General features: G+C 36.9%; 86 protein-coding genes and 2 other annotated features (1 of these 88 cut by a window edge). Of the genes, 65 read left to right on the plus strand and 21 right to left on the minus strand.

The genetic code is table 11. The features are described 5' to 3' along the window. From prmC to upp, 19 genes are all read left to right on the plus strand, one after another. Positions 1–225, plus strand: the final stretch of a protein-coding gene (gene prmC, locus ACWNMZ_RS21330) for a peptide chain release factor N(5)-glutamine methyltransferase (RefSeq protein WP_048718865.1). It extends 639 nt beyond the left edge of the window; only the last 225 of its 864 coding nucleotides appear in the window; its start codon lies beyond the left edge, outside the window; the stop codon is at positions 223–225. Positions 226–293: 68 nt separating this feature from the next. Then, entirely contained in the window at positions 294–524 is a 231-nt protein-coding gene (locus ACWNMZ_RS21335) for a hypothetical protein (protein WP_449598889.1), read from the plus strand. Positions 525–985: 461 nt separating this feature from the next. After that, positions 986–1,702 carry a stage II sporulation protein R gene (spoIIR, locus tag ACWNMZ_RS21340; RefSeq protein ID WP_031536734.1) on the plus strand — a complete coding sequence of 239 codons (717 nt, stop codon included), beginning with the start codon at positions 986–988 and terminating at the stop codon, positions 1,700–1,702. 219 nt (positions 1,703–1,921) lie between these two features. Next, positions 1,922–2,851 carry a metal ABC transporter solute-binding protein, Zn/Mn family gene (locus tag ACWNMZ_RS21345; RefSeq protein WP_031536733.1) on the plus strand — a complete coding sequence of 310 codons (930 nt, stop codon included), beginning with the start codon at positions 1,922–1,924 and terminating at the stop codon, positions 2,849–2,851. A 1-nt stretch (position 2,852) separates the two neighbouring features. Continuing rightward, on the plus strand, positions 2,853–3,587 hold the full coding sequence (locus ACWNMZ_RS21350; RefSeq protein ID WP_251629616.1) for a metal ABC transporter ATP-binding protein: 735 nt from the start codon (positions 2,853–2,855) through the stop codon (positions 3,585–3,587). After that, entirely contained in the window at positions 3,587–4,495 is a 909-nt protein-coding gene (locus ACWNMZ_RS21355) for a metal ABC transporter permease (RefSeq protein WP_251629633.1), read from the plus strand. The genes ACWNMZ_RS21350 and ACWNMZ_RS21355 overlap by 1 nt, the downstream gene beginning before the upstream one ends. Next, positions 4,495–5,376, plus strand: a complete 882-nt coding sequence (locus tag ACWNMZ_RS21360) for a metal ABC transporter permease (protein ID WP_251629614.1) — start codon at positions 4,495–4,497, stop codon at positions 5,374–5,376. The genes ACWNMZ_RS21355 and ACWNMZ_RS21360 overlap by 1 nt, the downstream gene beginning before the upstream one ends. 281 nt (positions 5,377–5,657) lie before the next feature. Beyond that, entirely contained in the window at positions 5,658–6,572 is a 915-nt protein-coding gene (locus ACWNMZ_RS21365) for a proline dehydrogenase family protein (RefSeq protein ID WP_251629611.1), read from the plus strand. 99 nt (positions 6,573–6,671) lie between these two features. Beyond that, complete coding sequence (gene pruA / locus ACWNMZ_RS21370) at positions 6,672–8,246, plus strand: L-glutamate gamma-semialdehyde dehydrogenase (RefSeq protein ID WP_251629609.1); 1,575 nt, start codon at positions 6,672–6,674, stop codon at positions 8,244–8,246. A gap of 292 nt (positions 8,247–8,538) precedes the next feature. Then, positions 8,539–10,212: a sigma-54 interaction domain-containing protein gene (locus ACWNMZ_RS21375; protein ID WP_031536727.1), complete on the plus strand. Its 1,674-nt coding sequence runs from the start codon at positions 8,539–8,541 to the stop codon at positions 10,210–10,212. Positions 10,213–10,285: 73 nt separating this feature from the next. Further along, entirely contained in the window at positions 10,286–10,741 is a 456-nt protein-coding gene (locus ACWNMZ_RS21380) for a GNAT family N-acetyltransferase (RefSeq protein ID WP_031536726.1), read from the plus strand. A gap of 173 nt (positions 10,742–10,914) precedes the next feature. Next, positions 10,915–11,955: an L-threonylcarbamoyladenylate synthase gene (locus ACWNMZ_RS21385; RefSeq protein ID WP_031536725.1), complete on the plus strand. Its 1,041-nt coding sequence runs from the start codon at positions 10,915–10,917 to the stop codon at positions 11,953–11,955. 104 nt (positions 11,956–12,059) lie between these two features. Next, positions 12,060–12,626: a manganese efflux pump MntP gene (locus ACWNMZ_RS21390; protein WP_031536724.1), complete on the plus strand. Its 567-nt coding sequence runs from the start codon at positions 12,060–12,062 to the stop codon at positions 12,624–12,626. A 225-nt stretch (positions 12,627–12,851) separates the two neighbouring features. Next, positions 12,852–13,301, plus strand: coding sequence for a low molecular weight protein arginine phosphatase (locus tag ACWNMZ_RS21395; protein WP_031536723.1), 450 nt, complete (start codon positions 12,852–12,854; stop codon positions 13,299–13,301). A gap of 30 nt (positions 13,302–13,331) precedes the next feature. Further along, positions 13,332–14,633, plus strand: a complete 1,302-nt coding sequence (locus ACWNMZ_RS21400; RefSeq protein WP_031536722.1) for a methyl-accepting chemotaxis protein — start codon at positions 13,332–13,334, stop codon at positions 14,631–14,633. A gap of 81 nt (positions 14,634–14,714) precedes the next feature. Further along, the gene (locus ACWNMZ_RS21405) at positions 14,715–15,287 is read left to right on the plus strand and encodes a TIGR01440 family protein (RefSeq protein ID WP_031536721.1); all 573 of its coding nucleotides are present in this window, start codon (positions 14,715–14,717) and stop codon (positions 15,285–15,287) included. Between the two features lie 1,093 nt (positions 15,288–16,380). Further along, positions 16,381–17,622 carry a serine hydroxymethyltransferase gene (glyA, locus tag ACWNMZ_RS21410; RefSeq protein ID WP_251629607.1) on the plus strand — a complete coding sequence of 414 codons (1,242 nt, stop codon included), beginning with the start codon at positions 16,381–16,383 and terminating at the stop codon, positions 17,620–17,622. A gap of 291 nt (positions 17,623–17,913) precedes the next feature. Beyond that, entirely contained in the window at positions 17,914–19,260 is a 1,347-nt protein-coding gene (locus ACWNMZ_RS21415) for an ISLre2 family transposase (RefSeq protein ID WP_048717475.1), read from the plus strand. Positions 19,261–19,733: 473 nt separating this feature from the next. After that, positions 19,734–20,363 (plus strand): uracil phosphoribosyltransferase, encoded by a 630-nt coding sequence (gene upp / locus ACWNMZ_RS21420; RefSeq protein ID WP_031536719.1) that lies wholly within the window; start codon positions 19,734–19,736, stop codon positions 20,361–20,363. Between the two features lie 577 nt (positions 20,364–20,940). Here the strand turns inward: upp and ACWNMZ_RS21425 are convergent. After that, a complete protein-coding gene (locus ACWNMZ_RS21425; protein WP_251628613.1) occupies positions 20,941–21,336 on the minus strand; it encodes a hypothetical protein in 396 nt (131 codons plus the stop codon). Positions 21,337–21,510: 174 nt separating this feature from the next. Between ACWNMZ_RS21425 and ACWNMZ_RS21430 the strand changes: the two genes are divergently transcribed. From ACWNMZ_RS21430 to ACWNMZ_RS21535, 22 genes are all read left to right on the plus strand, one after another. Then, on the plus strand, positions 21,511–23,718 hold the full coding sequence (locus ACWNMZ_RS21430) for a S8 family serine peptidase (protein ID WP_251628614.1): 2,208 nt from the start codon (positions 21,511–21,513) through the stop codon (positions 23,716–23,718). 323 nt (positions 23,719–24,041) lie between these two features. Further along, positions 24,042–24,437, plus strand: a complete 396-nt coding sequence (locus ACWNMZ_RS21435; protein ID WP_031536717.1) for an ATP synthase subunit I — start codon at positions 24,042–24,044, stop codon at positions 24,435–24,437. Between the two features lie 2 nt (positions 24,438–24,439). Then, positions 24,440–25,153 carry a F0F1 ATP synthase subunit A gene (gene atpB / locus ACWNMZ_RS21440; RefSeq protein WP_031536716.1) on the plus strand — a complete coding sequence of 238 codons (714 nt, stop codon included), beginning with the start codon at positions 24,440–24,442 and terminating at the stop codon, positions 25,151–25,153. A 66-nt stretch (positions 25,154–25,219) separates the two neighbouring features. Next, a complete protein-coding gene (atpE, locus tag ACWNMZ_RS21445; protein WP_016204791.1) occupies positions 25,220–25,426 on the plus strand; it encodes a F0F1 ATP synthase subunit C in 207 nt (68 codons plus the stop codon). A gap of 308 nt (positions 25,427–25,734) precedes the next feature. Then, a complete protein-coding gene (gene atpF / locus ACWNMZ_RS21450) occupies positions 25,735–26,253 on the plus strand; it encodes a F0F1 ATP synthase subunit B (protein WP_235251337.1) in 519 nt (172 codons plus the stop codon). Further along, entirely contained in the window at positions 26,250–26,786 is a 537-nt protein-coding gene (locus ACWNMZ_RS21455; protein WP_251628615.1) for a F0F1 ATP synthase subunit delta, read from the plus strand. The genes atpF and ACWNMZ_RS21455 overlap by 4 nt, the downstream gene beginning before the upstream one ends. 26 nt (positions 26,787–26,812) lie before the next feature. Continuing rightward, entirely contained in the window at positions 26,813–28,321 is a 1,509-nt protein-coding gene (gene atpA, locus ACWNMZ_RS21460; RefSeq protein WP_031536713.1) for a F0F1 ATP synthase subunit alpha, read from the plus strand. A gap of 33 nt (positions 28,322–28,354) precedes the next feature. Further along, positions 28,355–29,215 (plus strand): ATP synthase F1 subunit gamma, encoded by an 861-nt coding sequence (atpG, locus tag ACWNMZ_RS21465; protein WP_031536712.1) that lies wholly within the window; start codon positions 28,355–28,357, stop codon positions 29,213–29,215. A 73-nt stretch (positions 29,216–29,288) separates the two neighbouring features. Further along, entirely contained in the window at positions 29,289–30,704 is a 1,416-nt protein-coding gene (atpD, locus tag ACWNMZ_RS21470) for a F0F1 ATP synthase subunit beta (protein ID WP_031536711.1), read from the plus strand. A gap of 20 nt (positions 30,705–30,724) precedes the next feature. Further along, on the plus strand, positions 30,725–31,132 hold the full coding sequence (locus tag ACWNMZ_RS21475) for a F0F1 ATP synthase subunit epsilon (RefSeq protein ID WP_031536710.1): 408 nt from the start codon (positions 30,725–30,727) through the stop codon (positions 31,130–31,132). A 173-nt stretch (positions 31,133–31,305) separates the two neighbouring features. Continuing rightward, on the plus strand, positions 31,306–31,542 hold the full coding sequence (locus ACWNMZ_RS21480) for a DUF1146 family protein (protein WP_031536709.1): 237 nt from the start codon (positions 31,306–31,308) through the stop codon (positions 31,540–31,542). 203 nt (positions 31,543–31,745) lie between these two features. Continuing rightward, the gene (locus tag ACWNMZ_RS21485) at positions 31,746–32,495 is read left to right on the plus strand and encodes a YwmB family TATA-box binding protein (protein WP_251628617.1); all 750 of its coding nucleotides are present in this window, start codon (positions 31,746–31,748) and stop codon (positions 32,493–32,495) included. Positions 32,496–32,528: 33 nt separating this feature from the next. After that, on the plus strand, positions 32,529–33,836 hold the full coding sequence (murA, locus tag ACWNMZ_RS21490) for a UDP-N-acetylglucosamine 1-carboxyvinyltransferase (protein ID WP_251628620.1): 1,308 nt from the start codon (positions 32,529–32,531) through the stop codon (positions 33,834–33,836). 355 nt (positions 33,837–34,191) lie between these two features. Further along, positions 34,192–35,205, plus strand: a complete 1,014-nt coding sequence (gene spoIID / locus ACWNMZ_RS21495) for a stage II sporulation protein D (RefSeq protein WP_048718902.1) — start codon at positions 34,192–34,194, stop codon at positions 35,203–35,205. Positions 35,206–35,520: 315 nt separating this feature from the next. After that, a complete protein-coding gene (locus ACWNMZ_RS21500) occupies positions 35,521–36,360 on the plus strand; it encodes a M23 family metallopeptidase (protein WP_031536705.1) in 840 nt (279 codons plus the stop codon). 829 nt (positions 36,361–37,189) lie between these two features. Beyond that, positions 37,190–37,462 carry a sporulation transcriptional regulator SpoIIID gene (gene spoIIID / locus ACWNMZ_RS21505; RefSeq protein WP_016204804.1) on the plus strand — a complete coding sequence of 91 codons (273 nt, stop codon included), beginning with the start codon at positions 37,190–37,192 and terminating at the stop codon, positions 37,460–37,462. Between the two features lie 736 nt (positions 37,463–38,198). Further along, a complete protein-coding gene (gene mreB, locus ACWNMZ_RS21510) occupies positions 38,199–39,200 on the plus strand; it encodes a rod shape-determining protein (RefSeq protein ID WP_031536704.1) in 1,002 nt (333 codons plus the stop codon). A 354-nt stretch (positions 39,201–39,554) separates the two neighbouring features. Continuing rightward, positions 39,555–40,370 carry a flagellar hook-basal body protein gene (locus tag ACWNMZ_RS21515; protein ID WP_031536703.1) on the plus strand — a complete coding sequence of 272 codons (816 nt, stop codon included), beginning with the start codon at positions 39,555–39,557 and terminating at the stop codon, positions 40,368–40,370. A 137-nt stretch (positions 40,371–40,507) separates the two neighbouring features. Further along, positions 40,508–41,335 carry a flagellar hook-basal body protein gene (locus ACWNMZ_RS21520; protein ID WP_449598890.1) on the plus strand — a complete coding sequence of 276 codons (828 nt, stop codon included), beginning with the start codon at positions 40,508–40,510 and terminating at the stop codon, positions 41,333–41,335. A gap of 14 nt (positions 41,336–41,349) precedes the next feature. After that, complete coding sequence (locus ACWNMZ_RS21525) at positions 41,350–41,634, plus strand: DNA-directed RNA polymerase subunit beta (protein WP_235251348.1); 285 nt, start codon at positions 41,350–41,352, stop codon at positions 41,632–41,634. A 209-nt stretch (positions 41,635–41,843) separates the two neighbouring features. Then, positions 41,844–42,281: a 3-hydroxyacyl-ACP dehydratase FabZ gene (gene fabZ, locus ACWNMZ_RS21530; RefSeq protein WP_031536700.1), complete on the plus strand. Its 438-nt coding sequence runs from the start codon at positions 41,844–41,846 to the stop codon at positions 42,279–42,281. A gap of 186 nt (positions 42,282–42,467) precedes the next feature. Then, positions 42,468–42,764: a hypothetical protein gene (locus ACWNMZ_RS21535; RefSeq protein ID WP_235251351.1), complete on the plus strand. Its 297-nt coding sequence runs from the start codon at positions 42,468–42,470 to the stop codon at positions 42,762–42,764. Positions 42,765–42,847: 83 nt separating this feature from the next. Here the strand turns inward: ACWNMZ_RS21535 and ggt are convergent, their stop codons facing one another. From ggt to ACWNMZ_RS21565, 6 genes are all read right to left on the minus strand, one after another. After that, entirely contained in the window at positions 42,848–44,428 is a 1,581-nt protein-coding gene (gene ggt, locus ACWNMZ_RS21540) for a gamma-glutamyltransferase (RefSeq protein ID WP_349204872.1), read from the minus strand. Between the two features lie 105 nt (positions 44,429–44,533). Continuing rightward, positions 44,534–46,075: a tripartite tricarboxylate transporter permease gene (locus tag ACWNMZ_RS21545; protein ID WP_235251355.1), complete on the minus strand. Its 1,542-nt coding sequence runs from the start codon at positions 46,073–46,075 to the stop codon at positions 44,534–44,536. A 15-nt stretch (positions 46,076–46,090) separates the two neighbouring features. Further along, the gene (locus ACWNMZ_RS21550; RefSeq protein ID WP_031536696.1) at positions 46,091–46,543 is read right to left on the minus strand and encodes a tripartite tricarboxylate transporter TctB family protein; all 453 of its coding nucleotides are present in this window, start codon (positions 46,541–46,543) and stop codon (positions 46,091–46,093) included. Positions 46,544–46,562: 19 nt separating this feature from the next. Continuing rightward, the gene (locus ACWNMZ_RS21555) at positions 46,563–47,549 is read right to left on the minus strand and encodes a Bug family tripartite tricarboxylate transporter substrate binding protein (protein WP_048717372.1); all 987 of its coding nucleotides are present in this window, start codon (positions 47,547–47,549) and stop codon (positions 46,563–46,565) included. A 111-nt stretch (positions 47,550–47,660) separates the two neighbouring features. After that, positions 47,661–48,311: a GntR family transcriptional regulator gene (locus tag ACWNMZ_RS21560; protein ID WP_031536694.1), complete on the minus strand. Its 651-nt coding sequence runs from the start codon at positions 48,309–48,311 to the stop codon at positions 47,661–47,663. A 368-nt stretch (positions 48,312–48,679) separates the two neighbouring features. Then, positions 48,680–49,114, minus strand: a complete 435-nt coding sequence (locus ACWNMZ_RS21565; RefSeq protein ID WP_349204875.1) for a YwpF family protein — start codon at positions 49,112–49,114, stop codon at positions 48,680–48,682. A gap of 373 nt (positions 49,115–49,487) precedes the next feature. Here ACWNMZ_RS21565 and ACWNMZ_RS21570 point away from each other — a divergent pair, with 373 nt between their 5' ends. Then, positions 49,488–53,282 carry a S8 family serine peptidase gene (locus tag ACWNMZ_RS21570; RefSeq protein ID WP_349204877.1) on the plus strand — a complete coding sequence of 1,265 codons (3,795 nt, stop codon included), beginning with the start codon at positions 49,488–49,490 and terminating at the stop codon, positions 53,280–53,282. Positions 53,283–53,307: 25 nt separating this feature from the next. Here ACWNMZ_RS21570 and ACWNMZ_RS21575 read toward each other — a convergent pair whose 3' ends face one another. The 5 genes from ACWNMZ_RS21575 to ACWNMZ_RS21595 all read right to left on the minus strand — a co-directional run bounded on the left by ACWNMZ_RS21575 (position 53,308) and on the right by ACWNMZ_RS21595 (position 61,240). Then, positions 53,308–56,154, minus strand: coding sequence for a DEAD/DEAH box helicase (locus tag ACWNMZ_RS21575; protein WP_349204878.1), 2,847 nt, complete (start codon positions 56,152–56,154; stop codon positions 53,308–53,310). Then, the gene (locus tag ACWNMZ_RS21580) at positions 56,141–57,754 is read right to left on the minus strand and encodes an SWIM zinc finger family protein (protein ID WP_349204879.1); all 1,614 of its coding nucleotides are present in this window, start codon (positions 57,752–57,754) and stop codon (positions 56,141–56,143) included. Before ACWNMZ_RS21580 ends, ACWNMZ_RS21575 begins: the two co-directional genes overlap by 14 nt. Before the next feature lie 401 nt (positions 57,755–58,155). Beyond that, the gene (locus ACWNMZ_RS21585; protein WP_349204880.1) at positions 58,156–59,259 is read right to left on the minus strand and encodes a C40 family peptidase; all 1,104 of its coding nucleotides are present in this window, start codon (positions 59,257–59,259) and stop codon (positions 58,156–58,158) included. Between the two features lie 298 nt (positions 59,260–59,557). Then, the gene (locus ACWNMZ_RS21590) at positions 59,558–60,439 is read right to left on the minus strand and encodes a helix-turn-helix domain-containing protein (protein WP_235251363.1); all 882 of its coding nucleotides are present in this window, start codon (positions 60,437–60,439) and stop codon (positions 59,558–59,560) included. 420 nt (positions 60,440–60,859) lie between these two features. Beyond that, on the minus strand, positions 60,860–61,240 hold the full coding sequence (locus tag ACWNMZ_RS21595) for a thiol-disulfide oxidoreductase DCC family protein (protein WP_048717357.1): 381 nt from the start codon (positions 61,238–61,240) through the stop codon (positions 60,860–60,862). A gap of 197 nt (positions 61,241–61,437) precedes the next feature. Between ACWNMZ_RS21595 and ACWNMZ_RS21600 the strand changes: the two genes are divergently transcribed. The 3 genes from ACWNMZ_RS21600 to ACWNMZ_RS21610 all read left to right on the plus strand — a co-directional run bounded on the left by ACWNMZ_RS21600 (position 61,438) and on the right by ACWNMZ_RS21610 (position 66,609). Then, positions 61,438–63,486, plus strand: a complete 2,049-nt coding sequence (locus ACWNMZ_RS21600) for a penicillin-binding transpeptidase domain-containing protein (RefSeq protein WP_449598891.1) — start codon at positions 61,438–61,440, stop codon at positions 63,484–63,486. Positions 63,487–63,895: 409 nt separating this feature from the next. After that, positions 63,896–65,311, plus strand: coding sequence for a SpoVR family protein (locus tag ACWNMZ_RS21605; protein ID WP_349205093.1), 1,416 nt, complete (start codon positions 63,896–63,898; stop codon positions 65,309–65,311). Between the two features lie 278 nt (positions 65,312–65,589). Next, positions 65,590–66,609: a homoserine dehydrogenase gene (locus tag ACWNMZ_RS21610; protein ID WP_328283964.1), complete on the plus strand. Its 1,020-nt coding sequence runs from the start codon at positions 65,590–65,592 to the stop codon at positions 66,607–66,609. 60 nt (positions 66,610–66,669) lie between these two features. On the opposite strand, the gene ACWNMZ_RS21615 is transcribed toward ACWNMZ_RS21610, so the two are convergent. Beyond that, positions 66,670–66,852 (minus strand): aspartyl-phosphate phosphatase Spo0E family protein, encoded by a 183-nt coding sequence (locus ACWNMZ_RS21615; RefSeq protein ID WP_251628637.1) that lies wholly within the window; start codon positions 66,850–66,852, stop codon positions 66,670–66,672. A 570-nt stretch (positions 66,853–67,422) separates the two neighbouring features. Here ACWNMZ_RS21615 and ACWNMZ_RS21620 point away from each other — a divergent pair. Then, entirely contained in the window at positions 67,423–68,130 is a 708-nt protein-coding gene (locus ACWNMZ_RS21620) for a YwaF family protein (RefSeq protein ID WP_031539896.1), read from the plus strand. 208 nt (positions 68,131–68,338) lie between these two features. On the opposite strand, the gene ACWNMZ_RS21625 is transcribed toward ACWNMZ_RS21620, so the two are convergent. Continuing rightward, positions 68,339–69,310, minus strand: a complete 972-nt coding sequence (locus tag ACWNMZ_RS21625) for an exonuclease domain-containing protein (protein ID WP_031539897.1) — start codon at positions 69,308–69,310, stop codon at positions 68,339–68,341. Between the two features lie 247 nt (positions 69,311–69,557). Here ACWNMZ_RS21625 and ACWNMZ_RS21630 point away from each other — a divergent pair, with 247 nt between their 5' ends. The 3 genes from ACWNMZ_RS21630 to ACWNMZ_RS21640 all read left to right on the plus strand — a co-directional run bounded on the left by ACWNMZ_RS21630 (position 69,558) and on the right by ACWNMZ_RS21640 (position 71,303). Beyond that, positions 69,558–69,998 (plus strand): C40 family peptidase, encoded by a 441-nt coding sequence (locus ACWNMZ_RS21630; protein WP_031539899.1) that lies wholly within the window; start codon positions 69,558–69,560, stop codon positions 69,996–69,998. Positions 69,999–70,219: 221 nt separating this feature from the next. Beyond that, positions 70,220–71,095: a DMT family transporter gene (locus ACWNMZ_RS21635; RefSeq protein WP_349205092.1), complete on the plus strand. Its 876-nt coding sequence runs from the start codon at positions 70,220–70,222 to the stop codon at positions 71,093–71,095. A gap of 1 nt (position 71,096) precedes the next feature. After that, on the plus strand, positions 71,097–71,303 hold the full coding sequence (locus ACWNMZ_RS21640) for a hypothetical protein (RefSeq protein ID WP_031539902.1): 207 nt from the start codon (positions 71,097–71,099) through the stop codon (positions 71,301–71,303). A 109-nt stretch (positions 71,304–71,412) separates the two neighbouring features. Here ACWNMZ_RS21640 and ACWNMZ_RS21645 read toward each other — a convergent pair whose 3' ends face one another. After that, on the minus strand, positions 71,413–71,577 hold the full coding sequence (locus tag ACWNMZ_RS21645) for a hypothetical protein (protein ID WP_192840967.1): 165 nt from the start codon (positions 71,575–71,577) through the stop codon (positions 71,413–71,415). A 137-nt stretch (positions 71,578–71,714) separates the two neighbouring features. On the opposite strand from ACWNMZ_RS21645, the gene ACWNMZ_RS21650 reads away from it, so the two are divergent. Continuing rightward, positions 71,715–72,764 carry an SDR family oxidoreductase gene (locus tag ACWNMZ_RS21650; RefSeq protein ID WP_396953884.1) on the plus strand — a complete coding sequence of 350 codons (1,050 nt, stop codon included), beginning with the start codon at positions 71,715–71,717 and terminating at the stop codon, positions 72,762–72,764. Between the two features lie 40 nt (positions 72,765–72,804). Here ACWNMZ_RS21650 and tyrS read toward each other — a convergent pair whose 3' ends face one another. Then, on the minus strand, positions 72,805–74,049 hold the full coding sequence (gene tyrS / locus ACWNMZ_RS21655) for a tyrosine--tRNA ligase (protein ID WP_349205091.1): 1,245 nt from the start codon (positions 74,047–74,049) through the stop codon (positions 72,805–72,807). Between the two features lie 57 nt (positions 74,050–74,106). Then, positions 74,107–74,339: a binding site (T-box leader), on the minus strand. Positions 74,340–74,604: 265 nt separating this feature from the next. Then, positions 74,605–74,851 (plus strand) — a binding site (T-box leader). A 57-nt stretch (positions 74,852–74,908) separates the two neighbouring features. On the opposite strand from tyrS, the gene ACWNMZ_RS21660 reads away from it, so the two are divergent. From ACWNMZ_RS21660 to ACWNMZ_RS21685, 6 genes are all read left to right on the plus strand, one after another. Beyond that, complete coding sequence (locus ACWNMZ_RS21660) at positions 74,909–75,907, plus strand: tryptophan--tRNA ligase (RefSeq protein ID WP_349205090.1); 999 nt, start codon at positions 74,909–74,911, stop codon at positions 75,905–75,907. 45 nt (positions 75,908–75,952) lie between these two features. Next, positions 75,953–76,177 carry a hypothetical protein gene (locus ACWNMZ_RS21665; protein ID WP_349205089.1) on the plus strand — a complete coding sequence of 75 codons (225 nt, stop codon included), beginning with the start codon at positions 75,953–75,955 and terminating at the stop codon, positions 76,175–76,177. Then, positions 76,140–76,448 carry a hypothetical protein gene (locus tag ACWNMZ_RS21670; RefSeq protein WP_449598892.1) on the plus strand — a complete coding sequence of 103 codons (309 nt, stop codon included), beginning with the start codon at positions 76,140–76,142 and terminating at the stop codon, positions 76,446–76,448. Before ACWNMZ_RS21665 ends, ACWNMZ_RS21670 begins: the two co-directional genes overlap by 38 nt. Positions 76,449–76,471: 23 nt before the next feature. Then, positions 76,472–76,738 (plus strand): hypothetical protein, encoded by a 267-nt coding sequence (locus tag ACWNMZ_RS21675; protein WP_349205087.1) that lies wholly within the window; start codon positions 76,472–76,474, stop codon positions 76,736–76,738. Positions 76,739–76,761: 23 nt separating this feature from the next. Beyond that, entirely contained in the window at positions 76,762–77,124 is a 363-nt protein-coding gene (locus ACWNMZ_RS21680; RefSeq protein WP_349205086.1) for a hypothetical protein, read from the plus strand. Between the two features lie 165 nt (positions 77,125–77,289). Then, positions 77,290–77,838, plus strand: coding sequence for a DUF3231 family protein (locus ACWNMZ_RS21685; protein WP_251628658.1), 549 nt, complete (start codon positions 77,290–77,292; stop codon positions 77,836–77,838). 149 nt (positions 77,839–77,987) lie between these two features. Here the strand turns inward: ACWNMZ_RS21685 and ACWNMZ_RS21690 are convergent, their stop codons facing one another. The 3 genes from ACWNMZ_RS21690 to ACWNMZ_RS21700 are packed head-to-tail and all read right to left on the minus strand — an operon-like array spanning position 77,988 to position 79,064. After that, a complete protein-coding gene (locus tag ACWNMZ_RS21690; RefSeq protein WP_035416744.1) occupies positions 77,988–78,281 on the minus strand; it encodes a hypothetical protein in 294 nt (97 codons plus the stop codon). A 2-nt stretch (positions 78,282–78,283) separates the two neighbouring features. Then, complete coding sequence (locus ACWNMZ_RS21695; RefSeq protein ID WP_031539957.1) at positions 78,284–78,667, minus strand: SHOCT-like domain-containing protein; 384 nt, start codon at positions 78,665–78,667, stop codon at positions 78,284–78,286. 13 nt (positions 78,668–78,680) lie between these two features. After that, positions 78,681–79,064 carry a DUF2089 domain-containing protein gene (locus ACWNMZ_RS21700; RefSeq protein ID WP_031539958.1) on the minus strand — a complete coding sequence of 128 codons (384 nt, stop codon included), beginning with the start codon at positions 79,062–79,064 and terminating at the stop codon, positions 78,681–78,683. 232 nt (positions 79,065–79,296) lie between these two features. Between ACWNMZ_RS21700 and ACWNMZ_RS21705 the strand changes: the two genes are divergently transcribed. From ACWNMZ_RS21705 to ACWNMZ_RS21730, 6 genes are all read left to right on the plus strand, one after another. Further along, positions 79,297–79,689, plus strand: coding sequence for a DUF2500 domain-containing protein (locus tag ACWNMZ_RS21705; protein WP_251628662.1), 393 nt, complete (start codon positions 79,297–79,299; stop codon positions 79,687–79,689). After that, entirely contained in the window at positions 79,686–80,150 is a 465-nt protein-coding gene (locus ACWNMZ_RS21710; RefSeq protein ID WP_284561781.1) for a GNAT family N-acetyltransferase, read from the plus strand. The genes ACWNMZ_RS21705 and ACWNMZ_RS21710 overlap by 4 nt, the downstream gene beginning before the upstream one ends. 402 nt (positions 80,151–80,552) lie before the next feature. After that, positions 80,553–81,482, plus strand: a complete 930-nt coding sequence (locus ACWNMZ_RS21715) for an ABC transporter ATP-binding protein (protein WP_284561782.1) — start codon at positions 80,553–80,555, stop codon at positions 81,480–81,482. After that, entirely contained in the window at positions 81,457–82,194 is a 738-nt protein-coding gene (locus ACWNMZ_RS21720) for an ABC transporter permease (RefSeq protein ID WP_284561783.1), read from the plus strand. Before ACWNMZ_RS21715 ends, ACWNMZ_RS21720 begins: the two co-directional genes overlap by 26 nt. A gap of 6 nt (positions 82,195–82,200) precedes the next feature. Next, entirely contained in the window at positions 82,201–83,334 is a 1,134-nt protein-coding gene (locus tag ACWNMZ_RS21725) for a sensor histidine kinase (protein WP_031539965.1), read from the plus strand. Continuing rightward, complete coding sequence (locus ACWNMZ_RS21730; RefSeq protein WP_031539967.1) at positions 83,331–83,933, plus strand: response regulator transcription factor; 603 nt, start codon at positions 83,331–83,333, stop codon at positions 83,931–83,933. Before ACWNMZ_RS21725 ends, ACWNMZ_RS21730 begins: the two co-directional genes overlap by 4 nt. A gap of 31 nt (positions 83,934–83,964) precedes the next feature. Here ACWNMZ_RS21730 and ACWNMZ_RS21735 read toward each other — a convergent pair whose 3' ends face one another. Then, a complete protein-coding gene (locus ACWNMZ_RS21735) occupies positions 83,965–84,405 on the minus strand; it encodes a hypothetical protein (RefSeq protein WP_031539968.1) in 441 nt (146 codons plus the stop codon). A 209-nt stretch (positions 84,406–84,614) separates the two neighbouring features. Here ACWNMZ_RS21735 and ACWNMZ_RS21740 point away from each other — a divergent pair, with 209 nt between their 5' ends. Both ACWNMZ_RS21740 and ACWNMZ_RS21745 read left to right on the plus strand, forming a co-directional pair. Next, a complete protein-coding gene (locus ACWNMZ_RS21740) occupies positions 84,615–85,361 on the plus strand; it encodes a hypothetical protein (RefSeq protein WP_031539969.1) in 747 nt (248 codons plus the stop codon). Positions 85,362–85,369: 8 nt separating this feature from the next. Next, entirely contained in the window at positions 85,370–86,167 is a 798-nt protein-coding gene (locus tag ACWNMZ_RS21745) for a metallophosphoesterase (protein WP_031539970.1), read from the plus strand. A gap of 48 nt (positions 86,168–86,215) precedes the next feature. Here ACWNMZ_RS21745 and ACWNMZ_RS21750 read toward each other — a convergent pair whose 3' ends face one another. Then, positions 86,216–86,791 carry an HAD-IA family hydrolase gene (locus tag ACWNMZ_RS21750; protein ID WP_031539971.1) on the minus strand — a complete coding sequence of 192 codons (576 nt, stop codon included), beginning with the start codon at positions 86,789–86,791 and terminating at the stop codon, positions 86,216–86,218. 588 nt (positions 86,792–87,379) lie between these two features. Here ACWNMZ_RS21750 and ACWNMZ_RS21755 point away from each other — a divergent pair. Continuing rightward, complete coding sequence (locus tag ACWNMZ_RS21755; protein WP_031539973.1) at positions 87,380–88,126, plus strand: DUF2087 domain-containing protein; 747 nt, start codon at positions 87,380–87,382, stop codon at positions 88,124–88,126. Positions 88,127–88,257: the final 131 nt, after the last annotated feature.

Consider the following 88,257-nt stretch of genomic DNA (forward strand, 5'->3'; position numbering starts at 1 on the left):
AGAGCACTATTTGCTGGAGAAGATGGTCTTGTTTTGTATAAAAGACTCTGTGAAGAATTACCTAATGTTCTAAAGGATAAAGCTATTATTGGATTTGAAGTAGGTGCAGGACAAAGCAAATCAGTAGCGCAGCTCTTGCAAGCAGCATTTCCCCAAGCAAAAGTAGAAGTGCAATTTGATATTAATGGCAAAGATCGAATGGTATTTGCAGAAGTAGGATTTTGATTTTGTTTCATTCTGCTTTTTGGTTGACTTTTAGAAAGACATATTCCATACACATGTTAAGGTGTGGGATGTGTCTTATTTTAGTTGGTGGGAGTGTAGGAGTTGTAAGTGAAGTTGCTGGACTCGCAAGTAAAAGTGGGAAAGTCGCAAGAAAAGTTGCCGGACTAGCAAGTAAAAGTGGGAAAGTCGCAAGAAAAGTAGCCGGACTCGCAAGTAAAAGTGGGAAAGTAGCAAGAAAAGTTGTCGAACCTGCAAGTATGGTATGGAAGCGCAAGAAAAGTAGCCGGACTCGCAAGTAAAAGTGGGAAAGTCGCAAGAAAAGTAGCCGAACTCGCAAGTAAAAGTGGGAAAGTCGCAAGAAAAGTAGCCAAACCTGCAAGTATGGTATGGAAGGGCAAGTAAAGTTGCTAGACTCGCAAGTAAAAGTGGGAAAGTCGCAAGAAAAGTAGCCAAACCTGCAAGTAAGGTATGGAAGCGCAAGGAAAGTAGCCAAACCTGCAAGTAAGGTATGGAAGCGCAAGGAAAGTAGCCGGACTCGCAAGTAAAAGTGGGAAAGTCGCAAGAAAAGTAGCCGGACTCGCAAGTAAAAGTGGGAAAGTCGCAAGAAAAGTAGCCAAACCTGCAAGCAAACAAGCCAACCTCACAACTAAAATCCAACGTATCTAAATAGAGTATCCCCCAATGCAGAAAAAATTAATTTTACTAGTTTAAGATTCTATTAATCTGTCCACACTGTGTTAGTGAAGGGGCGGTGCTAAAGATGAAAAACAAACCGATGGCAACTATTTATTTATTTGTACTTATTCTAACAACTATTATGAGTTTATATATTCCAAAAACTGAAGTAGCAGCAAATAATGAGGTAATCATTCCGAATGATGCGATTCGTCTTAGAATCTTAGCAAATAGTGATTTAGAAGAAGATCAGGCATTAAAAAGAAAAGTAAGAGATGCTGTAAATGAAGAAATTACAAACTGGGTTTCTGAATTGACTTCCAAGGAAGCTGCTAAAGACTTATTAAAAGCAAAGTTACCAGAGATTCAGCAGATTGCAGAAAGCGTAGTAGCGGAAGAAAATGCTAAGCAAGCAGTGGATGTTACGTTTGATAAAGTAGATTTTCCAACGAAGCTGTATGGTGAGTTCTTATATCCAGCAGGTCAATATGATGCAATTCTTATTACTTTAGGAGAAGGGGAAGGTGCTAATTGGTGGTGTGTTCTTTTCCCGCCATTATGCTTCCTAGATTTTTCTAACGGAGTAGCAGTAAGTGATGGATTTGAGGAAGAAGAAAAAGCAGATAAAGAAAAAAATACCAAAGTAGAGACAGTCGAAGACAAGAAAGCTGAAAAGGAAAAACCAGCAAAGGTAGAAAAGAAAGTGGAAGAGAAAGAAGATCCTGTATTTGTTAAAGAGGAAGAAGAGGAAGTAGAAGTGAAATTTTTCTTAGTAGAATTATGGGAAAAGATTTTTGGATAATAGACAATGAATTGGGAAGATGCTTGTTAGAGAGCATCTTTTTTTGTTGGTTGAAGATATTGCCCAAACAAAAAAGTTAAGTAAATATACCTAATTCATCTTAAACCATTGACATTTTTCAGATAGTTAAGTATTTTGTATATAAACATAAAAGTTTCCCTAAGGAAACAAATTGTCTATCGGTGATGATTTTTGTGATGATGAAAAGGGGGAATAACAATGTGGAAGTTTGTGTTAACAGGATTAGTAATAACATTCTTTTTTTTAACGGGTTGTTCAGCTGAATCAACCGGGTCTAAGGAAGATGGTAAGCTTGCGATTGTTACTACAATTGCACAAATTGCAGAACCAATGTCGGTAATTGGCGGAGATAAAGTAGAGGTGAATAGTCTAATGGGACCTGGTGTAGACCCGCATTTATATACGGCTACCCAAGGAGATATCCAGAAAATGGAGGGTGCGGATATTATCTTTTATAGTGGGTTACATCTAGAAGCGAATATGGTAAAGGTCTTTGAAGAGATTGGGAAAACAAGACCAGTTCTTGCTATTGGAGAAGTTAACCCAGAGGAAAAACTTTTAAAGGAGGAGGAAGGTGCAATTGATCCACATATATGGTTTGATATTGATCTATGGAAGGAATCACTTGATGCAGCAACCAATGAGTTAAAGAAAGCTTTACCGGAAGATAGTGATTATTTTGAAAATAATAAGCAAGCGTATTTTGAAAAATTGGATACATTGAAGGAAGAAGCAAAAGCTCAGTTGAAAACATTGCCAGCAGATAAACGTGTACTAGTTACAGCGCATGATGCATTTGGCTACTTTGGAAGAATGCTAGATATTGAGGTTGTTGGATTACAAGGTTTAAGCACGGAAGCGGAAATTGGATTATCAGATATAGAGGAGACTATTCAATTACTAGTGGAGAATCAAGTTCCTGCTGTATTTATCGAAAGCAGCATTAATCCAGCTTCCATCAATGCAGTCATTGAAGGAGCCAAAAAAGAGGAACTCGATATAGAGCTTGGTGGAGAATTATTCTCTGATGCGATGGGAGATGCGGATACGGAAGAAGGAACTTATATAGGGATGTATGAACATAATGTTTCCACCATCTATGAAGCATTGAGCAGAGGAGTGGAGTAAGATGAAGTCAGTTCTTACTGTGGAGAATGTATCAGCAGCTTATCGGAAAAATGAAGTGTTAACGGATGTTAGCTTTCAAATTAAACAAGGAACCTTAACGAGTATTGTTGGTCCGAATGGTGCTGGAAAATCTACGTTGCTAAAAGTACTGCTAGATCTCATCCCTAGTATTACTGGTAAGGTTACATTTTTTGGCGAAAAGTATAAAACAGCAAAATCGAAAATTGGCTATGTTCCTCAGCGGGGATCTGTTGACTGGGATTTTCCGACAAATGCTTTAGATGTCGTAACAATGGGGCAATACGGAAAAATCGGCTGGTTAAAGTGGCCGCAGAAAGAGCATAAGCAAAAAGCATTGGCAGCGTTAAGAGAAATGAAGATGGAAGGATTTGCAAATCGGCAAATTAGCCAGTTATCAGGTGGGCAACAGCAACGGGTATTTCTCGCCAGAGCTCTTGCCCAAGATGCGGATCTTTATTTCTTAGACGAACCATTGGCAGGTGTTGATGCAACGACAGAAAAAGCAATCATGGAGACTTTAAAAATGTTAAAGGAGAGTGGGAAAACAGTGATGGTTGTCCATCATGACCTGCAAACCGTCGAAGAATATTTTGATCATGTTCTCCTGCTAAATAAAACAGTAATTGCGCATGGACCAACCCATTTAACTTTTACAAGAGAAAACATTAGGAAAGCGTATGGAGGTACATTGCGTTGGATGGGAGAGAAGCGATAATGTTTAGTTTTCTCTCTTATAATGCCCAATCGGTTTTATTTAGTACATTCTTATTAGGAATGGCAGCTGGTGCTATTGGCAGCTTCGCTTACTGGAAAAGACAAAGCTTAATGAGTGACGCGCTTTCTCACGCAGCACTTCCAGGAGTGGTACTTGGCTTTATGATAATCGGAGAAAAAAATCTTTTTGTGATGATTATTGGCGCAGCAGTTACTGCTTTATTAAGTGCTTTTTTCATCCAGTGGATAAGAAACTCCAGCCGAGTCAAGGAAGACGCGGCAATGGGAATTGTTTTATCCGTCTTTTTTGGCTTAGGGATTATGCTTTTGACATTTGCTAATCGGATGCCTGGTGGCAATCAAAGTGGTTTAGATAGTTTTATATTTGGGCAAGCGGCCTCCATGGTATCCAAAGATGTTTGGACGATGATGATAGTAGCTCTAATCGTCCTTTTCATAACAGTTCTCTTGTTCAAAGAATGGAAAATATTTTTATTTGATCCTAGCTTTGCTAAAGGCTTAGGCATATCGATTACTAAGATGAATGCACTATATATGGCGATCCTTGTGTTAGTCATTGTTGTTGGGATTCAGGCAGTTGGTGTTATATTAATGGCAGCTTTGCTAATAATTCCGAGTGTGAGTGCGAGATATTGGACGGAATCGTTCAAAGTGATGGTGATTCTTTCCGCTTTGTTTGGCGGAAGTGCGGGAATGGTTGGGACATTGCTTAGTACAATTGGCAAAGGATGGCCGACTGGACCCTTCATTGTAGTAACGGCCTCTTCTGTTTTTCTTGTGTCCTTATTTTTAGGAAGTAAGAAGGGCTTGGCAGTTGTATTTTTTCAACAAAAAAGACAGAGGAAACGTATGGCACTATTAGAAATGACGAAGGAGGTAAAACAATAATGAGCTATACTGGTTGGATATTGTTAACTGCCTCATTAGTTGGATTGAGCTGTGGTCTTATTGGTGTCTTGTTAATTTTAAGAAGGATGGCGATGATGGCAGATGCTATAAGCCATACCGTGCTTTTGGGAATTGTATGTGCCTATTTAGTTACTAGGGAATTAACGGGGATCCATATGTTGATTGGAGCGGTTGTTACGGGCTTGATTACGGCAATTGTTATCCAATGGCTCCATACACGAGGTGTACAGCAAGAGGCTTCGATTGGCATTGTCTTTACAACTTTATTTGCGATAGGTGTCATTTTAATTGCAACAAAAGTGGGAAATGCTCATTTAGATGTGAAGCATACCTTGATGGGAGAAATTACGTTTATCCCATGGGAGATAATGGAGATTCCGCTCCTTGGAAGGATACCAGAAGCAGTTGTATTACTAAGCATTGTTTTAATAGTGGTTGTCGTTATTATAATAGCTTTCTATAAGGAATGGAAAATAACTTCATTTGACCCAGCACTTGCAGCAAGTTTGGGCATTCCTGTTATCTTTATGCACTATTTATTTATGTCTTTAGTGTCATTAACAACGGTTGCTGCTTTTGATGCAGTTGGGGCAATTATGGTAGTAGCGATGCTGATTACTCCTGCGGCTGCCGCTTATTTATGGACAGATCGACTATCCATTCTATTTCTATTAAGTAGCAGCTTTGGAATTATGTCCGCATTTATTGGCTATTATCTTGCGGTATGGTTAGATACCTCCATTTCAGGGGCAATGGCCTTTTCTACAGGAATTATTTTTATGGTCAGTTTTCTTTGTTCCCCAAAATATGGAGTTTTAGCAAGGGGCTTTATAGGTAGAAAAAAGACGGCGAACATATAATATTAGTTAAAGAGATTGTCTTAGAAGTACTCTCTTAAAAATGGGCTTTAGATAAAGCATTCTTTTTGAGAAGCGTACTTTTAGGATAGTCTCTTTTTGATTGGACGGAATAAGTTTTTTGTAATACGCTTGCAGTATTTTGTTTAATCAAATAATAAAAATTTATCAGAAAATTATAGATTTTAAAGGAAGTCCTATTGTATAATCAAAGCATAAATTAAACACAAATGTACAGTGGGTAAATTTTAAACAAAAGTGTTCAAAAAAAGGGGCGCGTGATAATGGAACTTGCATGGAGAAATATGTTTCAGTCATTAGCAAAGAATAAATCCGCAAATAAACTAGCTCGCAAATATGGTTTACGCTTTGGAGCCAGACGATTCGTTTCTGGTGAATCTATTGTGGAAGCGATTTCGAAGGTCGCAGAATTAAACAAATCCGGCAGAGTAGTTACACTTGACCATCTGGGAGAATTCGTCTACACGAAAGAAGAAGCAAATGAATCAACCAGCATGTCTTTAAAAACGTTAGATGAAATTCATGCATCAGGGGTCCAATCTCATTTATCGGTGAAAATGACATCACTAGGATTAGATATTGATAAAGACCTATGTTTGAACAATATGCGGAAAATTGTTTCCCGTGCAAAGCAATACGGAAATTTTGTTCGTATCGATATGGAAGACTATGCTCATTGCCAAATAACAATCGATATTTATGAAGAGCTCCGTCGAGAATTTGAAAATGTGGGTTTAGTCATTCAAGCTTATTTGTATCGTACGGAAGAAGATATGAAACATTTAAATGAATTAAAGGCAAATTTACGCCTTGTTAAAGGGGCTTATAAAGAGTCGCCAGATGTTGCCTTTCCAGACAAAAAAGACGTAGATGAAAATTATAAAAAAATCATTGAAATGCATATGCTAAATGGAAATTATGCAGCGGTTGCCAGCCATGATGAAAAAATTATTCAATTCACAAAAGAGCTTGCTAATAAGCATGGAATAGATAAAGACAAGTTTGAATTCCAAATGCTGTATGGCATATGTGAGGATTTGCAAAATAAGCTAGTGAAAGAAGGCTACAAAGTAAGAGTATATGTTCCATACGGAAAAGATTGGTTCGGCTATTTTATGAGAAGATTGGCCGAAAGACCAGCAAATGTATGGTTTGTTCTTAAAAATTTGTTTAAATAAGCAATGCTGTAAAGCGTGCTCCCTTTTATTTTTAAATGTTAATAGATTGAGAGAATGATGGAAGAAGATTAACTCAATAAACGAAAAGGAGAAATGAACATGACAAACATTACGAGTATCCCAGCCTATAAAAATGAGCCATTTACTGATTTTACTAAGATTGAAAACCAACATGCACTAGAAGCGGCAATTCAAAAAGTAAAAGGGGAATTAGGAAAAACATATCCACTTGTAATCGGGAAAGATAAAATTATGACAGAAGAAAAAACAGTCTCGATTAATCCGGCAAATGTCGATGAAGTAATCGGAGAAGTGAGCAAAGGGAATAAAGAATATGCAGAAAAGGCAATGAAAGAGGCATTACATACATTTGAGACATGGAAGAAAGTAAAAGCGCCAGAGCGTGCTGAGTATTTGTTTAAAGCGGCGAAATTAATGAGAGAAAGAAAGCATGAATTTTCCGCTTACTTAATCTTAGAGTCAGGGAAGAATTGGGCAGAAGCAGATGCGGATACAGCAGAAGCAATTGACTTCCTTGAGTTCTATGCAAGAGAAATGTTACGACTAAGTGAAACATCGAAAAATCAGCCACTATACGCAACAGATGGTGAAGTGGATAATAAAATTACGTATATTCCGCTTGGTGTTGGCATTGTTATTTCTCCATTTAACTTTCCGCTGGCTATTATGGCGGGAACAACAGTTGCTGGTGTAGTTTCAGGAAACACTGTTATCTTAAAGCCTTCCGATAATACGCCTGTTATAGCCGCAAAATTTGTTGAGTTAATGGAAGAGGTAGGATTACCAACGGGAGTCATTAATTACCTTCCAGGAGATAGCTTGGAAGTGGGCGAATATTTAGTAGAGCACCCAAAAACACGATTTATTTCCTTCACTGGTTCCCGAGCAGTAGGATGTCGGATTTATGAACGTGCATCTGTTGTGCAGCCTGGTCAAATTTGGTTAAAACGTATTGTTGCAGAAATGGGCGGAAAAGACGGCATCGTTGTTGATGAAACAGCAGATATTGACGCAGCAGCAGAAGCAATTGTGGCGGCGGCATTCGGTTTCCAAGGGCAGAAATGTTCAGCAGGCTCTAGAGCTATCATTGTTGATTCTGTATACGATCAAGTAGTGGAAAAGGTAGTGGCACGTACAAAGAATTTAACTATTGGTCTTCCAGAGGTAAACGCATCAGTAGGACCAGTTATTGATGAGAAAGCATTAAATAAAATATTAAGCTATATCGAAATTGGCAAAGGGGAAGGGAAATTAGTAGCAGGAGGATCCCGTGCACAAGGAAATGGCTATTTTATTGAACCGACTATTTTTGCTGACGTTCCTGCCGATGCTCGTATTATGAAAGAAGAAATTTTTGGACCAGTATTGGCTATTTGCAAAGTCCCTGATTGGAAAACAGGTATCGATGTATATAATGATACCGATTATGGATTAACAGGCTCTTTCTTTTCATCTAAAGAAGACAGAATCCAATACGCATTAGAAAATCAACATTGCGGCAACCTGTATATTAATAAAAAATGTACAGGAGCACTAGTAGGAGTACATCCATTCGGTGGTTTCAATATGAGTGGAACAGACTCTAAAGCAGGAGGATTCGACTATCTTCTACTCTTCACCCAAGCAAAATTAAGTACGAGAAAAGTAATGTAATAATAACAATCAATTAAATAAGCGCTTAACAAGCTGTCTCCTTTAAAGAGAATCACAAGAATAGTACTAGAAAGAAGTAAAAAAACTTCTGTGTATGAATCATTCACGTGCGACTCCCTTTAGGAGACAGCTTTTTTTGATACATTTCCCTCTTATTGGAAAGGCTGTTTTCTATATAATGGTTGATTTTTCAAAAGGGAAAACAAATTAATTAGGAATACGAAAACAGCCATTGGAAAAAACGATTATTTAATGATAAATTATCAATAATAAGGAAAGAAAGGATTAAGCTATGTTTACCGATTCACAACTGGAGATAGAAACTTCGTTTATCATCCTCTCAGATCATGAAAAAATCAGCAGACTAGCAGATGTGCTACTCAATTATTCCTATGCCGTTATCGAAAGTGAGCAGCTATATACGATTGGCAAAGAAGAGCAGTATCTTTTATCAGCAGGGGGTAAAAGTCAAACAATTAAAACATGGCTGCAGGCAAGTGGAATATTGCCATCAGCTGTTATTTCATGCGAGGAGATTAATAAAGAAGAGATCGATTGGATAAGACCCGTTATTATTAAGAAGGAAATGAATTATCAAGGAATTGTGACCGCTACTGCGAGAATTCGGTCATTGCAAAAGGAAAATAGACATGTCACAACTTATTTTGAAACATTGGCAGAAACGGTTAATGATGCAGTAACAGCTGTAGATAGGAACGGAACAGTCTTCTACTGGAATAGTGCGGCAGAGGATACCTATCATATAAAAAAAGAAGCAATTATAGGTAAAAAAATTGGAGAGCATTTTGATTCAGAATCCATTCAATTACATAAGATTCTAAAAGAGGGTAATCCGATTAGAGGAACTTATCATCGGCCAAATGAACATACCCATGTATTAATTAACGCTTCCCCTGTTCTTGTTGAAAATGAAATAATTGGTGGTATTTCAACAGAACGGGATATAACCAAGCTCATTCGTTTAAATCAGGAGTTAGATTCGAATTCATCGTTATATATACAAAAAGAAGAGCCATTTTCCTCCATTCAATCTGAAAGCAAGGAGGTAAAAAGGGCAGTTGAAATTGCTCAAAAAGTAGCTTCGGCAGAGATACCAGTTTTGATTAACGGAGAAGCAGGCACAGGTAAGGAACAGCTCGCACAGGCTATTCATTATGGTGGATCTAAGAGGAGTAAACCGTTTCTATCTTTAAATTGTTCAACAGTTCCGAAGGACTTAATCGAAATGGAGCTGTTTGGCTATCAGAAAATGGCCTTTGATTCGAGAGATACAGAAGAAATGGAAGGAAAGATGGAGCAGGCAGAATCCGGAACATTGTTTATTGAAGAAGTGGATAAAATGCCACCTCCTGTTCAGGAAAAACTTCTATATTATATGACAAATCAATCTTTTGCTAGAGTTGGAGGAGAACAGCAGAAAAAAACGGCAACAAGATTAATCCTATCTTCTACCCAGCCTTTAGGGGAGTTAGTAAGAAAAGGGCTGTTTAATGAAAAGCTCTATTATCAAATTAGTATTATCCATATTGAAATTCCACCACTCCGAAATCGGAAAGAGGATATACCCGTTTTAGTTAGCGATTGCATGAAAAAGTATAGCGAAAAACACAATAAAAAAGTAGACAAAATAAATCACCAAGCATTGCATATTCTATGTGCATATGATTGGCCAGGCAATATAAAAGAACTAAATAATGTGATAGAGCACAGTGTATTGGTAAGTGAAGGCAAAAACGAAATAATGCTGGAACATATCCCTGCTGAAATTGTAGAAAAGTATAAAGTTTCTATTCGAGAAGAAAAAGGGAACAAGGAAGAGGATGAAATGCAGCGCATAGAAGAGGTACTCAAAAAAACGTATGGAAATAAGAGTGCTGCAGCTACATTGTTAGGAATCTCCAGAGGAACGTTATATAACAAAATAAAAGAGTTTGGTTTAAAGTAAGAAAATCTAGCATTTTTTTTGCACCCTTTTCATAGTAATAGAAGAAATACTAGATGAAGAGGTGGCGGGTGAAATGCATATTATTAGACAAGCTGAAACAACAGATGTAGAAAAAATTGCTGATTTTTTAAACAAGGCAGAAGTGAAAGTAGAAGGATTAGAAGAATGGCTTGATTACTTTTTGCTAATGGAAACAGAAGAGGATCAAGCGCTTATTGGAACAATCGGGATAGAGCCGTTTGAAAAAGTAGGTTTGCTTCGTTCAATGATCCTTTCCAAGGGAACGGTAGAAGATATTTTATTTTTAATTCAGCAAGCTCTAAAATTAGCAAAAGAAAAAGAGATGGATGCCATCTATTGCAGTGTTACTAACCAGTATTCTCTTCAATTATTCCAGCTATTAGGGTTTCAGAGGATAGACATGGACGATATTCCACATATATTGAAAGAGTCGAATGGAGTAAAAAGCGTTTTCACTGTTGATAAGTCCCATTTCATGTATATTCCTATGAATATTGTGGATAAATAGCATAAGTTATCCACTTTTTCATACTATTTATTCACAATTTGTGGACAAATCAAATTTTTATCCCCATTTAATGAGGTGCTTGTCCTTTTCAGCAAATGATGGTATTGTCGAAAAATGGGGAATTAAAAGCGATTTTGAAGAAGAAATATAAGAATTGAAAAAGGTGGATAAAAATGAAGACAATTTATTGGTCGGTGGATAAAAATGTGGATAAGGAAGAAAGTTATTCACAAATACAACAAGCTGCTGATCTTTTGAAAAAAAATGAGGTCGTTGCGTTTCCGACAGAAACAGTTTATGGATTAGGCGGAAATGCAAAGGAAGATTCAGCTATTACAAAAATATTTGCTGCTAAAGGAAGACCGTCCGATAATCCGCTTATCATACATATTGCAAAACGAGCGCAATTAAATGAATTAGTAGAAAAGGTGCCGGCAACAGCAGAAAAATTAATGGATGCTTTTTGGCCTGGTCCACTAACTATTATTTTTGAAAAGAAGCAAGGGATGCTTTCAGAGATCGCCACTGCTGGTTTATCCACAGTAGGGATTCGGATGCCTGATCACGCTGTTGCTTTACGAATCATTGAAGAATCTGGTTTGCCAATTGCTGCCCCTAGTGCTAACCGTTCTGGAAAACCAAGTCCAACAAAAGCATCTCATGTAAAAGAGGATTTAGATTCTTATATAGCAGGGATAGTTGATGGCGGTCCAACGGGAGTAGGAGTTGAATCAACGGTTGTCGATTGTACGGAGGAAACGGTCGTTATTCTACGTCCTGGTGGTATTACGAAACAACAGCTGGAAAGTGTTGTGGGAGAAGTAAGAATGGATCAGGCGCTGATTAATAAGGAAATTAAGCCGAAATCTCCTGGAATGAAATATACCCATTATGCACCGAATGCACCATTGTTTTTAGTAGACGGTTCTAAGGAGAAAATTCAATTATTAGTAGAAGAAGAAAAACAAAAAGGACATAAAGTAGGTATTCTTACAACGTTAGAAAATAAAGACTATTATCAAGCTGATTTTATTTATGCTTGTGGAAAACGGGCAGATTTATCCACCGTAGCTACAGAGCTTTATGATGGTTTGCGGAGCTTTGATCATAAGGAAATAGATATCATTTTTGGGGAGATGTTTCCAGCAGAGGGTGTTGGACAAGCGATTATGAATAGACTAATGAAAGCTGCTTCCCATCAAGTAATTAAATAAAGTATCGAAAAAATTTTTTCATCTGTAAATATTGCAGAATCCCACTTCTAAATGAACTTGGACGTGCATAATCTCTAATTAGCAAGTCCAAGGGGGCCAAAAAAATGTCTGCAATTGTGGGAGAACTATTTACACTTATTTTAATGGCATTTGCTTTAGGTATGGATGCATTTTCTGTTGGGCTCGGAATGGGGATGTTTCAACTAAGATTAAAGCAAATCGCAAAAATCGGCTTAGTGATTGGAATCTTTCATGTAATTATGCCACTGCTTGGTATGATTACAGGGAAACTTCTTTCGGAAAACTTTAGTGAAATAGCCGGATATATAGGTGGAGCTTTGCTAGTTTTATTAGGAATTCAAATGATCTGGACTGGATTTAAAGAAGTGGAGACCAGCCGAATTACACCGGTTGGCTTTGGGTTAGTTCTGTTTGCAGTCAGTGTAAGTTTGGACAGCTTCTCTGTTGGTTTAAGTCTAGGAATATACCAGGCAAGAACCGTAGTTGTGCTGCTTTGTTTTGGAATTAGTGCGATGGTGTTGACCTGGCTAGGATTACTAATCGGTAGGAAAGTAAAGGGCTGGTTAGGTTCCTATGGAGAAATGCTTGGAGGGGCAATCCTTCTTGTATTTGGAATTAAGCTATTAATTAGTTTTACAGCTGTATTTTGATAGGGAAAGTGGCTTTCATCAAATGATGGGAGCCGCTTTTTAAATAATTTTTGATGTTATAAACAAACTTTCTGAAAACTACATTTAACTTTCAAAATATTAACAAGAGACAAATGCTAAAAATGTACTAGTTTTCTCCGATAAAAGAACAGTGTTTCACTATAAGTAAATAGAAATTTTAGGTAAATTGGTCTATAATAAAGACATATAAAAGGAGGATAAGTGATGATTCGTGTATTGTTTGTTTGTACAGGTAATACGTGCAGAAGTCCGATGGCTGAGGCTATTTTAAGGCATAAATTCTCTTCTGATGTGGAAGTAAAATCAGCTGGTGTTTATGCAATAGATGGAAATGCTGCTTCTTTGCAAGCACAAGAAGTTTTGACTGAAAAGGGAATCCAGCATAGTCATTCTTCTGCTGTGGTAACAAAAGAGTTAATTGATTGGGCGACATATATTTTTACCATGACGAATGGACATAAAAATATGCTTACGTCTGCATATCCATCCTCTATTGAGAAAACGTTTACGATAAAAGAATTTGCAGAGGATGATCCAAATGGTGATGTTAGTGATCCATTTGGGGGATCTGTTTCCATGTATCGAGAAACCTATCAGGAATTAGAAATGCTGATTGATAAAACAATGGAAAAAATAAGAAATAGTGAGTGGTAAGGTGCTTTTTATTTACAAGGGGGAAAAAGAGTGGGAACCAAGGTGCATTATAAGTTTAGTTTAAGAAAAAAGCTGGCATTATTTATTACAATCTTAGCGATTATTACCTATTCAACAAGTGCTTTTTGTATGTATATCATTTATCCGGCGATTGAAAGTAAAATAGCTATTAGTTCGGCTTTTTTTAACATTGTCACCTTATTATTAGGGGTATTTTGGTCTGGTTTTTTAGGCTTTTTAGCAGCTGGTTTTATTATTAAACCTTTAAAAAGACTCGAACAGGGTGCGTTAAAAGCAGCTCATGGGGATATTAGCCAAGATGTTGAAGTATCAAAATCAGATGACGAAATCAAATCTTTAGGTTTAGCTTTTAATCATATGCTTTTAAATTTACGAGAAATGGTCCAAAGCATTGAAAATAACTTTAATAAAACAAATGAAACCGTAAAAATGATTTCTGCTGAATCTGAAAATGCGCTCGAGCACACACTAGCTATTTCTAGTTCGGTTGGAGAAATTGCTGGCGGTGCTGAAGTATCAGCACAAAGTGTACAAGCTTCAGCGGAGTCTATTGAAGAATCCATGAATATCGCTCTTACAGTAGAAGAAAAAGCGAATATGTCCAAAACGATTTCAGAACAAATGTCAGAAAAATTAGTTCAGACAAATAAGGTCGTTCATTCTTTAGTGGAAGGAATGAAGGATTTGGCAGTGGAGAATACGAATTCCCTAAAGTCAGTGCAAAACTTAGAAATACATTCCAAGGAAATAGAAGAGGTATTGAAGCTTGTTGGAGAAATCGCCTCACAGACAAATTTATTAGCATTAAATGCTTCTATTGAAGCTGCGCGCGCAGGTGAACATGGTGCAGGGTTTAGTGTTGTTGCAGAAGAAGTAAGAAGACTTGCTGATGAAAGTGCTAAAGCAGTAGATGGAATTGCAGACATCATCAGTAATATGCAAGCAGAGGTTAAAAATGTTGTTGAGCAAATTACAAAGCAAGTAGAGGATGCTCAGGAGAAAGCGGAAAATGGAGAGAAGACAAGCCTCATTTTCAGTGAGATGAATGAGACAACAAATAAAATGGTCTACGCTACGGCTAATATTACGGAGTTGATTCATCAGCAGAAAGAGCAGATATATGATACTACACAGCAATCGCAAGAAGTGGCAGCAATTGCAGAAGAAACAGCTGCAGGAGCACAACAGGTAACGAATATTACAGAAAGTCAAACAGCACTTATTCGCAAAGTAGATAGCTTAGCATTAGAATTGCAAGAGCATGCAAAAGAGCTGCAGCAAACAATCTGCCGATTCCAAATTAAAGAATAGATTACTTGTACTCAAAATATCTTTGTGCAATGATGGATATAGTAAAAAGAAATGTAGGTAACTTGAAAAGGAGTGTTTTATATGAATGAGGAAACACTTAAGCTAAAGGAACAGTTACAAACGATTCTAAAAGAATATCAAGAACAGGCACAGCTTGGAGAACATCATTTATTTGTGATTGGGTGCAGTACAAGTGAAGTAATCGGTCAAAAAATAGGAACTGCAGGAACTGTGGATGTTGCTTCACTTATTTTCGAAGAATGTCAGAATTATCAGCAGCAATCTGGAGTCTCCCTTGCTTTTCAATGCTGTGAACATTTAAATCGAGCATTAGTAGTAGAGAGAAAAGTAATGCATTCAAGAAATCTGCCAGAGGTATCGGTTGTGCCAGTTCGGCATGCAGGTGGAGCAATGGCGACCTTCGCATTCGGACACATGGAGGATCCGGTTGTAGTTGAGTTCATTCAGGCTGATGGCGGAATAGATATTGGCGACACATTTATTGGCATGCATGTAAAGCATGTTGCAGTGCCAATACGAACGTCCCTTAAAGACCTTGGCAATGCACATGTTACACTTGCAAAGTCACGGCCGAAATTAATTGGCGGTCCGAGAGCGGTATATGAGAAAACGAAAGAAAATCTTTCTTGTTAATTAGCGTGGAAAAACCAATAAAATTCCTTGTTTGATTGGAGGAATTTTATTGGTTTTTTTATATTAATGGGTTGTCAGCTGAGAGCTTTTAGATTGCTAAAAGCCGTGATGAAAAGGATGTTTGAGCAGGTTTGTTTGTGCTGTTTAGACAGGAATGCTGGGGAGGGGAACAAGGAGTTGTCTCTGAGCCATTTGGGCAGGAAAAGTAGTTAGGGAGGTAACAGAGGAGGCGTCTCTGAGCCGTAGAAAGAAGAAAAGGAGCTGGTAAGGTAACAGAGAAGGCGTCTCTGTGACGTAAAAGGAAGAAAAGAAACTGGTAAGGTAACAGAGGAGGCGTCTCTGAGCCGCAAAAGGAAGAAAAGAAGCTAGGAAGGTAACAGAGAAAGCATCTCTGTAACAAATAAGGAAGAAAAATAGTCAGAAAAGTAACCGAGAAATCCCCCTCTATCAATAAAATAAAACCAAACGAGAAGGAAAGTTCTTTAAAAAAGTTCAACGAAATTGTCGTCCTTATACACCCCCCAGAGGATGACTGGAGGGCACTGAAAAAGTCTAGTTCTCCAAATAAAATGAGGTTTTATTTATTTGAAAGCGAATAATAAGTTGGTTTGGAGAGGTGTCCGCTTGACTCCTATGGGAGCAGCGAGAAAGTCCGAGACCCTGCAGGAGCGTGAGCTGTGAAGCGGCTCGGCGCTCGCCCCAATGAGTCATGTGGTCACCTCGGAAAATAATTTACACATCTAAGTTTAAAAGGCGGTTACGACCAAGCATCAATAGCTATCAGTTTTTCAGTGGTCTCGGATGACTGTGTTATTGTTAAATAATATTTTTTGCGAATAAAATAAGTTCTAGTAACTCAGAAATTTATTTTTTCTACTGGTTCACTTTACTAATATAGTAGATGAATATATGTTTTTCTGTTGTTTTTAATAAATATAAGATAATTCATTTAAAAACAACACTAAAAACCGAACAAAAATAAAAATATTATCGTAATAATTCGTAAATTAACTCTTTCTTTTTAAAATATATACATGATAGAATAGAGGCAGATTTACGGTGGAATAGAGAGAATAGTCGGGAGGATTTACATATGAAGCATTTAGCGGAGCAAGACGAACTTGTTTTTAAAGCAATACAGCAAGAATTAGGTCGCCAAAGAGCGAAAATTGAATTGATTGCGTCAGAAAACTTTGTAAGTGAAGCGGTAATGGAAGCGCAAGGATCTGTATTAACAAATAAATATGCAGAGGGATATCCTGCCAAACGTTATTACGGCGGATGTGAATATGTAGATATTGTGGAAGATATTGCTCGTGACCGTGCGAAAGAAATCTTCGGTGCGGAACATGTGAACGTGCAGCCTCATTCAGGAGCACAAGCAAATATGGCCGTTTATTTTACTATTTTAGAACATGGTGATACTGTGTTGGGAATGAACTTGTCTCATGGTGGACATTTAACACATGGAAGCCCTGTTAACTTTAGCGGTATTCAATATAATTTTATTGAGTATGGAGTAGATAAAGAGACACATTATATTAATTATGAAGATGTTCGAGAAAAAGCATTAGCACATAAGCCTAAATTAATCGTTGCTGGAGCAAGTGCATATCCTCGTGAAATTGATTTTGCGAAATTCCGTGAGATTGCTGATGAAGTTGGAGCATACTTAATGGTGGATATGGCTCATATCGCTGGCTTAGTCGCAGCAGGGCTACATCAAAATCCTGTTCCTTATGCTGACTTTGTAACAACAACTACACATAAAACATTGCGTGGACCTCGTGGTGGAATGATCCTTTGTAAAGAAGAATTTGCGAAGAAAATCGATAAATCAATCTTTCCTGGAATTCAAGGTGGTCCATTAATGCATGTAATCGCAGCGAAAGCAGTTGCTTTTGGAGAAGTGCTTCAAGCGGATTTTAAAGAGTATGCAGAAAAAATTATTGCAAATGCAAAACGATTAGCAAGTGGTCTACAAAAAGAGGGATTAAACTTAGTATCAAATGGAACGGATAATCATTTACTATTAGTTGACCTACAATCTTTAGGATTATCTGGAAAAGTGGCGGAGCAAGTATTAGACGAAGTGGGGATCACTGTTAATAAAAATACGATTCCATACGACCCTGCAAGTCCATTTGTAACAAGTGGAATCCGCATTGGAACAGCAGCTGTAACATCTCGTGGCTTTGGTTTAGAAGATATGGATGAAATTGCATCTATTATCGGTTTTACACTTAAAAACCATGAAAATGCTGAGAAGTTAGCGGAGGCAGCTCAAAGAGTAACGACATTAACTAGCAAATTCGAATTGTATAAACAATTATAATTAGAAGAGGACAATCATCAAGGGGGAAAACGACCTAATGATTGTCCTCTTTTCTTAAGCTCGGTTTTTTTCTTGGATTTTAGGGAAAACTATCATAAAATTTTTGAATTTAGAAAAGGGTATGAGTAAAATGTTTGTGGGTAGAAAATAATTTACCCTCTGGTTTGGTTGGTGGTCGTTAGACCGCCAACCAAACGCAAGCGCGGTAGTATGAGCAAAAATAAAGAAAAAGGGACTTTCTTTTTGTATAGTAGTGTTTGCGGACAAAACATACAAAAGGAGAAAGTCCCTATGAAACAAAATACCATAAAACTACCTACATTAAAAGAAATAGAAAGTGATTTATTTAAAACATTACAGGAAACTTTTTCGGAAGTTCTCGAGGAGCTGTTAACTGGGTATGACAGAGAAATAGCTGAACAACGAGATAAAGGAAGATATCAACTCAAAGATAAGAGAGCGATTCAGATGGACACCTTATTTGGATCTGTTTCAATTAAGCGAAATTACTATTGGGATCGTATCGGCAACAAATATGTCTATTTATTAGATCAATATTTACAGTTTGAGGGCGGTAAAGGATTTAGTCCAGTTGTGGAAGAAATGGCGATGGAATTGGCGGTTACTGGGCCATCATACAGACATGCATCTTCTACGTTAGAAAAATTACTTGGATACTCTGTAGCTAGTCATGAAGCGATTCGTCAACATTTATTACAAACAGAAGTTGTACCGAGCTTGCCAATCGAACCAAAAAGAAAGGTATTATTTATCGAAGTAGATGGCTTATTTATTAAACGGCAAGGTGGTAAGAAGCGCGGACGAGAAGAAAAGATCGCAGCTATCCATGAAGGTTGGTCTATGAATGGAAAGAGAGCCAGTCTTGTGGGAAAACGGCATTTTATTCATAAAGCAGAAGCACCTTTCTGGGAAGAGTTAGAACAATTTTTAATGGATACGTATCATTACGATCCAACTACTCATCTTTTAGCTATCAATGGGGACGGAGCTAGTTGGATAACTGCGTGCAGAGAGTATTTTCAAAAGAAAGCTTTTTTCACGATAGACAGATTCCACGTAGCTCGAGAAATCCAACGTATTTTTAAAGAACATCCTAGATATAAAGCGATACGAAAAAAGCTAGCTAAGTATGATGGAGAGGGATTATTAGTAGAGTTAAATAGTGCAGTGGCGACCCTGGATACAGAGAAAAAAGAAGAACGATTAGAAGCATTAATTAACCAGCTTTCTCCATATCCCGAGGCACTTGGAGACTATAGAATTTGGTTACAGGAACAAGGAATAGATACGAGTGATATGCGTCCGATGGGCAGCGCAGAAGGAACCATGAGTGTGTTTGCCAAGCGTCTGAAAAACGGAAGGGCATGGAGTGAAAAAGGAATAGATGCATTTATTCGATTCATGGTTGGCTTAAAAGATGGATTAGATATTAAAACACTGATCGGAACAATGACGAAACGATTGGAAGAGAAGGAATCAAATCATATAAAACCAAAATACTACCGTGAAAAACTAACCAAAACAGCAGGACAGGCAACAAGACAAAACATTGCCTATTTGAGTCAAACAACAGGAAAGCCACTATATCATGCGTTAAAAGCATTACAAGGATTTTAAAAAGGATTGTCGACGTTTAACTGTAAACTGTATTCTAAAAGGTTATGGATTTTAACAACATAGAAAACGCAGAGTGGATTGGAGCGAAAGGCACTTGACTCCTGCGGGACATAGAGGAAAGGTCGAGACCCCACAGCCGGAACGGCGAGGAGGCTCGACTTCCTCCCCGCGGAAAGCAAGTGCCTGTAGCGGAAAGGAACGGTCTATTGATCCCAAAAAATTTTACGAAAACAGCCTGACTATAAATAGAGTAAGTATAGAAAGCGTTAACAATAGAGATAGCAAACACACTGAAAAAGAGAGAAATTCCGACGATAAAAAATTTCTCCCACAAATACTTGACTCAAACTAGAAAAGGATTTCAGTTGATTCGCCAAAACTTTTTCTGTAGAATGAATAGAAGTGTGTTAACGAAGTATCCTGTCGAAAAAAGAGGATATTTATACTAATAATGAAGGAACGGAGTGAATGTTGTGGCAAAGGTATATGTATTTGATCACCCACTTATTCAGCATAAACTTACATACATTAGAGAAACCCAAACAGGTACAAAGGAATTTAGAGAGCTAGTAGATGAAGTAGCAACATTAATGGCTTTTGAAATTACTCGTGATATGCCATTAGAGGAAATTGATATCGAAACACCAGTTAGCAAAATGAAATCTAAAGTGCTTTCTGGTAAAAAACTAGGGATTGTTCCTATCTTGCGTGCTGGTATCGGGATGGTGGACGGGGTTTTAAAATTAATCCCTGCTGCTAAAGTTGGACATATTGGATTATACCGTGATCCTAAAACATTAAAACCAGTCGAATACTATGTAAAGTTACCTTCCGATGTAGAAGAAAGAGACTTTATCGTAGTGGATCCAATGCTTGCGACAGGTGGTTCTGCCATTGAAGCAATTCACTCTTTAAAAAACAGAGGCGGAAAAAACATTAAATTTATGTGCTTAATTGCTGCTCCTGAAGGTGTGGAAGCATTAAAAGAAGCTCATCCAGATGTGGATATCTACATTGCTGCACTTGATGAGAAGTTAAATGAAAAAGGTTATATTGTTCCAGGTCTTGGAGACGCTGGTGACAGATTATTTGGGACAAAATAATCGTGCCAAAAAATGCTCGGGCTAAAATAGCAAAGGATTCCGTTTTGAGGTGCTTTTCTTAAAATGTGTAGCGATTTGATAGTAGCTTTGGCATCGTTATTGGTATATAAAATGGGAAACTCGCCATTGGAATTGGCGAGTTTCTTTATTTGGAATATAAAATCCTTATATAAAGCCTCACCACTTACTTTTGGTATGGTTCACCGTAATGCATTAAATGAGAATCTTTTGGACTCACTCCCTTTTTACTAAGATGTTTTGTCCTGAATCGAGTAACCGGCAAAAGGAAAATAAGCGGAATTTTTCGGATAAATGCATGATAGTGCTTGTTTCGGCGTAAATAAGGGGAGTTTTTCCGATTATGCAAAGCAAAATCTCCCTTTTTCGCATTATTCGAGTCAATAGGCGGAATCTTTCCGTCTATTTAAGCCTTTTTTAATAATAATTACTAAATAAGCGAAATTCTTCCGTCTATTTTTCAACTCAGATGCTTTGTCTTATACCCCAACCGATAAGTTCGGGTCCTCTCGAACACTCGATAAATAAGGAAAAAGACTTGCAAGCTTCTTAGTGGGCTTCAAAGTTTTAAAGTAGATAAAAAGACAAATAAACATAAGAGAAAAGCAATGAATGATAATGGCGTCATGATAAACCTTTCTTTCTTACTTTGAGACAGTAGATTAATTACTGTATTTAAACCAAGGTATAAGGTAATAACACAGACTAATATGTTTGTTGGTAAAAAATGAAAGGTGGTTAACACATTTGTATGTGTTAGAAAAATCAAACTAATAAATAAGAGAATGATAGCATTTAATATACTCAAAATCCGCAATTTTTTTGGTAGAACCTTATGAGAACCACCCATCACATACTCTCCTAATGGATAACTAACTGAAAGTAATACTTGAAAAATTGCTACGATAATGGCTGATAGATGGACAAACCCCATTTCCATACAGAACTTTTCCATCAAACTTTATAAAAAAAGCAGTATTTCCTTTTTTAATTTATATTCATCTTGAAAGAAATTATTAGTATTGGCATTTGTCTGTGTGAGAAAAGTCACACCTGATTTCATTGAATACATAAAATAACAACTTGCGGTCAGAATAAAAAGCATAATGATTTGCAAGGGGTGATTGGCATGATAAAAAGAACACTTGGAATACTCCTCATTTTCCCACTATTCATATCCTATACAACATTAGCTGCATCCTTAAAAACTCCAGACTTACCCTCGCAAAATCCAAACGAATTACAAATTGCCATTGTGCATACGAAGACTAATTATACCGAACAAGAAATAGATGAGCTCCTTAAGGAATACCCTCATTTAGAAAGAAGATTTATATTTAAAGAAGTATTCCATGGTTTTTCGGTAGAAGGCCCAGTACGGGAACTGGAAAAGTTAAAACAAAGCGAAAGCGTAAATCAAGTATCAAAGGTTCAAACATATATGGCAGAAGCAGATGACCCTGTTGAAATTATAGGAGCAGATGAAATAAGAAATTTCTTAGGAAAATCATTAGAGCATCTAAGTGGCAAAGGAATAAAGGTAGGTGTGATAGATACAGGAATAGACTATCAGCATTCCGATTTACAGAAGAACTATAAGGAAGGCTATGATTTTGTAGATAAGGACCAGGATCCGATGGAAACAAAGGGATTAGGCAGGAGAGATACTTTTCATGGTACACATGTCGCTGGGATTATTGCAGCAGATGGAAAGATGAAAGGTGTGGCTCCTAATGCGACTATTTATGCCTATAGAGCACTAGGTCCGGGGGGCTCTGGAACAACAGAGCAAATATTGGCTGCGATTGATAGAGCTGTAAGAGATAAAGTAGATATTATTAACCTCTCATTAGGCAGTGATGTAAATGGTCCAGATTTGCCGATTAGTCTTGCCTTAAATGAAGTAGTGAAGAAGGGGATTATTGCCGTTGCGGCTGCCGGGAATGCAGGCCCAGCAGAATGGACGGTCGGTTCTCCAGGTACAGCCTCTAAAGCTATTTCAGTTGGAGCCTCCACTCCTAATATATATACACCTTTTATCCTTATAAATGATCAAAAAATCCCTTTAACCAATATGGAAAATAGTGAAGAATGGGCAGATACAGGCTCTGTTCACTTAGTAAGTGGTGGAATAGGGAAAAGAAATCAATTAACCGATGTAAAAGGAAAACTTGTATTAATGGAAAGAGGAGAACTAACCTTTACAGAAAAAGTGCAAAACGCATATGAAATGGGAGCGATTGGTGTACTTATATACAACAATATAGAAGGACCTTTTCAAGGGATGCTAGAAAAAGAAGTAGCTATACCAGTGGCAGGAATTACGAAGGCGGAGGGAGAATTTATAAAAGAGTCTATTCGTAAAAAAGAAACATATTTAACAATAGTAAAAAAATGGGAAAAAGATATATTGGCAGATTTTAGCTCTAGAGGCCCTGTGACTAGCACTTGGGAAATTAAACCAGATGTGCTTGCGCCAGGAGTAGTGATAAATAGCACAGTCCCTAATGGTTATATGTCATTACAAGGGACAAGTATGGCAGCGCCCTTTGTTGCGGGAGCTTGTGCATTGTTATTAGAGGCGCATCCAGACTGGGGTCCAGAAGAAGTGAAAGCATCTTTAATGAATACAGCAAAACCGGTCAAAAATAGACAAAATGTGACATATAAAGTATATGAACAAGGGGCAGGTCGAATTCAAGTTGATAAAGCGATAGAAGCTAATGTTCTAATTACGCCTGGAAGTATTCGTTTTGGTAAATACAAATTGGTGAAAGAACAAAACCAATATAAGGCGTACATTACGGTTAAAAATGTCGGTGATAATATGGAGAAAATATCCTTTGATTTTCCAAAAGGAAAAAGGGGGATTAGCTGGCGATTGCCTCTTTCATTTACACTAAAACCGGGTCAGAAGAAAAATGTCCCAATTATAATGAATATTGACAGTAATCTTTTTAATGAAAAACTTCAAGATGGTATAATTAAGGTAAGGGCCGGTGAGCAATTAATAAAACTTCCTTATTTATATGTACTAGAGGAACCAGACTATCCTAGAATTATGGGGTTTGATCTCCTTAAAAAGACTGGAGAAAATAGTTATGAATATGAGACGTATTTACCGACAGGCGCTGAAGAATTTGGAATAGCTCTTTTTCGGGAAGATACATTACAATTTATTCAGTTTTTAGATTGGAAAAAAGAAGTGAAAAGAGGACGGTTAAAAGGGGTATTTAGTGTTGGAGATTTGGACGAATCAGGAAACTATCGAATCAAAGTTTTTGCGAAAAAAGCCGGAAAAGAGGACATGCTTGAAAAAATGTTGAAAATAAAATAAGCTATAAGTTAGAGATTGTTAAAAGGTGAGCAATGAATTTTTTTTTTGTATTTAAATGCATTGACATTGACAATACCCTATTGTATGCTTACAAGGGGTATGAATAGGTTTTCACCCGCGGAGTATCAAGATTTTAACACAGAGATAGTGTTAATAGAGTTAACGGGCAAAAGTGAATTTTACTAGTTTATCTTTGGAAATTGAAGATAAATTATCTGGATTGACACCCGTAAAATGATACAAAAGGAATGTGCTTTTTCTCTGCTTCGCTTTATTTTTCGCGGGTTTAGAGTGATGCCCTGAAAATATAGGAGGATAGAGATTTGGAACAATTATTTGAGATATACATAAGGGTTAAAAAATATCTTTATTTCTTTTTATCATTTTGTGCATTTGCTTGGGCGCTTACCCCCTATCAATCTGTTTTTCTTGGTCTCTTCGTCGGAACGAGTGCCAGTGTATTCAATCTCACCTTATTGGTTAGAAGAGCAAAGGTATTTGATAAAGCCATTGAAGATGAAGGGAAGGTTTATGGTTTAGGAACTCTTTCTCGAATGGCGACAGCAGTAATTGTTTGCTTAATTGCCGTAGAATATCCACAAAAAGTTCACTTAATAAGTGTTGTAATTGGATTGATGACAGCTTATATTGTCATTATGGCAGATTATTTAGTGCGTTATTTTATTTTACATAAGAATGGTGAGAAAAGAGGTGAGTAATATTGCATCATGAAGCACCTACCAAAGTGTTTTTAGGATTAACTTTTAACCTATCTAATGTTTTAATGATTGTTGTATCAAGTTTAATTGTGTTTTTAATCGCATTTTTCCTTACTCGAAATCTTCAAATGAAGCCAACTGGCAGACAAAATTTGATGGAGTGGATAATGGACTTTGTCCGAAATATTATTAAGAATAACATGGATTGGAAAGATGGTGGAAGATTTCACGTATTAGGGATCACCCTTCTTATGTACATCTTTATTTCCAACATGTTAGGACTGCCTTTCGCTATTACAGTGGATCATACGCTTTGGTGGAAATCCCCAACTGCCGATCCTGGTATAACCTTAACGTTGGCAATTATGGTAGTGGGTTTAACTCATTACTACGGTGTCAAAATGCGTGGTACAAAAGGATACTTTAGGGAGTATGTACAGCCAGTAGGATTTTTACTACCATTAAAAATTGTCGAAGAATTCTCTAATACACTCACACTTGGTCTTCGTTTATACGGAAACATTTTTGCGGGTGAGGTTCTACTAGACTTACTAGTGAATAGCTTAGCTAAGACAAATATTATTGGTACAATAGCTGCCTTCCCATTAACAATGGTATGGCAAGGGTTCTCTATTTTTATCGGAAGTATCCAAGCTTTTATTTTCACTTTATTAACAATGGTTTATATGGCTCATAAAGTAAGTCAAGACCATTAATATATATACCCAGTTCAGAAAATGGACAAACTTTATAATAATTACAATTTAGGGAGGATTTTAATAATGGGTTCATTAGCAGCAGCAATTGCAATTGGTTTAGCAGCACTAGGTGCAGGTTTAGGTAACGGATTAATCGTTTCTCGTACAGTAGAAGGGATTGCTCGTCAACCAGAAGCAAGAGGTATGCTTCAATCAACAATGTTTATCGGGGTTGCGTTCGTAGAGGCGATTCCTATCATGGCGGTTGTTATCGCATTTATGGTTCTTTAATAGATTTAGAATAAATTATTCCTTAGTTATGGCGAAGATCATTCGATAAGAACCTTCGCCATTCCTTTATTTAAAACCAACAATTCTTAAAAAAAGGCTGTTTTCTTGAAGATGGTTGTTATTTCAATAGAAATACTAACTATTAGGGAAGACAAAGCAGCCTACAATACCATACTCAATTTGAGTATATTGATAGCCAAAAATTGTTCCTATTATTTTATAAATAAGCATGTTCACCTTTTTTCCATAAGCGAATAAAGGTTTCCTGTATGTGATAAAACACATTACCTGAAAGGAGTGAATCAAGCGTGTTCACAAATGGATTAGTATTAGGTGCCGTAATGGAATTCGCGGGCGGCGACGTAGCTGTTCAATTAGGATCTTTCTTATTATTATTGTGGGCAATCAAAAAGTTTGCTTGGGGTCCTTTAATGAAAATAATGAAGGATCGCGAGGAATTCGTTGCAAATGAAATAGATAATGCAGAGAAAAGCAGACTAGAAGCTGCCAAACTATTAGAAGAACAAAGAGCGTTATTGAAAGAAGCGCGTACTGACGCACAAGAATTAATCGATAAAGCTAAACAACAAGCAGATGCTCAAAGAGAAACAATCATTGACGATGCTAGAAAAGATGCAGAACGATTAAAAAATGCTGCTTTAGTAGAAATTGAGCAACAAAAAGAAAAAGCTGTTGCAACAATTCGCGATCAGGTTACTTCTCTTTCTGTATTAATCGCTTCTAAAGTGATCGAAAAAGAATTAAATGAGCAAGATCAAGAAAAATTAATTCATGATTACATTCAAGAGGTAGGCGAGAAACGATGATGGATACAGGTGTTGCAAAGCGTTATGCTTTAGCCCTTTTCCAAATCGCCAAAGAAAACGGACAGATAGATCAATTGGATGAAGAAGTTCGCGTAGTGAAATCACTTTTAACCTCTTCGCCAGACATTCATACATTTCTACAATCTCCTAATATCTCATTAGAAAAGAAAAAAGAAATGGTGAAAGTAGCATTTGCTTCAGCAAGTGAGTATATACAAAATCTTTTGATGCTACTGATTGATCTCCATCGGGAAGAGATGATTACTAGTATTTGTGATCAATTTATTGCTTTTGTAAATGAAGCAAAAGGGGTTGCAGATGCAAGAGTATATTCCATCAAACCGTTAACTATGGATGAGAAAAGAGCTATTTCAGCTACTTTCGCTGCAAAAGTTGGGAAAATATCGCTAAATATTGAAAATATCATTGATTCTAACCTATTAGGTGGAATTAAAGTAAGAATAGGTAATCAAATATTTGATGGTAGTCTTCAAGGGAAGCTAAACCGTCTACAACGACAATTATTAGGATAGTAATTCTTTAGATAGGGGTGAAACGCATGAGCATCAAAGCGGAAGAAATCAGTGCTCTTATAAAAAAGCAAATTGAAAGTTACCAATCAGAAGTTCAAGTAAGCGAAGTTGGTACGGTAATTAATATTGGTGATGGTATCGCTCGTGTACATGGCCTGGATAACTGTATGGCTGGGGAGCTTGTTGAATTTTCTAATGGAGTAATGGGCTTAGCTCAAAACTTAGAAGAAAGCAATGTAGGTATCATTATTCTTGGTCCTTACACAGATATTCGCGAAGGCGATGAAGTTCGTCGTACAGGAAGAATCATGGAAGTTCCAGTAGGAGATGCGTTAATCGGACGCGTAGTTAATCCTTTAGGACAACCAGTAGATGGACTAGGAGCAATTAATTCAACAAAAACACGTCCAATCGAATTTTTAGCACCTGGCGTTATGGATCGTAAATCTGTAAGCGAGCCGCTTCAAACAGGTATTAAAGCGATTGACGCATTAGTGCCAATCGGTCGTGGACAACGTGAATTAATTATCGGTGACCGTCAAACTGGTAAAACATCTGTTGCGATTGATACCATCCTTAACCAAGCAGACCAAGATATGGTATGTATCTACGTTGCGATTGGACAAAAGGAATCAACTGTACGTAACGCGGTAGAAACACTACGTAAAAATGGTGCATTAGATTACACAATCGTTGTCACAGCTTCTGCTTCTCAACCAGCACCACTACTATACTTAGCTCCATATGCTGGTGTAGCAATGGGTGAAGAATTTATGTATAACGGTAAGCATGTTTTAATCGTATATGATGATTTAACAAAACAAGCATCCGCTTATCGTGAATTGTCCCTATTACTTCGTCGTCCTCCAGGTCGTGAAGCATATCCAGGGGATGTATTCTACTTGCATTCTCGTCTTCTTGAGCGTGCTGCTAAATTAAGCGACGCAAAAGGTGGAGGTTCTATTACGGCTCTTCCATTTATTGAAACACAAGCAGGGGACGTTTCTGCTTATATTCCAACAAACGTAATTTCGATTACAGATGGACAAATTTTCTTACAATCGGATTTATTCTTCTCTGGTGTACGCCCAGCGATAAATGCAGGTTTATCTGTTTCCCGTGTTGGTGGTTCTGCACAAATCAAAGCAATGAAAAAGGTTGCAGGAACATTGCGTCTGGACCTTGCATCATTCCGTGAGCTAGAATCATTTGCTCAATTTGGCTCTGATTTAGATAAAGCGACACAAGATAAATTAAATCGTGGTGCTCGCACAGTAGAAGTATTGAAGCAAGATCTTAATAAACCGTTAAAAGTAGAAAAACAGGTTGCGATTCTATATGCCCTAACACGTGGTCACTTAGATGATATTCCTGTTACTGATATTAGACGTTTCGAAGAAGAATTCTTAAATTGGCTAGATCACAATCATACAAATGTGGTAGAACAGATTGTTTCAACAAAAGATCTTCCATCTGATGATGATATGACAGCAGCAATTAACGATTTCAAAAAAACGTTTGTAGCTTCTGAATAAGAAGGCAAACTTAAAGATTGGTGGTGAGAATCTTTGGCATCTTTACGTGATATAAAAGCTCGTATTGAATCAACTAAAAAGACTAGCCAAATTACGAAAGCCATGCAAATGGTATATTCGGCTAAAATGAATAGAGCAGTTATTAATGTAAAAGCATTTATTCCGTATATGTCTAAAATGGAAGAAGTGACACATTCAGTAGCGCTCGGCAGCTCAGGCGTTAGCCATCCAATGCTTCAAACGCGTCCTGTTAAAAAAACATGCTATCTTGTCATCACTTCCGAACGCGGACTGGCAGGGGCATACAACAGTAACGTACTTAGAAAATTGAATCAAACAATTAATGAGCGACATCAATCAAAAGAGGAGTATGCCATTATTGTCATTGGAAGAATCGGTAGAGATTTCCTATTAAAACAAGGACATAATGTCATCTTGGATGTAGTTGGAATACCAGACCTACCAGATTTCCTAGATATTAAAGATGTAACAAGTAAAGCAGTAGGCATGTTTGATGATGGTACTTTTGATGAGCTCAATGTTTATTACAGTCATTATGTAAGTGCAATTCAACAGGATGTAGTAGAGAAGAAGGTTCTTCCTTTAACGGATATGGATGCTACGAATACTACATTGACATCATATGAATTTGAGCCATCAGCAGAAGAGATTCTTGATGTGCTATTACCGCAGTATGCAGAGAGTCTTCTATACGGTGCTTTACTAGATAGTAAGGCAAGTGAGCATTCTGCACGTATGACTGCGATGAAGAATTCTACTGATAATGCGAAAGAATTAATAGGTGAATTAAGTCTACAGTACAACCGTGCAAGACAAGCTGCGATTACACAAGAGATTACAGAAATCGTTGGTGGAGCTGCAGCGTTAGAATAACGATGATTAATAAGTTCTGCTTGACGTAAGGTTTAGCAGAACCTGCTTTTAAGAAAGTTTAGGAGGGAAAATAATGAGCACAGGACGAATTCTTCAAGTTATGGGACCAGTTGTTGACGTGAAGTTCGATGGAGGAAGTCTGCCTGACATTAACAACGCATTAAGAGTTGTTCCAGGTCCAAATAGTACTTCTAACGTAGAATTAACACTTGAAGTGGCCCTTCATTTAGGTGATAACACAGTTCGAGCTATTGCAATGTCTTCTACTGATGGCGTTACAAGAGGCTCAGAGGTTATAGATACTGGAAAATCTATTTCTGTTCCTGTTGGTGATGTTACGTTAGGTCGTGTATTTAATGTTTTAGGAGAAACCATTGATTTAGATTCCGAAATTCCAGCGAGTGCTAGACGTGATTCTATTCATAGAGAAGCTCCTAAGTTTGAACAATTATCAACACAAGTAGAAATTTTAGAAACAGGTATTAAAGTAGTAGACTTATTAGCACCTTATATTAAAGGTGGTAAAATTGGTCTATTTGGTGGAGCCGGTGTAGGTAAAACCGTTTTAATTCAGGAATTAATTAATAACATCGCTCAAGAGCATGGTGGTATTTCTGTATTCGCAGGTGTTGGAGAACGGACACGTGAAGGAAACGACCTTTACCATGAAATGACAGATTCTGGCGTTATTAAGAAAACAGCAATGGTGTTCGGACAAATGAACGAGCCACCAGGTGCTCGTATGCGTGTTGCCTTAACAGGATTAACAATGGCAGAATATTTCCGTGATGAACAAGGACAAGACGTTCTATTCTTCATTGATAACATCTTCCGCTTTACACAAGCTGGTTCTGAGGTTTCTGCATTGCTTGGCCGTATGCCATCAGCGGTTGGTTATCAGCCGACGTTAGCAACAGAAATGGGTAGATTACAAGAACGTATTACTTCAACAAATGTAGGTTCTGTAACATCTATCCAAGCTATCTATGTACCAGCGGATGACTATACAGATCCAGCGCCAGCTACAACATTTGCTCACTTGGATGCAACAACAAACCTTGAGCGTAAATTAACAGAGATGGGTATTTACCCAGCAGTAGATCCACTTGCTTCTACTTCTCGTGCCCTTTCTCCTGAAATTGTTGGCGAAGAGCACTATAATGTAGCAAGAAGTGTACAATCTACACTACAACGATATAGAGAGCTTCAAGATATCATTAGTATCCTAGGTATGGACGAGCTAAGTGACGAAGATAAATTAATCGTTCACCGTGCAAGAAGAATCCAATTCTTCTTATCTCAAAACTTCCATGTAGCGGAGCAATTTACAGGTCAGAAAGGTTCTTATGTACCTGTAAAAGAAACCGTAAAAGGATTTAAAGATATTCTTGATGGAAAATATGATCATCTTCCAGAGGATGCGTTCCGCTTAGTTGGACGTATCGAAGAAGCAATTGAAAAAGCGAAATCTATGGGTGTGGAAGTATAAACTAATCAGGAGGGGTAGTAATGAAGACGATTAAAGTCAATGTAGTAACTCCTGATGGCCCGGTGCATGAATCAGATGTAGATATGGTGATCGCAAAAGCAGAAAGTGGAGAGCTTGGAATTTTAGCAGGACATATTCCGATGGTTGCTCCACTGAAAATAGGAGCTGTTCATTTGAAAAAAGGTTCAGATTCTGAATATCTAGCGGTGAATGGTGGAATTTTAGAAGTTCGCCCGGATCAGGTGACAGTACTTGCTCAATCTGCTGAATTAGCGGAAGAAATTGATTATGATCGTGCCTTACGTGCTAAGGAGCGCGCAGAACAAAGATTACATGCTCAGAAGTCAGAGCATGTAGACTTTAGACGTGCAGAACTTGCTCTTCAACGTGCAATGAATCGTATATCCATTGTTGAGAAAAAATACTAAAAAGTCCCTAAGGGGGCTTTTTTTAATCTGTGGAGTGCTTTGAAAAAGAGAATATCAAGCTGTGGTTAAACAGACAAAAAATCAAAAAAAATACCTGAATCAAAAGTGAAACCTTTTGATAGGTAAATACGTCAAATAATAGTTGAATCTGAAAGGATAGATTGGAGGAAAAAATGATTGATGCTTTTGGACAACAGGCATTACTAAGTATATTAATACATATCGTGTTTATAGCTCTTTCGTGGTGGGCATTACAGTCACTAAACTTCGAGAAATTTCTTCGTAAAAATCGAGTTTTCCAGGCAAGAGTATTGTATGTATTATTAGCCATTATTATGGGTTCGATTGTCAGTAACTTTTTACTAGACTACTTAAGTTGGTCACAACAATTACCATTAATATTGAATTAATTACCAAAAATAGAAACAATTAATAAGAAAAGATAGGTCTTCATACATGTTTTCATTGCTTCGTTTTTTCAGTAAAATTCATTTTGTGTGCTTAAATAGTTTGTTCCTTGGTTAATGTTTTATTCATGTCAAAAAGTGACGATTAATCACTAGTATGCAATTCTTCTCTCTGGAAACAATGGTAGTATGGGGGAGGAATTGAAATGAAGATAAATAAAACGTTAATTATTATAATAATTATAATTGGTTTGGCTTGCCTAACATTTGGGAATAACATCACTATCGCGAGAACAAAGTCAGATTTAATAACAATAAATGAAATTTTACAAAAACAAGAAAACGTAGCAATAAATGAATGGTCTCTGCATGCAAGAGAAAGGCTGGATAATGTTACAAGTATAGAAGATGCAAAAGCATATCAGTCAAAATTGAAAAAAGTTTTCCCAAATGGTGACTGGGTAGAAATGAAAACACATCAAAACTGGCAAGCAAAAATGATCGTTCCATCCAGTAACCAAACGGAAGAAAGTATTATTATAACCACTTCTTTAACAACTAATACCGTTCAATCATATATTATTTATGAGGTGAGAGGGAAAAAGTTAGAGGATAAAGAAATGAAAAGGTTAGATATGGAAATTAACGAAAAAATTTCTAACATATTTCGTGGGGAACCGACAATTTTCTCTTGTATTAAAGGCGAATTCAGTGATAAGATGAATGGGACTTTGCCTTATAAAGTTAACCAATTGCTAAATGCATTTCAAGCAAAAGAAGTAGAGGCGTTGGAAGAGGGTGATTTTATATCCACCTCCGCTTATTCGCCCTTATTTGAAGAACGAATTGATAATAGCGAAAAGGAAATGAACGTACAAATAGGATTGAGAACACAAGATATGGGAGGAAAAACTACGTTCGTAGTTGGCACACCCATCATAACGATTGAATATTAATATAGAGATATTGGACGCGGAGGGGAATAGACTTTGGATAAAATCATCGTCCGCGGCGGAAAAAGGTTAAATGGAACGGTTAAAGTGGAAGGCGCAAAAAATGCCGTTTTGCCTGTGATCGCCGCTACATTATTAGCAAGTGATGGAAAAAGTATAATTAAATCAGTTCCGACTCTTTCAGATGTATATACGATTAATGAAGTATTAAGATATTTGAATGCAGATGTACATTTTGAAAATGGTGAAGTAACCGTTGATGCATCAAGGGACTTAAGTGTGGAAGCACCATTTGAATATGTACGAAAAATGCGTGCATCTGTTTTAGTTATGGGATCATTGTTAGCTAGAAATGGCCATGCAAGAGTAGCATTACCTGGAGGTTGTGCAATTGGCTCAAGACCAATTGATCAGCATCTTAAAGGCTTTGAAGCAATGGGAGCAAAGGTTCAGGTTGGTAATGGATTTATCGAAGCTTCAGTAGAAGGCCGTTTACAAGGAGCGAAAATCTATCTTGATTTTCCAAGTGTAGGTGCTACTGAAAATATTATGATGGCTGCTTCCTTAGCAGAAGGTACAACAATTGTAGAAAATGTAGCAAAAGAACCAGAAATTGTGGATTTAGCAAACTTCCTAAATAAAATGGGAGCAAAAGTAAGAGGTGCAGGTACTGGAACAATTCGTATCGAAGGTGTGGAAGTGCTACATGGTACAGAACATACTATTATTCCTGACAGAATCGAAGCTGGTACATTCTTAATTGCTGCTGCTATCACTGGCGGAAATGTACTTGTACAGGGTGCAGTTCCTGAGCATTTATCTTCTTTAATTGCAAAAATGGAAGAGATGGGTGTTATCTTCAAAGAAGAAGAAGATGGTATTCGTGTTGTTAGTGCTGAGAATTTAAAAGCTGTAGACATTAAAACAATGCCTCATCCTGGATTCCCAACAGATATGCAATCACAAATGATGGCATTACTTCTTCGTGCAAAAGGAACAAGTATGATTACGGAAACAGTTTTCGAAAATCGCTTTATGCATGTAGAAGAATTCAGACGCATGAATGGCGATGTGAAAATTGAAGGTCGTTCAGTTGTAATGAACGGACCAACTAATCTGCAAGGAGCAGAAGTAGCTGCTACAGATTTGCGTGCCGCTGCTGCTCTGATTTTATCTGGACTTGTAGCTGATGGTATCACGCGCGTTACAGAGCTTAAGCATTTAGATCGTGGCTATGTAAATTTCCATCAGAAATTAGCTGCCTTAGGTGCTGATATCGAAAGAATTACGGAAGAAAGTGAATTAACATTAACTGCAAGCTATGTTGCGGATTTAAATGCATAAAACAAAGGGCAAACTTTATTTATCGTTTACGTTCAGATAAATAAAGTTTGTTTTTTTGTGGGCAAAATTATACATAGCATGTAAAAAATATTTTAAAAACAAATCGAAATGGGTATTAGCTTCCTTTAAAAATGGCTAATGGAAAAGGTGTTATGTAATGGGGAAATAACAAGAGGTGCATAAATAACAGGATTGCTAAAATAGTATGCAAAACCGACATATTTAGAACAATTTTTTTAGTGAAAAGCTATCGATTTAAACAGAAAAAGAAGGAATAAAAGCTTGTCCACCTCCATAAGAATGTTTTAGAGACAGTTAGAAGGTCTTATTTCTATTTTATGGAGGCTTTTCATTCATGATTAAAATCAAACCTTTCATCGTACTAGGAGTTATTCTGTTTGCTATCACTTTACTTGTTCCCACAATCCTTGTTTTACCCTCTATTCAGGAAAAAAAGGATGAGCCAAACAGTAATGTAGAATCTGCAGAAGCCAAAGAGCCAGCTATAGAAGTAGCCGTATACAGGCAGAATAAGCAAGAAGTTGAGAAATTAGATTTAGAAGAATATGTAGTTGGGGTTGTTGCTTCTGAAATGCCGGCAAAGTTTGAAATGGAAGCATTGAAAGCACAAGCCTTAACAGCCAGAACATATATTGTAAAAAGAATGATGAATCAAGAAAAATCAGATTTACCAGACGGTGCCCTTGTTGGAGACACAATTGATTATCAAGTATACAACAATCAAGACGAGTTAAAGAAAATTTGGGAAAATGCCGGTTATGATTGGAAAAAGAATATGGAAAAAATCGAAGAAGCTGTAGCTGCTACAAAGGGACAAATTTTAACCTATAAAGGTGATCCGATTGATGCCACTTTCTTCTCCACAAGCAATGGCTACACGGAAAACTCAGATGCAATATGGCCAAATTCTATCTCCTATTTACAAAGCGTAGAAAGCCCGTGGGATGTTAATTCTCCTAAGTTTAATGGGGAAGTGACATTGACTGTAAAGGAGTTTGAGAAGACGCTAGGAGTGTCTTTAGGGACTGGTAGTGAAGTATTAGAAGATGTTAAATATACAAAGGGAAAAAGAATAGCAAGTGCCAAAATTAACGGAAAAGAGATGTCAGGAACAGATATTAGAGAAAAGTTAAATCTTAAATCAACTGACTTTACTATGGAACGAAAAGGAGAGACCGTATATATTGCCACAAAGGGATATGGTCATGGTGTCGGAATGAGCCAATATGGAGCAAATGGAATGGCAGCGAACGGAAAAACATATGATGAAATCGTTAAATACTATTATAAAGGGGTTGAAGTCACTGCCTCAGATGATATGCTGACGAAATATACAGCTCAGAAATAAGAAAATCAGCGAAAGTAACGAGGGTATTAGCCGAAATAGTGATAAATCAGCGAAAGTAGCGAGGGTATTAGCCAAAATAATGATAAATCAGCCAAAGCAGCGAGGAAATCAGCCAAAGCAACGAGAATATCAGCCAAACTCAAACTAAGCAAGTCTCCATCCCGAGACTTGCTTTTTTCTACGCTACAAATAAAAAATAAATTTCCATGTATATAATAAAGAACTTTGTCGAAAAATAAGTCTAAAAAAATTTTTTTGCTAATAGGTATATATTTATCATTATCTGTTCAGAATGATTGCTGAGGTGATGATAAAATGAGAGAGGAAGAAAACAAACGTACTTCTCCAAAAAAGTCAAAAGTAAAAAGCTTTTTTAAAAAGCGTTGGGCATTTCCAGCCGTTTATATCGCAAGTGCTGCTATTATTCTAACAGGTGTTCTTTGGTATCAAAATAGCGCATCAGAAACAGATAAGTATAAATATGATGCTGATATGCCAACAAAGCAAATCGATGAACCTGCAGAACCAGTAGCAAAAGAATTTGAAAACTTTGCGTGGCCAGTAGTAGATGAAGAGTCATTTATTACACAAAAGGAATTCTACGATAATACGGCTAGTAAAGAAAAACAAGCTGAATCATTAGTGTTTTATAATAATCAATATCAGCCAAACACAGGTATTGATTTAAAAATGGAAGATGATAGCGAATTCGAAGTGGTAGCTGCCTTAAGCGGAACTGTTACGAAAGTGGCGGAAGATTCTCTATTAGGTAACACGATTGAAATTGATCACGAAAATGGGATTAAAACATATTACCAGTCTGTGAAGGATTTCCAAGTAGAAGTTGGAGATGAAGTGGAAAAAGGTCAACCATTAGCCACTGCTGGAAAAAGTAAGTTAAATCAAGATGCAAGTGTTCATGTTCACTTTGAAGTAAGAAAAGACAATGTTGCGGTAAACCCAATTGATTATTTTGGTAAGCCATTAAGTGCTTTGGAAAGTGATGATACTTCTGGTGCTACATCAGAAGCTGATTCAGAGGTGGAAGAGTCTGAATCTGCTGATGAAGAAATGCCAACAGATAACTCATTAGAAAATGGAATAAATTCTAATCAGGATGAAGATGCAGAAGGAACTACAGATCCGAACGCATAATTGAAAAACTGTGAAAATAGGGGTTGCTATAAATCGGTTTCTTACATGCATGAGATATCATCTTTTGCAAAGTAAGAAGCCCTTTATAGCACTCTTTTTTTATGTCTATATAACTTTCTACGCGAAAAAAATATTTTTAGCATGGGAAATGTCGAAATGAGAAGCCGCGTTTATGTAAACAACTAAGCTTTTAGATAAATTCCTCCTTCCTTTCATGATGGTGCTAGTTCCGTTAATTCACCTATTCAAATCTTTATTAGGTAAAAAGTAATAGGTTTATTTCCATGTTTTAAGAAATGTTTGATGGAAGTTGCCAATTAGGTACGGAAACTGACAAATTTCTCGGGAAATAATTGTCCTTAGGAAACAATCAGTTTTGGATAAATAAGCTTATTAAAGGGTAGTAGTATTTCATTCTCAAATAATCGATCCACATTTTAAATTCCTCATGTGCTCTCCATATAAACCTTCTTTAATTCAGCAAAATAAAGAATTTTAGTTAAAAAACTCATTAAAATCAAAGAAATCATAAAAAAAATTAGACAAACCTTGTCCCTATTCATATTTTTCTGCATAAAGTATCATCCAAGCTAATAAAATGTTACAAACCTTACAAAGAGGAAGTTTGGAGTGAGGGGTCGTTTGAAGACAATGGATATGTAGTCGAGGACATGTTTAATCATAATAAGTACAGAAAGCCTTTGACTTTCTGCCGCATGAAGAATCGTATTTTGTAGGAAAGGAAACGTGCGGGATGAAGAATTTCGATGAAGCGAAAAGCGAGTCTCATTTCACACTTCTCACATCCAATTTAGGGAGGGCGAGTGGTGTGCACGATTACATCAAAGAGAGAACTATCAAGATTGGAAAGTATATCGTGGAGACGAGAAAAACGGTTCGCGTAATAGCGAAGGAGTTTGGCGTATCCAAAAGTACAGTCCATAAAGATTTAACAGAAAGACTTCCTGAAATTAACCCAGATTTAGCAAATGAAGTAAAAGAGATACTTGATTATCATAAATCAATTCGACATCTGCGTGGTGGGGAAGCAACTAAAATGAAGTATAAAAAAGAAGAGTTAGAAGGGGAAACTGTACAGTAAAAAGCAAATGGGGCAATTTTGTAGAACTGTTAGCATGGCAAAAAATAAGGATAAAAATGCCCTAGTGATTTTTAAAACAGAAAGGAAAGTTTGTGAAATGCAGCTACAACAGTCTATCGATGGAGGTGACTTCATCGATAGAAAAAAAGATTTGTATAAAAAGAGACGCTGATTGAAATGCTAAGAAAAGGTACATAATAGCTTTAAAGGACTTTGAAATCAATGTCCTTTTTCTTTTGTAAAGAAAACATAACCAGCTTGAAAATGGTGTGGTGGTCGTTTAAGAGCTGCCTAACATAATTATAAATTCTTTTTGTGAAAAAAAACTCATTTTTTTGACAAAAAGTTACTTATTTCTGCATCCTTGTGATAGAATAAAAAATTAGAGTGGTATAAATAGATAGAGAAAAAACATACAAAATTTTAACCAAAAACATACATAATTCGTCTATTGAAAAAGAAAAAATGGTTGATTTAATATAGAGCGATAAGTAAGACATATTTAAGCGATAAAAATAATGGCTGGCATTTTTCGGAAAGCTGTGCGAATAAAACCCATTTTAAACAGGAATAAAGAAAAAATGAATATTTATTGGCCAGTAGTGTCATTTAATGAAACTTAAGTATGAAGATATCGTTACATATAGTGTGAAAGCCAGCTCTTAGTCTCTATAAGGAAAATGAAATGATTAAATCAAATAAAAGGATAAGCTAAGACAAAGGAGGAGCGTATTTAATGTTTGCTAGAGATATTGGTATAGATTTAGGAACAGCGAATGTTCTAATTCATGTAAAAGGAAAAGGTATTGTATTAAACGAGCCTTCTGTTGTGGCATTAGATCGCAATACAGGCAAAGTATTAGCAGTAGGAGAAGAAGCACGTCGTATGGTTGGACGTACACCTGGGAATATCGTGGCTATCCGACCATTAAAAGACGGCGTTATTGCTGATTTTGACGTAACGGAAGCGATGTTAAAGCACTTTATCAATAAATTAAATGTAAAAGGATTTCTTTCAAAGCCAAGAATTCTTATTTGCTGTCCGACAAATATTACAAGTGTGGAACAAAAGGCAATTAAAGAAGCAGCAGAGAAAAGCGGAGGAAAGAAAATCTATCTAGAAGAAGAACCAAAAGTTGCAGCAATTGGTGCTGGAATGGATATTTTCCAACCGAGCGGAAATATGGTTGTTGATATTGGTGGCGGTACAACGGATGTAGCTGTACTTTCAATGGGTGATATCGTTACATCTTCCAGTATAAAAATGGCTGGAGATAAATTTGATAATGAAATCCTTCAATATATTAAACGCAGATATAAGCTGTTAATCGGAGAACGTACTGCTGAAAATATAAAAATCAATATCGGAACTGTTTTCCCTGGATCTAGAAAAGAAGAAATGGATATTCGTGGCCGCGATATGGTTTCTGGACTTCCTAGAACGATTACTGTTTATTCAGATGAAATTGAACAAGCATTAAGAGAATCGGTGTCTGTAATTGTTCAAGCTGCGAAAAGTGTCCTAGAAAGAACACCTCCTGAGCTTTCAGCAGATATTATTGATCGTGGGGTTATTTTAACAGGTGGTGGAGCATTGCTTCATGGGATTGATTTACTGTTGGCGGATGAACTTAAAGTTCCTGTATTAGTGGCGGAAAATCCAATGGATTGTGTAGCAATAGGTACTGGGATTATGTTAGATAACATTGATCGTCTCCCAAAAAGAAAATTAAGCTAATAAATATGGGGGGCATAAACAAGAGCGAAAAGTTCTTGTTTATGCATAGGAAAATGAAATCTAGTTATTTCATACCCGTTGTACGAAACATTAAACCTAAAAAATCGGAAATGAGAAAATTTTTTCTTGTTCCGATTTTTTTGCTTTAAGGAAGGAATTATTGAAAGTGAACGTCCTTTAAAACTCCCCCTATATCTACCAGTAGATTGTTATGATGGAAACCCGATATAATAAATGATGAATACAAACATTTTTAGACTTTTTTCAACAAAATTTAATGTAATATTTCCATATTTTTTTTATAATAGAATATATATATGAGAATCGAAAATATTGTATAGATTGGAGACAAGTATGTTTAAAGGATTCTATACAGCAGCCTCTGGTATGCTTGCACAACAGCGTAAGACAGAAATGCTTTCCAATAACATGGCAAATAGTACGACACCAGGTTTTAAAACAGATCAATCGTCTATGAGAGCCTTCCCGGAATTATTACAGCAAAGTGTTAGCAAGAATGCAGTTGGTGTTGTAGACAAAGAAGAAGTAGGCTATTTAGCAACAGGAGTCTATATGCAGGAAGCGACACCAAAATTTACACAGGGAGACCTTAATCAAACGGAACTAAGTACGGATTTGGCATTATTAAATGTCAATGTACCAGGGAATGGTACAAATCCTAGTGGCAGCATATTCTTTACTATCCAAAATGCAAATGGCGAAATAGCATATTCACGGAATGGAAATTTCACTTTAGACGGACAAGGCTATTTAACCACTGCTAGCGGATTACGTGTTTTAAATGAAAATAATGAACCCATTCAACTAACTAGCACAGATTTCTCCGTTACATCTGATGGGGTGATTACTGGGAGTAACGGGGAAGCATATCGTCTTGGAATAAGCTACACAGATACACCAGAACAGCTTTCCAAAGAGGGCGATGGCTTATATCGAGCGCAAGACGGTGCAGAACTTCCGAGTGCATACGCAAATAATGAAGTGAATTTCCAGATAAAACAAGGATTCTTAGAGAATTCCAACGTTGATACAGCCCAAACCATGACAGATATGATGACAGCATATCGTGCTTTTGAAGCAAATCAGAAAATGCTGCAGGCATATGATAAAAGCATGGACCAAGCTGCAAATGAAATTGGAAAAATATAAGATTAGATTATTTTGGAATTTCTCTAAAATAAATGCTTTTTTCAATAGGGGAATATAAACCATTTTGATTGTAAGCTACATGCAAAAGCTTTCCGAAAGCAGCTTTTCGATAGAAAGGGTAGTAAAGGGGAATCGCTATGAATAGAACGATGATAACGGCTAGTAATACATTAACACAGCTACAAAAGCAAATGGATCTCATTAGTAATAATATGGCCAATGTTGATACAACTGGCTATAAAAAACAAAATGGAACCTTTACGGATATGCTTTTTCAGCAATTTAATAACCAAGCTGATGAAATGCAAGAAGTCAATCGTCAAACTCCAAACGGAATCAGACAAGGTGTAGGGGCAAAAATTGCTCAAACCCAGTTAGTGATGACACAGGGAACCATAAAAGCATCTGATCGTGTTTTAGATACGGCGTTAACAAAAGAAGGACAATTATACAGAGTGCTAGTGCAAGACGGTGGAGAAACGGAAGTTCGCTATACAAGAGATGGAGCTATGTACTTATCTCCAGTATCTGATAATGAAAATATGCTCGTTACAAAAGATGGCCATGCTATCCTTGATGAGAATAATAACCCAATTTTATTAAATAATAATAGTAAAGAATATTCTTTTTCATCAACAGGAACGCTAACAGTTCAGTTGAATAACGGTGGACAGGAAATGGTGAATCTCGGTATATCCTATGCCAACAATCCGCAAAGTCTTGAAAAAACGGGGGATAATGTATACCGACTTTCTGACTCAGCGGACGAAAACCAAGCAATTTTAGACCTAGACGGTGCTAGAAGAAATGAAATTGGGATGAAGCAAAATGCCTTGGAACAATCGAATGTAGATATAAGCAAAGAAATGGTTAATCTGATTGCTACACAGCGCTCCTATCAATTTCAGTCCAGATCCATCTCTTTAGCAGATCAGATGATGGGATTAGTGAATGGAATACGTTAAAAAGGAGAAAAATGATGGCATTAAATAGCAGTAGTCAGGAAATGGTTAAGACAAGAGAACAGGTAAAAGAATTACGGAAAGAGAAGAAGAATTCAGAAGAGAATGCTTCTCCTAAACGACAAGTTAGAGTTCGTCTGTTTCCTATATGGCTGCGCATAATTGCCATCATTTTGATAATGGTTGTTAGTGTTCTAGCAGGCGCGCTTGTCGGGTATAGTGTAATGGGAGACGGTAAAGCAAGCGATACCTTTAAAAAGGAAACTTGGACACATATTGTCAATTTAATAAATGAAGAGTAAACAAGCGTGGGATTTGTAAAAAATAGCAATTATATCTCCTTTCTTTGATTGTGGCTTACCTAAAATACGCTTTATAACTTTTTAGAGTGACAGGCTATTAACACATTCTCTAAAAAACATCTTTTAAAAAAGGAAGGGATATCCCTTCCTTTTTTATAGGATTATTTAGTACAATAATATATAACCACATATTAGTAGGAGGTCATAAAATGTTAGATATCAATCAAATTAAAGAAATTATTCCTCATCGATATCCCTTTTTATTAGTAGATAGAATTTTAGAAGTGGAAGAAGGCAAAAAAGCAGTTGGAATTAAAAATGTTTCTGCCAATGAAGAGTATTTTAACGGACATTTCCCAGAGTATCCTGTAATGCCTGGTGTACTCATTGTAGAAGCGTTAGCTCAGGTTGGAGCAGTTGCTATGTTAATTAAGGAAGAAAATAAAGGGAGACTTGCATTTTTCGCAGGAGTTGATAGCTGTCGCTTTAAGAAGCAAGTTTATCCCGGAGACCAACTTCGTCTAGAAGTAGAAATGACAAGAGTTCGTGGAAACTTTGGAAAGGGAAAATGTGTAGCTACAGTGGATGGCGAAATTGCTTGTGAAGCAGAAATCATGTTTGCCCTAGGGGATAAAAAAGAAGCGTAAAAAAGTAGGAAGAGGGATAGGAAGCCGTATAGGGAGTCCATCTCTTTTTTTGCAAAATGAAGCTTTACATCTTTGTTTATTATTGGAATTAAGGAATAAGACGTAATAATTTTCTTTTCTTGGATAACCTAATTATTGACCCATTAAAGGTCATGAAGATACTTATCAAGAAAAGGGGTATAACGAATGAATAAATGGATGAAGTTATTAGGTATTTCAGCGTTATCCGCAATGCTTTTAACAGCTTGTGGTGACAATGATGATCAAAGTCCAGCACCAGATGATGATACAACAATTGAAGATACAGATTTAGATACGGACGATGTGGTTCCAGATACAGATTTAGATAATGATAACGAAACAGATGTACCAGATCAAAATACAGATGAAGATTTAGATCCTACTACGGATGATAATGATCCTGGTGAAGATATGATTGAAGATAAAAATGACGCTAATGACAAAGATGACGTAGACGAGTAATAAGTCTGTATCACTAATGCAAGGCTTTGTTCTTATCTGAAGCTATCAGTAGTTTCAGGTAAGAACAAACCTCATTATCTACACTACCGTCCAATTGCAGCTCCATCGCTTCTTGGATCGACTCCACCATGTAAGAAACCTTGGCTATCGATGAGAATGGCATTGGCATGGCCCATGATATCATCAAAGTCTTCTACAGATTTCACTAGATGACCGGACTGTTTTAGTTTATCTCTTACTTCCTTTGAGACACGCCCTTCTATCTTTAACTCTTCTGTTGTATTTCCCCAAGTTCTTCCCCAGACAAATCTTGGCTCATTAATAGCTGTTTGAGGATCCACCCCATAATCGAGCATTCTGGTAATGATGACGGTTTGCGTTTGAGGTTGGCCTTCTCCACCCTGTGTCCCGTATAAAACAATTGGTTTACCACCTTTAAAGGCCATAGCTGGCATTAGCGTATGAAAAGTGCGTTTTTTAGGTTCTAAACAATTAACATTATTTTCGTTTAAGGAAAAGAAAGAGCCTCTATTCTGCAAAATAATACCAGTATCTTTCGCTACAATTCCCGATCCGAATTCAAAATAAATACTTTGGATAAAAGAAACGGCATTTCCACTCTCATCAACAACAGCTGCATAGGCAGTATCATTGCCAACGCTTTGGGTCGTTATAGCATTTGTTTGGTCCAAATAAATTTTATCTGCTAGTTCTTTTGCATAAGTTTTACTTAATAAGTGGTCCAGGGGAATTTCATTGAAATTAGGGTCTGTTAAATATTTATTTCTATCTTGAAAGCTTTGTTTTAGTGATTCAATAAGTAAATGATAATACTGGTACGAATTATGTGGGATAGAAGGTAGTTCAAAGTTTTCAAGAATATTTAACGCCATTAATCCAACAAATCCTTGTGAATTAGGGGGAACCTGGTACATGGTATATTCTCGATAAGTAGAAGAAATGGGATTGGCCCAATTACCATAATGGTTGGAAAAATCTTCTTTTGTTAATAATCCGCCTTTGCTTTGTAGGCTGGAGACAATTTTTTCTGCTAATGTTCCTTTATAAAATTCATTACGTCCTTTTCGAGCAATCTCTTTTAAGGAATTAGCAAGATCCTTTTGAACAAATTTCTCATTCCTTTTAGGTACTTCATTTCCCTTGAGGAAAATCGATGCAATATCTTCATCTTCTTGTAGAATGTCCATATTTTTAAACGTATTCTTAATTTGATCGTTTGAAGCGGGAAATCCAAATTCTGCATAATGAATCGCTGGAGCTAAGACTTCGGATAATGTCATTGTTCCGTATCTTTCTAATACAGCAGCCCAGCTATCTACCATCCCTGGAACGGTAAGAATACTTCTTATCCCTCTAAAAGGAATAGCATCTTCACCTGAAAAATTGGCGCGAGTAATGTTAGCTCCTGAGCGGCCACTCCCATTATAAGCATCTAGCTTGTTCTCTTTCGCATGGTACATTAACCAAAAGGAATCACCACCAAGTCCTGTCATATGTGGATAGACAACCGCTAGACAAGCGCTAACAGCTACTGCTGCATCAAAGGCATTTCCTCCTTTTTCTAATATGGAATTTCCTGCAGAAGATGCTAGATAATGAGGACTTACAATCATGGATTTTGTTCCAACTATTGATTGTTTCATGTCTATTCCCTCCTATGTAGTTTCAAGTATGTAATTAGTTTTTTTAGAATGGACGTATTTCGTCTATGAGAATCTAGCCTAATAAGGAAACTCATCCATGATAAATCAAAGATGAGTTTGTGATTCTTCATGATTGGAAGGAGTAGTTTGTGCCTTCCCACTTTTCTTTAATTGAATGATTGTGAAAATAATGGAGCCAACAGCAAGAATCAAGAAAACAAGGGAAATCGGTCTTGTGAAAAATGGTATGATGCTTGGGTCCATTTGATAAGCTCTAGTCATTTCCTTTTCCAATGTTGGTCCTAAAATTAGCCCCAGAATAATCGGCGATAAAGGAACATCTATTTTATGAAAAATAAAGCCGATTAATCCAAAAATGAATACAAGCATGACATCGAATAGTTGGTTATTAAGGGCAAAAGCGCCTACTGTACTGATAACTAAAATACAAGGGACCATTAACGATTTAGGAATAGCTGTAATTTTTGTAAAGACAGGCAACAGCAATGTTTGGATGAAAAAGATGGAAATGGCACTAAGGATAATCACAACATAGATGGAATTTACTAAAATAGGCTGTTGGGTAAATAATGCCGGTCCAGGATTAATTCCATGCAAAATTAAGGCACCAATCATTACTGCCTGTGCGACATCACCAGGTATCCCTAATGTGATCGTTGGAATAAAGGCTCCGCCAGCAACTGCATTATTACAGCTTTCCGAAGCGACGATTCCACCAGGATGACCTTTCCCGAATTTTGCTTTGTTTTTTCCAAACTTTTTAGCTTGATCATAACTAATAAAGGTAGCAGATTCTGCTCCAGCAGCAGGAAGGCATCCGATAAAGCAGCCTATGATAGAGGAACGAAGCACATTCCATTTTTCCTGAAAAATATCAACAAACACTTGCCCGTAAGGAATGCGGATTAATTTCTTCATGTTAGAAGTAGCTTGATTTGTTGGAATAGCGCTTTTTAACTCTTCTACATTCATTAGTAACTGGGAGATGGCAAATAAACCAATTAGAACAGGTAAAGTTGAAAATCCTGAGGTAAGTTCAGGGATTCCAAAATCAAATCGAACCGTTCCAGTTGGAGATACACCAACCGTTCCAATTAAAAGGCCAAGACAGCCAGCGATTAACCCTTTTAGCATAGATTTACCACTTAAGCCAGCAATAAGAGTCAGTGCGAAAACAACGAGAGAGAATATTTCCCATGGTCCGAAAAGAAGACTCCCCTTAGCAATGATTGGTCCTAATAGAAATAAAATAATCGCACCAATAATGGTTCCAATAACAGAAGAGACGATGCCTACTCCTAGTGCTCGTGGTGCTTCTCCATTCTTTGTCATTGGATAGCCATCAAAGGTGGTGACGACAGAGGAAGGAGTACCAGGAATTCCTAAAAGTATGGAAGAAATCAACCCTCCGGAAAGTCCGCCAATATAAATGCCGATCATGACGGCTAAACCTTGAATTGGTTCCATGCCAAAGGTGAATGGAAAAGCTAATATAAGTGCCATTGTAAAGGTGAATCCTGGGATTGCACCAGCGATAATTCCAACAAAAACGCCGATAACAATCGACAGAATCATCATAGGATGTAATACTTCTTGAAAAGCCGCTAAAACCATTGCAATATCCAACTTAATCACGCTCCTTTAGGGTAGATAAATATGTAATACTTGTTCAAATACAAGAAGTACGATGACGGGAAAAGCTACTGACAAAATAATATTTGTGGCCATGTATTTTATTTTTAAAGGGCGTAAGATAATCGTAGAAATAAATAAAAAAGCAATTGAGCTTATTAAAAATCCTCCTATATTTAAGGAAATGACATAAAGAAGGAAAAAGAACAGAATCAACAAAACCCGAAAATGCTTGGCAACATAAATCTTTATAGTCTCCATAGAAAAGGAATCATTGTCTTTACTAAGGAAACTTTTTATCAATAAACATAATGCTAAAATCATCATCAACCCAATGATAATTCTAGGGAAGAATGAGGGGGCAAAAGTCTGTACCCCTGATTTTTCGGAAAATTCATTGGAATTGATAAAAAAGATAGTGCCTACAATTAAAATAAATATGGAGAATAAGCGATTAACCAATTTTATTCAGCCCCCTCTATTAAAACTCCATTTTAGGAGCAAGTTTACCCATTTCACTATCTAATTCATTAACATGGTTAGAGTACTCCTCAGAAGTCATGTAATGAGGGAAACTTCCTAATTCCTCAATTTTTTTCTGCAATTCTGGATCCTCTAGTGCTTTTTTAAATGCTTCATTAATAACTTTGATTCGTTCAGGATCTGTTCCCTTAGGAGCAAGAATACCTCTGTCCACTGTAACCGAGAAATCAATGCCTTGTTCTTTTAAAGTTGGTACATCTGGCAAGAAAGGATTACGTTCATCAAAAACCATTCCAAGGGGTACAAGGGTTCCATCATCATAATATCCTTTTCCTGATGCATAGTCGGCAATCATCCCATCGGCTTGATTAGCTAGGATTGCAGCATATTGAGGTCCAGTTCCATCATAATGGATATAATTTAATGATTTAGGATCCACACCAGCGGCATCCAGAATGGCAGCTATAGAATAATGGTCTTCTGAGGCAACAGTATAAGCCCAGTTCACTTTATTTCCTGCTTTTACGTATTCAATAAAATCATTCATATTTTTGATATTATGTTCTTCACTAAATTTTTTACTTATAGATGGAATATGGGGAGTAGAAGTCATTAGTACAACCGGATCAAAAGCAGAGAATCCATAATCTACAACTCCCGTATGTTGAGCTGTTGCAACAACTTGGTGTGTGCCTAATATCGTATAACCATCTGGTTCAGCATCCTTTACAAAACGAGAACCAACAGTAGAAGTAGCACCAGCCATATTTGTAGGAACAATAGTCTGGCCTAAATGTTTCTCCGCGTATTGAGCAACTAAACGAAATAATACATCTGTTCCACCACCTGGAGGATAAGGAATTACTAATTTTACAGGCTTTGTTGGGAATTCCTCTGCTTCTGATGAAGAGCTGCTAGAAGAACTACATGCTGCTAAACTGAATAATAAAATAATAGAAATAATGCTAATTAAATATTTTTTCACTTTGTTTCCTCCTATTGTTAAAAGAACCCTAATTATTTTATTTGGTATTTCAATGTATGATCTAACTTAAAATTAAGAGTTTTCAGAAAATTTTCTGTAAAAAAATTAATATTACTCTAATTTAGCCATCTCCTCTATAATGGCATCGCAAGTTATTTGGATATGTTCTAAAATAAGAGCAGTTAGTTCATCCAATTTCTTTTCTTTTATTAATTCTAACATTTTATAGTGTTCTGCTTGGGCAGAGGAAAGGTGTTCAGACGAAGAATAGATATTCATATAAGATTCTACTCTACCCCAAAGCTGGTGTAGTAATTCCCATAGCGGTTTAGAATGAGCATGAGAATATAATTCAAAATGAAACTTCTTATTTAATCGTCTCCATTCAAAAGGAGAATGAATATTCTCGTCCATTTCTTTGATGATGTTTTCAAGCAATACTAAATCTGGAGGACAAATATTTGGTGTAGCCCATTCAATTGCTTGTTTTTCCAGTAATTTTCTAATGGCAAATATTTCGATTAATTCTTTGGTAGAAAGCTGATTCACGATGATGCTTCTTCTATCAAATTGAACAAAGCCTTCTGTTTCGAGCTTGGATAAAGCTTCTCTAACAGGCATTGTACTAACTCCATATAATTCAGCTAATTTTCTTATGGACAGCTTTTGCCCAGGTGCAAATTCTCCTCTAATGATCTGGTTGCGAATAGCTTTATACACTTCTTGAGCTACAGTAGGGACGACAATTGCAGAATTCTTCAACCCGATATACACCTCCTCCAAGCAAATGATATTTGTGATCACATATTTGATATCTCATAGCTGCATTCTATCTATTAAAAAAGGCATAAACAAGTAACTTGTCAGATTTTATAACAAGGTTTATTTTAGACTAAATGCAAGATAGGAGGGGAAAAGGCTTAATAACGCGTATGGAAACGTTTGTATTTTAGTAGAATTTTTTTTGTGGGCTTATAGGCTCGTTCAAGCCCATCTTGTTCTAAATATTATTCAAAGCAATAATTGCATGAGTAATATTATTAAAATAGCAAAAAGAACTTTGCAGGAAAGTTCTTTTTGGCAAAATAATCTATTTTCGTTATAGAAAATGCTAGATGAACCTTTCACAGCTACAATTTCTTCTCCAAAAAAGTCTGAGGCTTGCTTTGCATCAGTTCGGTAAATTTATTCGATAAGTTATTTCCTTCGTACCCTTCCCCAATTAAATATTGGAGCAATAGTTCTGCATAGTCTTTTCTATCTCGTTTTAATGTTCCTTCTAATAAGATACTTGCTTTGTCCCCCAAATTTTGGATCGACAAAATGGTGACTTCAAAAGGAGCGGGATCATTTTCTTTTTTTGTGATTACCGCTTGGACAAGCAAATCTTCTTTCTTTTGAAAGGCTTCATCAAGAAAGTCGATAGAGGACCAATCAGTATAGACTTCAATTAGCCAATGATTATTATCATCTTCCTTATTGATAATCAACCCATCCAATAATTTAATTGGTATCAGCTTTTCCCTCGTCAGAATTTGTAAAGAAATCAACTTAAATGTTTTCACGCTAAATCCTCCTCCGGCAAATGCTTGATTTTCTTTTATTATACCTTACCTTGAACATTTCATCTAAATACTTAAGGAAATGAACCTAGCATTTATATTACAAAAACTTTCCCGGCGAACTCGACTGTAAGAATCAATCTTTAATAACATCTTCCTTAAATTATATTGAAAAAAGATTGTTCGCTATTGTTCATTATTTTTTCGTCTGTCCTTGACGAAAAATGAATAATTTTGCGATATTAAATGACTAAATTACTAGCATGAAAAAGAAGATACGGTACTATTTTCACTTAAAAAAAGAAAGAATATTATGATATTTTTATATAGTTCGATATATTCAAAAAATAAAAAAGGTTCAGAGGGGAGTTTTAACGTGAAGCAAAGTAAATTATTTGTTCTAGTCATTATGCTCTTTATGCTATTTTCAAATAGTGTTTCAGCAGCAACAGTGCCAGACAAAGTAATCATAACGAAAGGGAAAGAAAATCAGCAAAATGTACAGACCATTAAGGTGGACGAGCTAGAGACCGTTTATAAAGAATCAGATACGGTCCGTGTCGTTGTTGAGATGAATACAGAGCCGACTGTTCAATATGCACAGGCGCAAGCAAAGCAAGTTAAGGAATTGCCGAAAACAACGAAAGAAAAATTAAAGAGTGAAAAATTAGCAGAACAGAAAAAAGTAAAAGATAAAGTGAAAGCAAAAAAAGTGAAATTTAAAGAGTTCGAGAATTTCACTACCATTTTTAATGGTTTTAGTGGAGAAATGAAATATGGAGATATAGAAAAAATCGAAGAACTTCCAGAGGTAGCGAAAGTACATATTGCGACCACCTATGAAAGGCCAGAAGAAGAAACAGACATGATTTATAGTAAAGAGCTTGTCCAAGCACAAGACGCATGGCGTGATTATGGATTTAAAGGGGAAGGAATGGTCGTTGGTGTTATTGATACCGGCATTGATCCAAATCATAAAGATATGATTCTTTCTGATGAAACAGAAGAGGAATTAACAAAAGAAGAAATTGCTCAATTTAAAGAAGAAAATGGACTTCAAGGGAAATTTTATAGTGAAAAGGTTCCTTATGGCTATAACTATATGGATGAAAATGATATTATCCAAGATATTGCAGAAGGTGCAAGCATGCACGGGATGCACGTTGCTGGTACTGTAGGAGCAAATGGAGATGAAGATAATAATGGCATAAAAGGGGTTGCTCCTGAAGCACAGCTTCTAGCATTGAAAGTTTTCGGAAATGACCCTAGTGTCTCTACTACTTGGGGAGATATTTATATTAAAGCAATAGATGATGCGATTGTGTTAGGTGCAGATGTCCTTAACATGAGTTTAGGATCTCCAGCAGGATTCGTGGCCGAAGATGCACCAGAACAGCAGGCAATTGAGCGTGCAGTGGAAAATGGTATCATGATGTCCATTTCCGCAGGGAACTCTGCACATTTAGGTAATGGCTTTGCAAATCCATCTAGCTCTAATCCGGATATCGGTGTTACAGGATCACCTGGTGTCGCATATGACAGCTTACAAGTTGCCTCTGTTGAAAATAGCTTTATAGATATTGATGCCTTTTCCTATCAATATAGCGAGACGACTGGACAGGCTGGGTTCTTATCTGCAAGCAGTGTCCATCCAAATACAGTAGAAGAAAAAACATTCCAGATTGTTTATGCAGGATTAGGAACACCAGAAGAACTAGCAGCAGTTAATGTAGAGGATAACTATGCATTAATTCAAAGAGGCGAAATTGGCTTCGTTGATAAAGCGATCAATGCACAAGAGGCAGGGGCAGCTGGTGTTATTATTTATAATAACACAGATGGATTTGTGAGCATGGCAACAGATACAAGCATTAAAATTCCTCAGCTTTTCTTATTAAAAACGGAGGGGGATAAATTAGCAGAAGTGCTTCAAGATGGAGAAAATATCTCGATTACATTTGAAGGCAAGAAAACAACTTCAGCTAACCCAGAGGCTGGAAAAATGAGTAGTTTTACTTCTTGGGGATTAACCTCAAACTTAGATTTTAAGCCGGAAATTACAGCTCCAGGTGGGCAAATTTACTCGACACTAGAGAATAATCAATATGGAATGAAGAGTGGAACATCAATGGCGGCACCGCATGTTTCTGGCGGTTCAGCACTCGTATTAGAACGGGTAGATAATGAATTCGACGTATCTGGATTTGAGCGAGTAAACATGGCGAAAAATCTATTGATGAACACTGCGAAGCCAGTAACAGATAGTGGTACAGTAAATAGTGCTTTTGATTGGGATGTACCATATTCTCCGCGTCGACAAGGTGCAGGTCTGATGCAACTGCACGCGGCATTACAATCACCAGTGATTGTAACAGAGAAGAAGACACAAGAAGGGAAAGTGGCCTTAAAAGAAGTAGGAAATACTTTCACCTTTACGTTAGAGGCAAATAACTATAGTGATAAAAAGGTTAAATATGATGTTGCTGCAAATATTCAAACAGACTTTGCTGCTTATGGGGAGCTAGGTTACTCTGCTAATCTATTAGAAGCCCAGAAAATCTTAGATGCAACCATCAAAGTAAATGATAAGGAACAAACAACAATTACTATTCCAGCAAACAAAAGTAAAAAAATCAAAGTTTCTGTTGATTTAACAAATGCAAAAGTAATAGATCCTTCTCTAACAGGCAGTTGGGAAACACCTGTTGCGATTGATCGTGTGTTTGAAAACGGCTATTTCGTTGAAGGGTTTGTAACCTTAACAGATCCTGCGGAAACGAATGCAACATTAACCGTTCCTTATGTAGGATTTAAAGGGGATTGGAATAAAGCGCCGATTCTAGATGGCATGAAATATGATGAAACATCTTTTTATGGCATGGCTGGAGCGGTGACAAAAGAAGGCGAAGATTTCCTATACCTAGGTTATGATCCGATAAAAAATGCATTCACAAAAGAGGGGATTGCTATTTCACCAAATAGTGATGGGATACAGGAAGAAATTATTCCGATTCTGTCCTTCTTAAGAAATGCAAAAACCGTTCAGTATTCTATTGTGGACAGTAATGGAAAAACAGTTAGAACACTACTGACACAAGAGGAAATCAGAAAAAATTACTATGATAGTGGTAAAGGAACAAGCTATTTGCTTGATTCAAAATGGGCGTGGGATGGAAAAGTAAATGGAAAATTAGCAGAGGGGCAATATTATTATCGTATTAGTGCTACCCTGGATTATCCAGGCGCAAAACCACAAGTTGTAGATATACCAGTAATCGTTGATACAGTGAGTCCATCTGTTGAAGTAGCCTTAGTAGAGGATAATAAAGCATTGGAATTTGCTGCATCAGATAATAAAAATGGCTCAGGTGTTTCTTATTTAGATATTTTAGTAGATGGGAAGTCTGTTCTAGGTACGCCATTAAGTGGAGATACAACAGAATTTACATTACCGAATGAAGTAGAGCCAGGCACAGCTGTAACAGTAGTTGCCTATGACTATGCAGGCAATAAGCAAGAAACAAGTGTGACAGCAGAAGAAGGGAAGAAGGATACAACAATTCCAGTAGTCACTTTACAGACACCTGAAGCTTTAGAGGTGTACGGAGCAAAGGAAGTAGCATTTAGTGGAACAATAAAGGACGAGTCAGGCATAAAAGAGTTTACGATTGATGGACAAAAAGTGGACGTCTTCTATGATGAAGAAAAGGAAGTATACACCTTTAATACATCGATTTCCTATGATAATGGTGTTCATTCTGTTGAAATAAAAGCTACAGATGATGCTGATAATACAGCAGTATTTAAGCGCAGCTTCATTGTTGACGCAGAAGCTCCTAGTATTTCATTCAACGGTCTTTCTGGAAATCGCATTGTAAACAGCAATGGAAAAAATCCATCTGTTCATGTAACGGTAAAGGATAACTTTGATGAAATACAGCTAGCGTTAAATGGAAGTGAATTGTATTATCAAACATTTAAACAGCCTTATGCAATGAGAAGTCTAGAAAAAACAGTGAAAAAAGTGGAATTAAATTTAGAAGAAGGCTTAAATGAGTTTGCGTTTACAGCAACAGATTTAGCTGGCCATAAAACAACCAAAACCGTTTACTTCTATAAAATGAGTAAAGAAGAAAAACGAAAAGATATTAAGATTCCTGGGGATAAATAAGCAAAGAAAAAATCCGGTCGAGCTTTTAAAGCACGGCCGGATTTTCATTTAATGATACTAAATCCTTCAATTCATCTGTTGTTAATTCTGTCATCCAATTTTCATTTTGGATGATTTGATCGTTTAATGATTGCTTCTTCTCAAGCATCGCATCGATTTTTTCTTCGAGTGTTCCCGTGCAAATAAGCTTATGGACATGCACAAAACGAGTCTGGCCAATACGATATGCACGGTCAGTAGCCTGATTTTCAACAGCTGGATTCCACCAGCGGTCATAATGGATAACATGGTTGGCTGCTGTTAAATTTAATCCCGTTCCTCCTGCCTTTAAAGAAAGAAGGAATATCGGGAATTCGCCATCCTGAAACTGTTCAATAAGGCGATCACGCTGCTGTTTGGACATGCTGCCATTTAGGAATGGCACATCCACTTTGAATTTTTTCTTCATCATTTGTTGAATCATATGTCCCATTTCAATATATTGGGTGAAAATAAGGCAGCTTTCTCCTCTTTCCAAAATTGTATCTGTCAGCTCAGCTAATTTCTCCATTTTCACAGACCTATCTAGTAAGCTGGTCGGTGTCGGTTCCTTTAAATAAAGAGCAGGGTGATTGCATAGCTGTTTTAACTTACTTAACATTTGCAAGACAAGCCCTTTTCGCTCAAAACCAGATAGCTGCTCAATTTGCACAAATGTATCGGTTACTAATTGTTCATATAAGGCAGCTTGCTCTGGTGTTAGTGGACAATATTCCTTCTGCTCCAGCTTATCAGGCAGATTTAATGCAACATCTTCGTCCTTTTTCGTTCTTCTCAGTAAAAATGGGCGGATAAGCGTCTGCAATTGCTGAATCTGTTCCGGTTTATTTTCTTTTTCAATTGGAATCACAAAGCGTTTTTGGAATTGACCAAGACTTCCTAAATAACCGTGATTGGTAAAATCAAAAATAGACCAGAGCTCATTCAGGCGATTTTCCATCGGTGTTCCAGAAAGGGCAATATAATGGGTGCCATTTAGTTTTCTAACGGCTCTTGATTGCTTTGTCTGCGCATTTTTGATGTTTTGCGCTTCATCAATCGCGATGGTGCTCCATGTAAGCTCTTCAAAGTTTTGTAAATCAATATGAGTCAAGCCATAGGAGGTTAAGACAACATCTGATTCATTTGCTTTTTTGATAAAAGCATCATCCTTTAAACGACTCGCTCCATAATGGAGATAGACATTTAAATCAGGTGCAAACCGTTCTAATTCCTTTTGCCAGTTGCCAAGTACAGAGGTTGGGCAAATGATAAGAGCAGGAGTCTTCTGCTCCTTTTCCGTTTCTTTCACTTTTAATAAATAAGAGATGAGTTGGACCGTTTTTCCAAGCCCCATATCATCTGCTAAAATTGCTCCAAATCCATACTTTCTTAAAAAAAGGAGCCAGCTCATACCAAGTACCTGGTAGGCGCGTAAATCTCCCAAGAAGCTTTGCGGAACTTCCTCCAATGGAAGATTTTTAATCTCTTTTAATTGATGAATCATTGTTCGCCATTGTCTATTTAGCTCAATTTGGATTTTAGCAAATGTCTTTGGATTTTCAAGCTCATCATTTTGTTGTTCCTCTGCTTGCATTAATTCCTGTTCGATAATATCACGGACATGCAGACCTTCTTTTTCTGCCTTTTTCATTAAATCCTGAATTTGACGAATAAAGGCAGGGTCTAATTTTATCCAACGCCCTTTAATAAAGACTAGGCGACGTTTTTCTTCTACAAGCTTATTGAATTCATCTTCCGAAAGCGTAACGCCATTCATAGAAAAGCGCCAATTATAGTCAAGCATCGCCTGAAGACCTACGAAGGATGGACGATGACTTGCGCTCGATACCTTGGCTTTTACTTTCAGATTTGCCGATTTCATTGCTTGCCACCAGGAAGGAAGAAGTATATCCACACCAAGTGCCAGAAATGTTTCACTTGCTTCTGATAAGAAAAGCCATGCTTCATCCTCTGTTAATTGGTTGGTTATGCCTTTCTTCCCTTTTAGCCATGGAAAAAGAAGGAGCCAGCGCTGTTGTTCTTCCTCTATATAAGAGGAGTAATCAAGCCATTTCTTTGGCATGTTGCCCTCATCATGAATATCTACGACAAGCTCTGGATTATCCTTGGATTTTAAGAATAAATCCAAATCCCATGGTGTATCGATTTCTGTTGGCTCATCTAAACGAATCCCTAATGTAAAAGGACAATCATTTTCTTTTAGCCCCATCCATTCCTGCCATTTATCTTCCGTAAAATAAGCGGAAAGCTGTTCAGAAGGAATATTTGCGTTTTTTAATGTGTCGATTCTTTCATGGAAGCTTTGTTTTGTTTCTTCACGGTCTTCTAAATAGTGATTAAGAGACTGTTGGAACCATTTATGAATAAGATCTTTGTTCGTTTGTCCTTCTAATTCCTCGCGAAGCCCCATGTCCCAGAAACTTGGATCAAACTCATCAATCACTCGATGTGGAAGGGACCATTGGAAATTCCCTGTTTCCCATTGACTGAAATCTGGAATCCACTCCTTATGCTTGATAGCTTCGAGTATACTTGGAGCTGCAGCTAAGCAAACTTGTGCCGTATCGTTCCAATCCCATTCGATATAGCGATTAAATCCTTCCGTAGCAAGTAAGGTAACAAGCTGCCAGCCGCTGACTAGTACTCCTTCTACCCCATCTATCTTGACGGTATCTAAAATAGTGCCATAATAGCTTTCTTGGTGCTGCTGAAAAAGAAGCTTTTTCCAATAGTTTGGATAAAGGTAGTACTCCTCTACTTCACCTGTTAAAAAAAATCCGCTATTTTCATAATAATGAACATTTATTTTCAAATAATTAGTTTTCAACATGGATTAGTTTTCCCTTTCTACATTCTTCATGAAAGGCTCTTAATCGTTTTGTGCGCTCTAAGATAACCAGTAAGAATTGCTCGAATTCGGCTTGCTTCTTCATTTTTTTATAAAGGGTGCGCAACTTCTTTAATTGACGGACAGCGATTCGATAATGCTCTCTATTTTTCCCGTCAATATGCTCTTGAATAGAACGGTGATATAAAGAAAGCAGTAAAGAATGATCATACTCCTGCAATAGTTTTATTTGCTCTTTATAGAGATTATCTAGCCCATATCCCATCATTGTAAATAAATCGATCCATTTATCAAACTGTTTTTTTTCATACAGAAAATCCTCGTATTTGCGATAGCTGTATGGGAGTGTATGAATATAAGCCTTTTCCAATAAATCCTCTTTGTTTAATGCTGTGCAGTAAGGGAGAATCGCTCGCAATGCCATTTGCGTAAATTCATAGCAATACTCGTCATCCTCATCTGCAGATAGGTAATTTTTCAATTCTTGTATAAACGCAGGAACGTATAATTCCATTCGCTTCCACGATTTCCGGCTCGACAAATAATCGATCCAATAAAGCATATAGGTTGTAATCTGAGAATCAAGAGACTGAATCACTTTAAGGGCATCTACATCTTTTTCGAGCAGAATTTCCAGATGGATAATCGCGACATTTTCAGAGAATGCCGGATTCTTATTAGCTAAGAGCTGTTCCAATTCATCTTGTCTCCAGCTCTTAGTAGCAAAAAGATTTGTCCACATAAGTCGATAAAGCTGTATACACTCAAATGTTAAAATGGGTTGAATTGTAAGGACTGCACGCAAGTCGTCCTTTAAACGAATTAAAAAGTTATCAAACGCAAAGGGAAAGGTGAAGTTTGATAGCTTATAAAGATTATCCTCAATGCTGTTCATTAAATCTTGAAAAAGATGACGATAATAGCGATTAATTGTTTGGGTATTATGATCAAGGTTTTTGCTGAGTGTTAATAATTGTTTAAAAGTGAATACTTGGGCGATGACTAAATAAAGGAGCTTCCACTCTGTTTGAAGAGGGGCGGCAGCTTTTATCTTTCGCATATAAATGTAATACGTTTCTGCAATCATATATGGTTTGTTTTCATTCGTTTTGATAAGCGATTGGAAACTCTTTTCAAAGGTTTCAATCCAGTCTTCGTAATTTGGCTCTTTATCCTCTGTTTCTTTCAATAAGTCACTTGCTCGCATAATGCCGAGATTCTTTAACGTTTCCGCCTTTTGAATTGGTTTTCGCCAAGCTTCTAGCCAAGTGGATACTTTCCCAACTTGAGCAAGTAAATAGAAAAAAAGGGCAAGCTGATGGCGGCAAAAGCCTTCTGCCTGACAAGTACAAGAGCTGTATTGAATATAATCCAAATCCAATGTTGCCTTTACCGGTGTAACGTCTTGAATCATTCCGGTAACAAGTTCATTGGAAAATTTCACTTGATAGACAAAGCTTTGTCTGTACAAGAGAAGTCCCTTTTCTACAATGTTTTTCATTCGGGGATCATTTGCATCCAATATATTCATTAAGTTTTCTGCACAAAAATTCAATGGCTCTAAATATTTTTCTAGAAGCATAATGTACCCCTCCCATATTCGTAAGAACATTTATTGGTATTAGTAATTTCTTTGTTGTCTTTTTGTGTTTTCTTATATGACGCACGAAAAAAGTCCATTCATTAATTATAACGCTTTTTGTGAGGAGATGGTAGGGGACATAAGAAAGAGGAGGTTCCATCCGTTTGGAGTGAGATAGAAGAGGAATAAGTTTATAGGAAGCAGAAATGGGGAACAAAATAAGGAGAATTTAGCTCGCTTGTAAAGATGATGGGAGGAATAGGAGGATAGGAGTTGGAAAGAGAAATAAATGCTCGAATGGGGTGAGGATATGATCCCAACCACTAACCCCTCAATCTGCCCCACCCTTCCCAACAAAAAAGGCTGTCCATTTAGACAGCCCCAATTAATCACATAATCTACTAATATAAACGTTTAAAACTATCAAAATGCTCTTTGTAATAAGAGTTATCTAAGCTTGTCACTCGAACACCGCTTGAATCAGCATGGATAAATTCATTATTGCCAATGTAAATTCCTAAATGAGAGATACCTTCTTTATAAGTGTTTTTAAAGTAGACAATATCTCCAATGGATGGCACATCTACATAATAACTGCGATCAAAGTAGCCTTCTGCAGAATAACGAGCGATCGATTTTCCACTTTGGTTTAATACATAGTAAACAAATCCGCTACAGTCAAAGCCGGCAGTTGTAGAACCGCCCCAAACATATGGAAGGCCAATAAGACTTTTAGAAACAGAAACTACCTTTGAAGCATAGGATTGTTCATTATCGCCATTATTAATAAAGGTTGGAGTACTAGAAGAGGAGTCAGTATTCCCTGTATTCGTAACCTTTTCAGAGGCTGTAACCTTTAGTTTTTGTCCTGGGAAAATCAAATCAGATTTAAGATTATTTAGTTGCTTAAGCTGACTAACAGACATTTTATAAGAAGACGCAATTTTACTTAATGTATCCCCACTTTTAATTGTATAGGTGCCTGTAGAAGTAGTTGTATTTTCTTTAACAGTTGTATTGCTGTTGCTGCTAGAATTTCCAGATGAACTAGGTGTAGAAGTATTGGAAGAAGAAGTTCCTGGCATAGAAACATATAGAACATCCCCTGGATAAATAAGTGTGGATGTTAGCTTATTCCATTGCTTTAATTCGGCTAAAGAAATAGAGTGCTTATTTGCTATTTTAATAAGGGAATCCCCAGAAACAACTTTATATGTTTTTGCAGCAGAGCTGGTCTTTGTGGAAGATTGGCTCTTTGTAGCTGTCGTTTTACTGCTGTTTGTAGACTGTGAACTATCTGCAATCGTCAATTTTTGATTGATCAAAATTAAGTCTGATGAAAGATTATTAATCGATTTTAACTCATTAACAGTAGTATTGTATGTCTTCGCAATCTGTCCTAATGTATCCCCTTTTTTTACTACATAAGTACTAGCTGAGGCGTTCGCTGCGAAAGTGGTTGATAGAATCGCGGTAGTTGCCAATACTGTGACTTTTTTCTTCATTTTTTATCACTCACTCCTAATGAATATACTATAGTATACCTATATTACCATATCCTATCAGACTATTGACCTTTAATTTTGCGAAAAAAGTTAGAGTTTTAGGAAAATAGGCAAATTATCATAGATAATTAAGAATGGGACGTAAGTTATCGTTGGAAAGAACTGTTGAGAGGTATTGATAGAAATGGACCGGGTATATTGGGGTGAGTGAGAGGAATTGAAAAAGGATTGCTCCCGGACATCCTTTATTCACAAGTGATGTGTGTAAAAGATGAATGAGACAATCCTTGTAGAACTATTACTTTTGCCAGTTATTTATTTTGTTTTGAATATATTCTGTATACCTGTTATCTTTCACTAGTTGAAAAATCATTAGAGCATCTTTCATATATTGAGTAGCTAGTTCAAAATCCTTTTGTAATTCGTAATTATATCCGATATGATAGTGAAAGTGAGCCAACAGGTAAAGGTTATCCTGCTGGACAGCCCAATCGATCGCTTCCTTGCAATAAGCAATGGAGGCATCATATCGTGACTGATCTGTTAATGATTTAGCAATATTAAAATATAATCTACTTTTAATCGTATTATCTTGTAAATAGGGAAGCTGATTGATTGCTTTAAACGCTTGTTCATAAATGGTTAAGGAATTATCGATGAAGCCTTCCTCATAGTAAAAAATCCCTTTGCTAATATAGATTTCTAACTCTCTTTCGGTATAAACCGTATCAAAGGTAAGGTCAATTGCTTCATTAATAATTTTTAAGGCTCGATTAAAATCTCGTTCGATTTCATATGTATAAATGGCCTTATGCCAAAGTAGCATTTGATAGTTTTTCTTATGGTGGGTAAATAAGGGGTTTTTTTCTTCTGCTTTTACAATTTGTTTAAGCGTATGGTAATCAGTATTTCTTCGTGCCGCCTTTAATTGACGAAGGGTTTCATCTACATAATCCAGTCTTGGTGTCGTGCCAATATCAAAGAAATAATTCACATCTACTCCCAATCGTTTAGAAATGAGATAAAGAGTAGAAGACAATGGAAGAACTTCTCCTTTTTCAATCTTACTTATCTGGGCCTGTGTACATATATTATGAGAAAGCTCCTTTTGTGATAATCCCATTTGCTTTCGTAATTCCTTGATTTTTTCTCCAACCGCTGAAAAATCCAATTGATCCACTCCTACTTAGAAAAGCATACCTTTTTTATGAATATTCCTAAAGTTATATTTTGTTGTGAATTTTAGGGGAAAATAGTGTGAAATGCCGCAAAATGACGAAATATCCTTTAAAATAAAGAATTCATCTATCTATATAATATGATTTAATTAATTTTACCGCAATATATTAAGAATATTTTTGCTATTTTAGATGTGCCCACCTACGCCTTCTATTTATTAGCATAATTTGAACTTAATTGAGCATGTTTAATAGAAATCGTCATTTCTATTAAACCCCAATATCTGTTTTACGAGTAGTCCTTTTATCTCCAATTTTCTGCCGTTTTCTGTGTGAAAGCGGTCTTTTTTTATTTCCGGCAATCTCTATAATAAGAAATATCAGCCAAAAAGAATGCATCTAATAATACGTAATAATGGTTCTTATAAAAATCGCTTTTTCATATCTTCTGTCGGAAGCATGCAAGATTCTTGTTTGCCAAACCATTTATAACGATTTCTAGCAATATAGCGATAAAGAGGATTTCTTATGAAGGAAGGGATTATTTTTAAAATAGTTAGAAGTCTCCATCCATCTGAAAGATGCCGGCATATTTCTAATGCTGCATCAGATTCTACATAGCTTTTCCCCTGTTTAATAAGGACAACACTATTCACATCAGAAAGATGATGTTTTTCAAGCAAGCTTTTTCCAACATCGCTTTGCAAGGAAGCAAAGGAAAATTGGCTATTTAGATCTCTTTTAATAATAAATTGCACACTCCAATTGCATAAATTACAAACTCCGTCAAATAAGATAATCACATTATTCCTCCTACAAAAAGGTGGCTATCATTAGCATGTATTGTAGCAAATAAGGATGAAAAAGTATCTATAAAATGTGAAACTTTCCCTATTTCTTTTCGTAATAGAGTTATTATTTTTTTGGGAGGATAATAATATACAGGTAGTAGACAGAGAATAAAAAAATAAACTTTTCAGGTAATTCTTTTTCCGTTTTTATGAAAAAATGGTACGCTAGTAGTAGTAGATTAGAAGGGGAGATAGGAATGAAAAAGAGATGGATGCTTTTACTGATATTAATACTGGTAGCAGTGGCAACAGGATGCAATAAAAATGAGCCTACCCCAGATGAGCGGCTATCACAATATATAAAGCTTTGGAATGATCAGAAATTTAAGGAGATGTATGCTTTTCTTTCCACAAAGGCGAAAGAAAACATCTCAGAAGACGATTTTGTTTCCAGATACGAAAAAATCTACAAGGATTTAGACATCAATGATTTAGAGATAACCTATACAAAACCATCGGAAGACGAGAAGTTTGATAAAGCAGTACAAGCAGAAATTCCGTTTTCAGTAAAAATGAATAGCATGGCAGGCGAAATCAGCTTCGACAATGATGCTACATTGGTTAAAGAAGAAAGAGAGAAAGACGAGAACTGGTATATAAATTGGGATACTACTTATATTTTTTCAGAATTAGGTCCTGACGATAAAATCTCTGTTAACACAATTCAAGCAGAGCGCGGCAGTATTGTCGATACCAATGAAAATCCACTTGCAATGAATGGTGTCATCTATGAAATTGGACTTGTTCCAGAGCAAATGGGAGATAATCCAGATACAGTTATCAATGAACTAGCAAAACTCCTAGACATAAAAAAAGAAACCATTCAAAAGGCATTAGATGCAGACTGGGTCCAACCGAGCTTTTTTGTTCCAATTAAAAAGGTTGCCACAGGAGATAGTGCTTATTTGGAAAAACTATTTGCATTACCTGGTGTTCAAAAACAAGATACAAAAGGCAGAATTTATCCATTTGGAGAAAGTGCTGCCCATTTGATTGGCTATATTGGCAGTATTACAGCAGAAGAGCTAGAGGAAAAGGAAGGAAAAGGCTATTCAAGCACAGATGTAATTGGAAAAAGAGGCTTAGAGCAAGTGCTAGAAGATCGATTAAAGGGATCTAATGGCGAACAAATTTTAATTAAAAAAGCAGACGGTAGTACGGTTACATTAGCGGAAAAAGAAGTACAAAATGGCGAAAACATCAAATTGACGATTAATGCAGATTTACAAAAAGAAATTTATGAAAAAATGGATGGAGAAGCAGGTGCTGCAGCTGCAATTAATCCATCAACAGGAGAAACACTTGCGCTAGTTAGCAGCCCAGCATTTGATCCAAATAAGATGATTGTTGGCCTTACAACGTCAGAGAAGGAAGCATATGACAATAATAAGCTAGACCCTTTTACTAATCGTTTTAAAAATAACTATGCACCTGGTTCTGTCCTGAAGCCTCTTGTTGCTGCAGCTGCTTTAACAGAAGGTGTAATTACTCCAGAACTGGAAAGAAAGATTACCACAAAACAGTGGCAAAAGGATAAATCATGGGGCGGCTATTATATAACAAGAGTGCATAGCAGTTCAGCACCCGTAAACCTAGCAGATGCTCTTCTTTACAGTGATAATATTTACTTTGCCCAAACGGCACTCGATTTAGGGAAAGAAAAATTTGCGAATGAACTAAAGAAATTTGGCTTTGAAGAGACATTTCCTTATGCATATCCAATTGAAACATCTACTTTTGGAACATTAGATACGGAACAGCTATTAGCAGACTCAGGCTATGGTCAGGGCCATGTGGAAATGAGTGTCATTCATCTTGCTACAGCGTATACTCCGTTTGTTACAGGTGGAAACCTCATGACCCCTGTATTATTGGATAGCGAGGAGAAGAGCAAAGTCTGGAAAGAAAAGATCATGGACGAATCTGTTGCTAAGACGATTTCTGATGATCTCCAGCAAGTAATTGAAAATCCCAATGGTACGGCACGCGCTGGAAAAATAAGTGGAAAAACATTTGCTGGAAAAACAGGTACAGCCGAATTAAAAGAGAAACAAGGCGAAAAAGGAACAGAAAATGGCTGGTATGTTACCTATGATAAAGACAATAAGGACCTTTTAATTGCAATGATGATGGAAGGCGTCCAAGACAAAGGAAGTTCCGGATACGTCGTCAAAAAAGTGAAAGAGATAATCGAATAAGGGGAAAAGGAGTGTTCGAATTGAATGCTCCTTTTTTATTTTTGAGGAAAGTTGGAACTTAAGTGAGATAAAACCCGAAAAGTTTAGGAGTAAGGGGAAATGTGGTGTTTATAAAGGGGGCTGAAAACCAGAATCCGCTGGACAGGTAGGAAAAGTGGTGTTCAACAAGCGAGTGAACGCCGAAACGAAAGCAAAAGTAAAACAAAAAAACACCGCAACACTAGGATATCCCAAAATAGACTAAAATCCACGAAAAGCAAAATCTCCTAAAAATATCCATCTCGCTAATGCCTATTCTCCGTCTATCCGATTAATAAAAACCAACCTCTAGCGCAATTTCTATCTAATTTACTCATGATTCACTTCTTCCTTTCATACATTAGTTTAAACGGTGAAAGGAGAGAGCGGAATGAATGAGGTAGAACAAAAGGAATTAGAATATGCCATTGACGAAATTACTGAGATTGCTTCTGGATTTGGACTAGACTTTTATCCAATGAGATATGAAATTTGTCCTGCGGATATCATTTATACATTCGGTGCGTACGGAATGCCTACTCGATTTTCCCATTGGAGTTTTGGAAAACAATTTCATAAGATGAAGCTACATTATGATTTAGGTTTATCAAAGATATATGAATTAGTCATTAACTCAAATCCGTGCTATGCCTTTTTGCTTGATAGTAACTCGTTAATCAATAATAAACTAATCGTTGCCCACGTTTTGGCGCATTGTGATTTCTTTAAAAATAATGTTCGTTTTCAAAATACGAAGCGTGAAATGGTCGAAAGCATGGCGGCAACGGCTGATCGGATTCGCCAGTACGAAATCAAATATGGAAAGCATGAAGTAGAAACCTTTTTGGATGCGGTATTAGCGATTGATGAACATATTGATCCAAGCTTGATGCGGCCAAAATTAGCATGGTCGATGGATGATGTGGAATTTGTGGAGGAAGAGGAAACAACCAGTACTCCTTATGATGAACTATGGGGATTAGATGATCGAAACAAGCCAAAAAAGCAAAAGAAAAAGGTCGCAAAGAAATTTCCGCCACAGCCAGAAAAGGATTTACTGCTATTTATCGAAAACTTTAGTAGAGAGCTCTCTGATTGGCAAAGGGATATTTTAACGATGATGCGAGAAGAAATGCTCTATTTCTGGCCACAGTTAGAAACAAAGATTATGAACGAAGGCTGGGCATCTTATTGGCATCAGCGAATTGTAAGGGAATTAGATTTAACAAGTGCAGAAGCAATTGAATTTGCCAAGCTAAATGCAGGAGTAGTACAGCCGTCTAAAACAGGCATTAACCCCTATTATCTAGGATTAAAGATATTTGAAGATATTGAGGATCGTTATAATAATCCAACAGAAGAAATGAAGAAACGGGGAGTTAAACCAGGATCAGGGCGGGAAAAAATGTTTGAAGTACGTGAAATAGAATCAGATATTTCCTTTTTAAGAAACTATTTAACAAAGGATCTTGTGATGAGAGAAGATATGTATCTTTTCCAAAAACAGGGCAGAGATTATAAAATTGTTGATAAAGCTTGGGAACAGGTGCGGGATCAATTGGTAAGCATGCGGGTAAATGGAGGCTTCCCATATATTACAGTCAATGATGGAGATTATAACAAAAATGGGGAGTTATACTTAAAGCATGGTTATGAAGGGATTGAACTAGACTTAAAATACTTAGAAAAGGTGCTTCCATATATTCATCAATTATGGGGAAGAGGCGTTCATATCGAAACAATAGTAGAAGATAAAAAACTTCTTTATACCTATGATGGCAAAGCAATGCACCGGAAATATTTGTAGGAGGGACAGACCCATAGTGCTTGAACGCGCTAGGGTCTCTTCTTTTAATTATCCAAATTAAATGATGATTTATTAAACCATTTACATATCTAAGTTTAAGGGCGGTTACCACTACCCATCAATAGGTAACAGTTTTCAATGCCTCTCTAATAACACGGTTAAGTCTACGAAAAGTTACAGCAAATTAACTGAAATGAAAATATTTAATCCAAAATAAAGGAAATACCTTCAAAAAGAAAGAAATCAATAGAAAGAAAAGGAAAGAAAGGAATAAAGCTGTGATGAAGCAAAGAAAAATAGTCATTACCGGGTATGGAACGGTTGCCAAAGAATTTGTCGAGTTATTGGATCAAAAAAAAGAAGAACTTGTAGAAAAATATCATACGGAATTTAAAGTAGTTGGAGTCATCGGATCTATCGGGATGATTTATGAACCGGACGGCTTAAATCTTTCTGTATTGCATCAGTTGCCAAAAGGGTCTCTAGGAATTTCGCAATATGCTAGTAGGAAAGATTTATCGATTGAATCCCCATTGCTAAAAGGGGATATTCTACTAGAATGTACACCTACCAATCTAGAAACAGGCGGTCCGGCCCTTTCTTACATGAAACAAGCCCTTGAGGCAAAGATGGATATTGTTTCTGTGAGCAAAGGAGCACTTGTCCATTCCTTGCCAGAATTACTAGAGAGAGCAACTGCAAATGGACGCCAAATTAAATATAGTGGGGCAACAGCAGCTGCACTACCAACATTAGACATCGGTGAATTTAGCTTGGCTGGAAGCAATATTTTATCGATAAAAGGAATTCTGAATGGAACATCCAATTTTATTTTAACAAGTATGTCAGAGGGGAATATAACCTTTGGAGAGGCACTACATCAAGCACAAGAGAAGGGGATTGCAGAGAAGAACCCTGATTTAGATATTAAAGGACTTGATAGTGCCTGCAAAATTTTACTGTTGGCAAATGGATTATTTCATACGAAGTTAACATTAAAAGATATGGCAATAGAGGGAATTGAGAAGATTACAAAAGCGGATATGCAGCGGGCAAAAATAAATGGGTGTGAGTGGAAGCTTATTGCAGCAGCAAAAAAACAAGGAGACAGGCTTATTTTGCAGGTCAAACCAGAAATTCTTGCTCCTGAAAATCCATTGATTCATGTAAAAGGGACAAATAAAGGAATATTGTTTGAAACAGAGGAGATGGGAACAATTTGCTGTGTGGGCGGTGCCTCTCATCCTAAAGGAGCAGCGGCGGCAGCCTTAAAAGATATGATTAATCTCATTCGCTAAGTTAGAGAGTAGAATCGAATCGGTTTAGTAGGAGTCTGAACGAGGTGTATGCATACTTATCTATTTTTGGGCTATCTTTTTTTGATACATGACAATATATGTATCTAGCAGCTCGCTTATTCGTATGGTATTGGGATCATTTAAGCCTTTTTCAATCCCGTATTTAAGCAATTTGATTTTTAAAAGATCGATTGTGTCCAATAATTCACAAACATTTTCGACGTTTATTCTGGAAAGTGCCATTTTATGATGCTCCTACCTTTTATAGATTGCTTATACTATTCTATCAAATAAAATTGGAAATATTAAGCTCTTTTTGAATAAAATTTACAAAAATGTGGGGAGATGGCTTTATATAGGCTTGGAGCTTACATGGACGAAAAAACAGCGGAATACAAAGAAAGTTTGGAGGATACGATGATTTTCGTAAAAGTGTTTTCTATCAAATCAGTGTGGCCTTTGTTAATCTTCATAGGTTAATGGGCATTTGACACATCTCCTCTTTAAAAGGGAAATGTCAAATGCCCATATTATTAGGGATAAATTAACGTATTCTTCAATTTATTTTTCCGAAACAATGCTAAATAAATATTCAAGGTAGGATTCTAATTCAAATTTATCTTTCTCAATAAAGTCAGTCACCGCAGAATTTGTTTGTATTTTCATTGTAATCCTCTCCTTTTGAAATTGATTTTCTTATCAGTAGTATTTGTCTATAATATTCCCAAACTATTAAACTTTTATACCTAGTTTGCAAAAATAATTTGGAAAAAATACTTTTTTGGAAAATACCAGAAAGGAGAATTTGCTTAAATGAATGGATGGTACGGGCATCTGTATGAGGATTTCCCCTTTGAATTATTTTCTATATCTCATCTAGCTATGATAGGCATCCTTTTCATTGGGGGAGTTTTGCTTACTATTTTTCGAACTTACATCCGAATACGAAGCAGTTTATTTCGGTCTGTGTTTTTCGTATTATTATTCGGTCTAGAGGCGATGTACCATTATTGGATGTATAAGGATGGGTTATGGGATGTTGCTTTTATGCTGCCGTTCCATCTTTGTTCCATCAGTTTAATCCTTTGTTTATTGCTTCTGCTAACTAAATGGGAGCTTGTATTTCAAGTAGTTTATTTTAGTGGTATTATTGGCGCATCAATGGCAATCTTCACGCCAGAATTATTTTTAGGTTATCCCCATTTCCGCTATTTCCACTTTTTTGTCACGCACATTCTTATTATATGGACTTGTCTGTACTTTGTGCTTGTCCATCAGTATAAACCGACAAAAAAAGGACTAGTTTTGTCCTTTCTTTTTTTAAATAGCAGTGCAGCGCTAACCTGGATAGTCAATCGTTTAACAGGGGGCAATTATATGTTTTTAGCATACAAGCCTGCAAACAGCTCCTTATTAGATTATTTAGGGCCATATCCATATTACTTGTTGATTCTTGAAGTAGTAGCACTTGCATTGTTTTTTCTCTTGCTTCTGCCTTTTCAACTTAGAAGGAAAAGGTAAAGAGGCTGTTTTTTAGAAGATGTTTATTTTTCAATAGGAAAAATAACTTAATTAGTGACACTGAGCAGCCTGAATACATGTAGACTCCTATGGGATTAGCGAGAAAGGTGAGACCCCGCAGGCGTGCCGAGGAGGCTCACCGCTCGCCCCATGGAAAGCAGAGTGTATTCAGGCTGCGGGTCATAGCAACAAACTTCACGAAATATCCTTAATGATTAACTCGCTCTTTTTTCAAAAGCGCTAAAAATTGTTGCTCGTTAATAATTTCAATTGGTTTTCCTTTTGCTTGTAAATCATAGGCTTTTTTCTCTTTTGAACTAATGCCTTCAGAGCCAACAAGTTTTTGATCCTGTACACCTACAACCAAATAATCGGTTTTGCTGCTTACACCACTTTTAATGACGCCACCAACGTCTACAACTTGTTGCATCGCGTCTTTCCTATCAAGGGAATGCAAGTCTCCAGTAAAAACTAGATTTTTTTGATAGAGTGGATGATTTTCATCAAATGAGTCAGTTGTAGGCGAAATTTCTGATATAGCAACGGAATTGAATTGTTTAACAGGCTTTCTTTTTGCAAAAGTTGTTGCTCTTCCAAAAGTAGTTTGTGGCTTTAATTCTGAAAACAGTTTAATGGGAAGTGTAGGATAAGAAGCACAGTAATTAGTTAATGAATCCTTTTTTCTTGATTCAATACAAGCAATCACGAGCTCCGCACATGCTCTAGCATCTGAACCTGCATGGTGATGTTCTTCCATCGCGATGCCAAAGTATGAGGTGCGATCCTTTAAAGATTGCCCAATCTTTGCTCCTCTTGTTGCCCGATTACTAATAGGAATACTGCAAATATAGGCAAAATCAGGCTTATCCAATTGATATTTTTCCAGACAACAATAGAGCACACTCATATCAAACTGTGCATTATGTGCGATGATTGTATGGCTGGAAATGTCCTCTTTTATCATTTCCCATACTTCCGGAAAGCTTTTCGCATCTTTCACATCTTTTTCTGTTATCCCATGAACGGCAATAAACTTTGGATGGAATGATAGACTTGGGGGTTTTATTAAAAAATATTGTTCCTTTACAATGGCGTTATTTTCCACATAAGCTAATCCAATCGAACAAGCACTAGCCATATCAGCATTTGCTATTTCAAAATCGATAGCAATAAAATCCACTGTTTACACGCTCCCTCTATTTTTCTACTAGTATATCATGTTACGACTTTTTCTTCGTAAAATAAGAATAGCTAAGCAAGATGAATATTATGGAACAGGAGGAATATTATTCTTATATAATAATGTAATAGACTTGTAATCTAATTTGCATATAGATGTAACCTAATTATCTGAATAATATGAGAAGATAAATTGGTTGATAGAAGGAAGCCTTGGAAACTAATCTTTACGTAAATGAGGTCACTAGATGAAAAAGATTATTGTTTTGTCACTCCTGTCATTTGGATTATTTTTTAGTGGGGTATTTAGTACACAGGAAGCAAGTGCTGCTTCAAAAAAATCAGTTGTTACTGTTGCAAAAAACTATATTGGTACCCCTTATAAATATGGAGGAACTACTCCAAAAGGATTTGATTGCTCCGGTTTTGTTGTCTATAGCTATAAAAAAGTAGGCAAGTCGTTGCCAAGAACAGCTGCGAGTATGTATAAAAAGGGGAAGAAAGTAAAAAAAGCGAACTTAAAAAAGGGAGATTTAATCTTCTTTGAAACATATAAAAAAGGTGCATCCCATGTCGGTATATACATAGGAAGTAATAAGTTTATTCATAGCTCTTCTTCAGGAGTAAAAGTGGACAAGCTATCCAACTCCTATTGGAAAACAAAATATTATGGCGCAAAAAGAATTTAACCCTTTCCTTTGGATAGGGTTTTTATTTGTTTTTAGAGAGTTGCGAGGGTTGGACAATAAATCAGGATTTAGGATCATATCACTGTTGTTACTTTTTAATAGAATTTACTAAATAAGGGAAAAAGAGCGTGCTATCGTATTTATTAACACTACACTTTTCTATATGATAGAGTAATAAGCAAAAAATACTAGCAGTGTGAAAACAGCAGTGGGGGAAGAGTATGAACGCAACAGTGAAATTTGCATTATCGATGGCGATATTTGGTTCGATTGGCTATTTTTCCGCGAAAGCGAATTTGCCATCTATTGAATTGGTTTTTATTCGGTGTATTTGTGCATGTGTGGTGCTAAGTATTGTCTATCTTTTTTCAAAGAGAAAAAAGGAAGAGATAGAGAAAAAGGAGATTGGCTATAGTGTGCTTTGTGGCGTATTTCTTGTCGTGAACTGGGTATTTTTCTTCCGTTCCTTTGAACATATGTCTGTAACAGTTGCCGTTTCGATTTATCATTTGGCACCAGTACTTGTCGGTTTATTAGGAAGCTTTCTTTATCGAGAAAGGATTACGTTTAAATTAATGCTAACGGTGATTATTTGCTTTATCGGAACGTTATTGGTCGGGGGAATGCAGGATTATCTGTCTATTGATGAGCTGATGTCTGCTGGATTGCCATGGGCTTTTGGGGCTGCGTTATTCTATGCGTTAACGACATTGACAGGGAAGAAAATTGCTAAGCTAAACCCCGTTATAACAACCATTATTCAAACAAGTGTCGGCATCATTATGCTCCTTCCCTTTGTAAAATGGGATTATTTTCTTCATCTAACAGGGGAAAACTGGTTTTATATTTTATTAACAGGAATTATCCATACTGGCTTCGTGTATTATTTATTTTTCAGCAGCTTGCCGAAACTATCTTCTGGATCTATTGCTGTTCTCGTGTTTATCGATCCAGCAGTTGCGATTTTTATGGACATTGTATTAACAGCGTATCGTCCGGATATTTTCCAAGTTATCGGCATTGTGCTTATTTTTTGGGGGCAAACGAGGGCTGCTTTTAAACGCAAAATAAGTGAAGTAAAAGAGGAGGTTTTCTGACTTGGAGAAAAAATATGGGGAACATACAATCAATCAAAAATTAGATGCTGTAGAAGTTTATAAGGATCCTAGAATGGTCTTAAGAATAAAAAAGAGTAAAGAGGAAGCGAGTGGGGTGACAATTGAATTACATAATACCCTTAATGGCCGTTTAAGCTATGATTTACCAGTAGATTTATTAAAGAAGATAATATCTGAGATAGAATGAAAAGTTTTGATTGCATTTCAAGAGACTCCAGTCAACGAACATTCTCCAATAAAAAATTATTCCCAATCTTTTTTATTGGAGAATGGTTGATTAGTAAGTTTGGATACCTTCAAAGCTTCGGAAAATGCATTTCATAAATCGGCTTTTTATAATAAGGTGGTCTCATCGTTGTTTTTGGCATCGGCCATTTATGATTGATATACGTCATGTTAACCGTATCTTTTGATTGTTTCATGAGCAATAATTTTAGTTTTGGATTAAATTCATATCTCATTCAATACCCCTCCTTCCTTTAACGTATTCAGACTTCCTAAAAAGAGAGCTTTTCCCTTTTTTGCATAGTAAATAATTAGGCACCAAAATAGCAGCGTAACATAGGATAATTTACTACTAATAAATGGAGGGGTCTGTATGTCCTTTTATGTGAATGATCCGAGAGATTCGATGTATCAAGTTCCGGAAGCATATTATGAATTATTAGAAAAACGAAATCATCAATCGGAAAAGCATATCCAGCTTACCGAAATCCAAGAACTTTTTGAAGCAAATAAGCAAACCAATCCATATCCGCTCTATCCGAATTACGGAAAAGTAACAAAGTATGAAGAAATTCCGATTAATTTTCCTGAGAATAGACAGCTCCGTCAGCCAGGGTTAGAAAGCTATATGGTTCCCAAACCGATTATCGAAAATGACCACTACATAGGAAGTGGAAAGCTAAAAGGGAAAGTGGCGTTAATTACAGGGGGAGACAGTGGAATTGGTGCAGCTGCTGCGATTGCCTTTGCAAAAGAAGGGGCAGATGTGGCGATTGCTTATTTAGATGAGCACGAGGATGCAAATCGTACGAAAAGAAGAATCGAAGAATTAGGGCAGCAATGTCTCTTATTGCCAGGAGATTTACGGAAAAAGAAGCAATGCATTGACATTGTGGAGAAAACGGTAAGAACGTTTGGAAAGTTGGATATTCTTTGTAACCATGTCGGTATTCAATTTCAACAGGCGAAATTAACGGATATCACAGATGAACAATTTGATAATACATTCAAGGTTAATATTTACTCCCACTTTTATACAACAAGAGCAGCACTTCCTCATTTAAAGCCGGGAAGCAGCATTATTAATACGGCTTCTGTTGTTGCATATGCAGGGGAACCACTGTTAATTGATTATGTTGCTACAAAAGCAGCAAATGTCGGTTTCACTCGTGCCCTTGCGAGAAGCGTTATCAAAGATGGAATACGAGTAAATGCAGTAGCACCAGGACGAATTTGGACACCGTTAATTCCAGCTAGCTTTTCTTCTGACCAAGTTGCCGTTTTCGGTACTGATAACCCAATGCAAAGAGCAGCACAGCCATTTGAATTAGCTCCAACGTTTGTCTACTTAGCTTCCGATGATTCTCGTTTTGTAACAGGGCAAGTCCTCCATGTAAATGGGGGCGAAACAGTAAGCTCGTAATTAGTGGAAATGGGCTAGTTGCTAGCCCATTTCCTGTATATTATCCAAGCAACTTTACAAATTTTCTTTTTCCAACTTGGATAATTATTTCATTAGGGATTGTGACCTCAAGTTCCGTATCCTCAACCTTTTCTCCATTAATCCGAACTCCTCCATTTTGAATCATCCTCTTTGCTTCACTTTTGGAAGTTAATAGATTTAAGTCAACTAGAAGCTGGATGAGCGATTCAGGATTTTTTCCAGTCCAATGGATGGTCGGAATGTCATCTGGTAAGGAGCCTTTTTGAAAAATAGTGATGAATTGCTGCTCTGCTTTTTCGGCGGCTTCTTCTCCATGGTACATCCGGACAATCGTTCTTGCCAACAGCATTTTAGCGTCTCTAGGATGAAGAGAACCAGCATGTAAATCCTTCTTGATTTGCGTTATTTCAGCAAGCTCAATATCTGTAATAAGCTCAAAGTATTTGCTCATTAATGGATCAGGGATAGACATTGATTTTCCATACATTTCAGATGGGCTTTCATCGATGCCGATATAGTTTTTCTTCGATTTCGACATTTTTTCAACACCATCTAACCCTTCTAGAAGGGGCATTAATATCGCAATCTGCTTTTCTTTCCCAAACTTCTCTTGGTAGTGGCGTCCCATGAGAATATTAAAATGCTGATCTGTGCCGCCAAGTTCAATATCTGCCTCTAATATCACGGAATCATAGCCTTGCATCAGTGGGTAGAAGAATTCATGCAAGGAAATCGATTTTCCATATGCTAACCGCTCTTCAAAATCATCCCGTTCTAGCAAGCGGGCAACGGTTATTTTTCCAGCAAGTTGAATGACATCTTCAAAGGAAAGGGAAGAGAGCCATTTAGAGTTGTAATGAAGCTCGACCTTTTCCATGTCCAGTACTTTGCCGAATTGCTCAAAATAAGTTTTCGCATTCTCCTTCACTTCTTCATCTGTCAGCTGTTTTCTAGCAGAAGATTTTCCAGTTGGATCACCAATTTTGCCGGTGAAATCACCGATGATTAATTGAATCGTATGCCCGTTTTCTTGGAATTGGCGCAGTTTATTCAGTACAACTGTATGGCCGAGATGAACATCTGGAGCAGATGGATCAAGGCCGAGCTTTACTTTTAACGGGGTATTTGTCACAAGTGACTTTGCGATTTTTTCTGCTAGTTCTTCCGTCGGAATAATATCTTGCACGCCTTGACGATAAACATCAAGTTGCCTCTGCATTTCTTTTTTCTGGTCAACTGTTAACTGTTCAATAAATGGACTCATCTTTCTTACTCCTCTCGTTAAATTAATGATAAAAAAACAAAAAAACACGCCCCTAAAAAAAGGGACGTGGTTGCTTTTATGCACGTGGTACCACCCTAATTGAAGAATATTGACTATTCCTCCACTCATTATGGGTAACGGCTCATCCGTTCTTCGCTAATGGAATAAAATTCTTTCACAAAGAATGCTCCTGGAGGTAATTCGCGTCTATTTTTGTGTCAATTTACACCAACCATTGACTCTCTAATAACAGGGAAATAGGCACTACTGATTCCAATCAAAGCATATATATAAAGACATTATAAACAAATTTATCAAGTTAGTACTAACTTTATAAAGATACTAACAGATACAATTCGGAAATTCAAGAGGCAATTTTATATTCCTTTGAAAAAATTTTGTTCCCATATCAAGTAAAAAAAAGTGATTTTTTGTACGTTTTTAAGCCATTGGCTCCGCTTCGTGCCATCTGGAATTGGCAATCCATAAAATCATTTAACAAGAGTGAAATACTCTTGACCTTTTTTCCCATATAATTTACTATATAGCTAATATAAAAGAGCGATGAGGAAGAAGAGTAAGCAATGGAAATGTGTAAAGAGAGCTGATGGTTGGTGCGAATCAGTACGGATTGATTGCTGAATGGGCTTCGGAGCTACAAAGCTGAACAAATAGTAGGCTGCGCGGAATGTCTTACCGTTAAAAAAGACAAAGTATAAGAAACGGCTTTGTTTCTGTACGGATAAGTGCGTTTATTTTTATAAACGAATAAAGGTGGCACCACGGGTTACTCGTCCTTATTTACAGGATGGGTAGCCCTTTTTGTGTTGCTTTAAAAATATAAGAGGAGGATCAGAAAATGAAAAACATCGTCTTAACTGGAATTAAGCCAACGGGCCAGATTCATTTAGGTAATTATATAGGTGCCATTAAGCCAGCTTTAAAGCTAGCGGAAAATGACGAGGATCAGGCGGCTTATTTTATCGCAGATTATCATGGATTAACGAAAATTCATGATCGAGAAACGTTTCGAACATTGACATATGGAGTTGCGGCAACATGGTTAGCGCTTGGATTAGATCCGGAAAAAGTGATTTTTTATCGCCAATCCAATGTTCCAGAAATCTTTGAGTTGAACTGGATTTTAGCCTGTTTTACTCCAAAAGGGCTGATGAACCGGGCCCATGCTTATAAAGGAATTGTCGACAGTAATAAACTAGCAGGAAAAGATATAGATGATGGTGTAAACATGGGGCTGTTTACGTACCCAATTTTAATGGCTGCTGATATTCTTGCATTCCAGGCAAATATGGTGCCTGTCGGCAAAGATCAAATTCAGCATGTGGAAATTGCACGAGATATTGCCGAAAGCTTTAATCATCAATACGGGGAAACCTTTGTATTGCCAGAATATATTGTGGATGATGACACGAGCATCTTACCAGGGTTAGATGGCCGAAAAATGAGCAAAAGCTATCATAATACGATCCCGCTTTTTGAAGAGCCAACAAAATTGCAGAAGCTTATCAATAAAATCAAGACAGATTCCTTGCCTCCAGAAGCGCCAAAAGATACAGAAACGTCTATTCTGTTTACTTTGTATAAAGAGTTTGCAAGCGTGGAAGAAACGGAAGAGATGCGTAAAAGATACGAAAATGGCGTCGGATGGGGAGAAGTCAAAAAGGAATTGTTTTATGTCATGAATCGCTTTTTAGAAGAACCCCGCAAAAAATATAATGAATTAATGGCAAACCCGGAGCAAATAGATGCCATTCTTGCAAAAGGAGCAGAAAAAGCGCGCGCCAGAACCTTGCCAACTTTGGAAGAGGTGAGAAAGCAGCTTGGGGTTTCGCGGTGAGTGGGGAAGTTTTAAGAAAGAGTGGTGAGAGGTGTAAGGAAGAGAGTGGAAGTTTTAAGAAAGAGTGCCAAAGTCGCAAGTAAAAGAGTGGAAGTCGCAAGAAAGAGTGCCGAAGTCGTAAGTAAAAGAGTGGAAGTCGCAAGAAAGAGTGCCAAAGTCGCAAGTAAAAGAGTGGAAGTCGCAAGTAAAAGTGCCAAAGCCGCAAGTAAAAGAGTGAAAGTCGCAAGCAAAAGTGCTAAAGTCGCAAGCAAGTATGAAAGCCGCAAGTAAAAGAGTGGAAGTCGCAAGAAAGAGTGCCAAAGTCGCAAGTAAAAGAGTGGAAGTCGCAAGTAAGAGTGCCGAAATCGCAAGTAAGAGTGCCGAAGTCGCAAGTAAAAGAGTGAAAGCCGCAAGCAAGAGTGTCAAAGTCGCAAGCAAGAGTATGAAAGTCGCAAGCAAAAGAGTGGAAGTCGCAAGCAAAAGTGCCAAAGCCGCAAGTAAAAGAGTGGAAATCGCAAGTAAAAGAGTGAAAGCCGCAAGTAAGAGTGGAAGTCGCAAGTAAAAGAGTGAAAGCCGCAAGTAAGAGTGGAAGTCGCAAGTAAAAGAGTGAAAGTCGCAAGTAAAAGAGTGGAAGTCGCAAGTAAGAGTGCCAAAGTCGCAAGTAAAAGAGTGGAAGTCGCAAGAAAGAGTGCCAAAGTCGCAAGTAAAAGAGTGGAAGTCGCAAGTAAAAGTGCCAAAGCCGCAAGTAAAAGAGTGAAAGTCGCAAGCAAAAGTGCCAAAGCCGCAAGTAAAAGAGTGAAAGTCGCAAGCAAGAGTGCTAAAGTCGCAAGCAAGTATGAAAGCCGCAAGTAAAAGAGTGGAAGTCGCAAGTAAGAGTGCCAAAGTCGCAAGTAAAAGAGTGGAAATCGCAAGTAAGAGTGCCGAAGTCGCAAGTAAGAGTGGAAGTCGCAAGCAAAAGTGCCAAAGCCGCAAGTAAAAGAGTGAAAGTCGCAAGTAAAAGAGTGAAAGCCGCAAGCAAGAGTGCCAAAGCCGCAAGTAAAAGAGTGGAAATCGCAAGTAAGAGTGCCGAAGTCGCAAGTAAGAGTGCCAAAGTCGCAAGCAAGAGCATGAAAGTCGCAAGCAAAAGTGCCAAAGCCGCAAGCAAAAGTACCAAAGTCGCAAGCAAAAGTACCAAATCCACAAAAAAATCACCAAAATTCAAAGGGAAAGACACGCCGTTAATTACAATAATCCTATAAAGCTCAAATAAGGATAAATAAGTGAATGAACAAAGGCTGCTTTCCCTTTTTTTCCACTAGGAATTCTATATCTTTACTATTCAAGAAGGAATAATTCTATATTCTTTGAATAAAATCCCATTTAGAAGTAAACATTATAGGTAAAAATGCTAAGAGGTGTACAGTATGGCACATAAAATAGAAGCGCTTCTCGATTATATTAAAACAAGATTTGACTCAGAACCGAAATCGCAACTGCATATTGGAGAGGCAATGGGCTTATGGACATATCAGGCTGCAATTGCGGATGAAATTCCTGTATTGGAAATGGCGCTTAATACGACAACAGATGATGTGTTAATGGAATTAATTAATGAGGCTAAAGAATTAGCAACCGAGCAACGTAAGATTTTAGAGGAATTTATGTTAAAAGAAGGAGTCCCACTTTCCAATTCCGCTGAATCGAAGCCCAAGTCGGACCCAAATGCTATTCCTTTGGGCGCTAAATCGACGGATATGGAAATAGCGAACTTACTAGCAGCGAAAGTGACGAGTAATATTGTCATGTGCGCTACAAATATCACACAAAGTGTCCGCAGTGATGTTGGGTTAATGTGGATTCGCTTCCATACAGAGAAGAGTATTTATGGGATGGATTTGAAAACGAAAATGAGAGAGCATGGATGGATCAAAATGCCGCCAAGCTTCTATCCGCCAGGAGCACCCCATCAGTAATTCACAATTTTCCTGTCCTATGCTATAGTGATAAAAGAATGCCTCTCCCAATCTAACGAGTGCAGGAAAGGCAATCTATCTAATTTAAAATGAAGTTTCACACAATCTAGTGTTGCGAGCACTAGATTTTTTTTGAAAAAAATCATGCTTCATGTAATAGCCACCTTCACGTAAGTTCCATCCTTCAAATGAATATCAACAAGTGGTTCAGCAAGTGACACAGCTTTAAGCTCTTTACTTAAAGTCTTCAATAAAAACTTTATTTCCGTTATATTCGTATAGATCGCATCAACTGTATTATTTTTTCCTTTGTGGTGAGTAAATTTCCATAACTGTTTCGATAAGGCAATATCAAGGAATGGACTCAACAGAAAAAGAGGGAGAACAAGGGAAAAACGTTTATGTTTATCGGTTTGGACAATTACCTTTACCATGTCTTCCACCACTATTCCACATAAATATTGATACTGTCGCCATTTGCTAATTTAGCATTTACAATTTCGCCGACTAATTCGCTATCAATCGCAGCAAGTAATAATTCTACATCGATATTTTCTGTATAGGTTTGGGATTGAGGAATTTTGGATGCTATTCCAATTCCCGTTTGAAGCAGTACTTTCACAAGTCTAATCGGAACATTTATATTTATATTGTCATTTGTTTCTGAATGGACACGTACTTTAAGTAAGCGGTTTAGATAAGGGCTATCTTCAAGCAGTGGCTTTTTTTCTATTTTTTCCTCGAATGAATTGATTAGTACAGCTGCTTGGTCTGATGTTAATTTGCCGTTTTCCACCATTGTTAAAATTCGTCTTATTTCGTCATTCATGTTTCATTCCTCCTTAAAGATCCTTCATTAATCGGATAGCCTCGTCCGCTGTTATTTCATTCATCTCTAGCTTTTCTAAAATATCTGCTTTTCTTTGTCCCTCTTTGGTGCTTACTTTTTCTTCTTTTGCTTCTTCACCTGTCATAATCTCAATAATATCATCCAGTTTTCCTCGGACAGTTGGATAAGAAATACCTAGCTTTTTTTCGACTTCTTTAATGCTTCCTCTTGAAAGAATAAAGGTTTCAATAAAATGCATTTGCTCCTCTGAAAAAGAGTGCCATTTGGACAGATGAAATCGATTTTCAATCGTCGTATGACAATTAGTGCATTCAAGTTTTGTTACATGGAGTTCATGATGACAGACAGGACAATCATTTATAACTGGATAATTCATACTAAATATCAACCTCCTTTCTATGATAGATTAATTAATTTTCTTAAATAAGTCAATTATATGATTGATAAAATTAATGTAATTATATCTATTTGTTAATATTGTTTATTTTATATGCGGGATTTTTTCGAAGTGAGTATGGTTTTCGATGAAACTTTTTGACTAAGTGATGCGTAAGGAATGATATAGTGTAATAAAGGAAAAAATTTCTTCATTAGAGGAGATGAGAGATATGGGGAATTTCTTTGCGTTTGAGGATTTTATTGCTACAGGGAATATCCTGTTCGCTATCGTACCGACTATATTTGCAATCATCCTTGGTATTATTGTAGTTAGGATCATAAAGGGACTTATAAAGTGGAGCAAAAATAACAATCAACCTCGTCTTTCTACACCTGCAAAAGTAGTTGCGAAAAGAACGAGTGTTCATGGTGGGGGAAATACCCGTGCATATAATCACTATTATGTTACATTTGAATTTCCGAGTGGTGAGCGTACGGAATTTCAAGTAAATGGCGGACAATTTGGTATGCTGATAGAAGGAGATAACGGGGAACTGCAATGTCAAGGAACAAGATATCTAGGCTTTACTAGAAATGAGCCTATAGGAGAACAAACACAATGAGCTATTCTTTGCATAAGATAACCGAAGAAGTGGCGAGGGAGATCCTTAGCTGGACATATTTGCCGCCATATGACCTATATAATAGTGAAGTAACAGAGGAAGCATTACAGGAGTTTGCGGAAAATCCGTACTATGCCCTTTATAAGGACGGAGCATTAGTTGGATTTTATTGCACAGGCTATGCAGCGCAAGTTCCAATCGGCTATTTTTTTCATGCATATCCAGAAGGGTACCTGGATATTGGCCTAGGTATGCGCCCAGACTTAACAGGGAGAGGACAGGGAACTGCCTTTCTCCAATTTATTATAGCTTCCATCGAGACAACTCAGCCTTTGCGCCTAACTGTAGCTGCCTTTAATAAAAGAGCAATTGCTTTATATGAAAAATTTGGATTTCACAAAGTGTCTTCCTTTACAAATGCGAATGATGTATCGTTTTTAATCATGATAAGAGGAGAATAAAAAAAGCTCTGGCTGATAACCAGAGCTTTTTTTATTAAAGGGTTTATTATTGTTTTATTAGTATGAGAATTCATAAGCGGAGAATTTCCGGCTATTGTATATAGAGTGAGCTTAAGTAGCGGATATAAACGGAGATATTCCGATTAGCTGTTGAAAATAAGACAAAATTTGAAGAATTTAATTCGATAAACGGAAAAACCTCCTTTATTTTTAAGGAAATGAGTGTATTTCTCAATTTAAGCGGAATTGTTTCGTTAATTTTTTAAGACAGTAAAATCAACATTCAGTTATAACAGATTCTTATGAAAAAATGACATTTGTCACCTAATATTCCTGACATCTGCGACTAATCAGCCCTCTTTTTGCAAGCTACAATAAAGATAGAATCTGGAGGTGGGAAGCTTGCAAACAATCGTAGAGCTAAAGAATGTAACAAAGGAGTTTCAGCAGAAGAAGGCAGTAAATGACGTATCTTTTTCAATCAAACAGGGAGAAATGGTGGCAATCTTAGGTGCGAATGGAGCAGGAAAGACGACGACAATGCGGATGATGCTTGGGCTAATGAAGCCAACAAGAGGCACTGTTTCCCTTTTTCAAAAGGATTCTAAACACAAAGAAGTATTGGAAAGGGTAGGAGGGATGCTGCAGGAAGTCAGTGTGATGGATAGCTTAAAAGTAAAGGAATTGATTCAATTAATACAAAGCTATTATCAACATCCTCTTGAATTGTCCTCTTTATTAGAACTAACAGGTCTTCATGAAGAGGAGTGGAATAAGCGAACAGAAAAGCTTTCAGGTGGCCAGAAAAGACGTTTGAACTTCGCACTGGCGCTTGCAGGTAATCCAGACTTACTGTTTTTAGATGAGCCAACTGTTGGCATGGATGTTACGGCAAGAGAAAATTTTTGGAGAAAAATCAAAGAATTAAATAAGCAAGGAAAAACAATTCTTTTTACAACACATTACCTGCAAGAAGCAGATGAAGTAGCGGAAAGAATCATTATGATTAATAAAGGCGAAGTAGTTGGTGACGGGACACCTGAGCACTTAAAGGGAAAATTGACGAAGCCAAGGGTGAGATTCCAAGAGAAAATTTCATATCCCATCGATTTTTATCGGACTTTGCCATTTGTTGCAGAAGTGCAAAAAGAGAAGGAAACGGTAACCCTTGTCGCAACAAACGCTGATCAACTGCTAAAGGAAATCTTCGATAGGCAACTGAATATCCATCATATTGAAGTAAAGCTTGGTCGATTGGAAGAGGTTTTTTCACAGCTAATGGAAGATACGAAGGAGGTAGACAGCAATGAACACCTTTTGGATGCAAAGTAAAGCAGAGACCGTTCGAATGCTTCGGAATAAATACTATATTTTTTGGTCCTTATTAGTTCCAGTCCTCTTCTATTTTTTATTTACAAATATTTTTATAGCACCCAGAGAAGATGACGGACTATGGAATCTACATTATTTAATGTCGATGACGACATTCAGTATTATGGGATCAAGTATGATGACGTTAGGAATTAAAATCGTTCAGGAAAAGGCAGAAGGTTGGACGATATTTTTAAAGATTACGCCACTCTCCCAATTTATTTACTATGGTGCAAAAATGGTTGCTCAAACAGTGATTCATTTATTTTCCATTCTTGTTATATTTACGGCAGGAATCCTCATCAATGACGTGAGTCTTCTTTTTTCACAGTGGCTATTTTGTGGTATCTGGATTCTGTTTGGATCTCTTCCATTTCTAGCTCTTGGAACAATTATTGGCACGATTAAAAAAGTAGAAACAGCTTCAGGAATTAGCAATCTATTATATATGTCTATGGCGATAACTGGGGGAATGTGGATGCCAATTGAGGTGTTCCCATCCTTTATGCAACAAGTGGCAAAATGGGTTCCTTCGTATCATTTTGCCAACGGAGCATGGGAAATAATCAGAAATCACTATCCATCTTTTTCTAGTTATCTGATGATTATCGGGTACCTCGTTCTATTTATGGTATTATCAACTTATATTGGAAAAAAAAGAGAGGCGGTGTAAGAAGATATGGATACCAAGAAGAAATTCGAGCTTTTTCCAAGAAGGTTTGGCTTTTTCCCCTATATCTTTTTAGTCTACATATTGATTCCGGTTATGCAGATGATAAAGGAAGATGGGACGAAGCAAATAATTGGTTTTCTTCTTGTGCTTATATTTCTTCTTTCATACCGGCAATTGTATACGCATATAGAAGAGAACTCCTTTAATTATTGGCTCGTTATTCAAATTTTGATCGTACTGATTTTTAGTATCTACTATGATCCTAATCTATTATTTATGGGCTATTTCCCAGCTAATTTCATTGGCTATTATTCGGGCAAAAAAAATTTTTATTACTTCTATAGCCTTTTGGTCTTTTCAGTACTTTTTCCAATCGTCATTAGTTGGAATGCCATCAATCCTTACTCCCTTATTTTTATGGTTCCGTTCTTTATTATCATGCTAATCTCTCCTTTTGGAATCCGCTCGATGAATCGGCGCATGGATTTAGAAAAACAACTGGATTTAGCAAATGAACAAATTAGTTATCTAGTAAAAAGAGAAGAACGAATGAGAATTGCTCGTGATCTGCATGATACGCTTGGCCACACTCTATCTTTGCTGACACTAAAAAGCCAGCTCGTTGGCAAAATGGCGAAGCCGCAACCAGATAGTGCGATGAAAGAGGCGAAGGAAATGGAAGAAATTTCTCGTGCGGCATTAAAACAAGTTCGTGAGCTAGTATCTGATATGCGGGCTATAACCATCCGAGAAGCAATAGTGGAAGTTCAAAAGACGTTACAAACTGCGGGAATTGATGCAGACATAACCATCGAAATGGAAGATGGCGAGGTAGCCCTTTTAACCCAGAATATTATCAGTCTCTGTTTAAAAGAAGCTGTTACTAATATTGTTAAACACAGTGATGCAACGAAGAGTAAAATAGCTATCCAACAAGATCCTGGGACAGTCGGGCTAACTGTTCAGGATAATGGCAAAGGCTTACATATCGAACAGTCCCACGGAAATGGATTAAAAGGAATGAGAGAGAGACTGGAATTGGTAGATGGAAAATGGAGTATTGCATCTAATCACGGAACGACTATTCACATTGTCGTTCCGATTATAAGAAAGGAAAGGCAAAAGGAGGAGATATTATGATTCGAATTATTATCTCAGAAGACCAGAGAATGCTCAGAGGCGCATTAGGAACACTGCTTAATTTTGAAGAGGATATGGAAGTTATTGGCCAAGCGGAAAATGGCAAACAAGCATTAGAGCAGATTTCCGAACTTAAGCCAGATGTTTGCTTATTGGACATTGAAATGCCTATTAAAAGTGGTCTTGAAGTCGCAGAGGAGTTAAGAGCATTAAATTCCTCTTGTAAAGTGGTAATTTTAACAACGTTTGCAAGGCCTGGGTATTTTGAAAGGGCGCTAAATGCCAATGTTCATGGCTATTTATTAAAGGATGGTCCGAGCGAAGAGCTTGCAGAAGCGATCCGAAATATTATGAATGGAAAAAGGGAATTTGCCTCCGAATTGATTTTTGGCAGTATCGGAAAAGATAATCCATTATCAAAGCGAGAGAGAGAAGTATTGATTCTGGTGGAAGAGGGGAAGTCGGTGAAGGAGATTGCTGCAGCCTTATTTTTATCTACAGGAACGATTCGCAATTATATTTCAGAAGCAATTAGCAAATTAGGGGCAAAAAATAGAATGGAGGCCATAGCAGAAGCGAAGCAAAATGGCTGGTTATAAACGCCTCTTGCTTCGCTTCTGCTTTTCATCCTTATTTCCCACTTCGAATAAAGTTTAAGTGCCATCTTGTATAAACCAATGCAACTGCATAATAAATTCCTGAATACCATAAGCTCCATCCACTGTAGGTAATGAACCCAAAGTAAAGAAGGGCAGACTCTAAAAGAATAGAGTAGGCAATCCAAGCGAAAAAATAAGGAATAAATCTTTTAACATCATGGGGCATAAAATTTAAATAAATGATTCCATGGGTGGAACCAAGTGTTAGTTCAATAAAATGAACAGACAATTGCACGCCTTTTGGTCCAAGCTCATACAGATGGAATACAAAACTTAATATAATATCTGAGCTTAAATTAATTAAGCCAACGACAAACCAAGTCACATATATTTCCACTTTTGTAAGATGCTTTGGCATAAACCATATGATGATTATAGTAACAAGGAAACAAATATAAGGAAACCAAGTCATAATTTCACTCCCGAAAGATACATAAAATAAGTATGACCTAGTTGGCATTATTTAAAACGAGAAGGATTAAGAAAAAAGGAATCATCTATTTGTTAAATGCATATAAAAACAATAATCGATTTTAAATGATTCAATAATTTTCAAGTTTTTAACAATTTATTTCCTTATTTTGATAGAATGGTAGTAATTATCCTTTGGGAGGAACAAATATGGTAGATAGTCAGAATATCCGCAAGGGAATGGGATATGTCTTAATAAAGCTAGCAGGAGCTGGGTTTGCTGCCACACTCTTTTTTTGCTATATGTTTTTATCCAGCTTTGATTTATATTTATTTTCCCATGAAATCAAAAATCCCTTCTTTTGGATTGCTTTTTTTGGTGTGGGGATTCTTGTTTCTATGATAATTGATCGTATAGCAAAATATTATCCGAAACTAGAAATTGTATTGTATCTTTTAGCAGGGCTTTGTCTGTTTTTACCGATTGTGTGGAATGTATACCCTTTAATAGCTGCAACCATTGGCTTGATTTGCTCATTATTATTCTATATAGGAATTAAATTAGCGGCAAAGCTAAACGCATTTAAATGGACATTTGCCTTTACGCCTATTCTCTTTCTTTTGTTAACGATTCCTGATTTTACAGTAAAAAAAGAATGGAATACGGTCAGAGGCGATCAGTCCTATGAAGCCTATTTTTCTTATTTTAACGGAGAAGATCATATCCCAGTTAAAGCAAAAAAAGGAGAAAAGATAACAATCTACATTGATTTTACGAATCGCAATGGCGGTGGATTTGGCTATTATTTAATAGATGAAAAGAATCGGAGGATAGGGCTGAGTAATGAGGAAAAGTCCGTTTTAACCTTTGAGGCAAAAAACACAGAAACCTATATGCTCATTATTACCGGCGATGGATTGCAAGGTGGTTTTGAGGTGAGCTGGAAGAAAGAGTGAGAGTAAGGATGAAAAAAAGAATGTTACTAGTGGGCATAAGCATATGTATCCTTATGCTATTTTCCTATTACCAAAATAATAGTCTATCTACCTCAACCTTCAAGCTTTCATCTGAAAAAATAAAAGACTCGATTAAAGTAGTGCAACTATCGGATTTACATAGTAAACAATTTGGAAAAAATCAAAACCGTTTAGTAAGGAAAGTAAAAAACTTAAATCCTGATATCATTGCATTCACAGGTGATCTTGTTGATTCGAAAGACTATGATGAACAGAAAAGCATGACATTAATGGAAGAGCTTATCCAAATAGCCCCAACCTATTATGTAACTGGAAATCATGAATCCTGGTCAGGAAAATTCTCTGACTTAGAAGAGAAATTACGGAAAGCAGGCGTGTATGTCTTAAGAAATGAACAGGTGCTAGTGAAAATAAAGGAAGAAACCGTGAATCTTATTGGGGTAGATGACCCAACCTTTTTGTCAGGTGAAGAGGAACTATCCGAAATTATCGACAGCCACCGCTCTGAGGAACATTTTAATTTGCTGCTGTCCCATCGACCAGAGTTGTTTTCCCTCTATGAAAAATTGGATCTAGTCTTAACTGGTCACGCCCACGGAGGGCAAGTAAGACTCCCGTTCATCGGCGGAATAGTCGCACCAGATCAAGGCTTTATGCCCGAATATACAGCCGGCATGTATAAAAAAGAAGAAACGGTAATGATTGTTAATAGAGGTTTAGGTAATAGCATAATTCCCCAGCGGATTTTTAATCGACCAGAGATTGTGGAAATAGTATTAGAATAAGGAGCTTTCCTTAGAAGAATCGATCTTCTTGGAAGGCTCCTTTTTACGTTATGCTTTATCTGTCACAGGATATACGGTGAAAAAATCAGCATAGTCTACTAGATGAAAGTCAGCAATTTCACATTGATTTTGGAACATACAGGTTTGAATCCCTAATTTATTTGCCGGAATTAAATCCAATTCTCTATCACCAATCGCTAAATCAATCGAATACTTCGTATGTAAATAGTGATAGGAATCTACTGCAGGCTTCCTAGGAAATCCATTCTCCAAAGTTACGATTTCCGCAAAATATTTCTCCCATCCATAATGGCGAAGAAAATGAGTAACTCCCGCATAGCTTTTATGTGTCATAATCACATTCGTATCCGCTTTTTTTAAAATCTCCTCTACACCTGGAAAAGGCTTTACCGCACTTACATCGATTTCCTTATTCATAGTCTTAATCTCTTTTATCTGCTGTTCCGTTAATCCAAAAAATTGAATCGCATGGGAAAAGGAAACTTTTAATTCTTTATAAATAGAGTCCTTTTCTATCTTTTCTCCAAGTATCTTGTAAAGAACCTCTGTATAAGCAGGATATGTATCAAATAATGTACCATCAAAATCCCAAAGAATATTCATATAGGAATCCTCCATAAATGTTGTTTCTTCTATGTTAATATACTTAATTTGGTAAGTCTATTAGGAGATTGCTAGAGTGGGAGAGGAAGGAATAGGGATGAACGCAGGACTTTGGAGGGAGGAGGGGGAAAGTAGTGTTCATCAGAGGGATGAAAACCAAAAGCAGCGGAACCAAAGGAAAAAGTGGTATTCATCAGGGGGATGAAAACCAAAAGTAGCAGGATCAAAGGGAAAAGTGGTGTTCATCAGGGGGATGAAAACCAAAAGCAACGGAACCAAAGGAAAAAGTGGTGTTCATTAAGGAGATGAAAACCAAAAGCTGCAGTATCAAAGGGAAAAGTAGCGTTCATCAAGGAGATGAAAACCAAAAGCAATGGTATCAAAGAGAAAAGTAGTGTTGTGTTCATCGTTCATCAGAGACAATAGTAGTAGTTGTCCCTTCCCCATACGTAAAGGAAATGCCAAAAACCCAGTCCACCAAAATATCCCCCCTAATATTGACGGATAATCTAAAAATGTTTATTATATTACTAACGAAATATAATTTTGTTTATAAAATAACAAACAAAATAACGAGGTGTTTGTTTTATGGATGTTTCATCATTTTTTCAAAACGCAACAATAGATGAATTAAAAAAGGGATATATAGAGAAAGATGATTCGTTTCTTTGTCTTTTGTGTGGGGAGCAGGTAGAGAAGGGCATTATCTATCCAGTGGATGGCAAATTATATGAGGCGGAGAAGTTTATGAAGCGTCATATTGAGGGTTCGCATCAATCTGTGTTTCATTATTTGATTGGTCTTGATAAAAAGATGACAGGGTTAACGGAGCATCAGACGAAATTACTGGAGCTGTTTTATCAAGGGAAAAGTGATGCAGAGGTAAAAAAGGAACTGGAGATTGGCAGTGCTTCAACGATTAGGCATCATCGTTTTGCTCTGAAGGAAAAGGAACGGCAAGCAAGAAATTTTCTGGCGATTATAGAGTTAATGAAGGAAAAGGACAATCATGCCCCTAGTTTTGTCCCCATTCATCAAACAGCTACGATGGTAGATGACCGATACAATATTACGGAAGCAGAGCAGGAAGAAATAGCAGCTAAGTATTTTAATGCAGGAGTCTTGAGTAAATTTCCGATGAAACAAAAGCAAAAGTTAATGGTTCTTCGTGAAATAGCAAAGCGATTAGAAGGACAGGAGAGCTATTCGGAAAAAGAATTAAATCAGCTCTTACAAACAATTTATGAGGACTATGTTCTGATTAGACGATATTTAATTGAATATGGATTTCTTGATCGCAAGGCAGATGGAAGCCTTTATTGGTTAAAAAAATAGACTGTTTGAACTGACCTAGCCAAATGAGACATATATAAAACACCTATCCATATTAAATTTAACACTTTTTCATTAATTTGATATTGGTTCTTTACTGGAAATAGTTCAGGCACTTTGTCACTTTACTTGGA

Source organism: Niallia sp. Marseille-Q9988, from assembly GCF_976954375.1.

Bases quoted from the DNA above. Each gene is read 5' to 3' on its own strand.
- ACWNMZ_RS21335 (WP_449598889.1), top strand. From the start codon at position 294: ATGTGTCTTATTTTAGTTGGTGGGAGTGTAGGAGTTGTAAGTGAAGTT.
- spoIIR (WP_031536734.1), top strand. From the start codon at position 986: ATGAAAAACAAACCGATGGCAACTATTTATTTATTTGTACTTATTCTA.
- ACWNMZ_RS21345 (WP_031536733.1), top strand. From the start codon at position 1,922: ATGTGGAAGTTTGTGTTAACAGGATTAGTAATAACATTCTTTTTTTTA.
- ACWNMZ_RS21350 (WP_251629616.1), top strand. From the start codon at position 2,853: ATGAAGTCAGTTCTTACTGTGGAGAATGTATCAGCAGCTTATCGGAAA.
- ACWNMZ_RS21355 (WP_251629633.1), top strand. From the start codon at position 3,587: ATGTTTAGTTTTCTCTCTTATAATGCCCAATCGGTTTTATTTAGTACA.
- ACWNMZ_RS21360 (WP_251629614.1), top strand. From the start codon at position 4,495: ATGAGCTATACTGGTTGGATATTGTTAACTGCCTCATTAGTTGGATTG.
- ACWNMZ_RS21365 (WP_251629611.1), top strand. From the start codon at position 5,658: ATGGAACTTGCATGGAGAAATATGTTTCAGTCATTAGCAAAGAATAAA.
- pruA (WP_251629609.1), top strand. From the start codon at position 6,672: ATGACAAACATTACGAGTATCCCAGCCTATAAAAATGAGCCATTTACT.
- ACWNMZ_RS21375 (WP_031536727.1), top strand. From the start codon at position 8,539: ATGTTTACCGATTCACAACTGGAGATAGAAACTTCGTTTATCATCCTC.
- ACWNMZ_RS21380 (WP_031536726.1), top strand. From the start codon at position 10,286: ATGCATATTATTAGACAAGCTGAAACAACAGATGTAGAAAAAATTGCT.
- ACWNMZ_RS21385 (WP_031536725.1), top strand. From the start codon at position 10,915: ATGAAGACAATTTATTGGTCGGTGGATAAAAATGTGGATAAGGAAGAA.
- ACWNMZ_RS21390 (WP_031536724.1), top strand. From the start codon at position 12,060: ATGTCTGCAATTGTGGGAGAACTATTTACACTTATTTTAATGGCATTT.
- ACWNMZ_RS21395 (WP_031536723.1), top strand. From the start codon at position 12,852: ATGATTCGTGTATTGTTTGTTTGTACAGGTAATACGTGCAGAAGTCCG.
- ACWNMZ_RS21405 (WP_031536721.1), top strand. From the start codon at position 14,715: ATGAATGAGGAAACACTTAAGCTAAAGGAACAGTTACAAACGATTCTA.
- glyA (WP_251629607.1), top strand. From the start codon at position 16,381: ATGAAGCATTTAGCGGAGCAAGACGAACTTGTTTTTAAAGCAATACAG.
- ACWNMZ_RS21415 (WP_048717475.1), top strand. From the start codon at position 17,914: ATGAAACAAAATACCATAAAACTACCTACATTAAAAGAAATAGAAAGT.
- ACWNMZ_RS21425 (WP_251628613.1), bottom strand. From the start codon at position 21,336: ATGGAAAAGTTCTGTATGGAAATGGGGTTTGTCCATCTATCAGCCATT.
- ACWNMZ_RS21430 (WP_251628614.1), top strand. From the start codon at position 21,511: ATGATAAAAAGAACACTTGGAATACTCCTCATTTTCCCACTATTCATA.
- atpE (WP_016204791.1), top strand. From the start codon at position 25,220: ATGGGTTCATTAGCAGCAGCAATTGCAATTGGTTTAGCAGCACTAGGT.
- ACWNMZ_RS21455 (WP_251628615.1), top strand. From the start codon at position 26,250: ATGATGGATACAGGTGTTGCAAAGCGTTATGCTTTAGCCCTTTTCCAA.
- atpA (WP_031536713.1), top strand. From the start codon at position 26,813: ATGAGCATCAAAGCGGAAGAAATCAGTGCTCTTATAAAAAAGCAAATT.
- atpD (WP_031536711.1), top strand. From the start codon at position 29,289: ATGAGCACAGGACGAATTCTTCAAGTTATGGGACCAGTTGTTGACGTG.
- ACWNMZ_RS21475 (WP_031536710.1), top strand. From the start codon at position 30,725: ATGAAGACGATTAAAGTCAATGTAGTAACTCCTGATGGCCCGGTGCAT.
- ACWNMZ_RS21480 (WP_031536709.1), top strand. From the start codon at position 31,306: ATGATTGATGCTTTTGGACAACAGGCATTACTAAGTATATTAATACAT.
- ACWNMZ_RS21485 (WP_251628617.1), top strand. From the start codon at position 31,746: ATGAAGATAAATAAAACGTTAATTATTATAATAATTATAATTGGTTTG.
- spoIID (WP_048718902.1), top strand. From the start codon at position 34,192: ATGATTAAAATCAAACCTTTCATCGTACTAGGAGTTATTCTGTTTGCT.
- ACWNMZ_RS21500 (WP_031536705.1), top strand. From the start codon at position 35,521: ATGAGAGAGGAAGAAAACAAACGTACTTCTCCAAAAAAGTCAAAAGTA.
- mreB (WP_031536704.1), top strand. From the start codon at position 38,199: ATGTTTGCTAGAGATATTGGTATAGATTTAGGAACAGCGAATGTTCTA.
- ACWNMZ_RS21515 (WP_031536703.1), top strand. From the start codon at position 39,555: ATGTTTAAAGGATTCTATACAGCAGCCTCTGGTATGCTTGCACAACAG.
- ACWNMZ_RS21520 (WP_449598890.1), top strand. From the start codon at position 40,508: ATGAATAGAACGATGATAACGGCTAGTAATACATTAACACAGCTACAA.
- ACWNMZ_RS21525 (WP_235251348.1), top strand. From the start codon at position 41,350: ATGGCATTAAATAGCAGTAGTCAGGAAATGGTTAAGACAAGAGAACAG.
- fabZ (WP_031536700.1), top strand. From the start codon at position 41,844: ATGTTAGATATCAATCAAATTAAAGAAATTATTCCTCATCGATATCCC.
- ACWNMZ_RS21535 (WP_235251351.1), top strand. From the start codon at position 42,468: ATGAATAAATGGATGAAGTTATTAGGTATTTCAGCGTTATCCGCAATG.
- ggt (WP_349204872.1), bottom strand. From the start codon at position 44,428: ATGAAACAATCAATAGTTGGAACAAAATCCATGATTGTAAGTCCTCAT.
- ACWNMZ_RS21575 (WP_349204878.1), bottom strand. From the start codon at position 56,154: ATGTTGAAAACTAATTATTTGAAAATAAATGTTCATTATTATGAAAAT.
- ACWNMZ_RS21580 (WP_349204879.1), bottom strand. From the start codon at position 57,754: ATGCTTCTAGAAAAATATTTAGAGCCATTGAATTTTTGTGCAGAAAAC.
- ACWNMZ_RS21585 (WP_349204880.1), bottom strand. From the start codon at position 59,259: ATGAAGAAAAAAGTCACAGTATTGGCAACTACCGCGATTCTATCAACC.
- ACWNMZ_RS21600 (WP_449598891.1), top strand. From the start codon at position 61,438: ATGAAAAAATGGTACGCTAGTAGTAGTAGATTAGAAGGGGAGATAGGA.
- ACWNMZ_RS21605 (WP_349205093.1), top strand. From the start codon at position 63,896: ATGAATGAGGTAGAACAAAAGGAATTAGAATATGCCATTGACGAAATT.
- ACWNMZ_RS21615 (WP_251628637.1), bottom strand. From the start codon at position 66,852: ATGGCACTTTCCAGAATAAACGTCGAAAATGTTTGTGAATTATTGGAC.
- ACWNMZ_RS21620 (WP_031539896.1), top strand. From the start codon at position 67,423: ATGAATGGATGGTACGGGCATCTGTATGAGGATTTCCCCTTTGAATTA.
- ACWNMZ_RS21630 (WP_031539899.1), top strand. From the start codon at position 69,558: ATGAAAAAGATTATTGTTTTGTCACTCCTGTCATTTGGATTATTTTTT.
- ACWNMZ_RS21635 (WP_349205092.1), top strand. From the start codon at position 70,220: ATGAACGCAACAGTGAAATTTGCATTATCGATGGCGATATTTGGTTCG.
- ACWNMZ_RS21645 (WP_192840967.1), bottom strand. From the start codon at position 71,577: ATGAGATATGAATTTAATCCAAAACTAAAATTATTGCTCATGAAACAA.
- ACWNMZ_RS21650 (WP_396953884.1), top strand. From the start codon at position 71,715: ATGTCCTTTTATGTGAATGATCCGAGAGATTCGATGTATCAAGTTCCG.
- tyrS (WP_349205091.1), bottom strand. From the start codon at position 74,049: ATGAGTCCATTTATTGAACAGTTAACAGTTGACCAGAAAAAAGAAATG.
- ACWNMZ_RS21660 (WP_349205090.1), top strand. From the start codon at position 74,909: ATGAAAAACATCGTCTTAACTGGAATTAAGCCAACGGGCCAGATTCAT.
- ACWNMZ_RS21685 (WP_251628658.1), top strand. From the start codon at position 77,290: ATGGCACATAAAATAGAAGCGCTTCTCGATTATATTAAAACAAGATTT.
- ACWNMZ_RS21695 (WP_031539957.1), bottom strand. From the start codon at position 78,667: ATGAATGACGAAATAAGACGAATTTTAACAATGGTGGAAAACGGCAAA.
- ACWNMZ_RS21700 (WP_031539958.1), bottom strand. From the start codon at position 79,064: ATGAATTATCCAGTTATAAATGATTGTCCTGTCTGTCATCATGAACTC.
- ACWNMZ_RS21705 (WP_251628662.1), top strand. From the start codon at position 79,297: ATGGGGAATTTCTTTGCGTTTGAGGATTTTATTGCTACAGGGAATATC.
- ACWNMZ_RS21710 (WP_284561781.1), top strand. From the start codon at position 79,686: ATGAGCTATTCTTTGCATAAGATAACCGAAGAAGTGGCGAGGGAGATC.
- ACWNMZ_RS21720 (WP_284561783.1), top strand. From the start codon at position 81,457: ATGAACACCTTTTGGATGCAAAGTAAAGCAGAGACCGTTCGAATGCTT.
- ACWNMZ_RS21725 (WP_031539965.1), top strand. From the start codon at position 82,201: ATGGATACCAAGAAGAAATTCGAGCTTTTTCCAAGAAGGTTTGGCTTT.
- ACWNMZ_RS21730 (WP_031539967.1), top strand. From the start codon at position 83,331: ATGATTCGAATTATTATCTCAGAAGACCAGAGAATGCTCAGAGGCGCA.
- ACWNMZ_RS21735 (WP_031539968.1), bottom strand. From the start codon at position 84,405: ATGACTTGGTTTCCTTATATTTGTTTCCTTGTTACTATAATCATCATA.
- ACWNMZ_RS21740 (WP_031539969.1), top strand. From the start codon at position 84,615: ATGGTAGATAGTCAGAATATCCGCAAGGGAATGGGATATGTCTTAATA.
- ACWNMZ_RS21745 (WP_031539970.1), top strand. From the start codon at position 85,370: ATGAAAAAAAGAATGTTACTAGTGGGCATAAGCATATGTATCCTTATG.
- ACWNMZ_RS21750 (WP_031539971.1), bottom strand. From the start codon at position 86,791: ATGAATATTCTTTGGGATTTTGATGGTACATTATTTGATACATATCCT.
- ACWNMZ_RS21755 (WP_031539973.1), top strand. From the start codon at position 87,380: ATGGATGTTTCATCATTTTTTCAAAACGCAACAATAGATGAATTAAAA.